This is a genomic window from Streptomyces marianii (genome assembly GCF_005795905.1).
Classification (GTDB): Bacteria; Actinomycetota; Actinomycetes; order Streptomycetales; family Streptomycetaceae; genus Streptomyces; species Streptomyces marianii.
On record NZ_VAWE01000001.1, the window covers coordinates 115,344 to 230,686 of the forward strand.

Annotated in this window: 95 protein-coding genes and 11 pseudogenes (2 of these 106 cut by a window edge); 49 read left to right on the plus strand and 57 right to left on the minus strand. The window is 69.5% G+C overall.

The genetic code is table 11. From position 1 onward, the window contains the following. The 3 genes and pseudogenes from FEF34_RS43560 to FEF34_RS00505 all read right to left on the minus strand — a co-directional run. Positions 1 to 981, minus strand: the 5' portion of a protein-coding gene (locus FEF34_RS43560; protein WP_267905164.1) for a transposase. The gene continues 711 nt to the left of window position 1, outside the view; only the first 981 of its 1,692 coding nucleotides appear in the window; the start codon lies at positions 979 to 981; the stop codon falls past the left edge of the window. A gap of 180 nt (positions 982 to 1,161) precedes the next feature. Further along, the gene (locus FEF34_RS00500) at positions 1,162 to 1,545 is read right to left on the minus strand and encodes an SDR family NAD(P)-dependent oxidoreductase (protein WP_234042184.1); all 384 of its coding nucleotides are present in this window, start codon (positions 1,543 to 1,545) and stop codon (positions 1,162 to 1,164) included. 22 nt (positions 1,546 to 1,567) lie between these two features. After that, positions 1,568 to 2,107: pseudogene (locus tag FEF34_RS00505) on the minus strand (SDR family NAD(P)-dependent oxidoreductase); the annotation flags it as partial. Between the two features lie 158 nt (positions 2,108 to 2,265). On the opposite strand from FEF34_RS00505, the gene FEF34_RS00510 reads away from it, so the two are divergent. Then, entirely contained in the window at positions 2,266 to 3,174 is a 909-nt protein-coding gene (locus FEF34_RS00510; RefSeq protein ID WP_138051370.1) for a helix-turn-helix transcriptional regulator, read from the plus strand. A gap of 335 nt (positions 3,175 to 3,509) precedes the next feature. Here FEF34_RS00510 and FEF34_RS00515 read toward each other — a convergent pair whose 3' ends face one another. Continuing rightward, complete coding sequence (locus tag FEF34_RS00515; protein ID WP_407698241.1) at positions 3,510 to 4,493, minus strand: GlxA family transcriptional regulator; 984 nt, start codon at positions 4,491 to 4,493, stop codon at positions 3,510 to 3,512. 237 nt (positions 4,494 to 4,730) lie between these two features. On the opposite strand from FEF34_RS00515, the gene FEF34_RS00520 reads away from it, so the two are divergent. After that, a complete protein-coding gene (locus FEF34_RS00520) occupies positions 4,731 to 5,222 on the plus strand; it encodes a DUF4352 domain-containing protein (protein ID WP_138051372.1) in 492 nt (163 codons plus the stop codon). A gap of 1,086 nt (positions 5,223 to 6,308) precedes the next feature. On the opposite strand, the gene FEF34_RS00525 is transcribed toward FEF34_RS00520, so the two are convergent. Then, positions 6,309 to 6,806, minus strand: coding sequence for a hypothetical protein (locus FEF34_RS00525; protein ID WP_138051373.1), 498 nt, complete (start codon positions 6,804 to 6,806; stop codon positions 6,309 to 6,311). A gap of 1,468 nt (positions 6,807 to 8,274) precedes the next feature. On the opposite strand from FEF34_RS00525, the pseudogene FEF34_RS42310 reads away from it, so the two are divergent. Continuing rightward, positions 8,275 to 8,482: pseudogene (locus FEF34_RS42310) on the plus strand (ATP-binding protein); the annotation flags it as partial. Between the two features lie 162 nt (positions 8,483 to 8,644). Then, on the plus strand, positions 8,645 to 9,436 hold the full coding sequence (locus FEF34_RS00535; RefSeq protein WP_138051374.1) for a DUF2785 domain-containing protein: 792 nt from the start codon (positions 8,645 to 8,647) through the stop codon (positions 9,434 to 9,436). Between the two features lie 82 nt (positions 9,437 to 9,518). On the opposite strand, the gene FEF34_RS00540 is transcribed toward FEF34_RS00535, so the two are convergent. Together FEF34_RS00540 and FEF34_RS00545 are read right to left on the minus strand one after the other, a co-directional pair. Further along, a complete protein-coding gene (locus FEF34_RS00540) occupies positions 9,519 to 9,917 on the minus strand; it encodes a RidA family protein (RefSeq protein WP_138051375.1) in 399 nt (132 codons plus the stop codon). Between the two features lie 145 nt (positions 9,918 to 10,062). Continuing rightward, the gene (locus FEF34_RS00545; RefSeq protein WP_138051376.1) at positions 10,063 to 10,704 is read right to left on the minus strand and encodes a questin oxidase family protein; all 642 of its coding nucleotides are present in this window, start codon (positions 10,702 to 10,704) and stop codon (positions 10,063 to 10,065) included. 506 nt (positions 10,705 to 11,210) lie between these two features. Between FEF34_RS00545 and FEF34_RS00550 the strand changes: the two genes are divergently transcribed. The 5 genes and pseudogenes from FEF34_RS00550 to FEF34_RS00565 all read left to right on the plus strand — a co-directional run bounded on the left by FEF34_RS00550 (position 11,211) and on the right by FEF34_RS00565 (position 18,033). Beyond that, the gene (locus FEF34_RS00550) at positions 11,211 to 11,819 is read left to right on the plus strand and encodes a winged helix-turn-helix domain-containing protein (RefSeq protein ID WP_138051377.1); all 609 of its coding nucleotides are present in this window, start codon (positions 11,211 to 11,213) and stop codon (positions 11,817 to 11,819) included. Next, positions 11,816 to 13,126 carry an MFS transporter gene (locus FEF34_RS00555; protein WP_138051378.1) on the plus strand — a complete coding sequence of 437 codons (1,311 nt, stop codon included), beginning with the start codon at positions 11,816 to 11,818 and terminating at the stop codon, positions 13,124 to 13,126. The genes FEF34_RS00550 and FEF34_RS00555 overlap by 4 nt, the downstream gene beginning before the upstream one ends. A gap of 101 nt (positions 13,127 to 13,227) precedes the next feature. Next, positions 13,228 to 13,626 (plus strand): annotated as a pseudogene (locus FEF34_RS00560) (IS3 family transposase); the annotation flags it as partial. Between the two features lie 292 nt (positions 13,627 to 13,918). Further along, entirely contained in the window at positions 13,919 to 15,301 is a 1,383-nt protein-coding gene (locus FEF34_RS40930; RefSeq protein ID WP_171052759.1) for a hypothetical protein, read from the plus strand. Continuing rightward, positions 15,298 to 18,033 carry a tetratricopeptide repeat protein gene (locus FEF34_RS00565; protein ID WP_171052760.1) on the plus strand — a complete coding sequence of 912 codons (2,736 nt, stop codon included), beginning with the start codon at positions 15,298 to 15,300 and terminating at the stop codon, positions 18,031 to 18,033. Before FEF34_RS40930 ends, FEF34_RS00565 begins: the two co-directional genes overlap by 4 nt. Here FEF34_RS00565 and FEF34_RS00570 read toward each other — a convergent pair. Continuing rightward, positions 18,012 to 18,509: an HAD domain-containing protein gene (locus FEF34_RS00570; RefSeq protein WP_138051381.1), complete on the minus strand. Its 498-nt coding sequence runs from the start codon at positions 18,507 to 18,509 to the stop codon at positions 18,012 to 18,014. The two genes, FEF34_RS00565 and FEF34_RS00570, sit on opposite strands and share 22 nt — an antisense overlap. Further along, positions 18,506 to 19,759 (minus strand): IS256 family transposase, encoded by a 1,254-nt coding sequence (locus tag FEF34_RS00575; protein ID WP_138051382.1) that lies wholly within the window; start codon positions 19,757 to 19,759, stop codon positions 18,506 to 18,508. The genes FEF34_RS00570 and FEF34_RS00575 overlap by 4 nt, the downstream gene beginning before the upstream one ends. 127 nt (positions 19,760 to 19,886) lie before the next feature. Here FEF34_RS00575 and FEF34_RS00580 point away from each other — a divergent pair, with 127 nt between their 5' ends. Continuing rightward, a complete protein-coding gene (locus FEF34_RS00580; protein WP_138051383.1) occupies positions 19,887 to 22,232 on the plus strand; it encodes a CHAT domain-containing protein in 2,346 nt (781 codons plus the stop codon). A 16-nt stretch (positions 22,233 to 22,248) separates the two neighbouring features. On the opposite strand, the gene FEF34_RS00585 is transcribed toward FEF34_RS00580, so the two are convergent. Together FEF34_RS00585 and FEF34_RS00590 are read right to left on the minus strand one after the other, a co-directional pair. Then, complete coding sequence (locus FEF34_RS00585; protein WP_199800621.1) at positions 22,249 to 22,773, minus strand: Pycsar system effector family protein; 525 nt, start codon at positions 22,771 to 22,773, stop codon at positions 22,249 to 22,251. A 556-nt stretch (positions 22,774 to 23,329) separates the two neighbouring features. Then, positions 23,330 to 23,656, minus strand: coding sequence for a hypothetical protein (locus FEF34_RS00590; RefSeq protein ID WP_138051384.1), 327 nt, complete (start codon positions 23,654 to 23,656; stop codon positions 23,330 to 23,332). Positions 23,657 to 24,118: 462 nt separating this feature from the next. Here FEF34_RS00590 and FEF34_RS00595 point away from each other — a divergent pair, with 462 nt between their 5' ends. Further along, positions 24,119 to 26,338, plus strand: a complete 2,220-nt coding sequence (locus FEF34_RS00595) for a hypothetical protein (protein ID WP_138051385.1) — start codon at positions 24,119 to 24,121, stop codon at positions 26,336 to 26,338. 176 nt (positions 26,339 to 26,514) lie between these two features. Beyond that, the gene (locus FEF34_RS00600; RefSeq protein ID WP_138051386.1) at positions 26,515 to 27,432 is read left to right on the plus strand and encodes an S-4TM family putative pore-forming effector; all 918 of its coding nucleotides are present in this window, start codon (positions 26,515 to 26,517) and stop codon (positions 27,430 to 27,432) included. Positions 27,433 to 27,884: 452 nt separating this feature from the next. Here the strand turns inward: FEF34_RS00600 and FEF34_RS00605 are convergent, their stop codons facing one another. Beyond that, positions 27,885 to 31,562: a tetratricopeptide repeat protein gene (locus FEF34_RS00605; protein WP_138051387.1), complete on the minus strand. Its 3,678-nt coding sequence runs from the start codon at positions 31,560 to 31,562 to the stop codon at positions 27,885 to 27,887. 567 nt (positions 31,563 to 32,129) lie between these two features. Here FEF34_RS00605 and FEF34_RS00610 point away from each other — a divergent pair. Continuing rightward, a pseudogene (locus FEF34_RS00610) lies at positions 32,130 to 32,822 on the plus strand (transposase); the annotation flags it as partial. Here the strand turns inward: FEF34_RS00610 and FEF34_RS00615 are convergent. Beyond that, a complete protein-coding gene (locus tag FEF34_RS00615; RefSeq protein WP_138051388.1) occupies positions 32,812 to 33,129 on the minus strand; it encodes a transposase in 318 nt (105 codons plus the stop codon). The pseudogene FEF34_RS00610 and the gene FEF34_RS00615 sit on opposite strands and share 11 nt — an antisense overlap. 103 nt (positions 33,130 to 33,232) lie before the next feature. Next, positions 33,233 to 34,186 carry a malate dehydrogenase gene (locus FEF34_RS00620; RefSeq protein WP_138051389.1) on the minus strand — a complete coding sequence of 318 codons (954 nt, stop codon included), beginning with the start codon at positions 34,184 to 34,186 and terminating at the stop codon, positions 33,233 to 33,235. 282 nt (positions 34,187 to 34,468) lie between these two features. Between FEF34_RS00620 and FEF34_RS00625 the strand changes: the two genes are divergently transcribed. The 3 genes from FEF34_RS00625 to FEF34_RS00635 all read left to right on the plus strand — a co-directional run bounded on the left by FEF34_RS00625 (position 34,469) and on the right by FEF34_RS00635 (position 38,359). Next, positions 34,469 to 34,777, plus strand: a complete 309-nt coding sequence (locus tag FEF34_RS00625; RefSeq protein ID WP_138051390.1) for a hypothetical protein — start codon at positions 34,469 to 34,471, stop codon at positions 34,775 to 34,777. A 591-nt stretch (positions 34,778 to 35,368) separates the two neighbouring features. Continuing rightward, a complete protein-coding gene (locus tag FEF34_RS00630) occupies positions 35,369 to 36,076 on the plus strand; it encodes an SDR family oxidoreductase (protein WP_138051391.1) in 708 nt (235 codons plus the stop codon). Positions 36,077 to 36,517: 441 nt separating this feature from the next. Next, complete coding sequence (locus tag FEF34_RS00635; protein WP_138051392.1) at positions 36,518 to 38,359, plus strand: ABC transporter ATP-binding protein; 1,842 nt, start codon at positions 36,518 to 36,520, stop codon at positions 38,357 to 38,359. Positions 38,360 to 38,497: 138 nt separating this feature from the next. On the opposite strand, the pseudogene FEF34_RS00640 reads toward FEF34_RS00635, so the two are convergent. After that, positions 38,498 to 38,894 (minus strand): annotated as a pseudogene (locus FEF34_RS00640) (ISL3 family transposase); the annotation flags it as partial. 127 nt (positions 38,895 to 39,021) lie between these two features. Here FEF34_RS00640 and FEF34_RS00645 point away from each other — a divergent pair. Further along, positions 39,022 to 40,245: an IS30 family transposase gene (locus FEF34_RS00645; protein ID WP_138051393.1), complete on the plus strand. Its 1,224-nt coding sequence runs from the start codon at positions 39,022 to 39,024 to the stop codon at positions 40,243 to 40,245. 182 nt (positions 40,246 to 40,427) lie between these two features. Here the strand turns inward: FEF34_RS00645 and FEF34_RS00650 are convergent, their stop codons facing one another. The 3 genes from FEF34_RS00650 to FEF34_RS00660 form a co-directional block, all read right to left on the minus strand. Then, positions 40,428 to 42,449 (minus strand): polysaccharide deacetylase family protein, encoded by a 2,022-nt coding sequence (locus tag FEF34_RS00650; RefSeq protein ID WP_171052761.1) that lies wholly within the window; start codon positions 42,447 to 42,449, stop codon positions 40,428 to 40,430. After that, the gene (locus FEF34_RS00655) at positions 42,446 to 43,462 is read right to left on the minus strand and encodes an aminoglycoside phosphotransferase family protein (protein ID WP_171052762.1); all 1,017 of its coding nucleotides are present in this window, start codon (positions 43,460 to 43,462) and stop codon (positions 42,446 to 42,448) included. The genes FEF34_RS00650 and FEF34_RS00655 overlap by 4 nt, the downstream gene beginning before the upstream one ends. Before the next feature lie 411 nt (positions 43,463 to 43,873). Beyond that, the gene (locus tag FEF34_RS00660; protein ID WP_138051396.1) at positions 43,874 to 45,355 is read right to left on the minus strand and encodes an MFS transporter; all 1,482 of its coding nucleotides are present in this window, start codon (positions 45,353 to 45,355) and stop codon (positions 43,874 to 43,876) included. A gap of 294 nt (positions 45,356 to 45,649) precedes the next feature. Here FEF34_RS00660 and FEF34_RS00665 point away from each other — a divergent pair, with 294 nt between their 5' ends. The 3 genes from FEF34_RS00665 (at position 45,650) to FEF34_RS43565 (ending at position 48,289) form a co-directional block, all read left to right on the plus strand. Further along, on the plus strand, positions 45,650 to 46,846 hold the full coding sequence (locus FEF34_RS00665) for an ISAs1 family transposase (RefSeq protein ID WP_138051345.1): 1,197 nt from the start codon (positions 45,650 to 45,652) through the stop codon (positions 46,844 to 46,846). Between the two features lie 232 nt (positions 46,847 to 47,078). Then, positions 47,079 to 47,849: a LysR family substrate-binding domain-containing protein gene (locus FEF34_RS00675; RefSeq protein WP_138051397.1), complete on the plus strand. Its 771-nt coding sequence runs from the start codon at positions 47,079 to 47,081 to the stop codon at positions 47,847 to 47,849. A 131-nt stretch (positions 47,850 to 47,980) separates the two neighbouring features. Continuing rightward, positions 47,981 to 48,289, plus strand: a complete 309-nt coding sequence (locus FEF34_RS43565; RefSeq protein ID WP_267905165.1) for a nucleotidyltransferase domain-containing protein — start codon at positions 47,981 to 47,983, stop codon at positions 48,287 to 48,289. Here the strand turns inward: FEF34_RS43565 and FEF34_RS00685 are convergent. The 3 genes from FEF34_RS00685 to FEF34_RS00695 form a co-directional block, all read right to left on the minus strand. Continuing rightward, positions 48,178 to 49,107 (minus strand): IS3 family transposase, encoded by a 930-nt coding sequence (locus FEF34_RS00685; protein WP_199800622.1) that lies wholly within the window; start codon positions 49,105 to 49,107, stop codon positions 48,178 to 48,180. The two genes, FEF34_RS43565 and FEF34_RS00685, sit on opposite strands and share 112 nt — an antisense overlap. Then, a complete protein-coding gene (locus tag FEF34_RS00690) occupies positions 49,104 to 49,448 on the minus strand; it encodes a transposase (RefSeq protein WP_138051399.1) in 345 nt (114 codons plus the stop codon). Before FEF34_RS00690 ends, FEF34_RS00685 begins: the two co-directional genes overlap by 4 nt. 88 nt (positions 49,449 to 49,536) lie before the next feature. After that, on the minus strand, positions 49,537 to 50,415 hold the full coding sequence (locus tag FEF34_RS00695; protein WP_138051400.1) for an alpha/beta fold hydrolase: 879 nt from the start codon (positions 50,413 to 50,415) through the stop codon (positions 49,537 to 49,539). 133 nt (positions 50,416 to 50,548) lie between these two features. Here FEF34_RS00695 and FEF34_RS00700 point away from each other — a divergent pair, with 133 nt between their 5' ends. The 3 genes and pseudogenes from FEF34_RS00700 (at position 50,549) to FEF34_RS42330 (ending at position 53,436) form a co-directional block, all read left to right on the plus strand. Further along, positions 50,549 to 52,495 (plus strand): AfsR/SARP family transcriptional regulator, encoded by a 1,947-nt coding sequence (locus tag FEF34_RS00700; RefSeq protein ID WP_138051401.1) that lies wholly within the window; start codon positions 50,549 to 50,551, stop codon positions 52,493 to 52,495. A gap of 101 nt (positions 52,496 to 52,596) precedes the next feature. Further along, positions 52,597 to 52,701: pseudogene (locus FEF34_RS44060) on the plus strand (hypothetical protein); the annotation flags it as partial. A 489-nt stretch (positions 52,702 to 53,190) separates the two neighbouring features. Next, entirely contained in the window at positions 53,191 to 53,436 is a 246-nt protein-coding gene (locus tag FEF34_RS42330) for a hypothetical protein (protein ID WP_171052734.1), read from the plus strand. 183 nt (positions 53,437 to 53,619) lie between these two features. Here FEF34_RS42330 and FEF34_RS40940 read toward each other — a convergent pair whose 3' ends face one another. Further along, positions 53,620 to 54,369, minus strand: coding sequence for a DUF5134 domain-containing protein (locus tag FEF34_RS40940; protein WP_171052763.1), 750 nt, complete (start codon positions 54,367 to 54,369; stop codon positions 53,620 to 53,622). 535 nt (positions 54,370 to 54,904) lie between these two features. Further along, positions 54,905 to 55,708, minus strand: a complete 804-nt coding sequence (locus FEF34_RS00720; RefSeq protein ID WP_138051403.1) for a nuclear transport factor 2 family protein — start codon at positions 55,706 to 55,708, stop codon at positions 54,905 to 54,907. Positions 55,709 to 55,838: 130 nt separating this feature from the next. On the opposite strand from FEF34_RS00720, the gene FEF34_RS00725 reads away from it, so the two are divergent. Then, a complete protein-coding gene (locus FEF34_RS00725; RefSeq protein ID WP_138051404.1) occupies positions 55,839 to 58,043 on the plus strand; it encodes an ATP-binding protein in 2,205 nt (734 codons plus the stop codon). Between the two features lie 109 nt (positions 58,044 to 58,152). Here the strand turns inward: FEF34_RS00725 and FEF34_RS00730 are convergent, their stop codons facing one another. Continuing rightward, positions 58,153 to 58,404 carry a hypothetical protein gene (locus FEF34_RS00730; RefSeq protein ID WP_138051405.1) on the minus strand — a complete coding sequence of 84 codons (252 nt, stop codon included), beginning with the start codon at positions 58,402 to 58,404 and terminating at the stop codon, positions 58,153 to 58,155. A gap of 73 nt (positions 58,405 to 58,477) precedes the next feature. Here FEF34_RS00730 and FEF34_RS00735 point away from each other — a divergent pair, with 73 nt between their 5' ends. Then, the gene (locus tag FEF34_RS00735; protein WP_199800625.1) at positions 58,478 to 58,831 is read left to right on the plus strand and encodes a glycosyltransferase; all 354 of its coding nucleotides are present in this window, start codon (positions 58,478 to 58,480) and stop codon (positions 58,829 to 58,831) included. Positions 58,832 to 59,295: 464 nt separating this feature from the next. Here the strand turns inward: FEF34_RS00735 and FEF34_RS00740 are convergent, their stop codons facing one another. From FEF34_RS00740 to FEF34_RS00755, 4 genes are all read right to left on the minus strand, one after another. Then, on the minus strand, positions 59,296 to 59,574 hold the full coding sequence (locus FEF34_RS00740; RefSeq protein ID WP_138051407.1) for a DUF3817 domain-containing protein: 279 nt from the start codon (positions 59,572 to 59,574) through the stop codon (positions 59,296 to 59,298). Positions 59,575 to 59,576: 2 nt separating this feature from the next. Then, positions 59,577 to 60,044, minus strand: a complete 468-nt coding sequence (locus tag FEF34_RS00745; protein ID WP_138051408.1) for a DUF2269 family protein — start codon at positions 60,042 to 60,044, stop codon at positions 59,577 to 59,579. Further along, entirely contained in the window at positions 60,041 to 60,361 is a 321-nt protein-coding gene (locus tag FEF34_RS00750) for a hypothetical protein (RefSeq protein ID WP_138051409.1), read from the minus strand. Before FEF34_RS00750 ends, FEF34_RS00745 begins: the two co-directional genes overlap by 4 nt. Positions 60,362 to 60,432: 71 nt before the next feature. Continuing rightward, positions 60,433 to 61,122: a DJ-1/PfpI family protein gene (locus tag FEF34_RS00755; RefSeq protein ID WP_138051410.1), complete on the minus strand. Its 690-nt coding sequence runs from the start codon at positions 61,120 to 61,122 to the stop codon at positions 60,433 to 60,435. Between the two features lie 197 nt (positions 61,123 to 61,319). Here FEF34_RS00755 and FEF34_RS00760 point away from each other — a divergent pair, with 197 nt between their 5' ends. Beyond that, positions 61,320 to 62,258 (plus strand): GlxA family transcriptional regulator, encoded by a 939-nt coding sequence (locus FEF34_RS00760; protein ID WP_138051411.1) that lies wholly within the window; start codon positions 61,320 to 61,322, stop codon positions 62,256 to 62,258. Between the two features lie 61 nt (positions 62,259 to 62,319). On the opposite strand, the gene FEF34_RS00765 is transcribed toward FEF34_RS00760, so the two are convergent. From FEF34_RS00765 to FEF34_RS00785, 5 genes are all read right to left on the minus strand, one after another. Next, a complete protein-coding gene (locus FEF34_RS00765; protein WP_138051412.1) occupies positions 62,320 to 63,537 on the minus strand; it encodes a M28 family peptidase in 1,218 nt (405 codons plus the stop codon). Positions 63,538 to 63,923: 386 nt separating this feature from the next. Beyond that, complete coding sequence (locus FEF34_RS00770) at positions 63,924 to 65,096, minus strand: ABC transporter permease (protein ID WP_138051413.1); 1,173 nt, start codon at positions 65,094 to 65,096, stop codon at positions 63,924 to 63,926. 11 nt (positions 65,097 to 65,107) lie between these two features. After that, the gene (locus FEF34_RS00775; RefSeq protein WP_138051414.1) at positions 65,108 to 65,833 is read right to left on the minus strand and encodes an ABC transporter ATP-binding protein; all 726 of its coding nucleotides are present in this window, start codon (positions 65,831 to 65,833) and stop codon (positions 65,108 to 65,110) included. Further along, entirely contained in the window at positions 65,830 to 67,050 is a 1,221-nt protein-coding gene (locus FEF34_RS00780; RefSeq protein ID WP_138051415.1) for an efflux RND transporter periplasmic adaptor subunit, read from the minus strand. The genes FEF34_RS00775 and FEF34_RS00780 overlap by 4 nt, the downstream gene beginning before the upstream one ends. Before the next feature lie 14 nt (positions 67,051 to 67,064). Continuing rightward, positions 67,065 to 67,577: a hypothetical protein gene (locus tag FEF34_RS00785; protein WP_138051416.1), complete on the minus strand. Its 513-nt coding sequence runs from the start codon at positions 67,575 to 67,577 to the stop codon at positions 67,065 to 67,067. A gap of 130 nt (positions 67,578 to 67,707) precedes the next feature. Between FEF34_RS00785 and FEF34_RS00790 the strand changes: the two genes are divergently transcribed. From FEF34_RS00790 to FEF34_RS44070, 5 genes and pseudogenes are all read left to right on the plus strand, one after another. Further along, complete coding sequence (locus tag FEF34_RS00790; protein ID WP_171052764.1) at positions 67,708 to 68,364, plus strand: response regulator transcription factor; 657 nt, start codon at positions 67,708 to 67,710, stop codon at positions 68,362 to 68,364. Continuing rightward, complete coding sequence (locus FEF34_RS00795) at positions 68,361 to 69,638, plus strand: sensor histidine kinase (RefSeq protein ID WP_199800626.1); 1,278 nt, start codon at positions 68,361 to 68,363, stop codon at positions 69,636 to 69,638. The genes FEF34_RS00790 and FEF34_RS00795 overlap by 4 nt, the downstream gene beginning before the upstream one ends. Before the next feature lie 309 nt (positions 69,639 to 69,947). Continuing rightward, a pseudogene (locus FEF34_RS00800) lies at positions 69,948 to 70,445 on the plus strand (IS110 family transposase); the annotation flags it as partial. Between the two features lie 119 nt (positions 70,446 to 70,564). Further along, positions 70,565 to 70,714, plus strand: a complete 150-nt coding sequence (locus FEF34_RS44065) for a transposase domain-containing protein (protein WP_407698333.1) — start codon at positions 70,565 to 70,567, stop codon at positions 70,712 to 70,714. 456 nt (positions 70,715 to 71,170) lie between these two features. After that, positions 71,171 to 71,660: pseudogene (locus FEF34_RS44070) on the plus strand (hypothetical protein). Between the two features lie 231 nt (positions 71,661 to 71,891). Here FEF34_RS44070 and FEF34_RS00820 read toward each other — a convergent pair. After that, positions 71,892 to 72,752: a DUF4394 domain-containing protein gene (locus FEF34_RS00820; RefSeq protein ID WP_138057195.1), complete on the minus strand. Its 861-nt coding sequence runs from the start codon at positions 72,750 to 72,752 to the stop codon at positions 71,892 to 71,894. Between the two features lie 356 nt (positions 72,753 to 73,108). Between FEF34_RS00820 and FEF34_RS00825 the strand changes: the two genes are divergently transcribed. Continuing rightward, entirely contained in the window at positions 73,109 to 74,353 is a 1,245-nt protein-coding gene (locus FEF34_RS00825) for a PucR family transcriptional regulator (protein WP_171052767.1), read from the plus strand. Here the strand turns inward: FEF34_RS00825 and FEF34_RS00830 are convergent. Both FEF34_RS00830 and ltrA read right to left on the minus strand, forming a co-directional pair. Next, positions 74,322 to 74,633, minus strand: a complete 312-nt coding sequence (locus FEF34_RS00830) for a hypothetical protein (RefSeq protein WP_234042189.1) — start codon at positions 74,631 to 74,633, stop codon at positions 74,322 to 74,324. The genes FEF34_RS00825 and FEF34_RS00830 overlap by 32 nt on opposite strands. 149 nt (positions 74,634 to 74,782) lie before the next feature. After that, positions 74,783 to 76,147, minus strand: a complete 1,365-nt coding sequence (ltrA, locus tag FEF34_RS00835) for a group II intron reverse transcriptase/maturase (protein WP_138051421.1) — start codon at positions 76,145 to 76,147, stop codon at positions 74,783 to 74,785. 708 nt (positions 76,148 to 76,855) lie between these two features. Between ltrA and FEF34_RS00840 the strand changes: the two genes are divergently transcribed. After that, positions 76,856 to 78,304 carry an NF041680 family putative transposase gene (locus FEF34_RS00840; protein ID WP_138051422.1) on the plus strand — a complete coding sequence of 483 codons (1,449 nt, stop codon included), beginning with the start codon at positions 76,856 to 76,858 and terminating at the stop codon, positions 78,302 to 78,304. A gap of 8 nt (positions 78,305 to 78,312) precedes the next feature. Here the strand turns inward: FEF34_RS00840 and FEF34_RS00845 are convergent. After that, positions 78,313 to 78,793 (minus strand): annotated as a pseudogene (locus FEF34_RS00845) (SDR family oxidoreductase); the annotation flags it as partial. A gap of 1,218 nt (positions 78,794 to 80,011) precedes the next feature. After that, entirely contained in the window at positions 80,012 to 80,287 is a 276-nt protein-coding gene (locus FEF34_RS00860) for a hypothetical protein (RefSeq protein WP_199800627.1), read from the minus strand. A gap of 18 nt (positions 80,288 to 80,305) precedes the next feature. On the opposite strand from FEF34_RS00860, the gene FEF34_RS44075 reads away from it, so the two are divergent. Further along, on the plus strand, positions 80,306 to 80,704 hold the full coding sequence (locus FEF34_RS44075; RefSeq protein WP_407698243.1) for a hypothetical protein: 399 nt from the start codon (positions 80,306 to 80,308) through the stop codon (positions 80,702 to 80,704). On the opposite strand, the gene FEF34_RS00865 is transcribed toward FEF34_RS44075, so the two are convergent. The 4 genes from FEF34_RS00865 to FEF34_RS42340 form a co-directional block, all read right to left on the minus strand. Then, positions 80,638 to 81,267, minus strand: a complete 630-nt coding sequence (locus FEF34_RS00865) for an ABC transporter permease (protein WP_234042190.1) — start codon at positions 81,265 to 81,267, stop codon at positions 80,638 to 80,640. The genes FEF34_RS44075 and FEF34_RS00865 overlap by 67 nt on opposite strands. A 197-nt stretch (positions 81,268 to 81,464) precedes the next feature. Then, positions 81,465 to 82,121 (minus strand): carotenoid oxygenase family protein, encoded by a 657-nt coding sequence (locus FEF34_RS43570; RefSeq protein ID WP_267905166.1) that lies wholly within the window; start codon positions 82,119 to 82,121, stop codon positions 81,465 to 81,467. After that, entirely contained in the window at positions 82,072 to 82,824 is a 753-nt protein-coding gene (locus FEF34_RS43575) for a carotenoid oxygenase family protein (RefSeq protein WP_267905167.1), read from the minus strand. The genes FEF34_RS43570 and FEF34_RS43575 overlap by 50 nt, the downstream gene beginning before the upstream one ends. 58 nt (positions 82,825 to 82,882) lie before the next feature. Then, positions 82,883 to 83,242 carry an SRPBCC family protein gene (locus FEF34_RS42340; protein ID WP_234043034.1) on the minus strand — a complete coding sequence of 120 codons (360 nt, stop codon included), beginning with the start codon at positions 83,240 to 83,242 and terminating at the stop codon, positions 82,883 to 82,885. On the opposite strand from FEF34_RS42340, the gene FEF34_RS42345 reads away from it, so the two are divergent. Beyond that, entirely contained in the window at positions 83,237 to 83,395 is a 159-nt protein-coding gene (locus tag FEF34_RS42345) for a type II toxin-antitoxin system RelE family toxin (protein ID WP_234042191.1), read from the plus strand. The two genes, FEF34_RS42340 and FEF34_RS42345, sit on opposite strands and share 6 nt — an antisense overlap. Here FEF34_RS42345 and FEF34_RS40945 read toward each other — a convergent pair. Then, on the minus strand, positions 83,323 to 83,622 hold the full coding sequence (locus FEF34_RS40945) for a hypothetical protein (RefSeq protein WP_171052735.1): 300 nt from the start codon (positions 83,620 to 83,622) through the stop codon (positions 83,323 to 83,325). The genes FEF34_RS42345 and FEF34_RS40945 overlap by 73 nt on opposite strands. 319 nt (positions 83,623 to 83,941) lie before the next feature. Here FEF34_RS40945 and FEF34_RS00880 point away from each other — a divergent pair, with 319 nt between their 5' ends. Further along, complete coding sequence (locus tag FEF34_RS00880) at positions 83,942 to 85,246, plus strand: DUF4241 domain-containing protein (protein ID WP_138051423.1); 1,305 nt, start codon at positions 83,942 to 83,944, stop codon at positions 85,244 to 85,246. Positions 85,247 to 85,503: 257 nt separating this feature from the next. Beyond that, on the plus strand, positions 85,504 to 87,102 hold the full coding sequence (locus FEF34_RS00885) for an ISL3 family transposase (RefSeq protein WP_234042192.1): 1,599 nt from the start codon (positions 85,504 to 85,506) through the stop codon (positions 87,100 to 87,102). A 54-nt stretch (positions 87,103 to 87,156) separates the two neighbouring features. On the opposite strand, the gene FEF34_RS00890 is transcribed toward FEF34_RS00885, so the two are convergent. The 3 genes and pseudogenes from FEF34_RS00890 to FEF34_RS00900 all read right to left on the minus strand — a co-directional run bounded on the left by FEF34_RS00890 (position 87,157) and on the right by FEF34_RS00900 (position 89,035). Further along, entirely contained in the window at positions 87,157 to 87,585 is a 429-nt protein-coding gene (locus tag FEF34_RS00890) for a DUF6086 family protein (protein ID WP_234042193.1), read from the minus strand. Positions 87,586 to 87,702: 117 nt separating this feature from the next. Continuing rightward, positions 87,703 to 88,114, minus strand: a pseudogene (locus tag FEF34_RS41895) (transposase); the annotation flags it as partial. Between the two features lie 348 nt (positions 88,115 to 88,462). Beyond that, a complete protein-coding gene (locus FEF34_RS00900) occupies positions 88,463 to 89,035 on the minus strand; it encodes a YbhB/YbcL family Raf kinase inhibitor-like protein (protein ID WP_138051425.1) in 573 nt (190 codons plus the stop codon). A 240-nt stretch (positions 89,036 to 89,275) separates the two neighbouring features. On the opposite strand from FEF34_RS00900, the gene FEF34_RS00905 reads away from it, so the two are divergent. Continuing rightward, on the plus strand, positions 89,276 to 90,145 hold the full coding sequence (locus FEF34_RS00905) for an SDR family NAD(P)-dependent oxidoreductase (protein ID WP_138051426.1): 870 nt from the start codon (positions 89,276 to 89,278) through the stop codon (positions 90,143 to 90,145). A 199-nt stretch (positions 90,146 to 90,344) separates the two neighbouring features. Here the strand turns inward: FEF34_RS00905 and FEF34_RS00910 are convergent, their stop codons facing one another. Further along, positions 90,345 to 90,935, minus strand: coding sequence for a TetR family transcriptional regulator (locus tag FEF34_RS00910; protein WP_234042194.1), 591 nt, complete (start codon positions 90,933 to 90,935; stop codon positions 90,345 to 90,347). A 746-nt stretch (positions 90,936 to 91,681) separates the two neighbouring features. On the opposite strand from FEF34_RS00910, the gene FEF34_RS00915 reads away from it, so the two are divergent. From FEF34_RS00915 to FEF34_RS00930, 4 genes are all read left to right on the plus strand, one after another. Then, the gene (locus FEF34_RS00915; protein WP_138051428.1) at positions 91,682 to 93,004 is read left to right on the plus strand and encodes an NAD(P)/FAD-dependent oxidoreductase; all 1,323 of its coding nucleotides are present in this window, start codon (positions 91,682 to 91,684) and stop codon (positions 93,002 to 93,004) included. A 31-nt stretch (positions 93,005 to 93,035) separates the two neighbouring features. Then, on the plus strand, positions 93,036 to 94,697 hold the full coding sequence (locus tag FEF34_RS00920; RefSeq protein ID WP_138051429.1) for an aminotransferase class I/II-fold pyridoxal phosphate-dependent enzyme: 1,662 nt from the start codon (positions 93,036 to 93,038) through the stop codon (positions 94,695 to 94,697). Positions 94,698 to 95,808: 1,111 nt separating this feature from the next. After that, complete coding sequence (locus FEF34_RS00925; RefSeq protein WP_407698244.1) at positions 95,809 to 96,615, plus strand: NPP1 family protein; 807 nt, start codon at positions 95,809 to 95,811, stop codon at positions 96,613 to 96,615. Between the two features lie 510 nt (positions 96,616 to 97,125). Continuing rightward, positions 97,126 to 97,881 carry a hypothetical protein gene (locus FEF34_RS00930; RefSeq protein ID WP_138051431.1) on the plus strand — a complete coding sequence of 252 codons (756 nt, stop codon included), beginning with the start codon at positions 97,126 to 97,128 and terminating at the stop codon, positions 97,879 to 97,881. Positions 97,882 to 98,005: 124 nt separating this feature from the next. Here the strand turns inward: FEF34_RS00930 and FEF34_RS40950 are convergent, their stop codons facing one another. The 5 genes and pseudogenes from FEF34_RS40950 to FEF34_RS00950 all read right to left on the minus strand — a co-directional run bounded on the left by FEF34_RS40950 (position 98,006) and on the right by FEF34_RS00950 (position 101,791). Further along, positions 98,006 to 98,146 carry a hypothetical protein gene (locus tag FEF34_RS40950; protein WP_171052768.1) on the minus strand — a complete coding sequence of 47 codons (141 nt, stop codon included), beginning with the start codon at positions 98,144 to 98,146 and terminating at the stop codon, positions 98,006 to 98,008. A gap of 360 nt (positions 98,147 to 98,506) precedes the next feature. Beyond that, positions 98,507 to 99,622: a GDSL-type esterase/lipase family protein gene (locus tag FEF34_RS00935; RefSeq protein ID WP_138051432.1), complete on the minus strand. Its 1,116-nt coding sequence runs from the start codon at positions 99,620 to 99,622 to the stop codon at positions 98,507 to 98,509. Positions 99,623 to 100,359: 737 nt separating this feature from the next. Next, on the minus strand, positions 100,360 to 100,599 hold the full coding sequence (locus FEF34_RS41900) for a hypothetical protein (RefSeq protein WP_199800628.1): 240 nt from the start codon (positions 100,597 to 100,599) through the stop codon (positions 100,360 to 100,362). A 133-nt stretch (positions 100,600 to 100,732) separates the two neighbouring features. Further along, positions 100,733 to 101,476 (minus strand): annotated as a pseudogene (locus FEF34_RS00945) (sporulation protein); the annotation flags it as partial. Positions 101,477 to 101,572: 96 nt separating this feature from the next. Further along, the gene (locus FEF34_RS00950; protein WP_138051433.1) at positions 101,573 to 101,791 is read right to left on the minus strand and encodes a hypothetical protein; all 219 of its coding nucleotides are present in this window, start codon (positions 101,789 to 101,791) and stop codon (positions 101,573 to 101,575) included. Between the two features lie 1,180 nt (positions 101,792 to 102,971). Here FEF34_RS00950 and FEF34_RS00955 point away from each other — a divergent pair. Further along, positions 102,972 to 104,759: a tetratricopeptide repeat protein gene (locus FEF34_RS00955; protein WP_138051434.1), complete on the plus strand. Its 1,788-nt coding sequence runs from the start codon at positions 102,972 to 102,974 to the stop codon at positions 104,757 to 104,759. After that, entirely contained in the window at positions 104,731 to 105,204 is a 474-nt protein-coding gene (locus tag FEF34_RS00960) for a CHAT domain-containing protein (RefSeq protein ID WP_325063609.1), read from the plus strand. Before FEF34_RS00955 ends, FEF34_RS00960 begins: the two co-directional genes overlap by 29 nt. Before the next feature lie 250 nt (positions 105,205 to 105,454). Here FEF34_RS00960 and FEF34_RS00965 read toward each other — a convergent pair whose 3' ends face one another. Further along, positions 105,455 to 107,005 (minus strand): MFS transporter, encoded by a 1,551-nt coding sequence (locus FEF34_RS00965; RefSeq protein ID WP_138051436.1) that lies wholly within the window; start codon positions 107,003 to 107,005, stop codon positions 105,455 to 105,457. Positions 107,006 to 107,087: 82 nt separating this feature from the next. Here FEF34_RS00965 and FEF34_RS00970 point away from each other — a divergent pair, with 82 nt between their 5' ends. The 3 genes from FEF34_RS00970 to FEF34_RS43580 all read left to right on the plus strand — a co-directional run bounded on the left by FEF34_RS00970 (position 107,088) and on the right by FEF34_RS43580 (position 108,919). After that, positions 107,088 to 107,513, plus strand: coding sequence for a MarR family winged helix-turn-helix transcriptional regulator (locus tag FEF34_RS00970; protein WP_234042195.1), 426 nt, complete (start codon positions 107,088 to 107,090; stop codon positions 107,511 to 107,513). A gap of 203 nt (positions 107,514 to 107,716) precedes the next feature. After that, positions 107,717 to 108,565 (plus strand): alpha/beta fold hydrolase, encoded by an 849-nt coding sequence (locus FEF34_RS00975; RefSeq protein WP_234042196.1) that lies wholly within the window; start codon positions 107,717 to 107,719, stop codon positions 108,563 to 108,565. 9 nt (positions 108,566 to 108,574) lie between these two features. Beyond that, positions 108,575 to 108,919, plus strand: coding sequence for a transposase (locus FEF34_RS43580; RefSeq protein WP_267905168.1), 345 nt, complete (start codon positions 108,575 to 108,577; stop codon positions 108,917 to 108,919). 69 nt (positions 108,920 to 108,988) lie between these two features. Here the strand turns inward: FEF34_RS43580 and FEF34_RS00985 are convergent, their stop codons facing one another. Then, complete coding sequence (locus FEF34_RS00985) at positions 108,989 to 109,450, minus strand: winged helix-turn-helix transcriptional regulator (RefSeq protein WP_138051439.1); 462 nt, start codon at positions 109,448 to 109,450, stop codon at positions 108,989 to 108,991. 81 nt (positions 109,451 to 109,531) lie between these two features. On the opposite strand from FEF34_RS00985, the gene FEF34_RS00990 reads away from it, so the two are divergent. After that, on the plus strand, positions 109,532 to 110,317 hold the full coding sequence (locus FEF34_RS00990; RefSeq protein WP_171052771.1) for an enoyl-CoA hydratase/isomerase family protein: 786 nt from the start codon (positions 109,532 to 109,534) through the stop codon (positions 110,315 to 110,317). Positions 110,318 to 110,635: 318 nt separating this feature from the next. Here FEF34_RS00990 and FEF34_RS00995 read toward each other — a convergent pair whose 3' ends face one another. Genes FEF34_RS00995 through FEF34_RS01005 form a run of 3 tightly spaced genes read right to left on the minus strand, consistent with a single transcriptional unit; the run spans position 110,636 to position 114,422 of the window. Further along, entirely contained in the window at positions 110,636 to 111,418 is a 783-nt protein-coding gene (locus tag FEF34_RS00995; protein ID WP_407698245.1) for an enoyl-CoA hydratase-related protein, read from the minus strand. Positions 111,419 to 111,441: 23 nt separating this feature from the next. Then, on the minus strand, positions 111,442 to 112,770 hold the full coding sequence (locus tag FEF34_RS01000; protein WP_407698246.1) for a ferredoxin reductase domain-containing protein: 1,329 nt from the start codon (positions 112,768 to 112,770) through the stop codon (positions 111,442 to 111,444). Further along, on the minus strand, positions 112,767 to 114,422 hold the full coding sequence (locus FEF34_RS01005) for an amino acid adenylation domain-containing protein (protein ID WP_138051441.1): 1,656 nt from the start codon (positions 114,420 to 114,422) through the stop codon (positions 112,767 to 112,769). The genes FEF34_RS01000 and FEF34_RS01005 overlap by 4 nt, the downstream gene beginning before the upstream one ends. An 879-nt stretch (positions 114,423 to 115,301) precedes the next feature. Here FEF34_RS01005 and FEF34_RS01010 point away from each other — a divergent pair. Continuing rightward, positions 115,302 to 115,343: the 5' portion of a hypothetical protein gene (locus FEF34_RS01010; RefSeq protein ID WP_138051442.1), read on the plus strand. The gene runs 678 nt beyond the window's last position; the window shows 42 of its 720 coding nt (coding positions 1–42); its start codon is at positions 115,302 to 115,304; its stop codon lies beyond the right edge, outside the window.

The following is a 115,343-nucleotide window of genomic DNA, read 5'->3' on the forward strand; positions in this document are numbered from 1 at the left end:
GATCAGCCGTAATGGAAGCCTCACGGCTTCGGCTTCGGCTTCGGCTTCGGCTTCGGCTTCGGCTTCGGCTTCGGCTTCGGCTTCGGCTTCGGCTTCGGCTTCGGCTTCGGCTTCGGGGAGGGTGTCGCAGGTCTCGGTGAGGTGGACCTTGTATCCGAGCCAGAACAGGTCGTCGCCCTTGGCCGACCAGCGGGCGTCGGGGTCGTACGGGGAGGCCAGGCGGATATGGCCGGGCGGGACCCCGCTGTCGTCGGCGTCCCGCTTCTTGATCACCTCCCGTCCCCGGCCATCGGTACGGATGATGTAGGTCTGCACCATGACCTGCCGCAGGAGGGCCACCGCCTCGATCTCGCGGACCCACACCGGCGCGGTATCGGACCAGGCCGCCCGGCACAGGACCAGCGCGTCCTGGCCGAAGACCTGGGCAAGCCGGTCCCGCTTGGTCTTCGAGCCCGGCATCGTCCAGCCATCCACGCGCGGCCCGTAGCGTTCGGCGAACTCGGCGACGTCGATCACGCCGGCCAGCCAGGACGGCGCCGCCACCGCCAGCGCCTCCAGAGCGGCCCGCACACTCTCCCCGGCCAGCTCGGTCCGGTTCAGGTCACGGACCGCGCTGATCACATGGGTGGAGTCCGTGCGCTGCTTGCCACCGGCCTTGATCAGCCCGGCCTCGCGGCAGTGCTCGACGAGCCTGTCGAAGAGTGTCCGCTCCAGGCCGTGCCCGACCAGCCGGGCACGGAACTTCGACAGCGCGGAGAAGTCGAAGCCGGCATCGGAGAGCTCCGCGCCCAGCGCGTACTTCCACGACAGGCGATCCCGCGACGCGTCCGCCGCCTGCCGGTCGGTCAGGTTCTCCGTGAACTGCAGCACCGTCACCAGCGCGAGCAGGGCCGGAGACTGGGCGGGAGCTCCACGATCGGGAAACGCATCGGTGAACAACGCGTCGTCGAAAACCTCGGCAAGGTGGTCACGCACGCGCATGGGCAGGCTCCCACCAGGGAAGGCCGCACGGGCCGTTCTGGCCGTCTGTTCAGGAATGGACGGCAATCCCCCCGGCCGCATGGACACCGCGCCAACCCCCTGCGGCCGGAGCAGACAGAACGACCGCACCAACGATCATGCCGACCTGCCCGTGCCTCTGCAGGCAATTCAGCAACAGAGTCAAGTACGGGGCAAGGAATGCCGCCGCGGGTGCTGGGACTGCCCATCCACACCAGTTGCCCCGAACCCTGCGCACGCAACTTCGGCAGGGCGGCGCGGTTTACGCGCTGGGTGCCCAGAACATTCACGTCGTACAGGTCTGCGAAACCGCTCGGCGGTGAACGCCTCGGCGACGCCCAGGACCATGCGCCCGGCATTGTGCACGACCACGTCCAACCGGCCGCGCTCGGCGACGATCCGGTCGACTGCGGCGTCGGCGGAGTCCGGGGAGGTGACGTCCGGCTCGACAGCATGCACGTCGACCCGGCGGTCGGTGCCGTAGCGCTTCAGGTCGGCCGCCGCGGTCGCGTTGCGGGTCGCGATCCGGCGGATGCCCGCGTACACGGTGTGACCGGCGAGGGCCAGAGATCAGCGTCAGCGCCTCGACCGCGCCCTTGCCGGCGGAGTACGCGCCGTAGCTCGGGAAGGCCAGCCCCACCACTGACGTGGAGAACGACACGATCGCACCGCCGGGGCGCACCCGACGGACGGCCTGCTGGACGACGAACGTGCCGCGGATGTTGGTGCGGTGCAGGTCGTCCAGGGCGGCCAGGTCCAGCTCGGCGATCGGCGCCAGATGCACCCGCCCGGCCGCGTGCACGACAACGTCGACGCGGCCGAACTCTGCTTCGGCCGCGTCGGACAAGGCCGCCACGGCGCGTTCGTCGGCGACATCCGCGCGCACCGCGATCGCCCGGCCACCACCGGTGACGGCCTCCTTCACGGCGGCTTCGGCCTCGTCCTGGTTGCCGGCGTAGCCGACCACGACGGCGTACCCGTCGTCGGCCGGCCGGCCGACGGTCCGGCGGCCGATGCCACGCGAGCCGCCGGTGACGGTCGCAACACGGGGTGAGGCGGAGGGCTCGGCCGAGACAGCGGTCCCGTCGAGGGAAGTGGGGATAGCCATAGCTGACTCCTGTGGTGGATGGAGGTCGGGCCGCGGCCTTGCCGTCGGCCTGCTGCGTCCTTCACGATCGGCCGGTCCCTCATCCCTAGCCAGGGCTGCGTTTACCCAGGGGATGCCACCCCCTGGCTGAGCTCTGGCCTACGAGCGACCATGGAGGGGTGAACCTTCCAGAACTCGGTGCCTTCCTCAGGACACGCCGCGACCGCATCCGGCCCGCCGACGTCGGTCTCCCCAAAGGCCCTCGTCGGCGCGTCCCCGGGCTGCGCCGCGAGGAAGTCGCGCAGCTGGCAGGGCTGTCAGCCGACTACTACGCCGAGCTGGAACGCGGCAGCGCGAAGAACGGCGTGCAGCCCTCGCCCCAGACCCTGGCCGCCCTCGCCCGAGCCCTGCGCCTGAACGGCGACGAACGCGACCACCTGTTTCACCTGGCCGAACGTCCGGTCCTCCCTCGGTCAGCACACGGATCGTCGGCACACGTGCAGCCCGCGCTCCTCGGACTCCTGGACCGGCTGTCCAACACTCCCGCGCGCGTCATCACCGACCTGCACGAAACCCTGGTGGAAAACGACCTGGCCCGGAACCTGCTCGGCAAGTCCCCGGTACACCGCGGCCCGGCGGCGAGCTTCGTGTACCGCTGGTTCACCGAACCGCAGGCGCGCGAGATCTTCCCGCCCGAGGATCACCCACACCACTCCCGGGTGTTCGTGGCCGACCTCCAAGCAGCGGCCGCCCGGCGCGGCCGGGACACGGAGGCCACGAAGATGATCGCCGTGCTACGCCGCCGCAGCCGGGAGTTCACAGCCCTCTGGGACACCCACGACGTCGCGGTGCGCCGCATGGACCACAAGAAGATCGTCCACCCCACGCTCGGCGTCATCGAACTCGACTGCTACAACCTGCTCAGCGAGGACGGACGGCAACGCCTGCTGTGGTTCGCCGCACCGCCCGGAAGCCCGGGAGCCGAGCAGCTGGAACTGCTTTCTGTCACAGGAACCCAGGAGCTGAGCGTCGCGGAGGGCATGGCACCGGAGAGATTGTCCGCGGCGGAATCCGGATCGCACCGCTGACCGGGCCGCAGAGGGAGGACCGCCTTCCCGGCAAGACGTGGCGACCCTCCCCCCCCGCAGAGACATGCTCTCCGGCCCGGGGCCCAACGATGACCCCCTGGTTTCCCGTTGGCCGCCCGGTGCCGGCGGTGCAGAGCTCGCCCGCCGGGTCCAGCGTGGCACGCTCGTCATCGTCCAGTAGAGGCGGTTCCAGCTTCGGACCACGACGCGGCACCGGCACCGGCAGGAGAACGCGTACAAGGTCCAACGACCTGCTACCGGCGCAGGACACACCGCGCCTCATCGGCTGACTCGCGTGCCGGACACGGCCCATGTGGAACGACTTGCATGCGTGATCAGCCCGGTTCGGGTGCGCTGCCGCAGGGGACGTGACCCGGGCTTCCGCTCCGGAAGTGATTGCGGTACGCCCGGGGAGAGGTGGAGGTGAGCCGTCCAAAGTGGTGCCGAAAGTTGGCCGGGGTACCGAATCCGGTACGTCGGGCGATCGACTCGACGGGCTCGTCCGTGGTCTCGAGCAGCTCCTGGGCGAGCCGTATCCGCTCCTGGAGAATCCACCGCAGCGGGGTGACGCCCAGTGTCTCGCGGAAGCGGCGGGCGAGGGTGCGCTCGCTCACATGTGCCTCGCGGGCGAGCAGTGCGACGGTCAGCGGCTCGTGCAGGCGTTCCCGAGCCCAGTCCAGTACGGTTCCCAGACCGCTGTCCTCGGGCAGTGGGGTGAGCGGCCTGGAGTGCTGGGCCTGTCCCCCTTCCCGGTGAGGCGGGACTACCATGCGCCGGGCCACCTCGTTGGCCACCGCCGAGCCGTGGTCGTGGCGCACCAGGTGCAGACACAGATCGATCGAGGCCCCGGTACCGGCCGAGGTGAACACGGTGTCGTCTCCGACGTAGAGCACGGCCGGGTCGTACCCGATGCTGGGGTAGCGGTCCGCGAGGTCAAGTCCGTTCATCCAGTGTGTGGTGGCTCGTCGCCCGTCCAGCAGCCCGGCCGCTGCAAGGACATAGATTCCATTGCACAGAGCAACGATTCGCCGGCCTCTTTCGTGGGCGGTGCGCACCGCGTCGACCAGTGGCTGCGGCGGGGTGGTCTGCACCCGGCGCGAGGAGGCGGCGACCACGACGGTGTCCGCGTCCACGAGGTCGTCCAGGCCGTAGCACGTGTCCAGGCGAAGCCCGGCGCTGGTGCGGATCGGTCCCGGCTCGGCTGCGCAGAGGCGCAGCTCGTACCAAGGGGCAACGATGTCGCTGCGGTCGGTGCCGAAGACCTCGCAGGGCACGGCGAGTTCGAAGGTGGGGGCGCCGTCTGTCACTGCCACCGCCACGACGTGCCGCCTCCCCCTCACAAGACGGGATCTTAGCGCACTGTGTCGCTTCCTCCACTGGTCAGAGGCGTAGGCCCCTCGGAAGCTAGTACCACGGAAGGCAAACGATCAATCTTCCCGAGCTCTGCCGTGGCAGAGCTCGCCAGAGGGATTCCGACGTTCCGTCATCCTGCCGAGCCAAAGTCAACCGCCCACGGGGCTCCGTCCCAACGCGGCGCCGAATGGAGAACCATCTCAATGAAGAAGACAGGACCCGCCCTCCTTGCCGTCCTCACGGTGCTGGCTCTGCCCGCCTGTGGACCCACCGTGGGCCAGAACTCCCCGGACAGCGGCTCCGGGAAGGGCGCATCATCGGCCCCGGCACAGAACGGCCCGAGAAGCGAGCAGCCGAAGGAGGGAGATACACCGGTCGATCTCTTCGCGAGGAAGACGGCCTTCACTCCAGGCGTCCTGCACGACGACGGCGACTACACCAGCGTTCTGGTGACTGTCAGCAACAACGGCGACAAGGAGATCAGCGTCAACCCGCTGTACTTCTCCCTCACCGACACCGCCGGAACCAAGCACACGGCTGCCCTCGCCGTCGACAAGAACCAAATCGGCACGGTCAAACTCGCGCCCGGGGAGAAGGCTTCGGGCACCATCACCGGCAAGGGGGACTTCACCGCTCGGTACGTGACGTACACCGACGGCATCCTCGGCGACCCGGTCCGCGCCACGGTTGGCTGACCGCAGTCCGCCAGACCTCGGCCGCGGCATCGGTGACATGCTCGTTTCGCCTCGCGGTCGGCCGAGTTTCGGCCGGCGCGAGGCGGGGTCGAGGAGCCCGGCAGAGCCGCCCGGGCATCAAGCAGCGCCGAAGTGCCTGCCCGGCCCCTGGTGTCGTGGCGCGGGTTGCTGAGGAACTGACCGGCCGGCCGCCGCGCGGGTACCGGCGAGGATCGACTCCAAGGAAGCGCTCGGGCTGCAGGTAGGATCCGGGTTTCGGCCTCTCGGTGCTGTCGGAGTTCCGGGACCGTCTGGCTCAGGAGCGCTGAGGGCAGCGGGTGCTGGACGGCGTCCCACCCAGCGCGTGAGAAAGGGCTGCGCAAGCCGGCCCGTCCCGCTGCGCGGTCTCGTCCAGGCCGACAACAGCGCCCAGACCAGCGCGTACCGCGACCTCAGCCAGGCCCCCTCGCCTTCGACCGGGCAGCGAGCAGGCCACCTGCCCTGCCGGCCGGGCCGGCCCGACTGGAACGAGCGGCTCTCCAGGCGGGCACAGCCTGTCCTGGGGGGCGCGGTTCCCGACACGGGGGCGCCGCTCTCCGGCACCGGGACGGGCCGTTGGCCGTCGATCGCAATCGAGGTCAGTGGCAGGCCGCCCGGCCATGCCGCCGTCAGCGGTCGGCTGCGGGGCGGACCCGGCTGCTCCGGCTGCTGAAGGCGCGGTGGCGTCGATCGCGCACCGCGGTGCCGGGGGATGGACGCCTGCGTCCTCACCCGGCCACGAGGTCACGGAACCGAGGCCAGAGCCAGATTCGAAGGGAGCCGTCATCTCCCGGTCGGCCACACACCTCGACGGCAGGGACTCGCCCGACGTCCAGGTCCGGTGCCGTGTCACCCCGCATCAGTCATCCGCGACCGCCCTTCGCCGCGAGGGACACGGAACGGTTTGCCGCGGTCCCCGCCTCTCGGGGCGAACACGGAGCGGGGCGGTCGGGCCTGCCGACCGCCCCGCAACCATGCTCCGCCGTGCCGCGACGTTCGCCACCCGTCTCCCGGAGCCCCAGGGACTCGGACACCGGCTGGCCCCGGCTGCGGCCGGTGCGACAAGGATCAGACGACGTAGAGGATGTCCCAGTGGCTGGACTCCTTGGCATAGACGTTGCCGGCGACCGACTTGTACATGGGTGCGCCGTCGCTCCGCTTGCCGTCGTACTCCATGTTCTTCTTGATCCAGTCGTCCACGCACGTGGTCGGTCTGATGTCGACCTTGTAGCCGTTCCAGTGGCTGTACGTGCCGGACGCGTGGCCCTTCTCAGTGCCGCCCGTGATGGTGATCCCACACTTGCTGAGGTTCTTGAAGCCGATGATGCCGTTGACGGTGGTCTTGTTGATCTGTTCGAAGGAAGTGCACGTGGTCGTGTCGCGGTCGCTGCAATTCCCGCTCGACGTCCAGGCGATCCCCGCTGCCTTCAGCAACGCAGCAGCGGTGGCGTGATCGTACTTCGCCGGGGCCGCCGTAGCTGCCGAAGCGGTTCCCCCAGCCGACAGGACGGCCCCCAGGACGGCCAGCGAGCCAAGCACCGCCGCGACACTGCGCTTCTTCATCATCCGATTCCCTCCGTACTGATGTCCCGGGCCTGTGCGCCGGAACGGGCCCAGTCTCCGTCGGTGAGAGGGGGGAGCAGCAGTGGCGAGACCGCCACCTGTCGACAAAATCCTGCCATGTCCGCTGACACGGGCATACGAATGGGTTCGCGAGCCCGGCTCCCCCCCCCCCCCCCCCCCCGTACCGCGCCCTCCAGGGAGATCCCGGAGTCAGGATGGTCGTGTAGGCGTGCAGATCACGGTGCGATCGGCGAGTGGGGGTCGGGCGCTCCACAGGACGTTCGGGCCTCGCTCGGTGTCCATGGTGTGATCACCGCGCCTACCTGCCGGCCGCGGTCTCGATCTCTGCCGGACGATCTCTTGGTGCAGGTCGGCGAAGTCCCCTCAATTCCGCCAGGAGCGAGTGTGCGCGCGAACCTCCGCACCGGAGCGCGGAACGGCGTCGGCCCGGGTCCGGTACGGAGCGATCAGCCTTTCGCAAGTGCGTTCCAGGGCGTTGGCGATGCAGGGAAGTGCAGGAACGTCAGCCGGCTGAGGCCGTGCCAAGGCGGTGGCAGTCCCGAGGCGGAAGAACTCGGGTGGAGCGGCCCGCAAGTGGTCCGGTTCCTGGGCGAACCATCCGGCCGAGAGCGGGGTCCGCGGGCATCCCGGTCAGCGGGCCGCCGCGGGCGTCCGTGCCGTGCGGCGGCGCGGACGCCGTCACGGGCCGACACGCGGAGAGCCCCTGCGGAGCCGGCACAGCATCACGGCCCGTCCCGAGGAAGCCTCGGTGAACGCGCTTGTCACCGCGCCCGGCAGGGCGGGCGACAAGTGCCGTGGTGGCCAAGGTCCGTCCTGCGCCACCACACGAGCTGGAGCCGGACGAACGCGACACATTCCGCATAGGCCTCGATGTGCCCGATCACTCCGGCCCGGGTTCCGACGGCGGCCGGACGCCGACCCTCTGACGGGGCATCAAGAGCGACCCACTTGGTGCTCTACGTCTGGCTCTGGCCTTGGTGGTCGAGGTCAGGAGCGAAGGTGATCCTCGGGCACGACCTGGCCTCCTCCGGTGATCGACGCCGTTCTGAAGGCGGACTGGACCGCGCCACGCAAGCAGCGGCACACGGTCGAGCGGATCTCGATCGGCTGTCGGACGCGCTGCACGCGGCCTTCAGCCAGCTGCCCTCGGCCCGTCCGTTCCGCGGGACGTCGCGGTTGCGTCCAGGGAAGTGGTGTACGGGTTCGACCTGATCCGGTGGTTTGCTCCGGCATCGGGACGGTGCCCGCACAGGCGAGCGGCCACCGGCTGATCCTCGAAGTGCATACCGCCTGCCTGCGGTGTTCCTCGTCCCGGCTCTCCGCTCTCCGCGCTCCGCTCGCCGCGACCGTGATCGCGGCCCGTGTGCTCGCCGGCCTGGCGCACCCGGCTCCGCAAGGTCTCGCCGGTCCCCGTCACCCCCCGCGACCGGATGTATCGCCCTATGAAACAGCGCAGTTGGTCGGCAACGTGATCCGGCATGCCGTCGGCCCGATACGCCTGCGCCTGCTGCACAGCCGGTCGCTGATCTGTGAGGTCTATGACGGCAGCCTCACCAGCCGCGCCTTCGGCGCGTCGTGTACACCGACGAAGGCGGCGCCGGGGACTGCACCTGGTGGCCGCTCTCTCCCAGCGGTGGGGCACTCGACAGCCTGAATGATCTTGTGGGATGCCCGGTTGGCGGTCGTCCAACTCGCTCAGCGACGGTGGACCGGATCCCCCACCGTGGGGTGTCAGGCCTTCGTACGCGTGCGTCGCGACGACCTGGAGGGCGCCGGTAATGCGGTAGCCACGCGCATCGCCGCATGCCTACTCTGCCGTCATGATCGACTGGTCCAGCATCGAAGCCGCCGACTGCGCGGTACCCGCGCACCCCCCTATGGGTCATCTGGTGCGAGAACTCTCCCGTGCCCTGGCCGATGCCGATCCCAAGATCCGGGACGGGGCCCCGCACACGGTGCTGGCGACCTGGATAGCCCGGGGGGTCATCGACGAGTCCCGGCGGCTGGCGCTCGGTGACGAGATGGCTGCCCGCTTCCTCGATCCGGAGATCCAGGCTCGGACCTTCGCCCCGCTGGTCCTCGACATGCTCGTGGAAGGGGGAGACCTCAAGGCCGACTGGGTGGACGCGTTCTCACGTTGGTACCCGGCGGAGACGGAACTGCGCGGCTTTGACGAGAATCTGGGCTGGCTGCACGCTGTCGCGCATGGAGCGGACCTGCTCGGCCGGTTGGGATGCCACCCGGAGGTGGACCCGGTGCGGATGCTGGAGCTAGCGGCGGCGCGACTGACGGCTCATACCGACTACGTCTTCGAACAGCTGGAGGACGATCGGTTGGCAAGGGCGATCGCCTGTGTTCTCACCCGCTCCGACATGAACGAGAACGACGCGACCGGATGGTTGGAACCGATCGGCCTCCGCTTCGGGGCCGACCGGATCACGACTCCCGTTCCCGCGCACCTCACCAACTGCCTACGCACATTGCGCATGCTCTATGTCTTCGCGGACCGGGGCGTTCGGCCGAGTCCCGAGTCCGCGCCGATCGCCCTTCACCACCGTGATGCGGTCAAGACACAGCTGGCCGCGGCTCTCGACCTGATCGTCAGAAGATGAGTGTGGCTCACCGTCGCGGACGACCATGCAGAGTCGGACACTCCGCGTGCCGCGGCGCCTGGGGGAATCGCACCTCACTCGGTCACTCGGCCACGACGGCGAAGGCCTCGATCTCCATCAGCAACTCCGGTCGCACCAGCGAGACGACCTGAACCGCCGAGACGGCCGGCAGTCGGTCCTCGGGGATATGTGCGGCGCGGGCTTCGCGGATGGCCGGCATGTAAGCCATGTCCGTGACGAAGCAGGTCAGCTTGACCAGGTCGTCGAAGGTGGCACCTGCGGCGCCGAGGCAGCGCCGCAGGTTCTCGAAGACCTGGCGGGCCTGGGCCACCGGGTCACCCTCGCCGACGACGTCACCGGCCTCGTCCAAGGCGAGCTGGCCGGAGATCGCCACGAAGTGCCCAGTGCCTCGGACGACATGGGAGTACTGGGCGGCGGGGGCAACCCCGTCCGGTGCGGGGATCCTGATCAACTCACTCATGCGGGCAGCTCTATCACGGTTGCGGCAGGTGCGGTCAAGCAGAGATCGCCGCGCGGCGGGCGGTGCCGCAGCTCCTCACCCGCCGGGCGGCACCGGGCGAGTGCGAAGTGGCCGAACGCTCACGACCTGGTAAGGCAGCGGAGGCCTAACCCGTGTCGTGCGCGGCGTTGCTCCACGCTACGGGCTCGATCAGTGTGATCGCCCGCTGCGCGGCGCTCAGCGCCAGTGTGTCCGAGGGATGGGCGGCGGTCACATCCAGGACGGTGTCGGCCAACTTGACGGCGTGCTCGTCGCCGTGCCGTGCCGCCGCGGCGAAGAGTTCCCGGGCATCGGCTGTCCCGGTGTCCACCGGCTCGGCCGGACCCTTCGGGCGGCATGCGGCGGCGACTGCTGCGCTCGCGGACCAGGCGGCCCGCAGCGACGCCGACCACAGCTCCCGGGGCAGCGCCGGCAGTGTCCGCAGCACGGCGTTGGGGGCTGTAGCGGCGTGGACGAGCATGACGGGGTTGCCGTGTGCCTGCGCGGCATAGAAGTGAACGGTCGCCCGCACCAGTTCGGCCAGTCGCTCGGGCACCGCTGCGTCGGTGAGCCGCTCCCGGGCCCGGGGAAGTTCCTCCAGGCGCGCCGCATAGCCGTCCAGCCAACGGTGCACCCGAGCGGCCTCCCCGTGCCGTACCAGGGACTCGGCGGCCATCGGGCCGTGGTTGGTCAGCCAGTCGTCGAACTCCGGGCCGGTGGAGTGCAGTCGCTCCAGGGCCTCCTCCAGAACGCCTTCAACGATCTCCATGCCCATGAAGGTAGGCGTCGCTCTCCAGCCGGGCCAGGGACGAAGGTATGAACCTGGATCAGCTGTCCGACCTACTACTGCAACCGGTGTTTGCCGTGACGGTTGGGTCGCTTCTGGTGGTGTGTGGCCACGTCGTTTGTAGTGGCTGATACGGGCTTGCCAGTGGTACTCGCACCCGGTCGTACGCGATTTCCTCGGATTGCGGATTGCGGATTGCGGAGCAGGAGCGGGCTGAGGGGCAGAGGAGAGGTCCGCGACGGGTACTGACGTCTGCGGGGCTCGCCCCGCCGACCGGCGCTGTCGTGTCTGGTGCGGACGTAGGGCTGTTGCAGGGCGGTTGCTGTCCGGCAGCGAGGCGTGCAGGCTCCGTGGGCCTGTTGCCTCACGACGTGTGTACGGCGGGCGCGGGTATCGGCGAAGTGCCCGGGAGGGACGGGGTGGCAGCACTGCGGGCTATGTTACAGAGAACACTATGCAGAGAAGCCTCTGCAACATACTCTGTCGGCATGAGTGACGGAGTGGAACCTAGGGCGGCGACCCAACACAAGCCCGTACGGCGCCTTGACGCCCGCAGCCTGCGAGGCCTGGCGCACCCCTTGCGCATGAGCATTCTGGAGATGCTGACCCTCGACGGCCCGGCCACTGCCACGGGGCTGTCGGCACGCCTCGGCGAGAACACCGGCACCGTGAGCTGGCACTTGCGGCATCTTGCCCAGCACGGGTTCATCGAAGAGGAGACGGGCCGCGGCACCAAGCGTGAGCGCTGGTGGCGAGTCGTCGAGGACACGAAGGTCTTGGAGACCGCTGAATTCCACAATGACCCCGACACCAAGGGCGCCCTGTCGGTTTACATGCACGAGCTGGTGCAGCAGTACTTCAGCCGGGTCACGAACTACCTGAGCGAGAACTGGGACGGCGACTGGCAGCGTGCCGGCACCATCTCCGACTGGCGGGACCTGCGGATGACGCCAACACAGCTCAAGTCTTTCAACGACGAGTTGATGGCCGTGATCGCGCGTCACACTCCCGCGCCCGACGCAGAGGCAGCGCCGGGGGCGCTGCCGATCATCGTGCAGATCCAGTCGTTCCCCCGCAAAGAACGGGGAAACGGATGAGCCACGAGATACGTGTCAGTCTCCTGCGTCGGCATCGGGACTTTCGTCTGCTGTGGTGTGGAGAGACCACGGGGAAGTTCGGCGCCTCCGTCACCGCCGTGGCGATGCCTCTGATCGCCGTCTCGACCCTGCACGCCAGCACATGGGAGGTCGGGTTACTGAGCGCCTCGGCCTGGCTGCCGTGGCTGGTCGTCGGTCTCCCGGTCGGAGCGTGGGTAGACCGGGTGCGTCGCAGACCCGTCATGCTGACCGCTGCCGCGGTGTCTTTCCTGCTGTTCTCCGTGGTTCCGGTCGCGGCGCGGACCGGCCATCTGAACGTTGGCCTGCTGGTGGTCGTCGCGCTGCTGACGGGCACTGCCGCCGTGTTCTTCCAGACCGCTTACACCGCCTACCTTCCCGGCATTCTGGCGCCCGAAGACCAACCCGAAGGCAACGCGAAGCTGCACGGCAGTGCGTCCGCCGCCCAGATCGCCGGTCTCGGTTCCGCCGGCCTGATCGGGCAGACGGTAGGCGCGGTCAACGCGATGTTCGCCAACGCGGCGACCTTTCTACTCTCCCTCTTCTGCGTCGCGAGCATCCGCAAGCGCGAGCCGTACCCAGAAAGGACAGCCGTCCGCTCCACAGCTCTGCTCGACGAAGTCAATGAAGGCCTACGACTGGTCGCCCGCGATCCCTGGCTCCGCACGATGACGTTGTTCGGGGCGGCCTCCAACCTGGCCCTCATGGGCTATCAGTCGATCCAGGTCGTCTTCCTCGTCCATACCGTGGGCCTGGCGCCCGGAGCGGTCGGCGGACTCATCGCAGCCGCCAGCGCGGGAGGTATCGCCGGGGCATTCATCGCGCGCCGCGTCGCCGACCGGATCGGGACCGCCCGCGCGACGCTGCTGTTCGAGCTCGGGTTCGCGATCTTCGCGCTGCTCATCCCGGCCGCCTCCGCCGGAGCCGGGCTTCTTCTCTTCGCCACGGGCGGATTCTGTGTCTCGGCAGGCGTCGTGGCCGGCAACGTCATCAAGGCGAGCTTCCAGCAACGATACTGCCCGCCGGAGTTCCTCGGGCGTCTCACGGCGAGCACGGCTTTCCTCAACTACGGAACAATCCCGCTGGGCGCTCTGCTCGGCGGATGGCTGGGAACTGTCTTCGATCTCCGTACAGCCATGTGGATCACGACGGCTGGAGTGCCGCTGGCCGCGTTCATCCTCCTCTTCTCCCCCATCGGGCGCTCCCGTGACTTGCCGATGGTCCCCCGCCCCAGGAGCGTCCTGGGGCAGACACACCCCCGTCTGGAGCCGTCACCGCGGTCGCGCTGATCCACGATGCTCAACCGCGTGGACCTTCTCGACGGAGTTCGAGTGTCGGTAGACGATCGTCTTGCGACACCCCAAATCCCATCGTCTCGCCGCGTTCACCACAGCCCTCGTTGCCGCGCCGTCAGATCGAAGACCCTCCGGGAGCGGCAGGCCTCCGACGATGCTCTGCCGTGGAGATCCGTGAGATCCACACCGAGCACAAGGGCGCCTAAGGAGTCCGGCGCGTTCATGCCGAGTTGCGCGTTTACGGGCACATGGTCAACCGCAAGCGCGTCGAGCGCCTGATGCGCGCCAACCGGCTCGAAGGCCGCCATCTGCGGCGCCGCAAGCGCACCACGGTCCCCGACCGGCTCGCACCGCCCGCCCCGGACCTCGTCCAAGGCGACTTCACCGCCGCACGACTGGACGAGAAGTGGTGCGGCGACATCAGATACGTGCAGGTCGGTGGCTCGTGGCTGTATCTCGCCTGCGTCATCGACATCTGCTCACGCCGAGTGCTCGAGGGTCCGCGACGGCTCTTCTCAGTGCACGTACGGTCTCGCGCGAGACGTCCGGGTCCTCCATGCGCCGGTAGGTGTTCAGCAGTTCGCCCATGGACAGCCCGTGCGATGCCTCGGGACCGATGAGCTCGGGAACGTCCCCACTCTGCCGCTCTGTCGGGCTTTCGTCCGACCGAATGACTACCCTTCGTACTACTTACACCGCGCCCCGCGAGCCGCGGGGTGGAACGTCCGAGTGCGGACGGTCATGACTCGTCGGGCCGGCGGGCCCGTACAGCGACGGAAGCGAGCCGTGTCCATGGAGTTCCTGGCCGAAAGCGCCGAGTCCGGTGCCGAGTTACCTCCGCAGGAGGCCCAACCGCTGGCCGAGGTCGGGCTGTACCTGGTGGACGACGTCCGCTCCTGGACGGCGCATCCGACGGGGGCCACGGTCGGCAACATCGTCTTCCACGGCTGGCAGATGCGGTCCCTGCCGCGTGCCCCGTCCGGGCTGCCGGGCGTCGACGCGTATCTCGTCAAGGCGCGGTACGACGTGGATTTCGACCCGGAGGTACCGGGACCGCGCTGGGTGGAGGCGGGCTTCTCGTTCGACGCCAGGGACCTCGTCGTCACCGCGGCCCTGCCTGCCGGCGTGACCGGGCCCGAGCCAGCACAGACCTACGTACTGACGCGGGACCTGGACTTCGCCCTGCCGGAGGCGAACGGCACGGGGGACGGGGAAGGCGGCGGTGATGGCCCGCTCACGCGCGTGCCGCTGCCCGCGCTCACGCCGGACATCACCGTCTTCGGCGTCGGGGGACACACCTGTCGCTGGCGTCATCGCGCGGTGGGCGGCGGCGAGGTCCGGCTGGGCTCGCACACCGGATGGTTCGTCCTGCTGGTGCCGGCCGACCGCGAGGAGGTGCGCGTCACGGCGAAGGCGGGCTACGCCCTCACCGAGGAGGCGGCGCTGGGCATGCACCCCCACACCGGCACCGACGGGTTCACCGTACGGCTGCCCGTGCCCGTCCCCGCTCTCCGGGTGGCCGAGCAGTCGGCGCCGCCCATGGCGCGGGGCTCTGCGCCTTCGTACGGGCAAGGGGCGGGGGTCGTGAGCCGCCTCACCGAGATGCGCATGGGCTTCGGTGTCGACGTGGTGGGTTACTCCGACCGGGACGCGTCGGGCAGATCGGCCCTCCAGCGGCGTCTGGACCGACTCATCCGCGAGGTCCTCGGCGACCTCGGGTTCGACCTGACGCAGACGAACCACCAGCGCAACGGGGACGGCATGAACATCGTCCTGCCGCTGCGAACCGACGTCACCCGGGCCTTGCCCGGGCTGGTCAACTCGACGGCGGCCCTGCTCCGTCAGGACAACGACCGGCACACCGACCGAATGCGCCTGCGGATGGCCTGCGACGCCGGCACGTTCGCGGCGGGGGCCAACGGTTACGAGGGGGAGGCGGTCCTCGGCTTCTGCCGCTTGTTGGACAGCCTTCCGTTGCGCGACGCCCTCGCGCCCCATCGGAACGCCGAGCTCGGCGTGCTGGTCAGCACGTTCCTCTACGAGCAGGTAGTGGCTCCGGGCCATCCTGGGCTGGACCCGGGCGACTTCACCCGGGTGACCGCAGTGGTGAAGCGTTTCCAGGCGGACGCCTGGCTGTACACATCTCCGGCTGCCGGGGACACCAGGTGACCCGGCCCGCGGCCGACCGCGCGGCCCTCCTCGCGACCGTCCGGGCGTACGCCGAGACGCCCGGCGGCGACGGCAGGGACGGCGCTGAGGAGGCCCTGGCGCGCCTGCTGGAGCGAACCGGCGACCTGTTCGACGACGTGGAGGTGGCCGTCGCGGCCGGACGGTTGCACCTCCGACACGCGGCGGCCCGAGAAGCCGGCGGGGAAAGCGCGGAGGCGGACCTGCGGACGGCCGCCTGGTACTTCCTGCCCTTGGTCGCCGAGGGCGCGGAGCCGCCTCGGGCCGTCCGCGATCTCTACGAGCGGGCCGCGGTGACCGGTCTGCCCGGCGTCGGCCCCCCTGCCGCCCCCGGTCTCTCGCCCGGCGCGTGCCACGACGGGATGGTGACCGCGATGGAACGGCACGGACAGGGCCGCCGCGGCGGAACGGCCCTGCGGCCGGCCCTGTTCGTCCTGCGGCACCTGGCGGCCACCGAGCCGGCCGGCACCGGCCGCCGGGCAGGCTACCTGTCCAACCTCTCTGCCGCTCTGCTCACCCTGGCCCGCTTCGATGACGCGGCCGGGCTGCTGGACGACGCCGTCGCGGCGGCGCGTGAGGCTCTCCGGCCTGGCGAGACCACGGCGGCCGCGGCGACGGAGCCCGCCGTGGCCACGCACCCCGGCACTGACACCGACCCCGGGCCCGATCCCCGGTCCGGCCCCGGAATCGGTCCGGCTCCGGCGGCGCAGGACGGACCGGCCGCCGGACCGGCCGACCACGACCTGGCCGACCGCCTGATGAGCCTCGTAGGTGCCCTGCACGCCCGCTACGGCCGGACCGGTGACGTGGAGGACCTGCGCGAGGCCCTGGCAGCGGGCCGCAGGGCCGTCTCCCTCGATCCCGCACCGTCCGGAAGCCGGGCGCGCAACCGCACGAACCTCGCCCTGGCCCTCCTGTCGCATCACGAGCTCACCGACGACGAGGACGCCCTCGTTGAGGCGGCGACCCACGCTCGGCTGGCTGTCTCCCTCGGGCCCGACGGTCCCTCGGCCGCCGTACCCCTCGCCAACCTCTCCGCCGTACTGGGAACGCTGGGAACGCTCCGCGCGGACGCCGACACCGTACGGGAGTCCGTCGACGCGGCCAGACGGGCCGTGCAGTGCGGCGGTGACGCCCTCGACGGACCCGAGGAGTTCGGGCTCGCGCTGGCCCAGTCCCTCTTCGACCTGTACCGCGTCACCGGCGACCCATCCGTCCTCGACGAGTGCTCCGAGATCTGCCGCGCGGCTCTCACCGCAATGCCCGCTCGCCATCCGGAACGGCACCGGTACCTGCTGACGCTCGGCCGGGCCCTGCGCGCTACGGCACGTTCCGCGGCGGACTGCGGACCCGCGCTGTCCGCCGCGGTCGACGCCCTGCGGGAAGCGGTGGCGGCCACGCCGCCCGGCCACCCGGCCAGAGCCGACACGCTCGGCAACCTCGTGCTCGCCCTGCAGGACGTCTACGACCGCACCGGCGACCCCCGGATCCTGGACGAGGCGATCGACACCGGCCGACTCGCCGTACAGGCCGCGGCCTACGGCGGATCCGCACACCTGAAGATCCAGGGCAATCTCGCCAACTCCCTGCTCGACCGCCACTACCGGACCGGCGCCACCGCCGATCTCGACGAGGCGGTGGACATCGGCCGTGGCGCGGTGGCCGCGACGCCGCCCGGCCACGCCGACGAAGCCGCCCATCTCACCTCACTGGCCCACCAGTTGTTCGTCCGAGCCCAAGCAGTGGGGGACGAGTCGGTCCTGGAGGAGAGCATCAGCACGGCGCGCCGGGCCGTCGACGCGGCGCGCCCGGGGAGCACCACCGCGGTCGCCGCGCGGTCCAACCTGTCCACCGCGTTGGCGACGCTTTTCGAGCGGACCGGGGAACTGGCGGTCCTGGACGAGGCGGTGGCGCTCCGGCGCGAGACGATCCGCGCCACGCCGGCCGGCTCACCGACGCTCGCGGGCCTGCTCTCCAGCCTCACCGGGGTGCTCCGCATGCGCTACGACCGCATCGGAGACCGTGCCGCGCTGCGGGAAGCCGCGGAGTGTGCCCGCCGGTTGATGTCCGCCCTGCTACCGGCGCAGCCGGAATACCCCCTGCGCATGGCAAACGTGGCCGCCACTCTCCACCAGTGGAGCGACCTCGCCCAGGACGACGACGCGGGCGAGGCGGCCGCGGCCGCGGCCAGGCTCGCGGTGGACTCGGTGCCCGAGACTCACCGGGCGCGGCCCGCCCTGCTGAGCAACCACTGCGGCATCCTCCTCGGACGCTACCGGCGGACCGGATCCCTCGCCCTGCTCACCGACGCCGCGGCCGCGGCCGACGACGCCGTTCGCACCGCGCACCGCGACGACCCGGACCGGCCGTTGTACCTGCTGAACCTCGCGATGGCATCGCGGTCGCGGCACGAACGCACCGGCGAGCCGGACGTCCTGGTCGAGGGCCTCCGTGCGGCCGAGAAAGGGCTTCGCCTCGCTCCGGCCGGGCATCCGCTCCGGCCTCGGCTGCTGTCCCAGGTCAGCCTGGGGCTCCAGGCCCGCTACCAGCGCGGCAACGAGCTGCGGCACCTGACCGAGGCGGTCGAAGCGGCCCGCGAGGCCGCCGCGGCGTGCCCGTCCGGTCACCCGGACCGGTCCATGTACCAGTCGAACGAGCAATTGTCAATTCCTGTGGATCACCGTGGGGAGCCTCAAGTGGCCCGCAGCCATTGATCGAGAACTGTGAAGTCTTCGTTGGTGAGGCCGCGGGACGACGCGATGCGGTGGAGGAAGGCCGGAGCGGGGTGGTTGGTGGACACCCAGTCCCGATCGGCGTCGGTGATCTCGTCATCGACCCAGATGAACGGGCGTCCGCCTGCCCATGCCGCCAGGGTTCGGGTCTTCCAGTGGAGCCCGAACCACTGGTCCTCGCGTTCCTGCGCGTCGGAGGGTTCCGGCCAGTGCACGACCGGCAGCGGCGGCAGGCCGAGCAGCGGTGCGATGTCGGTGTTCGCCGTCTCCTCCCACGTGGTGGCCCAGACCAACTCGCACGGCAGTGCCGCGAGGCGCGGTCCGAAGCGCGGGTCGAGCCGCATCAGGTGCGAATCTGTCGTGGTGCTTGACGGCTCGCGCTGCGAGCCGTCACCGAACGGGAGGAGAGGTCCGTCGACGTCCAGGAACAGCAGCGGGAGTTCCTTGGGCTCACTCATGCCGCAACCTCCCGCTCACGCTCGACCAGGACGCCACGTTCGAAGCGGGCGCCGCTGCGGACGAGGGCGACGAGGTGGGGTGCGGTGATCGCGCGCCAGCGGGCCTGGGCGGACTCGGCGAGCTTGAACACCATCGCCAGGGCCGCGGCCGGGCTGCCGGCGCCGCGGGTGACCTTGGTCCGCAGCTTCACCGTGCTGAAGGTCGACTCGATCGGATTCGTCGTGCGCAAATGGACCCAGTGCTCGGCCGGGAAGTCGTAGAACGCCAGGAGTTCATCGACGTCGTCGGTGATCTTCTTGACGGCCTTGGGCCACTTCGCGCCGTAGGAGCGCCCGAAGTCCTTCACCGCCTTCTCGGCGTGGTCGCGGTCCTCGGCGTTGTAGATCTCCTGCAGTGCCTTCTTCGCGCCGGGCTGGGCCGATCCCGGTAGGGCGTTGAGCACGTTGCGGGTTTTGTGAACCCAGCACCTTTGATGTCTGGCCTGCGGAAACACCTCGGTCAGCGCCCGCCACAGCCCCATGGCTCCGTCGCCGACGACGAGCTCGGGATCGCGCATGCCGCGTCGGCGGCAGTCCCGCAGGAGGTCGGCCCAGGACTCGGTCGACTCGCGCAGGCCCTCAGCGAGCGCGATCAGCTCCTTACTGCCGTCGGTACGCACGCCCATGAGGACCAGGACGCAGGAGCGGGCCTGGCCGAGGCGGACCTTGGGGTGGACGCCGTCAGCCCACACGTACACGTAGTCGGCCCCGGACAGGTCCCGCTCCTGGAAGGCGGCGTGATCGTCGCTCCACTGCTTGGTCAACCGAGTCACCGTGGCCGACGAGAGCCCAGCGGCCGAGCCGAGGAACTGCTCCATCGCGGGCACGAAGTCGCCCGAGGACAGACCGTGCAGGTAGAGCAGGGGAAGGACCTCGCTGATCTTCGGGGACTTCCGGCACCAGGGGGCGAGGATCTTCGACGAGAACCGCTTGCGCTCGCCCGTCTCGCCGTCGACCCGCTTGTCGTTCACCCGCGGCGCCTTCACCACGATCGGCCCGGCGGCGGTGGCCACCGTCCGCTCGCGGTGGTGGCCGTTACGGACCACCAGACGGCGACCCGCCTCGTCCCGCTCACCCGCCAACTCGGCTATGTACTGGTTGACTTCGGCCTCCAGGGCCGCGGCGAGCATCCGGCGGGCGCCCTCACGGACGATGTCGTCCATCAGGGAGCCGCTCTGGGTGGTGCCGTCCTCGTTGACTACGCTCAGCACGGGCGTGCCTTCCCGACCCGCGCTGCAACGCGGGCCTACTCGATGACCAGAAGTCGATCACTCGGGAAGGTACGCCCTTCGCGTTCCGCGAGGCACCCTCCCGGGTCCGATCCACAGGTCTTGAGCATTGCTCCAGTCGAACCTCTCCGGGGCCCTGTTGATCCTGCACCAGTGGCAGGATCCGCAGGACGCCGAGCGGACGATCCGCGAGGCGGTCGCCGCCGCCCGCACCGCGGTCGTCGTCACCGAGCGCAGCCACCCGGACCTACCCGTCTTCCTCTCCCACCTCTGCGCGGCGCTGATGTTCCGGTACGCCGTGACCGGCGGCGCGCGGGAACTGGCCGCCGCCGTCACCGCCGGGCGCCGGGCCGTCGCCCTCTCGCCGCCCGGACACCCCGAGCAGACGCACCGGCTCGCCAACCTCACCGCCGCGTGGCGGCTCAGGTACCGCCATGACTCCTCGCCCCGCGCCCTGCGCGAGGCGGTGGCCACCGCCCGTCGCGCCGTCGCCTCCCTGGCCCCCGACCATCCCGACGAGGCGTCCGTTCTGACCGGCTGTGCCGCAGCGCTTCGCAGCGCCTGGCGCGCCGAGGCGGACCGGACCTACCTGGAGGAGGCGCTGGGCCTCTTGGACAGGGCCGTACGCTCCGCAGTCAGCCCGGTCGGGGACCGGGTCAAGGCGGCCCGCGCGCTCGGCCGGGCCGCCCTGGAAGCCGGCGAGCCCGATCGGGCCCTGCGGTCCTACGAGTCCGCCGTGGACCTGCTCGCGCAGCTCGCTCCCTGGCGGCTGACGCGCGCGGATCGGGAGTTCGGGCTCGGGGAGATGGAGGGGCTGGGCAGCGAGGCGGCCGGAGCGGCACTGAGCAACGGTGATCCGGCACGGGCCGTGGAACTGCTGGAGCAGGCACGCGGAGTGATGCTCCAGCAGACCCTCGACATGCGGGGCGACCTGGACAAGCTGGGCGCAGCCTCCACGGAGCTGGCCGAAGAGTTCGAGGCTCTGCGGAACAGACGGGACGCCGCCGACCACATCAGACTCCGCGAGGAGTTCGACGAGGCGTACGCCGGGCGGGCCGACGAAGCGTCCGGTGCGGACAGCTCCGGCGGTCGCAGCAGTCCCGGCGGCGGTCCGCACGGTCCCGGTCGGGCCCTGCGGCGCATCGCCGCCGAACGGGCCTCGATGGATGCGGAATGGCACGCACTCCTCACCCGGATCCGGGCCCTCCCCGAACTGGAGGACTTCCTGGGGCGCCCCGCCGTGGAGACGCTCCGCAGGCAGGCGGACGGCGGCCACATCATCATGCTGGCGGTCGGCAGGCACCGGGGTGACGCACTGGTGGTGACCCCGGACCCCTGCTCCCCCGTGATCGTGATCGGCCTGCCGGACGTGACCGAGAACCGGGTGATCGGCCGGGCTGAACGGCTTCTTGAGGGGCGTGTGCCGGGCTCTCCGCCGGTGACCGACTACGCGCAGGCCAAGCGGCGCATGCGGGTACTCACCGAGACCCTGGAGTGGCAGTGGGACCGGGTGGCGGGGCCCGTGCTGGAGCGGATCGGACTGACCCGGTCGTTCGGGCCGGACGATGGCCCCGGTGAGTGGCCGCGGATCTGGTGGTGCCCGGCCGGTGTCACCGCCTTCCTTCCCTGGCACGCCTCCGGCCACCACCAGGAGGACCCGACGCGCGGCGGGCCCGCCCGCACCGTCATGGACCGGGCGGTCTCCTCGTGGACGCCGACCATCCGGGCCCTGGCCCACGCGCGGCGGCCCGCGCGGACGACTGCACCGGTCACCGGTTTCGGTGCCACCGCGCCCGGGACCGGTACAGGTGCCCTGCTGGTCGACATGGCCCGGCCGGCCGGAGCGCCCCGGCCGCTGCGGCACGTGACCACCGAGATCGAACGCCTCGCCGTCCTGTTGCCCGGCGCCACCCGGGTCGGTCCTCCGCACAGCACGCCGCGGACCGTGCTGGACAGGCTGCCCGCCCACCCGGTGGTGCACTTCGCCTGCCACGCCGTCAGCGAGTGGGGTGCTCCGGGACGCAGCGGACTGCTGCTGAGCGACGGCGACGGCGACGGCGACGGCGACGGCAACGGCAACGGACGTGATGGCGGGACGGCGCGGCTCACGGTCGACGCGATCTCCTCCCTGCACATCAAGGGCGCCGACCTCGCCTACCTGTCGGCGTGCAGTACCACGCTGACCAACCAGCGGCTGGCGGACGAGTCCGTGCACATCACAGCCGGGTTCCTGCTCTCCGGCTACCGCCGGGTGATCGGCACCCTCTGGCCTGTCGACGACACCGCGGCCAAGGAGATCGCCGTCCACTTCTACACCCGGCTGACGGGGGAGGGCGGTACTGCGCCGCAGACGCGGGACGCGGCGTACGCCCTCCACCTCGCCCTGCACCAAGGGCGAGCGCGGCGGCCGTGGGCCCCGTCCCTCTGGGCGGCGCACCTGTACGCCGGTGCGTGAGTGGGGTCGGGCGCCGTCAGGCCGCAACCGCGGCGAGCACCACGAGGGCGAGGCCGAGTGCGAAGGAGACCAAGGAGGACTGCAAGTGCCGGTGCTTGGTCCAGGCGATTCTGCTCATGATGACCAGTTGCCGGCTGAGCACGGGAAGCGGCTGGGCGCGCCGCAGCGACTCGGCCAGTTCCTCGGCCTCACGGTGCATCAGATGGCCGAAATAGAGGAAATTGTCGGGTGCTTCGGCCCGCAGGGCGGAGGTTCGCAGGCGGGGCGTGACGACGAGTGCCGCGAGGACGGCCGCGACAAGGATGGACGCACAGCCGGACCAGAACAGGCACCGGACCGCCCAGCCGTGCGGGCCAACGAAGATGTTGCCGCTGCCGGAAAGCGCGATGATCGCGGCTCCGGCGGCCGATTCGAGAGTGAGGGCGAAGGATGCCTTGGCATCGACCCGGGCTGTCCATTCCCCCACCGCGGCATGGACGCGCCAGGCCGTGTCCACGGCCTTCTCCTCGGCCTCGGGGCTCACAGCGCCGCTGGCGGACATCAGGGCCTCCACCGGGGGGAGACGTGGCAGAACATCGTCGGTGTCCTCCTCGCGGGCGTCGCACGGCCCTTGCCGGTGCCGTGTATCGGAGGGCATACCCACCTTCCGGCCGGACAACGACGCGTATCCGGCACTCGCTCCCTGCCCGGCGTCTCACTGACGGTTGGAGATTATGGTGAGAACCAGGCTGAAAGGCGTGAAGGGCTGACAGGGCGAAGGAATCTGGCGTATTGCAACTCCGTTGCGGCCGGGGGTGGTTCATGACCATGGCAGGGCACACGGTGGCACAGGAACGGGGTGCTCGTCGGCACCGGGCGGACCGGGCCACCAGCGGACACAGCTGCTGGCATTCGGCTCCGTGCAGAGCTCGGATCTCGGCGACCGAGGCGGCTTCCTCCTCGGCGCGCCGCCGCGCCAGGGCAGCGTCCTTTCCGGCACGGTCATGTCGCTGCCGGCGGATGTCGGAGGTCCGCTGGCCGTCGTCCGAGACCGAGGACCAGACGGACGACGTCGTGGCGGCGTAGCTGGCGCAGACCCGGTCCCTACGTCGCGACTCTCAGTGGCGCGCCGCGACGTAGGCCACGAATGCGCCCGGGATCGCGAGCATGGCGGCCAAGTGCACCATCGCCGTACGCGGCATCCGTAGCGCAGCCGCGATCAGGAGTCCGGCGGCGAGCCACACGCCCCAGATCGTCTGTGCGGTGTCCTGAGCCTGCCGCACGGCCGCCTGTTCTGCATCGTTCGGTGCCCCTGACGTGATCCCGGAGGCGATCACCGACTGCAACAGAACACCGGACAGGACCAGGTCCCCCACTGCGACCAGGAACGCCACCGGCCCGTCGTACTCCTTCGCCCAGCGCCACAGGCTTGTGCTCGTGCTCATACGCCCAAAGACTGCCGGCGTGGTCCGGCCCAGCGCATGAGTACCGGTACTCAGTAGGAGGGGGTGCTGGGGCGGTGTTCTTGGCCCCCCGTCCTGCGCCACGACAAGCCGCACTTTGCGCGTTCGTGGGGCACGTCAACAACCGGCTACCTGGCGGTGTCGCCTTGGTCTTCCCGCTGGACACGTCCAGCCCGGACGGGTAGACGGGCATGCGAAGCCTCTGGTGGTCACGGGTTCTTCTTGGTCGAAAACCCATCTACCAGGGCCTTCACCAGTCTGTCAGCCCAACCGGCCAGCCGGGCTCGCGGGTTGGACAAGGCTCCGTGTGAGAACGATGCGAAAGGCGAGCAACCGGTGATCTGATGTCATTCGAGGGGTGATTCGGCCGATATCTCGCTCAGGCGATCCCGCCTCATGCCACGCTGGACAATCTCCTTACGCTCCTTCCGAAAGGTTCCCCCGGTGCCACTGCGCATCCCCCAGGAAGACCTCCAGTGGATCACCACACATTGCGGGCCAGAGGTCGTCGAGAGTCTCCTGCGTCAGGCACAGGACACTGGTTGGTCCGATCTGCATCTGCGACGGCCGGTGTGGACCTCGCCGGGCACGAGCTACAACGGCGCCGTCCTGTTCGTCGCCCTTGTCGCGCCCCCGCCTCAGCAACTCGTCGTCAAGGTGATCTGCGCTGGACTGCCCGGCACGGAGGCGGCCGCCCATACGGAGGCGTTGAAGGCCGCCGAGCAATTCACACGGCAACACCTGGTTGATCAGCCTCATCCGTCACTGGACCTCCCGGACGGCAGGACGGTGATGTTCCAAGAAGTCGCCGGGGACAGCCTGACCGATGTGTTCCCAGCGGGGGCCCTCCCTCACGAAGAACGGAAACCGGTCATCGAGGCGGTTGTCCGGGGATTGCTCTCCGACTGGAACAAAGACGTGCTGAAGGACGCCGGGCTCGAGCAGACAACGGTCTCGGAGTTCCTCCGCCGCGAGCTCAACGACGTGTGGAGGCGCGGCGGTTCCCTCCAGGCGTTCGGTCAGGAGCTACGCGTCCTGGATCCCGCACCGCCCTGGCTCTACAGCGACGGAATGCGGCTGCCGAATCCGTACCTGCTCGTCGAGGGAGGGCATTCAGCGCTCACGGATCCGGTGATCACGATCCTGCGGGGACTCGGCCACGGTGACCTCCACCTGGACAATGTTCTCGTGCCCAGAGAGGAAAAGCTGGTGCAGCCACAGGCGTACCGGCTCATCGATCTGTGCACCTTCAGCGTGAGCGCGGATCTCGGCCGCGACGTGGCCACCCTGCTGCTGTCCGCTCTGGTGCCGCACGTAGATCACCAGCAGGAGCTGCCGCCCGATCAGCGCCACGCCCTCATCCGGTTCATCGTGGACCCGGATGCCGCTCATCGCGCGCGGATCGTCCCCGAGGCGGCCGATCTTGTGGCAACGATCCGCCTTGCCGCCCGTGAGGCGATGCGTGGCTGGGGCGATCCGTGGGAGCGCCAGTTTCTGCTGTCCCTCATGGCGACGGCGCTGCGCTTCACGACTTACACGAAGATCAGCGAAGCCGGCCGAACATGGTTCGCCCGGCTCGCGGCCCACGCAGGTGGCGAAGTGCTGGCACGGAGCGGGGGGAAGGGCGCCGAGGCCAGGCTGTCACCGCTGGAGCCGGGCAGGGACTCCTTCTCCATGGCCGCCGGCTTCGGACGGGTGGGCCCTGCCGCACGAGAATGGGCGGCGGAGTTCGTACCGGACGAGGTGCCTCGGCGGCGGTTGTGGGACACACGGACAGGGGCGCCGGACGAGCTGGCCGTGGTCGGATTCGGCCCTGATGACACGGTGGTGGCCATCGACGGCAAGGGAGGCGTGCGCCGCTGGACCGCCTCCGGGGACGAGCTGCCCGGCACCACGGGCCGCGCGCCGCGCCTACGTCTGGGCCATCAGTCGCTGGTCGCGTCCCTGACGCACACCGTCTTGGTGGCTCGCCCGAAGCAACTGGAGATCACTCATTTCCCGCAGGGAGGACGGGCGATCCCTCGGCCGCCGGTCCCCTTGGGCAACGGCGAGCACTTCCTGGTGACCAGCGGCGGGGACGTGTTCGCCACGCACGACCGACACCAGCTGACCGTCCGGGACTTCGAGGACGGGACGCCGATCGAGACCCTGTCCTGCCCGCCTTCGATGATGGCGAGCGCGGTCAGTATCGACGCCTCGGTCATCGCCATGGCCAGTTCACGAGAGGTACACATCTACCGCCGTGGCCAGGAGCCCCTTCGACGGAGCGTGGCCAACAGCCTGTCGTTTCTGCCCAGGTTCATGCGGAAGACGACCCCTGATCCCGGCCTGCAACTCGCGGTCTCGCCTTCGGGCAGCCATGTCGGGTGCGTCACCTTCGAGGAGGTCGTCGTATGGCGCACCAGCGACGGAGGAGAGATGTACAGCCGCAAGCTCACCAAGAGGGAGGGCAGGGAGGCGCTGGGAGCGAAGGGCATGCGGCTGATCTGCACCGAGACGGGGACGCTGTTCTGGCTCAGGCGGGGACGGCTGTCCATTCCGACCATGGACGGCGGCACCCAGCTCGAACAGTCCGGCACCGGCGCCGATGTCGCCCTTTCCCGCGATGGCAGGCTGATCGCGCTGCTCAGCACGGACGGGCGGCTGGAGGTGCGGGCTCACTGACCTTGGCCGTGCTCCCGACCCAGTGGCGCCGCGCGGTTCTCCCGATGGCCCGGAGACACGGCCTTTCGACGTATGTAGGTGGCTCTGTCTGGGCATGACTCCTCTCGCGGTCGGTACGCCGCCGAGCCGACCGCCCTGGGCCCGCGGCGGCGCGTCAACGCATCGGGGGACATGCCTTGGCCGCACCGGGAACATCGATTCTCCACCGGCAGAACGACCCCGACCTGCTGCTCTTGCTCAAGGCGGCCTCCGTCTCCCACAGCCGGGCCAAACGGCTTGCCCTGGCGCACATCTGGCTCTCGCTGCTCCTGGCGGCGGTTGGCGTGGCAGGCGTGTTCGTCCCCGCCCTGGAGACACCGGGCACCCTGCTCGGTCTGATGTGGGCACTCGCGTACGCGGCGGGGGCGCGGTTGCGGGGCATCACGGAGAAGCGGCGGGCGGCCCTGCTCCAGGAAATGTTCGATGTACGTCTGCTCGGGCTCCCGTGGAACACCGTCCTCGGGGGTGGCCCGGCGGTCCCCGCCCAGGAGGTGGGCCGCGTGGCTCGTGGGTACAGAGCGTCAGAGGAACGGCTGCGCGACTACTTCTACGAAGCAACCGCGTTGCAGCGCCCGTTGGACGTCCTCGCCTGCCAGTTGCAAACCCTCGGCTGGGGTGCCCGGGTGCGTCGACGGTACGCCACGGCCGTCACGTACGGACTGCTGGTCTGGAGCCTGGCCGGTGTCGTGACGGGGCTGGCAGGCTCGATGACGGTGTCCGACCTGCTGCTCCACTGGTTCGTGCCTTCGCTGGGACTTCTCCTGCTCGGGGTGGAGACCGCTGCCGCGCAGTGGGACACCGCCGGGGCTCGTGAACACGCACAGGCGGTGGTCATGGATGCCATGCGTGCACACGTCTCGCGCGGGTGCCCCGCCGAGAATGTGCCTGAACTGCTCCAACTGGCCCGGCAGGTCCAGGACGTGCTCCTCCAGACTCGGCTGCAACAGGTCCGAGTGCCCGACTGGTTCTTCCGACGATTCCAGAGCAATGACCGAGAGGACTTCGTCCAGGCGATGCGAGAACTGGATCGCCTGGGCGCTGACCCGACGGTCTGACGGGCGTGAGCCTCATGCCGAGCGGGAAGCATGGTCGGCCCCGACTCGCCGTGGCGCTGCGTCTACGGCACGCCGCCTCAGGTGACTTGGAGGACCTGGAAGCAGCCGTCACCCTGCACCGGGGAGGCGCCGGCCGCACGGAACCCGGCGGGCCTCGGACGCCGGGGCTGCTGAGGGAGCCGGCGAACGACCTGCTGGACCGCTTCTCGGTCCGAGGGCAGGTGGTGGATCGGGACGAGAGTCTCGCGTGCCTGAATGAGGCGGTCGCAGGCCCCGCCCGTCCGACTTCCAGGCCGCGATGACCGAACTCCACAACGTGGTGCGGCGGGACTCCGCACCACGGGGGGTGACTCCGGCCGATGGTTCTCACACGCGTCGGGGAACCGTCCCACCTCGGGCGCGGCGTCGGTGGCGTCCACGGAATGAAGAGGGGCCCGCCGCTGTGCGATGGGTCAGGTCCGCTCGCCGAGCAGCGCCGACACCTGGGCCGGCAGCGGGCGTTCACCGTCCGTGAGCGAGGAGGGATTCAGTCGGCGCAGCAGCGGCGCGTACTCCCATCCCGTCGGCCTGGACGCCAGCGCCAGGGCCCGGGCGCGGTGTCGCTCCGCCGTCTCCGTGCGGCCCAGGTCGCGCAGGATGTCCCCGCGCGTCGCGTGGGCTTCGGCGGTGAACCACCGGTACTCGCCCTCCGCGCGGTGGTCGAAGCCCTCGGCCAGCAGGCGCAGGGCCCGCTGCGCGTCGCGCGGCGCATATGCCCGGGCCAGGGCGATACGGATCGGGAGTTCCTCTTGGACCAGGACGAACTGCCGCGTGCGGCCCAGGGCCTGCTCCAGCAGCGGCAGGGCGTCGTCCAGCAGTCCGAGCTCAACCAGGCACTGTCCGGTAAGGCGGCCCGCCTCGATGAGCGGGGCGGTGTATCCGCTGCGGCGGGTACTCGCCAGAGCGAGGGACCGCTCCCCCAGGCGCAGCGCCCGCTCGGGTTCACCCGCCCACAGTGCCAGGTCCCCGTCCCGCAGGGCGAGCCACTCCTGCGTCGGGTAGGCGCTGCCGAGCCGGTCCCGCAGCCGTACGACCTCCTCCACTGGGCGACCGCTCTGCGCCAGGACCAGGGCGAGGTAGGTCAGCGGCACCGAGGTGTCCGCCGCGTTGGCCAGCGCGTGACGCACCGCGGTCACCGCGGCCTCGCCGGCCTCTTCCAGCGCGTCGGTGTAGAGCAGGACGGAGGCAAGGTTGCTCCACGCCGTGGGGTCGGCGCCGCGGCCGGGAGTGCGCAGTGCCTCCCGGAGCAGTTCGGCGGCGCGTGTGTTGTGACCCAGCCACTGGTACGTCAGCGCGGCGGCGTTGTGCACACCGGCCCGGATCTGGGGCGTGCGCAACGGGCTGTCGCTCCGCATGCCGTGCGGCCACAGCCGGTTGAGTAGGGTCATCCGTTCCTGGTGCTCGCGGATCGCGAAGGTGAGCGGCGTGTGCAGCGTGCGGAGGTAGTACGACCCGGCCTCGTCGTAGGCGTCGTGGAGAGCGGGGTCGGCGTCCGCCCGGTCGCACAGCGCGTGGAAGAACTCGAGCGGGCCACGCAGGTCCCCCAGTCCGCGCACGCGCGGCGGCGTCACGTCCGCGCCCTTGGCCCGCAGCTCGGCGAGAACGGCCAGGGCGACCGCCCCGGTGTCGCCCTCGCGCGCCAGCGCCACCTTGACGACCGGATGCATGGACCAGCGGGCGGTGCCGTCGCTGTCGGTGACCCTGCCCATCAACCCGAGGCCGACCAGCCTGGAGAGCGTGTGCTCCGTCGTGTCGGTGCTCTCGGCAGCGTCGCCGAGCCGCCGCAGCATGGCGTGCACCTCGGCGGTCGTCCAGGCATCGGCGGCGGAGGCGGCCACGCGGGCCGTTCGGCGTTCCCGTTCCGACAGGGCGGTCACGACCATTTCGAGGACCGCCGCACTGGTCACGGCGACCTCGTCGGTGACCTGCTCCGGGATGCCGCTGTGGGCGACGGCCGTGGCCAGTTCGCTCGGAGTGACGAGGCGGGAGCCCAGAGCACGGCAGACGATCTGCGTCAAGAGCGGGTGACCGCCGGTCAGCCGTTCGATCTCTGTGGCGAGCACCGGGTCGTCGGACACCCCGAACCGTCTGCTGAGCAGACTGCTCTCCGCGGTGTCCAGAGGCCCGAGATCGAGGTGGGCGACCTGCCGGGACTTCTCGAGCAGCGACGGCACCAGCCGGGTGTTGACCAGGAGCCTGGACTCGCCGCCGGAGAGCACACCCTGAATCAGGGCGACGACCCGCTCGTCGACGATACCGAGGCCGAGGCCGCCCTCACCGGTTCCGCTTCCGGACTCGGTGTCCTCCTCGCCGGCTCCGGCCGACCCTCCGCTCGCACCGGGCCGACTCGGTCCTTCACCGTGCTGATAGACCGACAACTGTCGTTCGAGGGCGTCGAAAACCAGCAGACAGCGACGGCTCTGCACCACGGACAGCGCGCGGGACAGCTCGGAGTCCGTCCGCGAGTCCGAAGACGGGCCGCCGAGCGCGGCGAGGGAGCGGACGAGGGCCCCGGCCTCGCCCCCCAGGTCGGAGAAGGACCACCACACACCTACGTCGAAAGCGCTGTGCTCCCGCCGCTGCACCTCGGTGAGACCGGTCTGGAGAAAGTTCCACACCAGGGCCGACTTGCCCATGCCGCCCACCGCCCGCACCACCAGCGCGGCGGGGGTGTCCGGGCCGGAGCCGGCCACGAAGGCCCGGACGGCATCCGTCTCCCGCTGTCGCCCGACCAGCCCTCCGGGGGCCGTCAGCAGCCCATACCCGGTCGTCGAGAGCCAGTGGATCGGCCGGGGCGTCGCCTCGGCGGGCTCCTGCCGGTGTGCCGCGCCGGGAACGAAGCGGCAGATCAGGGGTGGGCGCCGGGGATCGGCCGGGAGCCTGACATCCGGGCGCAGTGCCCGGAGTGCCGCGTGCGCGGCCCGTGCGGCCAGCCGGAAGAACCACCAGCGTCCCCACTCGCCGTGCCTCACATAGGACAGGTGGACCAGGGCGCCGGCGAGGACCGACAGCAGGTAGTGCCGGTGCCAGGACTCGCGATGACTCGGCGGCAGGATGTCGTGGCAGGCGCGGTGGACGGCCCGGACCGACGCGTCCAGGCTCTGGGGCAGCAACCCCGATGGCTCCTCCCGCCACGGGTCGAGGACGAGCTCGAGCAGGTCCTCCGCCGCCTCGCCGCGCCGGGTGCCGTGCTCCACGGACGGCAGGTGGTCGCCGCACAGTGACAGCACGAGCGCGACGACGTCGCGGCTCAGGGGAGCATCGGACGCGTAGTGCGAGAGGTCGACGAGGCGGAGCGCCGGACGTCCGTCGGCCCGCGAGAGCCCGCCCCGCAGCGGGACGAGCACATTGCCCTGGTGCAGGTCCCCGTGGGTGTGGCCGATCAGGCAGTCGACCGTGGCGGACCCGAGTACCGAGTCCGGGCGCAGGGCTGTCACCGGGTTGGGCAACAGCCGCGGCTCCGGCTCGTCGGGCATCTCGACACAGTCCTCGTCGGGCGACAGGAGATGGCGGGAGTCGGCCCATGTGTACGCCGTCCGGCCCGGGGACAGGGCGTCGCGCAATTCGTCGCGCAGATACTCGGCGACCGTCGGCGCGGGCCTGCGCAGGACCTGCCGGCAGTCGGCCCCGTTCCAGTCCACGAGCAGCAGCCGGACCAGGGCCGCACACGCCTCGGGCAGGTCGGCAGTCCGGATCTTGTCCAGGGTGTGGGTGTTCGAAAGGTCCTCCTCCACCGACTGGAACATGATGCGGCGCCCGTCCGGCAGGTCCAGCGGCAGAAAGGGCTGAAGCACCATGTGTCGGTCGGCGAAGTCCGGGGCCGACGCCCGTGCCCGGTTGTGCCGGTCGGGTTCACCGGCCTCCTCGGCGGTCGGCAGCACCTTGACGATCAGGTGGTCGTCGCCACCGTCCGGCCGGGTGTACAGGACTCGCGCGAGCACGGCGCCGCTGTAGCCTCCGCGCTGCCAGCGCATGTAGGGCTGCCGCAGTCGGTCGCCGAACGCCGTGCGCAGGGCTGCGGCGACGGCAGGGTCGAACAGTCCGGCAAGCGCGTCGCCGGCCGGATCCTCGGTATGGGTGCCGGTCGTCATCCACGCTCCGGACACGGTACCGGCCGGCCGACGTGGCGCGGGTCACCCGGCCGAGCCCGCCCGCGGCACCCGCCAGGCGCTGACGCGCGGCGACCGCCAAGCCCGTCCACCGGGCACGGCAGTCCGCGCCAGGCGCCGTCAACTCCACAGCCAGGAGCGGGATGTCCGTACCCCGAGCTGGGAAGTGCGTGCGTCTGATCGCCGGGGCCGCACGCCCGGCTGCCCGGGGCGTACGTCAGGCAACGAGACCCGTGGGCCGAGCCGTCAAGTCCTTCCGTCCGGCGGCGCCTTCCGCACTCCAGGTCGTCGGGGGGCCGGTACGGGACGGTCGGCAGGCATCGCGGCGGCAACGCCGACGGTGTCAGAGCACCCATGTCCACCCCCCCTGACCGCCGGACGATACCCGTGGGCCCCGTCACCCACCGCGTCCGGACTCCGGGGACATTCCCCGGAGCCGTGCGCCGTAAGCCTTGCGGCACACGGTCCGCCAGTCGGTTCCGCGGTATGCCCTCCTCGGCCTCGCAGCTGCTGATCGCTCCGACCGCCACGGACGGGTCCGCCTCAGCTGCTCCGGATCTGACGAACAAGGGTCCGGTGATGTTGCTGACCGGGTATCAGACCCCCGCCGCCATCCGCCGCGCGGGAGCGAAACGGATCGAGACCTGGCTGAAGAACCGCAAGGTTCACGGCGCCGCCGCCCTGGCGCGAACCGTGGCGGAGGCCGCCCAGGCCCAGCACACCGCGCTGCCCGGCGAGAAGCTGGCCGCCACCATGGTGGTCCGGCTTGCGAAGGGGGTGACGGCCCTCGACGAGGAGATCGCCGAGCTTGACGCTCTGGTCGACGCCCGGTTTCTCGAGCATCCGAATGCCGAGGTGATCCGCAGCCTGCCCGGGGTGGGCCCCAGACTCGGCGCCGAGTTCATCACCGCGACCGGCGGTGACATGGACGCCTTCGGGAGCGCGGACCGGCCGGCCGGCTGCGCCGGGCTGGCGCCCAGACCTCGTGCCTCCGGCCGCGTCAGCGGCAACCTCCACAGGCCCAGGCGCTACCACCGCGGCGAGCCGGGTACCTATCGGCCATGGTCAACCTGCGATGCCGCCCGGAGTCCAAGGCGTACTACGAACCGGAAGCGCAGCGAGGGGAAAGGGCACAAACAAGCCCTGCTTGCCCTTGCCCACCGCCGCGTCAACGTCCTGTGGGCGGTGATCCGTGACGGACAGCGCTACCAATCATCACCGCCTGTTACACCTACCGCTTGACAACGAGATCGGGAAGCTCCATCTCCAGCTCACGGATGCGTTTGTCCTTCTCCCCGGCCTCGGTCCGCAGCCGCTCCAGCTCCGCCCGCTCGCTCTCCCGCAGCCGGCCACCCGGCGGCTCGGCCGCCGGCCGGTCCGACGACGACGACGACCCGCTACGCCTCGCCCGCGACACCCAGCCGTGCAGCGTTCCGGGATGGATGCCCAGATCCTCGGCCACCTCCGGAATCGGCTTCCCGGTCTCCGTCACGATCCGCACCGCCCCCTCACGGAACTCAGCGTCGTAGATGCGCTTCCTGGATGCCATGACCCCCCAACTGTCCCTCCGGTCACGGTCTCCACAGTAGGAGGGGAGGTGCAAAGCCAGTTCAGATGTCACCCGATCGTGCGGCAGACCCGATTTGACACCCTCACAACGGGTTGTGATCGTAGGCAGCTTGGAGGCCGGCGTAGGACGAGTTCAGGCGCGCTGATTCCGATTCGTCCATGGGAAGGACGAGGCACCGCTCAGCCCCTGACGCGCCCACCACGCAGGGCAGGGAGACGACCGTTCCGGGTGGAAGGCCATAACCTGACGCCGCCAGGCACGAAACAGGCAGGATGTGTTTCTCGTCCCTTACCACCGACTGCACCAGCGCCGCAACCGCCGTAGCCGTCCCGAAGCTCGTATGGCCCTTCCGCCGGTGGATCTCCGCTCCCCTGGAATGGGTGAACGACTCCAGATCCTTCTTCGCCTCGTCCCAGCCGATGCCGGGGCCGGCCGGGAACGCCGTAACCGGGACTCCGCCGATGAGAGCCGACGACCAGACGACGAACGCGCTCTGCCCGTGCTCCCCGATGACGTAGGCGTGGACGTTGGCGTGGTCGACGCCTATCCGCCGTCCCAACGCGTACCGGAGGCGAGCCGTGTCGTTCACCGTCCCGCTGCCCAGCACCAGATTCGGTGGGCGGTGCGTGTGTTCCAGCATGACTCTGGTCAGCAGCTCGACGGGATTGCTGACGATGACGACGACCGCCTCGGGCGCCACCGCATCGAGTGATGCCACCACGTCCTTGATGATGGGGGCGTTCACGCCGAACAGCTCAAGCCTGTCCTGGCCGGTGGCCACGGTCGGCCCCACCGCCACCACCACGACACCCACCTCGGACAGGTGGCGCAGGTCGTCCGTGACCCTCACGTCCTGCTCCCGTAGATGCGACACCGCGTCCGCGATGTCCCAGCCCTCGCCCTCAGCACGCGCGCGCACACGGTCGTACAGCACCACCCGGCGGGTCACCTCCCGCAGGACGAGAGCATTGGCAATCGCCGAGCCCAGATGCCCGGCACCCAACACGCCCACCGCCGTACTCGGCGCAGCCCCCATGGACCTGCCTCCTCTCGGAGGAGCCGGCCCCTGATCCAGGATACCGTCGGCACGGCCGCCACGCCTTGCGGCCCCGTGCCCGCCCGTCGCGTTGCAGGCATCCCTCTGCCGGCGGGCGGATTCGCCCTGGGAGCTCACGGACGCGGTGTGCGCGGAGGGGCACTTCCGGCTGTCCACGCCCCGGACACAGCAGTCGCACTCCCGTCGAACCCCGGTCACCCCGTCGATCGTCGCGTAGTGGTGCCCCGGACGTCGAACGGCGGTGCGCGCCCCGGGTGGTCCGTGGCGAAGTCCTCGCCGATGTCGTCGACGGTGTCGGCCACGGTCGCCGGTGATGCGGATGATCCCGGCGTACGGCTGGTCGATGTCCTCGATGAGGAGCAGGGAGCCCGTGAACAGGGCGGCCAGGGTACCCAGCAGCACGATGTGCGCGGGTCCGCGCTTGTGCGGCAGTCCGAAGGCGAATACCCCGACGGCCGCGACACCTGGTGGGCCATCGGAATTTCACCTGAACATGCTTCCGGCGATCGGATTGGCCATCCGATGCCCGTGGACGGATATCCGTTCCGCGTCGGGAATAGATTCATCTGAAGAATTCCGGAAGGGGCTCCTTACGCCTCGGGAACCGCCTGTCTGCGACCGCGTAACCGGCAGTCATCGTGTCCACACCACGGGGGTGATCTGTCGATTTGCTGGATGAGTGTGGTGTGTCGAGGTCCGACAGCCTTTCCGCCCCTGGTCCAAGCCGTTGGGCGTTTGGCGTCGGCGTATGGTCGCTCCGGATTCCTGATGGCGTGCTTCGGCGTGGTGCGCCTGCCGGCGGTGGGCTCGTGACACCGGAGGTCGAAGCGGGGTGAGATCCGACTCACCGCGAAAGGACACCCGGGATTCTTGTGGGTGGGCTGCACCCCCTCCCCGGCCCGCGTCGCACGATGGCATCGCAGACTCACCGGGATCTTGTGGAATGCGTCGCGAGGGGACTCCCGTAAACGGGTCCGATGTTTCCGATCTCGTCGAATAAGGCGCCCGAGGAATCGACGTGCGTGACCCCCTGAGACTCGTCGATCGCGATCGTTCGAACCGACTTGATCGGATTACATCCACCTCGGCAATAAAGGGGTGCATTAGTATACGATAGAAATAGTCATAGGTCGCAGCGGCGACCGGACCAGGAGCAGACCCATGACCTCCGTCGCAGGTTCGACAGTCCTCGTCACCGGGGGCAGTCGAGGCATCGGCCGGGCCCTGGTCGAGTCTCTCTGCAACCGAGGCGCCAGGAAGGTCTACGCCACCGCCCGTGACCCGCGGAGCGTCACCCACCCCGAGGCGGTCCCACTACCCCTGGAGGTCACCGACCCCGCGTCAGTGGCCGCCGCGGCGGAGCGGGCGCGCGACATCACAATCCTGATCAACAACGCCGGCACGACCCTCAGAGCGTCGCTCCTGACCTCACCGGTGGACGACATCCGCCACGAGTTCGAGACCAACTTCTACGGCCCGTTGAATATGACCAGGGCGTTCGTCCCGATCATCCAGGCCAATGGCGGCGGCCATCTGCTCAATGTGCACTCCGTCCTGTCCTGGATCGCCTCCCCCGACTTGGAGGCCTACAGTGCCTCGAAGGCCGCGCTGTGGTCCCAGACCAACGCGCTGCGCCTGGAACTACGGTCGCGCGGCATCAACGTCACCGGGCTGCACGTCGGTTGCGTCGACACCGACCTCTCGGCGCACATCGACACACCGAAGACGTCGCCAGGAAGCGTTGCGGAGCAGGCGCTGGACGGAATCGAAACCGACGCCTACGAAGTGCTGGCCGACGACAGGTCCCGGCAGGTCAAGACGGGCCTGGCCGAGGGACTTGCCTCCCTGTACCCGGAACTGGCGGGCTGACCCGCACGGGCCGGCACCTTTCCGCGGGAGCGGAGGGAGTGCCTGACTTGTTGAATCGACCGCAGGCGCTCGGTCTGCAGCCGTAGCGTTCCAGGGCGCCGGTCGGCACGGGCTCGGGTGGTGTCTTGCCGCGCTGCGGGCTGGCTCATGCGGACCGGCCGGGCGCGGGCCCGGCCGCAGGGCACCGCCTCCGGCGGGGCTGCCACAGCACCTCAGCAGCCCGCGAGGGGGCCGCGAGGGCGTCACCTCCCACCCCCGCCGGGACGACGGCCGAAGGCGCGGTGGAATGGCGCGGTGGAATGGCGGGCACCGCATCACTGATGACAGCCGGTACGGCCATTCATGCGGTGCGTCATGAAGCGCGTTCCAGGAACGAAAGGTGCGAAACCGAGCAGGTTATCCTTGAAGGACTGACCCGCTACCAAGGCCCGTGACTGAGCCATGCCCGCCGCAGACTCCCTCAGGACCCCGGACCCCCGTCCACCCGCCGCCCGCACTCCCGAAACCGCCCCGCCCGGCCCCACCGAGCGGCCCCACGAACTCCGTCGTGTCCTGGGCCTCTTCCGGCCCTACCGAGGGCGCATCGCCCTCGTCGGCCTCCTGGTCGGAGCCTCCTCGCTGGTGGCCGTCGCCTCACCCTTCCTGTTGCGCGAGATCCTGGACACCGCGATACCCCAGGGGCGCACCGGGCTGCTCGGCCTCCTGGCCATGGGCATGATCGTGATCGCCCTGGTGTCGGGCGTCTTCGACGTGCTCCAGACATTGCTGTCCACCACGGTCGGTCAGCGGGTCATGCACGATCTCCGGACTTCCGTCTACGAGCGTTTGCAGAAGGTTCCCCTGACCTTCTTCACACGAACCCGCAGCGGCGAGGTGCAGTCCCGAATCGCCAACGACATCGGCGCGATGCAGGCCACTGTCTCGTCCACGGCCACATCCCTGGTCTCCAATTTCACCACGGTGGTGGCCACGGTGGTGGCGATGCTGGCACTCGACTGGCGGCTGACCGCTCTGTCCCTGCTGCTGCTCCCGTTCTTCTCCTGGATCAGCTTCCGGGTGGGCCGCGAACGCAAGAAGATCACCGCCCGCCGCCAGAAGCAGCTGGCCTCCATGGCGGCTGTCGTCGCGGACTCCCTCTCCATCGGAGGCGTCCTGCTGGGCCGGACCATGGGACGGTCGGAATCGCTGACCGAAGCCTTCACGGAGGAATCCGGGAAGGTGGCTCGCCTGCAGGTCAGCTCAAGCATGGCGGGACGCTGGCGGATGGCGTCCATCAGCATCGCCATGGCGGCCATGCCCGCTCTCGTCTACTGGGCCGCGGGGCTCGCCCTGCACACTGGTGTCGCCACCCTCTCGATCGGGACGCTGGTGGCCTTCGTGACGTTGCAGCAGGGGCTGTTCCGTCCCGTGGTGAAACTGCTGTCGATCGGTGTGAGCATCCAGGCATCTCTGGCGCTCTTCACGCGGGTCTTCGAGTACCTGGACCTTCCGACGACCGTCACCGAGCGGAAGTACCCCGTCCAGTTGGCCCGACCGCGAGGCGAAGTGCGGTTCGAGGGCGTCGACTTCGCCTACGACCCGAGCAACGAGCCGACTCTGCAGGACATCGACCTCCGCGTACCGGCCGGGACATCCCTCGGAGTGGTGGGTGCGACGGGCTCGGGCAAGAGCACGCTCGGACACCTGGTACCCCGCCTCTACGACGTCAGCGCGGGCCGGGTGACCCTCGACGGCGTCGATGTCCGCGACCTCGGCTTCGACACCCTGTCCCGGACCGTGGGGGTGGTCTCCCAGGAGACGCACCTCTTCCACGCGTCCGTGGAGGAGAACCTCCGCTTCGCGGCTCCGGAGGCGACGGACGAGCAACTCGTCGAGGCCGCGCGAGCGGCCCGGATCCACGACCACATCGTGTCCCTCCCCGACGGCTACGACACGGTGGTCGGAGAGCGCGGCCATCGCTTCTCGGGCGGCGAGAAGCAGCGGCTGGCCCTGGCGCGCACCATGCTGCGCAACCCACGCATCCTCATCCTCGACGAGGCCACCAGCGCTCTGGACACCCGCACCGAACACGCGGTGCAGCAAGCCATCGAAGCCCTGTCGGCCGGACGCACCACCATCACCATCGCGCACAGGCTGTCGACCGTGCGGGGCGCCGACCGGATCGTGGTCCTGCACGACGGACGCATCGTCGAGCAGGGCACCCACGAGGAGCTCGTGGAGCGTGACGGCAGGTACTCGGAGCTGGCACGTCGCGACGCCGAACCGATTCCGGTCGCCGTGTGAGGCAGCCAGGGAGAGGTCGGGACGCCCTCCAGGCTGCCGCACTGGTCAATCTGGCGCCGCCGTCAGGGTCGGGGCCGTGGCTTCGGCCGCCGGCCTGGCTGTCAACGGCAGGCCGGGTGAGGGGTGGTGGCATGGGGGATCCAGCGCGTCAGCGTTTCCGGCGTGAGGCGTCAGGAGCGGGGTGAAGTCTCTGTTGCGGGAGGCCAGTTCGGACATCTCGGTGCAGGAGGCGGTGGGCCGGGCCAGGAGGTCGTGATGTTCGGCTTTGAGGTTGTCGGGCCTGGTGAGGTCCATCCGGGCGAGTCTGCGCGGGGAGATGTGGCTGAGGTCGGCGTCCGCGCGGCCCTGGTTGTTGTACTTGTGCAGGAGGTTCAGGCCGCCCTGTGGACCCGAGGACCTTGATCTCTTCGAAGAGGTGCGCTACGGGGACTGCGGGGCCCTCGGCCCGGCGTTTACGCAGGTACTCGCGGTAGGGATCGACGAGGCTGGCACGGTACTTGGGGAAGCGGAGCATCCGCTCGGGCAACTCCGGCCGCACCCCGATCCGCGCAGACACGGTCGCCGGCCGCCTGGAACCGACGAAGCGCCGGCAACGGCGCGAAGGGCCCGCGCTACCACTTAGGTTCTAGTGGTCGTCGCAACACCCCAGCTCAAGGGGTGCGATGGACTTCGAGATCCGCAAGGTGCGGACCGCGCAGGGGCCTGTGAAGCTGCGCCGGGAGCGGGAGGCATACTCCCGGCTCGTGCAGCAGGGATACAGCAACACGGAAGCCTGCCGGATCGTCGGTGTTGACCGGCGAACCGGCAACAAGTGGCGTAACGGCCGCAGCGCCGACCGTCGGCAGAAGGCGGCACCACCGATTTCCGCGGTGGCGCCGCCTTCCGGCACGTCCAGGTACCTGCGCGAGGAGGAGCGGATCCACATCGCCGACCGGTTGCGGGAGAAGGCCACGGTGCGGGCGATCGCCGCGGAGCTGGGCCGCAGCCCGTCCACGGTCAGCCGGGAGATCCGCCGCAACCGAACGGACGGCGCACGCGGCCGGTGGCACTACCGCCCTCACGCAGCCCAGGCCCGCGCCGATGCACGCCGGCCCCGCCCCAAGAGCCGCAAGATCAGCGAGAACCCCGAGCTTCGGGCCGCTGTCCAGGCAATGCTGGACGAGAAGTGGAGCCCGGAGCAGATATGCCACGCTCTGCGGGCACAGTTCCCCGACCGGCCGGAGATGCACGTGGTCCACGAGACCGTCTACCAGGCCCTCTACGTCCAGGGCAGAGGCCAGCTGCGGCGCGAGCTCGCAGGCGCCCTGCGCTCCGGGCGGGCCCGCCGCAGGCCGCAGAGGCAGGCGAACTGCCGCCAGCCGCGTTTCACCACCCCGATGGTCATGATCAGCGAACGGCCCGCTGAGATCGAGGACCGGGCCGTGCCCGGTCACTGGGAGGGCGACCTGATCATCGGCAAGGACGGCAAGTCCGCGATCGGCACCCTGGTCGAACGCGCCACCCGCTACGTCATGCTCCTGCACCTGCCCGGCGACCACGGCGCCGAGAGCGTCCTGACCTCCCTGACATCCACCGTCCAGACCCTGCCCGCCCACCTGAAGCGGTCCCTGACCTGGGACCAGGGCAGTGAGATGGCCCGGCACGGCGAGTTCACCCTCGCCACCGACATCCCGGTCTACTTCTGCGACCCCGCCAGCCCCTGGCAGCGCGGCTCGAACGAGAACACCAACGGCCTGCTGCGGCAGTACTTCCCCAAGGGCACCGACCTGTCGGTCCACACCCCCGCGCACCTGGCCGCCGTCGCCGACCAGCTCAACCGCCGCCCACGCAAAACACTCGGCTGGGAAACCCCAGCCGAGCGCCTGCATAAACTGCTCACGGCCTGATCAACACAACCACGTGTTGCGACGACCGCTAGAAACCGCCCCCCGTAGTGGGCCTGGATCGGCATCGGGACAGACAAGCACCGCCACTTGCTGGTCCGCCGCAACCCCACCAGCGGCGCAACTCGACCCGACCCTGGTGACGGCGCTCCGCACACCCCCTTTGGACGGGCTCCATTCGCGCGTCAGGGGAGAGGGTCCGTGTGCAGGGCGGAGCGGGCAGTGCTCAGCCAGGCGGTGACACTGGTGTCATGAGCGGTACCGGCACCGATCAGCAGGTCGAGGTGGCCGCTTTCGGCGGTGAGAGCGAGCGGATGGCCGTGCCCGGCCGCTGTCCAGATCGGTGCGGCGAGGTGGGATTGAGCCGGGTCGTACCCGATCCAGCACTGGCGGTCATTCCACCTCCACCCGGTCCAGCAGCCTCCGCCGACCTGCTCGATTCCCGCTCTGCCAGTCCTCAACGCACCCAGGTAGTCCGGGATGACGAGATTCTCTACGGTGATCGGGCGATCGGGGACGCCGTACAGGCAGGAGGCGAGAGCCGGTACCCCAGCGATGAGGGCATACCGGCGCTTGCGCATGAAAGGGTTGGGGGCGGCGGGGAGGAGGTCGATGGTGACCGCGCGTCCGGTGTGTACCGGTGGCTGGGGGTGCCAGGCCAGGTGCGGGTGGTGGTCGGCCAGGGCACCGGGGTGGGCGGGTGGAGCATCCATGAACCGGTGCAGTTCTTCTTGCAGGTTCCAGTGATCTACCGGGTTGCCCACGATCACTGCGGCCCCCGGTGGGTCAAGGTCCGGCGCTTCCCTGCCCGTGCATTCGGGGTACCGGTGAGCCAGCAGGCACACACGGGCACCTTCCGCCGGGGCGACCAGGCACCACACGTCTCCTCCGGTAAGGATGAGCTCATCCGTCCCATCGCCGTCGATGTCGCAGATGGTGGCTTCCGGCATGCGAGATCCGGCTGTAGCCCAGCGTGCGGCGGCCAGCAGCGGTCTGGCGAGACGGGCGTGTGAGGCCGTCGCACGCACCCACGGGGCCAGTCGCCGTTGGCCGTCTTCCTGGTCGTTCCAGGCTGACTCATGGGTGCCGACCATGACCAGCTTCTCGGCGAGTGCGGTCAGCCGTGCGTCCGCCCTGTCCAGACCCCGTGCGGTGCGGATCCGGGATCCCAGCTCGGCGAGCAGCGTCGCGTAGGGGTGCCATTGTGGATTGCCGGCCCAACCCCTGTAATCCTCCCCGGCTCGCCAGTCGACGGCGAGTTCGAAGTAGGTGCCGGCGGCCGGGACGGACCCCGCCTGCGGAGGGTTGACGTCCAGCCAAGCGTCGAGGGCGACTGGCTGCACCAGCGGGTGCTGGCCGAACCAGCGAATCGCGCGCCGGTAGCCGGCGAGGGCGGGTTCCCATCCGGCAACGCCGGCGGTGCGTTCCAGGTCGTCCGCGTAGACCAGCAGCAGGCGTTCGGGATGATCGGCACGCGAGCGCACGTCGGCGACGAATTCCTCCAATGCCGAAAGGTGTTCGAGAGAGCGGGCGGGGATCAGGTAGCGCAGGTGGGAACAGATGGGCACCATCTGCAGCCCGCGTCCTTCGACGGTGATCTGCCGTGGCTGCAGCAGTGCGGGATCGACCCGACCGGTCGCGTTGACCGAGGGGCCGCCTCCCACTCCGTACGGGCCGGACCGGTCGGCCAAGGACCGGGCTGAGCCGGGCGCAGCCAGGACACGGTCGTCGACCAGGACGCGCCGGAAGCCGCCGTGGGGCAGGGACCGGTCGGTGAGCTGGGCGGCCAGAGCGGGGTCCCAGACGCGTTCGGGTAGCCAGACGGTCGACGTGGCACCGTCGGGAACAGCGAGATGGTGCCGCAAGAGGTCGGCCATGGTCAGAAGCTGGCGGGCGTTGGCGGCCGGGTCGTGCAGCGGCATGATCGGCTCGGCGTAGGTGCCGCCGATCAGCGTCAGCCACCCCTCGGAGCAACCAGTGCGCACCTCGGTGAGGAACTCTGGATGGTGCCAAGCCAGCGCCTCGAGCAGGGTGCCGGACAGGTGCAGGGAGCACGGAATGCTGAACCGGCGGTGGAGCTGCAGTACGGCCGCATAGCCGCGGCAGATGGCGGTGATTCCGTCCCGGTCGGTGTAGCCGTTGCCGATGACCAGTTGGTTGGCGTGGTGCACGAAGGCCACCGCCACCGGCGAGCCGACGAGCGTCATCGCGTGCTCCTCACGAGACGCCGCAGTGCCCCGGACCCCTCGTCGAGTACCTCGGTGGCCAGCCGTGCCCAGGGAGCCAGGGTACGGCGGTCTCCCCCTCCGTAGCCGATCAGCTCGAAGTGGAGCACCTGCACGAACGAACGCGCCACCTGCACCGCGATCCGCTCGTCGTCCGCCGGACCGCCATGTGCGCGATAACGGTCCCACAGCGCGCCGGCGGCGCGTGCCAGCTCGTCCTGGGGAAGACTCAGGTGCGTGCCGGTCACCAGGATCTGGCATACCGCGTATCCGACGTCGAGAGCGGGCTCGTACATCCCCGCGTGGTCCAGGTCGATCACCGTCACGAGCGGCGGTACGGCGGCGAGCCTGTCGAGGTAGACGTTCTTGGGATGCAGGTCCCCGTGTCCCGCCACCAACCGCACCTTCCCAATCGGCTCCAGGACCGGATCGAGTAGCTCGGCCAGCCACTGCACCGCGCCGAGCCCGTCCCGCGCATGCATGGCGGCGAACTCGGCCAGATCCGCAAGCCGGCGCAGGGTCTGCTCGTGCAGTGCGGGGCGGGGCGGCAGCTCCACCGAAACGCCCTGCAGGACGGTCAGGAAGCCGACGACCGCCTCTACGGCACGGTCCGCCTCGGAACCGGTCAGCGAAAGCGCCCAGGGCCTGCCCGGAGCATGCTCGGTCACCAGCGTGCCCGACGGGTGGAAGCCGATCGTGCGGACTACCTGGTACGGGGGACGGTCGAGTCCGGCGGCGCGCAACTGACGAGCCGCCTGATCCGCTGATCGTCCACTGCGGTACGAGTCATGCTTGAGTACTAGTGGAACCTTCCGCCATCCACCGCCGGTTCGGTCGTCCATCTCGGCCTGTACCTCGGTCAGGAACCTGGAGTGCCGCCGCCGATGCCTGGTCACCACCACCTCACCCACCCCCCATGCCTCGCCGACACCACCGGAGATCACCTCACGCAGTACCCGGGCGCACTCGGCCGCGGTCGGCGGAACCTCGCTCATGAACACTCCGTCACCACCAACTCCTGCCAGTGCAGCGGCGCGTGCCGCAATCTCATCGCCGACCGAGGAGTGCAGACCCCCGAGGTTGCACGCACTGCGACCATGCGGCAGCGTGTGAGCAACCTCGTCCATCGGGTCAGCATGAACCAGAAATCCCCTCACGAGATCCGGGGACATGCCCTTCGCTTCGTATCCACCCTTACGGCGTTACCGGCCGGCGAGGTGACGCTGCATCGTCGAAGGGCAAGACGGTGCCCGCTCTGACACCGTCGAGTGTGCCGGGGCCGGCGGTGAAGGCGCTCGAGCCGACTGCATACGGGGATTCGAGGTCTGCCACACGAGCGGCGCCGTCTCACTTTCGGTGGTGACGGAGGGTGTGGTCAGCCCAGGAGGATGCGGTCACCGCATCCTCTACGGATGGCGGCACGCTCCGTCACCACCGACTACCGAACAGACCGAACTCTTTACAGTCCCCTGCCGCGGAATTCCGGCGGGTCGACGGCGATCGGTGAACTCACTGGTGGCGACGACGGCCACTCCGCACCCGGCGATGATCCACCAGGCGGGGCGGGCAGCGGCGACGTAGCCGGAGGCGTAGTCGAGTGGGTCGAGGTCGGAGGCCAGAACGGAGCCGAATACGGCAATGCCGAGGACACCTCCTATTTGCCGGAAGGTAGAGACCAGGGAGGAGGCCAGCCCGGCCTGGGAGTCAGGCATTCCGGAGACAGCGATAGTCGTGATCGGGGCATTGACGGAACCGAATCCGAACCCGAACAGCGTGCAGCCCAGGATCATGGACCAGGTGTGGGTCTGGCCGTCGAAGGCACCGAACAGAGCAGCACCTGCGGTGATCGCACAGCCACCCGCGAGGAGTGGGAGGCGGGGCCCGTGACGGGCGACGAATCGTCCGGAAAGCGGGGCGGCCAGCAACGTCGTCGCGGCCATCGGCAGCAGCCACAGACCGGCCTGCAAGGCACTGAGTCGGCGGACGTTCTGCAAGTAGAGAGAGGTGAGGAACAGGAAACCGACGAGAGTGGAGAAGGTGGCGGCGGCACTGAAGGCGGCACCGGTGAAGGGCGGGGAGCGGAAGAAGCGGACCTCGATCAGTGGTTCGACGCACCGCAGTTCGTGGCGGACCAAGACGGCCACGAGTACAAGGCAGACAGCACCGCAGGTGAGCGTGGCCAGCCCAGTCCAGCCGGCCTCGGGGGCATGGATGATCGTGTAGGTAAGCAGGGCCAGCAGAGCGATCACGAGCCCCTGACCGAGCGGGTCGAGACGGCGCGCGCGCTCGGCGCGGGATTCGGGTACGAACAGGCGAGTCGCGGCGAGGGCGGCGAGGCCGACGGGCACGTTGACCCAGAAGATCGACCGCCAGCCGGCAGTGTCCACGAGCAGGCCTCCGACCAGAGGCCCGGCGGCCAAGGCCAGGCCCCCCATGGCGCTGTACATGCCGATGGCGCGGGCCCGTTCGCGGCGTTCGGTGAAGGTGTTGGTGATGAGCGCCAATGCGGGTGGGTTGAGCATCGACCCGCCAACCGCCTGCACCACCCGAAAGACGATCAGCCACGTCAGAGTGGGAGCCAAAGAGCACAGAGCGGAACTCACGGTGAAGACGGCCAGCCCGGTCATGAAGACACGCCGTCGTCCAAAACGGTCTGCCATGGATCCCGAGAGCATCAACAGCGAGGCCAGAACCAGAATATAGGCGGCAACAGTCCACTGCAGCCCTGATACCGTCAAATTCAGCTCTCCTTGCAGATCAGGCAACGCGATCTGCAGAATCGTATTGTCCAGCGCGATGATGAAAAGACTCGTGCAGCAAATCGCCAGAACCAGCCGACGATGGCGCGAAGAAAGAGAGGGGCGCAGGTTCGTCGATATCGGGTTCATGATTCAATCGTTAAATGGAGCGCCTACCCTGTCAAAGATCGAAACGATATCTTCCGATACCCTGGAGGTATGGAGATCGAGTCACGGCTCATGCGCTACGTCGTCGCCGTCGCCGAGGAGGAAGGCTTCACCCAGGGCTCCGTCAAGTTCCGCGGATGAGCGGGTGGTTGACGATCAGGGCCGGTAGGAGCGGATAGCAGTGCAGGCACGAGGGTTCGTGATCATTGTGGTGACTAAGCCAGATGATCATGAGGATGTCCCGTGCCTGCCGTTGCATCTTCCCCTATACCTGCCGTGCTGGAGAAGCTGGGTCCGCTGGATGCGGACCGGATCGCTGACCTGTGCCCCTACCTCGCATCGGTGCCCGATCCGCGTTCTCGCCGGGGCCGCTGGTACTCCCTGGTGTCGATCCTGCTGGTGTGTGCCTGCGCGGCCGTGTCAGGTGCGAAGAGCCTGGACGAGATCGCCGAGTTCGCCGAGCGGGCCACGAACACCCTGCTGGCGACCCTGAGGATCCGCCGTCACCTGCTCGGCTGGCGGCGCAGCCCCAAGCCGGTCACCATCGGACGCGTCCTCATGGCGGTCGACGGCGATGCTTTGGACCAGGCCGTGGGCGCCTACCTCGCTGACCAGCACCGCAAGTCCGCGTGCGCGGATGCGTCAGCGGCCCGACCGCGGCGGGTCATCGCCGTGGACGGCAAGGCGCTGAAGGGCTCGGCCCACCTGGCCGCGCCGCGCCGGCACCTGCTCGCGGCGGTCACGCATCACCCCGTCGCCACGCTCGCACAGGTCGAGGTCGGCGCGAAGACCAACGAGACGCGGCACTTCAAGCCCCTGCTGGCACCACTCCACCTCGCTGACGCCGTGGTCACCTTCGACGCCCTGCACTCGGTGAAGGCCAACATCACCTGGCTGGTCGAGACGAAGAAGGCACACTACATCGCGGTCATCAAGACCAACCAGCCCACCGCGTACGCCCAGCTCGCCGCTCTGCCCTGGACATCGATCACCGTCCAGCACACCGCCTCCGCCACCGCCCACGGACGGCGCGAGTCCCGGTCGATCAAGACCTGTTCCATCGCCGACAGCCTCGGCGGGATCGCCTTCCCCCACGCCCGCCTCGCCATCCGCGTCCACCGCCGCCGCAAGCCCACCGGCAAGCCCGAGAGTCGCGAGAGCGTCTACGCCGTCACCAGCCTGGATATCCACCAGACCAGCCCCGCCGGCCTCGCCACCGCCATCCGCGGGCACTGGGGAATCGAGAATTCCTCCCACTACATCCGAGATGTCACCTTCGCCGAGGACGCCTCGACCGTCCACACCGGCAACGCGCCCCGCGCCATGGCTACCTTCCGCAACCTCGCCATTGGCACCCTGAAGATCCTCGGAGCCGACAACATCGCCAAGACCACCCGCGCCATCCGCCACGAACCCGAACGAGCACTCGCCATCCTGGGCATCACCAACAACCCCGACACTCACGGAACTTGATCAAGCCCTGGGCTTCACCCGGGCCGCCGAACGCCTACACATCGCTCAGCCCGCGCTCAGCCGCCAGATCCGCGCCCTCGAAGATCACTTGGGCACTCCCCTGTTCCAGCGCCGCCCGCTCCGCCTCACCGAGGCCGGCGCCGTCTTCCTCGAAGGCGCTCGTGACATCCTCGCCCGAACCGACCGACTTACCGAGCGCACTACGCAGGCCGGACGCGGAGAAGTGGGGCACGTGAGTCTGGGATATGTCCTCTCCGCCGCCTATGAGGCCCTTCCTCGGCTGCTCGCCACCGTACGCGAGCGCCACCCACATCTGACCGTCGACGCCCACGAAGGTTGGTCACCGGACCTGGACGCCGCTCTGACCGCAGGCGACGTGGACATCGTGCTCTCCCACGCCCTGCCCGACCGGCCCAGCTACAACCGTCAGCCGCTGCGCCGCGAGCCCTTGGCAGCGCTCGTCGGCGCCGACAACCCCTTCGCCGGCCGGACCTCCGTACGCCTGAGCGACTTCGCCGGTCAGACCTTCCACTTCTACGCACCCCGATACGCCCCCACCCACCACGCCCTGCTGACCCGCGCTCTGGAACAGACCGGCCACACTTTCGCCTATGCAGAGGATCCCGTGCCCGGTCTGCGCCATGTGCGCCTGGACACTCCCGATAGTTTTACCCTCGTTCCCGCTTCAATGGCTGCCAGTCTGGCCTCCGCTCGGATATTTCCACTGGCCCTAGCAGACTCTGGCTTGCCCAGTATCGACTTCGAACTCGTGTGGCGCCGCGACGGCACCACGCCATCCACTGCAATATTCCTGAGCACTGCCGAAAACCTGGGTGGGCAGAATCACCCCCGCACCATCGGCACTAACCTGAATCCTGGGACGCGAACCGATACCCTGCACGCAGAAAGCTCCCGCCGAAAGGCCGATGGGCTGCCGCCGAAGGCGAAACGCCTGGCGGAGCGTGTCGACGGTCACGCAACTCCCACCACTGTGGTCACGTAACCCCCCAGGTCGTGGGTGGCCCCTGCCGTCATTGGCAGTGGCTGTCGCGCCACCGGCCTGAGAGACTGTCCGATGTCGGCACCGGCTATGCGGCGAGGGGGACATTCGACGTGCATCGCGACGATCGGTCAGTGGATCTTCGGACCGCGCTGTCGCCGGAGCGAGTCGCTGAGATCAACGAGGTCATCGACCGGATCACACGCTGGGCAAGGGCCCGTGAGGACATCGTCGGCCTGCTCCTGGTGGGGTCTTGCGCCCGCAAGGCCGCGCGGCCGGACTCCGACATCGACGTCGTCCTGTCAATCCCCTGGTTTCGTAGAGACCTCTCCTATGCGGCCTGGCACCTCTGGTCGCTCTTCTTGCGTGCTTCGGTGATGCTCCGTTCGAACTCCTCCGGCGGCAGGCCGCCGGCCGCGCTGTGCCTGCGTCGCGGGTTGTAGAACCCGGTGATCCAGGTGGCGATCTTCAGGCGGGCCTCGGTGCGGGTGGCGAACCGGTGCCGGTGGATGTACTCGACCTTGATCAGCGAGTTGAACGACTCCGCGGCGGCGTTGTCCAGCGCCGACCCCACCCGCCCCATGGACTGCACCACGCCCAGGAGGTCACACAGGGTGTTGTACGCCTCTGACGTGTACTCACTTCCCCTGTCGCTGTGGAAGATCGTCCCGTCCCTTCGGCCACCGCGCGTCGCGGTGGCCATCTTCAACGACGCCCCGACCAAGGCCGCGTCATGGTGCTCGCCCATGGCGTAGCCGAGGCAACGGCGCGAGAACGCGTCGATGACCGTGGCTAGATAGATCTTGCCCTCGCCGGTCTCGATCTCCGTCATATCGCCGTACCAGAGAACGTCCGGGGCCACCGCGTCGAAACGGCGATTCACCAGGTCAGGGGCAGCCTCCCGCTTGCCCTGCCGGGTCAGCGACCGCCGCCTGGGCGGCTTGCGGCCCTGCAGACCGAGCCCGGCCATGATCTCCGCGACCGTGTTCACCGACACCTGCCAGCCCTCCGCCCACAGATCCAAAGTGATCCTCGGCGAGCCGTAGGTGCCGCCGGACTCCGTGAAGAAGTGGATGATCCGCTCCTCCAGCCTCGCCCTCCTGACCACGCGTTCCGTCGGCTCGTCGGGGCGCCGGCGCCACTTGTAGAACCAAGCCTCGCTCACCCCGACCACCCGGCAGGACACCCGGTGCGGGACGCCATGCCCGACCCTCTGGCTACCGATGAAGGCGACCACCGCCTCCGGAGCGTTCTCGATCACTTCACCCAGAGGGCCATACATCGCTTGAAGACATCACGCTCCATCTCCAGCTCCCGGATCCGCTTGCTCTTCTCCCCGATCTCCCGACGCAGCCGCTCCAGCTCGGCCCGCTCAGCCTCCCGCACCCGACCCCCACCCCCACTGGCGGCAGTCGGTTGTACGGGCCGGTCCGAGGACGTCGTCCCGTTGCGCCACCACCTCGACACCCAGCTGTGCAGCGTGCCCGGGTTGATGCCGAGCTCCTCGGCGACCTCGCCGGCCGGCCTCCCGGTCTCAACCACGATGCGCACCGCACCCTCACGGAACTCAGCGTCGTACGGCGGCTTCTTCTTGGACCCCATGAACCCCAACTCCCCCTGCAATCACGGGCTCCACGCTACGAGGGGATGGTCACTGGCGAGTTCGGTCGACACCGGCCAGCCACGGAGATCACCGCTTCACCAGGTTGAGGATCAGCGTGGCGATGTCCTCCGGAGCCTCCTCGGCCATGAAGTGGCCCGCCTGGGTGGTGAAGTGCTCAAGGTCAGCGGCCCACGGCCGCCAGGTCGCAGCGGCGTCGAACCCCAACTGCTGGCCCCAGTCCTGCTGGACGACGGTCACCGGCATGGTGAGCTGGTTGCCGGCGTCGAGGTCGGCTTGGTCGTGTTCGATATCAATGGTGGCGGTGGCGCGATAGTCGGCGACGATCGACGGAACTGCGTCCCGGCATGCGCGAAGGTACTCGGCGCGCACGTCCGCCGGGATCGCGTGGGAGCTCGTCGACCAGGCGTCGAGGAAGTGGCCGAAGAATGCGTCGGCGCTGTTGGCGATCATCTGCTCGGCCAGACCGGGCGGCTGGGCCATCAGGTACAGGTGGAAGGCGACGGCCGCGTTGACCCCGTTGAGGACGTTCCAGGTGTCCAGGGTGGGAATGATGTCCAGGAATCCCAGGTGGCTGATCCGGTTCGGGTGATCCAGGCCGGCCCGGAAGGCGACGTGTGCGCCGCGGTCGTGCCCGACCAGCGCGAACCGGTCGAGCCCGAGTGCGTCGGCCAGGTGGATGATGTCCGCGGCCATCGTCCGCTTCGAGTAGGTGTCCCCGCCCACCGCCTCCGGCTTGCTGCTGGCGCCGTAGCCGCGGAGGTCGGGGCAGACCACGGTGTGGTGCTCGGCCAGGATGGGAGCGACATGCCGCCACATCAGGTGGGTCTGAGGAAAGCCGTGGAGCAGTACGAGGGCCGGCCCGTCTCCGCCGACCGCCACGTTCAGCTCAACCCCGTCAGCCACGCCGATCGGCCTGGTCTCGAACCCCGTAATGATGTTGCCCATAGTTGCCGATTTCCCTCTCTTGAACGTGTGAGCCACTGCCGCTCACGCGTAGATGTATGAACGACAGGAAGGATCGGAGAGCCGGATTAGCAGTGGATCAGCAGCGCAGCCCGGAGTCGACGACAATGAGGACATGGAGATCCACATCAGGGTGCTCGGACCGATCGAGGTCAGGGATGCCGAGGGCCGCCCTGTTGCGGTGGGCAGCCAGCGCCGCCGCGAGCTTCTGGGGCGGCTGGTCGCGGCCGGCGGCCGGGCCGTCCCGCTTTCGGTGCTGGTCGATGATCTCTGGGAGGACCCCCCGACCACCGCGGCCGGGACGGTCCGCACCTTCGTCGCCGAGCTGCGCCGCGCCCTTGAACCGGATCGTCCCCCGCGAACCCCCTCGCAGGTCATCAAGACCGTTGGTACCGGATACGCCCTACGGATTCCACGGGCACACGTTGACGCCTACCAATTCGAGGACACTCTTGCGGCCATGCGCGACGCACCCAGCGGCCAGATTGCCAGTGCGCTGAGCGAAGCGCTCTCGTGGTGGCAGGGGGAGCCGTACACAGACCTCGACGCCTCGCGCTGGCTGGCACCAGAACGCGCCCGCCTGACAGAACTCCACTGTCAAGCCGTCGAACTGCGGGCCCGAGCGGTGCTCGACCTCGGACGAGGCGCGCCCCTCATCCCGGAGCTGGAGGCTTTCGCAACCGCACACCCGTGGCGGGAGCATGCCTGGGTCCTGCTTTCCCATGCTCTTTACCAAGTCGGCCGCCAGGTCGACGCGTTGGCCTCGCTGCGTGCCGCACGCGCCGGGCTGCTGGATCAGTTCGGACTGGAATCGGTGGACAGTCTCGACCATCTCGAACGTGACATCCTCCGGCACGCTGCGCACCTCACGCCCGCGCCCCGGGACGAGGACCGGCTGCGCCTGCTCAGGCGCACAGAAGCGACAGGGACCTACACACGACTGCGCTCGATGAGCTCCGTGGCCAGAGCCGCCGCGATTACCGGCGGCACCAACCTGGTACTTGCCCAGGAGCACCGCGCCGCGGCCGCCGCGGAAGCGGAACGGACGGGAGACCCCAGCCTCACCGCCCGAGTGATCGCGGCGTACGACGTCCCCACCATCTGGACACGCGCCGACGACCCCGGACGGTCCGAGGCCCTGGTGGCAACCACTCAACGCACTCTGCACCGGCTGGGACCGGGGGCATCACCAGCGCTTCGAGCACGTCTCCTCGCCACCATCGCACTCGAGCATCGCGGAACCCGAGACCAGTGGGCCGCCGAGGCGGCGAGGGAGGCCGAACAACTTGCTCGGGACCTCCACGACCCCAACGTGCTGGTACTGGCGCTCAACGCCCGATTCGTGCAGTCCTTCCAGCGCCCCGGGCGCACCGGCGAACGCGACGCCATCGCCGGCGAGCTCATTGAGCTCTCCGCGCGACACGATCTCCCACTGTTCGAGATTCTCGGCCATCTGATCAAGATCCAGGTCCAAGCGGCACGCGGCGACACCGGGACCGCGCAACGCCACGTCGAAGCGGCCGAGCGGCTCGCCGCCCTCCACGAGGCCCCACTCGTTCCCGTTCTCACCGCCGCTTTCCGGACCATGTGTCTGGCAGAACGATCAAACGATGCCGCCGAGGTCGCTCACGCCTATCGCACCGTAGCCACCGACCTCGCCGGCGCCGGCATGCCCGGGATGGAAGCCGGCATCTTCCCGCTCGCGCTCCTCTCCCTCCGTATACGTCACCACCGTCCCGCGCCAACGGACCCCGACCTGGACTGGGGCCCCTACCGTCCATGGGTCCAGCCCCTCCTCGACCTCGCCCGCGACAACCTCGCGGCGGCCCGCCACGCCGCCGACGCCCTGCCCACGCCCCCCGCCGACCACCTGTATGACGCACTCTGGGCCGTCAACGCACATACAGCGACTCTGCTCCACGACGAATCACTCGCCGCACAAGCACACGACGCCCTCTCCCCCTTGCGCGGCGAGATCGCGGGCGGAACGACCGCCATGATCACCTTCGGCCCCGTCAACCACATCCTGTCGACCCTCGATCAGCACCTCAATCGGCGATAGCACCCACCTTTTGAGCCGGGGACTTGCCCCGGGGCCGGGGTCGGGTTCAGGGCGGGGAGGCAAGCTGCCCGCCGAAGACGCACAGGGAAGAGGACGCAGTGATGAGTGGACGCTCAGAGCGGCGCGGGGTCCTCGATGGTGCCTTTGCGGTTCTCGGTGCTTTGGAGACCTCCGACACTCCGGTGCGCTGCGCGGAGATCTCGCGCGCCACCGGGATACCGAAGCAGACGGTGTCCCGGTTGCCGGCACAGCTGGAGGCGCACGGCGCCGATCGCGTACTTCCAATCGATCGCCCGGACAGCCATCGCGGCAGCCTGCCGGTCGGTCAGGTTCTCCGCGAACTGCAGCACCGTGACCAGCGACAGCACCGCCGGTGCCCTCCCCGGGGCACCACGGACCCCGAAGGCGCCGGTGAACGGTTCATCTGCGACCTCCGCCAAGCGGTCCCGCACCCGAATCGGCAGGCTCCCCTTGGGGAAAGCCGCCCAGGCCACCGCCGCGGTCTGCTCCGGAACCTCCGGCAGCCCCTTCGGCTGCAACGACATCCGCATCATCTGCCCTGCAGCCGCACGGCAGGAAAGCGAGCAGGGGAACGATCATCTCGTCAACACACGTCTCCCCGCAGCAAATTGAGCAGCAGAGTCACAGGACGCCTCACAGCAGGCTCCGACGGCACCTACCGAGGAAATATCACCGTGAGCGGCTCCGGCCGCTGGTTCTTGTACGCGACGTTCCGCGACGAGCAGAACCGGCGGGCCGAGACCTGGATCCCCGTCGAGCAGGGCGTGAACCGGGACGTCCGAGTGAGCCGTCCCGTCTACCTGCCGCCGACGCTGACGTACGGCGCGGGCCGGTCAGCCGCCACTGTTGTGTTGTACGGGCTGGCCACCGCGGTCCTCGTCGCCGTCTCACGGCTCGGCCGTCCACGTCGTCCGGCCTGATACACGGCTCCTGACCGCTCACCCACAAAAGTCCGTCAGTTGGCCCCGGTTGCTTCCGGACCGGCGCATGCGATCGACAGACCCCGACCGGAGATGCCCAGGGCATGCGAGTCCCGGTTGTCGTACATGAGCCCCAGTGACACCAATACGAAGTGGACTACGCCCAGCCTCGATTGGCCGCTGTCACGCCGCCATCATCAGCAGCATCGTCGCCATGGAACCGCCCATGCCGATGTGCCCTGCGAGGGCGGCGTTGGGTGCGGAGAGTCCCATGCGGCTCCGGCGGGGCCGACGGTGCCGGGGGCCCTTGCCGCCTGCCGACGGTACCGGTCGGCCGGCGCCACGCAACCGGGCCCGCACAGCCAAGACCATGGACACCAGAAAATACAGGGCCAGCAGGCCGAAGGCCCCACGCCATGCGATCGCGGCACCCGTCGAACCGGTGACTGCTGACATGGCGTAATCGTCCATCCCCTCCATTCCAGGCATGTCATGGATGGACCCCACTGCGGCCCCCCCATGCATGGATCCCATGTTGGCCATGCCGTGCGCGGAGGAACCCGCCAGGGCGAGCGCCGGGCCAAAGGAGGTTCCCGGCATGGCTCCGGGCATGGCGAGGGTCATCAGCACCATGGCGGCACTGCCGATCACGTGATGGGCCCCGTGGCGAAGATGGCGCCATCCGCCCCGGACCCAGTGATGCACGCAGACCGCGATGCCGCCCAGTCCGAAAGCGGCGAACACCGCGGCCCACCACATGCCCTGCTCTCCGTATACACCCGCGGTCGGAGGCGCGGACATGACGGCCATCCCCGCAGCCATCGTGCCCTCGGCAGCCGCCTCGTAGCGGCCCAAGCCGTCGGCAAGCGCCACCCGAAGCAGGCTTCCCGCAGTCACCGCGGCGGCTACGACCGCCAACGTCCAGCCCAGCATCAGACCCGCCACCTTGCCACCTCTCGAACGAACCCGCTGTTCTCCTCGGCATCGGCGACTCCCGCGCATCGCTACACGCCGATGGACCCGTTCGGGACAGCGTGTGCGGCGGGGGCTGCGGCACGAGACCGCGCCTTCACCGACTTCGGCTATGCCGCTTGGTACGTAATGGATGCGGAGTTGACTCAAGAGCGCGAAACCGCGCACCCAGGGCAGCAATCGGTCCCTGCCTGCGTCGCAGCAGGACCAGCTCTGGGATGCGCGCAGGGCAGAGCACGGCTCGAAAGGACCGGCCCGCCGAATCTCGCACAGGTAGCTCCATCGGCATGGCCAACGGCGGCGGGCCTGGGGATCCAGGTTGACCTGAACGCGCTTGCCGGTGGCGTAGACGGTCGGGCGGTCGGCCGACAGGATCCGGAATTCGTACGTGTGGCTCGTGCGCCCTGTGCGCCCGATCCAGAAGTGGACCCGCACCTCGCTCTCGCGGCGCTTCTCCCGTTTGGACGGCGGACTGTGTCCGAGTGCGTTGGCGCTCTTACGCCACCGCAGCAGCCAGACGGATCAACGACCCGTCGAGCGCGTCGGCGGAGAGGACCGGCAGTCGAGGCACCTCTGCCGGGTGGGTGACAGCCGTCCAGTCGTAGGTCTGGGTCACCTCGGTGTGGCCGTCGTCGGTCGGAGTGAGCTTCCAGGTGAAGCGGTGGCCTGCCGGGCGCTGGCCCGGTTGGCCGGGGGCCCAGGCGATGACCCGGTTCTTGGTGAAGGCCACGACGTGGTTCTCGATCCGGTAGTCGCCCACCTCGTCGTTGTGCATGGCCATGACGAAGATATCGCCGACGCCGTCGACCGGGCGGGAGGTTTCGGCGTGCCGCAGGAGGCCGGTGGCGTCGAGTTCGGGGTGACGGCGGGGGTCGCGGAGCAGCGCGAAGATCCGTTCGGCCGGGGCGTCCAGCACCCGGGAGACGGTGGTGTGGGTCGGGTTGTCCGTGGTGACCGGGTCGGGGTAGAACCGGGCCCATGCGATCCGTCCGTCGCGGGTGGTGAGTATCACCGGGCCGCGCAGTACGACCGTCGCCCCGGTCGGGGCGGTGCCCTGCCACTCCCACTCCGACCACAGCTCGTCGCCGTTTTGGGCGTGGCGCAGAATCTCGGCCCGCACGTCGGGCAGCCCGGCCAGGATCTTCGTCCAGTTCGCGGCGACCTGGTCGGAACCGATGAATCCCTCGGCCGGCCGCAGCGGTCGTTCGGCCACGTAGTCGTCGGTGAAGCAGTCGGCGATCCGCTCCGGGACATGGGAGTTGATCGCTTCACGCAGTGCCTCGAGGGCCTGGGGGAGCATGCTGTCGATCTCCTAGCTCTGATTCGTTCTGTCACCCTCGAGCATGAACATCGGGGGGCTGCCCGACAATCGGACACCGCCCGGACAACGCCCGGACAACGCCCCGGCCCTGGAAGGCATAATCGATCTCGTGAACGATTCGACAGGGTCGGCGCGGAAGACGAGTGGCTTCGCGGCCATGCTGCGTGACCTGCGGGAGGCAAGGTCGCTGACCCAACAGGAACTGGCAGTTGCCGCCGGATTGTCCGTTGACGCGGTCAGCGCGTTGGAGCGCGGGCGGCGGACCCGGCCCCAGCCGCACACGGTGCGGTCGCTGGCCTCTGCGCTGCAGCTCCGTGACACCGACCGCATGGCGCTGCTGTCCGCCCTGGGCCGGGCCGGGGACGAGGCCCTCGAGATGCCGCTCCGCACGTTGACGCCCCGCTCGCCGTCGCCTCCGGCCGTCCCGGTGGTCGGGCGAGACGACGAGGTCGCCGAGATCGTCGCCGCCCTTCGCGGCACGCCGGGCAGGTTGGTGACGCTCACAGGTCCGGGCGGGGTGGGCAAGACCACCGTCGCGCTGGTGGTCGCGGATGTGGTGGCCGCCGATCATCCTGGAGGCGTGTACTTCGCCGACCTGACCGACGTCACCGAACCCGATGACGCCGTCGCCGTCATGGCCCGCGCCGCGGGATCCCACGCCGACACGGTGACCGGCCTCGCCGCGCACCTCGCCGGGACGTCGGCCCTGCTCGTGCTCGACAACCTGGAACGCGTGACGGCCTGCGGCCCACAGCTGATCGAGCTGCTGACTGCCTCCCCCGACGCAGTGGTCCTGGCCACCAGCCGCGTACCGCTGAGGGTGCGCCGGGAACGTGAGGTGCGCATCGCCCCGCTCGGACAGGCGGCCGCAGTGCGGCTCTTCGGCGAGCGGCTGGCCGCCGCCGGCGCGCCACCGCCCGCCGGGAATGCGGACGAGGGTGCCGTCGCGGAGCTGTGTGGGCGGGCCGACGGACTGCCACTGGCCATCGAGCTCCTGGCCGCCGCGGCCGCCCGACTCGGGCCACGGGCACTGCTCGAACGAGGCGATCAGCTGGCGGATCTGCCCGTGGCCACGCCGCGGGACCTGCCCGCACGGCAACGCACCATGGCTGCCACCATCGAGTGGAGCTCCCGGATGCTCGACCCTGAAGCCCGGCGACTGCTCCCCCGGCTCGCCATGATCCCTGGCAGCTTCTCCCTCGACATCGTTGACGCGATAGCTGCGCCGCACGCGGCGGGTGCGATGGGCGCGATCGCCGAGCTGACCGAACACTCCCTGGTCACCCGCGGCGACGACGCAGGGCTGGTCGCCCGGTTCCGGCTGCTGGAACCGGTCCGCCGGTACGCGCTTGAGACGCTCGAACCGTCCGACCGCGAACAGGCCCGTCGAGGCGTGGCCCAATGGGCCCTTCGGGCGGCGCGTGAACACGGTGTGCGGATCCGGGGCCGCGGCGACATGACGGCGGTCGAGCAGGTCGAGGTGGATCGCCATGTGCTCCGACTCGGCTTCGACCAGCTCGTCGACGCCGGTCGGCACGACGACGCCGCCGAGCTGCTGTGGTCGGTATGGCTGCCGCTGTGGATGACCGGGCACACCCACGAGGGCCTCGCCTGGACCGACCGCTTGCACGAGAACGACCTGAGCGAGCGGGGCCGGGCTCGCTGGCTGGTGACACGCGCCGGGTTCAACCGCGTCGCCGCGGACCTCTTCGCCACCGCGGAACGGGCAATGCGGCTGGCCGAACGGATCGATGACGCCTCCCTGGCCGCGGAGGCGGCGATCTTCGCGTCGGCGGCGGCACTGCGCCTGGAGGACTTCGATCGTTCGGGGGCTTTGCTGGCCAGGGCCGAGGTCCACGTGAAGGAACGCCTCGACGTCGAACACGACGTGTGGGCAGCCGTGCACGTACCCATCTGCTGCGGGGACGGCGCGCTGCTGCGCGGTGACCGGTCCGCGGCGGCGCAGCACTGGCGGACTGCCGCGGCCACGGCGCAGGAGTTGGGCAGCGGGTTCTCGGTGGCCGCGGTCCTTGCTGAGTGCGCGCATGCCGCCCGCGGCGAAGGACGCCTGGACGACGCGGCCGTGATGCTCGCCGTGGCCGGCGAGCTGCCTCCCCGACAGGACGGGCACCGGCCGCAGGCACACCTGGCGGGCGTGGCCGCGGCCCTGGCGGCCGACCTCGGTGACGTGGCGTCGGCGCAGTGGTGGGAGGGCGTGGCGAGTTCTGTCGCAGCCTCGTTGGGCGCCGATGAGCTTGGCGAGCGGCTCCGGGAGCTCGTCCGGCGTGCCGACACCGTGGCCGGGCGAGGCTGAGCTGGGCCGTCCGCCCGTAACGGCGGTGTCCGGTCGGTGTCCGGTGGTCTCCCCCGAGCGGGGTGGCAAGGATCGGGTTCATCAGGTCGGCCGTTCCCGCAGGCCGATCTCAGCCGACTCCGAGGAAGCCCTCCCCATGACAGCCGTACCCATCGTGCTCGCCGCGACCCCGCTCACCGGTCACATCCGGCCGGTCCTGAAGCTCGCCCGCCACCTCGTCGCCGCCGGACGGCGGGTCACGGTCGTCAGCGGCAGCCGGTTCGCGCCGCAGGCCGAAGCGGCGGGGGCGGCGTTCGTCCCGCTGGCCGGACCGGCCGACTTCGACGACCGCCGCCTCAATGAGCTGCAGCCGTGGCTGCACGAGCTGGCACCGGGTCCGGCGTTCCTGCAGGCCATGTCCGGCTGGTTCACCGACATGGCACGGCGACCTGCGCGTGCCATCGAACGCGTACATCGAGTCCTTCATCCCGTTCGACGCGCTGTTCCCGCTGGCCGACGTCGTGGTCGCCAACGGTGGGTACGGCGGCGTGCAGCTCGCTCTCCACCACGGCGTGCCGCTCGTCGTGGCAGGCGGCAGCGAGGACAAGCCCGCGGTGGCCGCCCGGGTTGCGGACTTCGGCGTCGGTGTCGACCTGCGCACCGGCCGGCCGGAGGCCGCCGCGGTTGGGCAAGCCGTCCGGCGGGTGCTGGACGAGCCGGCGTTCCGACGCCGGGCACGGGAATTGAGCGCGGACTACCAGGCAGCCGAACCGGTGCGCGCCGTCCTCGACATCATCGACGGCGCGTGACATCTCCGATCACCACCCGTCGGCCGTGGCTCGTCCGACCTCGTCGACGGTGACTCACATACCGCTCGACACGGTCCCGGCAGTGTGGACGCGGGCGCGCACCGCGTACCGGAGCTCTGCCTTCGGAGCACCCTGAGGTCTCCCGGCTGTCCAATGTCCTTGATCGTTCCCCGGCCGTGCCAAACCACGTTGCCTGGAGCGCTGTCGCGGGAGAGGAACAGAGCACGTGGGAGTTCCCCGCGTACATCCCCTGCCCTGTCGCCCAGCAGTGCACTCGATTGCGGAGGGCGAAGTGTGGCCTTTCAAACGAGCTCGTGGATGGTCTGCGTGGCGTGTCGAGACCATGATCGTGATCACAGCGGGGCTGTTGGCGCAGAGCGCCGAAACGGTGCTGGGCGTCCTGTGTGCGCGGCAGTTGTGGTCTGCCATGTGAGGAACCGTAGCGACGGATGTTCAACTCGCAGCTATGTCTGCCGGCCTACGGCCGCATCGCCGCGGTCGAGCAGCCGCAGCGCGAGCAGGCCCCCGACGCCCGGTACGAGGGCCGCGATGTTGACGGCCGGGGCAGGCTTGAGGCGCCATGTTGCGATCACTACGAACAGGTATGCGCAGCCGTGTGTGGGGCCCATCACGGATGAGGTGGGCTTGAGATGGATGGTGAACACGTTGGCCAGCATCACGATCAGGGAGATCAGCTCGGCGTGAGCTGCGATGCGCAGGTGGTGCGGTGAACGCGGATGCATGGTCACGCTCCTGTGGTCGAGCCGGGGCGGATGATCATCAGGACGGTGACAGTCGCCCAGAGGACGTTGAAGATGCCGGTGGCCAGGGCGAGACGGCTCGCAGTTTCGTGCGCCAGCGACCGCGTTGCGGCCGGGCTCGCCGTGTCGGTCAGGGCACGGTCCTGGCCGGGCAGGATCAGCAGGATCAGGACGCCGGCGGCCGCTGCGGTCAGCACGATCGAGGTGATCAGCCAGGCGTCGCCGAGGACACCGAGGCTGCTGGCTGTGGCGAGGCCGAAGATGGGGACCGCGATGCCGATGCCGGCATAGACCCTGCAGATGCGGTGCAGTGTCTGCAGGGTCGTGCGGGTGCCGTCCCGGTCGCCGGCCGTACGGCGCAGCGTCCCGGGGAACATGCTGGCAGCGACGGTGACGGGGCCGACGGCCAGGATGGCGGCCAGGACGTGCAGGGACAGCAGAATCTTGGTCACGCCTGGTGCTCCACGACCGCCCGGCGCTCGCCGGTGACCATCGAGGCCGGGAGGCGACCGGCCTTGGAGGTGCCGTTGAGCGTGTCGCCGTCCACGGTCACGTCGAAGGCCAGGTTGAGCCGCATGGGCTTGGTGATGGCCTGCTTCCAGGTGAGCCGGCCGCCGTCGAGTGCGATGTCGCTGAGTGGTACCTCCTCGCCGGTTCCGTGAGCGACGCCGGTCAGAGTGCCGTCGTTCTGCCTGCGCAGTTCCACCACGGTCTTGATCTTGCCGATGGGGGTGGAGATGGACAGGTTCCAGGTGCCTTCAACGGACATGGTGATGCTCCTTCTTGTGATGCGATACAGGCGTGAGGGGCGGCCCGCGGCGGTGGGTGCGGGCCGGGGGCTCAGAAGGTGGCGGGAGTGGGGCCCGTGGCGCGCCAGACGGTGCCGCGTCGCTCGTAGGCGAAGAGTTCCTCGACGGCGTGCGCGATGCGTGGGCCGACCTCGCGTTCCAGCAGGTACAGGCCGAGGTCGAGGCCGGAGGTGACGCCGGCGCCGGTGATCAGGTCGCCGTCGTCGACGACACGGGCGCGTACCGCGTGCGCTCCGGTGGCGTCCAGCATGTCCAGGCCCGTGTGGTGCGTGGTGGCGTGTCGCTCCTCCAGCAGGCCGGCCATGGCCAGGACCAGCGAGCCGCCGCAGACGGTGGCGACGATCACGTCCGGGGCGTCCATCGCCTGCTTCAGGAGCGCGGGCAGCTCGGTGGTCAGCGTGCGGCCGAGCAGCACGGGGATGAACTCGCTCTGCTTCCACTCGCCGGTCCCCGCTCCCTCCTCCGGGACCTCGCCGGGTTCGCCGACGCGGCCGGAGGCTCCGGGCACCAGGATCATGTCCGCACGTTCCGGGTCGAGTGCGGCGGTGGCGCGCAGTACCAGCCCCCCGGTACCGCTGACCACCTCGCGAGGCCCCTCCGCGGAGGCCAGTTCCACGCTCACTGCGCCCTCCGAGGCCGTGCCGCCGGCGTACAGCACCTCGTAGGGGGCGATGACATCGAGCGGGTCGAAGCCGTCGAAGAGGCTGATCTGGACGTGCATGGGTCGTTCCTCCGGGATCGGGTTTGCTGCGTCGTGGTGAAGCCAACCGGCTGCGGACTCGATCGCCCAGTGGCACGAGTGACATATCTCAACGGGAAATTGCCATACCCTTCTGCAGGCATCAGAACTGCTGTCACATGGGCACACCGGCATCCTGGCCCGGGGTTCGCCGTGTTCCGAACAGGTAGGTTCCCGCCATGCACACCATCGCCGTCCTCGCGCTGGACCAGGTGATCCCGTTCGACTTGTCCACGCCGATCGAGGTCTTTACTCGGACCCGCCTTCCCGACGGGCGGCCCGGCTACCAGCTGCGGGTCTGCGCAGAGCGCGACGAGATCGACGCCGGCGCCTTCACCCTGCGCGCGCCGTGGAACCTGGAGGGTTTGAAGAACGCGGACACGATCGTCGTGCCGGGAATCGCCGACCCCACGGCCCCGCTCCCTCCTGCCGTACGCGATGCTCTGAGGTCGGCCGCCGCGTCCGGGACGCGGATCGCCTCGCTGTGCGTGGGCACGTTTCCCCTCGCGGCCACCGGTCTTCTCGACGGGCTGCGCGTCACGACCCACTGGCGTGCGGCAGACCTACTGGCCGCCCTGCACCCGGGCGTCACCGTCGACGCGGACGTGCTCTATGTCGACAACGGCCAGTTCCTCACCTCGGCGGGCGCTGCCGCCGGCATGGACCTGTGCCTGCACATGATCCGTCGTGACTACGGCTCGGCCGTCGCCGCCGATGCCGCCCGTCTTTCCGTGATGCCGCTCGAACGCGAGGGCGGGCAGGCGCAGTTCATCGTCCACGACCATGCCCTCCCCTCGCAGGGGTCCGAGTTGGAGACGCTGCTGGTCTGGCTGCGGGAGAACCTCGCCCGCGACCTCACCCTGGGCGACATCGCCGCGCAGTGCGGAACGAGCACCCGCACCCTGATCCGACGCTTTCGCACCCAGACCGGAACCACTCCGCTCCAGTGGCTCCACCGGGCCCGCATCCGCCAGGCACAACACCTGCTTGAGACCACCGAGCACTCCGTCGAGCGCATCGGCCACCAGGTCGGGTTCGGCTCGCCCACCGCCTTCCGCGACCGCTTCAAGCGCACCACCGGCGTCAGCCCGCAAACCTACCGGCGCACCTTCAGCTGACTCGTGATCATTCTCCTGAATGGTCATCTGTGAGAGTCCTTCTGCGGCTCGGGGCGGGCTGCTACCGGGTGGTGGCGCGGAGTGCGGCGTGGGAGGCGGTGGTGCAGATGCCCAGGGCTGTGCTGCTGATGTCGGTGAGGGTGTCGCCGGGGGCGTGGTACTGGGGGTCGAAGGGCTGGCCGGCGACGCCGCCGAAGACGGCGGCCTCGTGGTCGTCCTTGAGGCGCGCGGGAGCACTGTTGACGGTGTCGATCCCGGCTACCGGGATGCCGGCGTCGAGGAAGGGGACTTGGTCGGACATGCCGTCGACCGGGCCCTCCAGCCAGGGCCGGCCGATGGCGGCGAGGTGGTCGGTGTAGTGGCGCTGCGGGCCGTCGCCGTAGACGCTGATGACGTAGTTGGGGGCAGCGACCATGTCGGTGTTGAAGTAGCCGCGGACGGGTTCGAGCGGTTCGGTGGCGACGAAGTGCCGAGAGCCGCGCATCCCGTCCTCCTCGCCGCCCCACCAGCAGAACTGGGCGGGGCGTCCGGCGCGGGCGATCGGGGAGAGGGCGAGGTCGAGCAGGAGCGCGGAGCCGGAGGCGTTGTCGTCGATTCCGGGGCCCGCGGGGACGCTGTCGAGGTGGGCTCCGAAGAGATGGCGGGGGGCGGTGATGTCCGGTGGGACGGTCAGGACGTTGAAGGTGTCGACCTGGCGCTCTTGCAGTTCGAGATCGACGCGCACTGTCGCGCCCCCGGCGTCCATGTCCTGCCGCAGTGCGGTGGCGGCACTGGAGTGGACGACAGCAGCCGGGGGCAGGCCGGTGTCCCCGGGGGCTTCGAAGAACAGGCCGATGAGAAAGTCGAATTGGTCGAGGTAGAACAGCACCGCCGAGACGCCGGCGGCGCGGGCGTGGACCAAGGCCCGGCGGGCCATTGCGGTCTGGTCCTCCGCGATCCGCTGATGGCCCAACGGTCCGCCTCCTGTGTGGCAGCCCGTGCGGCGTTCCTGCCGGGCGCCGCGCAGCGTGTTCGGGCGCAGTTGCAGCAGCGCCACCTTCGCTCGGGCGTCGATCCCCTCCCAGCTGTCTGCGGCGTCGCCGAACGGGTCGCGCGGGACGACGAGTTCACCGATGTGTCCACCGTCGGGCGACGCCGCCAAGCCATGCCCCGGGAAGTGCGTCACCTCGCGCCGCTGCGGGCGGATCTGCTCCACGGTGTCGCGTACGAAGTCCGTACGGGGGTAGCCGAAGGGCTGACGCCGGGTGCGCAGGCCGGCCGCGTGCAGCCGGCGCTCCACATAGCGGGCGGAGTGCTCGAAGCCGGGCCGGCCGCCCGGTCGCCGCCGTGCCGGGCGGCGACGGCGTCCAGTACGCGCAGGTGCTGCCGCACCCGCTCGCCCGCGCCCTCCTCAGGCGGGCAGGAGGGTGGGGGCACCGTACGCCTGCCCGCCGAGGGCTGTCGGGGCCACGAAGCCGGTAGCTATCGCGCCGAGCACCCCTCTCCGGGACATCCCCTGGGGCTGCTGATGCGAGTGCGGCGATGTCATCGGGTGTTCCTTCCGGTCGCTGATGGATCAGTGTGGGATCGGGCGGGGCGGGGGACGCAGGGCGGGCCCGGGGAACGGGAGTTCCCGGTGAGCCTGCTCGGGGCCGGGAAAGGAGAGAGCCGTGGCGTGTGCCGGGATCAGGCCCCGGACAGCGCCTCGGTCGGGGGCAGTCGGGAGGCCCGTACGGCCGGGTAGAGGCCGGCCAGGGCGCCGATCGCGAGGGTGGCGAGCAGGCCGCCGACCATCGCCCAGGCTGGGACGACGGCCGGCCAGCCCTGGGAGAGGGCGTAGACGGCGGTGACGGCCGCCCCGATGACGACTCCGGCGATCCCGCCGATGCCCGCCAGCAGTTGGGACTCCGCGAGGAACTGCGTGCGGATGTTGCCGCGCCGTGCGCCGAGGGCGCGGCGCAGGCCGATCTCGGCGCGGCGTTCCAGGACGGAGATGACCATGGTGTTGGCCACGCCGACCCCGCCGACGAGGAGGGCGACCCCGCCGAGGCCGAGCATCAGGCCGGTGAAGGCCTCGTCGGTGGCGCCCTTGGCGGCGAGGGCGTCCGAGGGGCGGCTGACGAGCACTTCGGTGGGTGCCTCGGGGTTGACGGTGGCGGCGAGGACCTCGCGCACCGCTGTGACGGCGCTGTCGGTGGTGCGGACGTAGAGCGTGGTGGGGTGTCCGTCGAAGGCGAGGTGCCGCTTGGCGATGTCCCAGCCGACGAGTGCGCTGTCGTCAAGCTCGGGTGCCAGGGCCACCTCGTCGAGGATGCCGACGACGCTGAACCACTGGCCGCCGAGCCATACCTGGGAGTCGGGGCTGATGCTGCCGATGCCCAGCCGGTCGGCGGCGCTTGCGCCAAGCACAGCGGCCGGGTATCCGGAGGTGGCGCGGTTGAGCCACGTGCCGCGGGCGAGTGTGCCGCCGACGGTGTCCAGGAGGTCGAGGCGGGTGGCCCGAACGCTGATGCTGCCGTTTTCGGCGGCCGGGATGCGGTCGTTGCGGTAGACGTACGCCTTGACCTTGCCGGTGCCGGTCGCGGACTCGACCGGGGCGATGCGGCCGGCCATGTCGATGGAGCGTTCGGGGAGCTTGGCCTCGCCGCCGGTGAAGGTCCGGCCTGGGGCCGCGGTGAGGAGGTTGGTGCCGAGGCGGTCGAGGGTGCGCTGCAGTTCGGCGTGGCTGGAGGTGGAGATGCCCACGACGCCGATCATCGCCGCGATGCCGATGGCGATGCCGAGCGCGGACAGGAAGACCCGCAGCGGGCGGGCGCGCAGTCCAGAGGCTCCGACGCGGACGACGTCGCGCGTGTTCATGCGAGAGACCTTCAGCACGGCGACACCGCCTGGGCGCCGGCCGGGGCGCTTTGCTCGGAACCGGGCGCGGAGTCGTGCACGATGCGTCCGTCGCGCACGTGGACCTGGCGGGGCAGGGAGGCGGCGATCTCCCGGTCGTGGGTGATGATCACTACGGTGGTGCCCTCGGCGTTCAGGGCACGCAGCAGGTTCATCACGGTGGTTCCGGAACGGGAGTCCAGGGCCCCGGTCGGCTCGTCCGCGAGGAGCAGGCTCGGCCCGCCCACCAGGGCGCGGGCGATGGCGACACGCTGCTTCTCGCCGCCGGACAGCTCGTGGGGCCGGTGGTAGACGCGGTGGCCGAGGCCGACCCGTTCCAGGGCTGTCCGGGCGGCGACGCGGCGCTGGGCGAGCGGGATGCCCGCGTACAGCAGGCCTTCGGCGACGTTGTCGAGGGCGCGGACGCCCGCGGTGAGGTGGAAGTGCTGGAAGACGAAGCCGATGTGGAGCGCGCGCAGCGCGGACAGTTCCCGGTCGCCGAGGGTGGCGACGTCGTGGCCGTCGACGGTGACGGTGCCGTGGTCGGGCCGGTCGAGGCTGCCGATCATGTTGAGGAGGGTCGATTTGCCTGACCCGGAGGGGCCGACGATGGCGACCAGTTCGCCGCGGCGGATGTCGAGGCTGACGCCGTCGAGGGCGGTGACGCCCCCGGGGTAGGAGCGGGTGATGCGGTCAAGGCGCACGACGGTGGAGGTCATCGGGGCACCCCGACCTTGTCTCCCGCCTTCAGTCCGGCGCCGGTGATCTCGACCCTGCCGTTGGCGAACATTCCCGTCTTCACCGCGATGGTGGTGGTGACGGAGCCCTTGACGACTTGGACGCCGTAGCCGCCCTCCGACAGGGCGAGGAGTGCGGATATGGGCACGGTCAGCACGTCCTTCTTCCTCTCGGCGGTGATCTCCACGTCGACGGGCGCGCCGTCGTAGCTGCCGAGCTTGTCCTTGTCCTTGTCGTCGATCCGGACGGTGACCTTGATGACGGTCCTGCCGTCGTCCCCTCCCGGGCCGCCCCCGCCGGACTCGGTGCTCGCCACCTTGCCGACGGATGTGACGGTGCCGGCCGCGCGCGCCCCGTCGGGCAGGACGACGGCCACCCCGTCGCCGCGGCGCACGAGGTTCTGCTTCTTGGCATCGAGGTCGATGACGACCAGCCGGCCGGTGCTGGTGTACGTCAGGACGGGTGAGCCGGGCCGGAGGGGCTCGCCCGGCTTCACCTCGTGGCCGGTGACGCGTATCTTGTCGCCGGCGACGACCAGGTCTGCGGGTTCGACGGTGCCCGTCTGCGGCACGCCGAGTCTCTTCTGCCAGCGCTTGACAGCCGCTGCGGTCTTGTCGGAGTACTCCTCGTCGGCAGTGAAGCCGGTGTATCCGAGGGCGGCCAGGGCACGTTCCACCTCGGCAGCGTCGGGGCCTTTCGTGCCGGGGCGCAGTGCGCGGTAGAGCGGGGTGTCGCCGTAGATGAGGGGGACGGGCCGCCCGTCGACCTTGAAGGCGTTCTGGCCCTGCGCGACGGTGGCGCCGGGTTTCGGCATCCAGGTCACGGTGCCCGATGCGCCGCTCAGCAGGGGCTGTTTGTCGCCGTAGCCGAGGCTGCCGGTGACGGTGTCCTGGCGGGCGAGGTCGGAGCGGGTCACGGTGGCGGTCGCCGGTGGCAGGCCGCTGCCCTTGTCGGTTTTCCCGCCGTCGTCGCCGGCGCCGTACGCCACCACGCCGGCGGTACCCAGCACGACCGCGACCGCAACCGCGACGAGGGCGGCGGCGGTGCGGGGGCGGCGGTTGCGTGGCGGCCCCTGCGGCGTGTCGTCGGGAGACGTGTCCGGCGGGTTGTGTGCGGGTGTCGGCGCTGGGTCCGCCGGAGTGGTGAGGCGGTCGGTGCGGTCCGGCCGGTCGTCGGTGGTGCCGGGGGTGTGCGTCATGCCGTCGCCGCCCGTCACCGCTGGGAGGCGGGGTTGACGTCCTTGCACTTCTCCGCAGCGGCCCGGAGCTTGTCCATGTCCTTCATGGCGTTCTGGTCGACCGGCAGGCCACCTGTCTCCGGGTCGGGGTCCGGGGCGTCGTAGCCGTTGGCGCGCAGGCACTTGACGTACTCGCGTGCCTGGGCGAGCTGCTTCGCGTCGGGCTTGTCCTGCATGTCCTGCGCGGTGGGTGCGAACTCCTTGCACGCCGCGAGCGCGGCCTCCACTTCCTCGGGCGAGGCGGTCTGCTCGGGCGCATCCTCGCCGGCCTTTCCGCCGACCGGCGCCACACCTCGCTCGGCGAGGCAGGCGGTGTACTTCTTGTTCTTCTCGGCGGGGGTGAGTTGCTGTTCGCCCTTCTGCTTGTCACCGCCCGCGGAGGCGACGCTGTCGTCTCCGCCGTTGTCGCCCCCGCAGGCGGCGAGCACGAGGCTCATCAGCGGTACGGCGGCCAGCAGGCCCCAGCGAGTACGCGAAGTGGTACGCATGCGCTCAACAATCTCTTCCGCGACGGGCGTCTCCCGGCGTCGGGGACCAGTAGAGGTGGGGCCCGGTATCCCCGGCGTAACCGGATGCGTTTACGTTCCGGTTATCCGCGCCTCTGCCATCCTGTGCGGCATGAGAGTGCTGATCGCCGAGGACGAGCGCATGCTGGCCGACGCCCTCGCCGAGGGACTGCGCGAGGAGGCGTTCGCCGTCGACCTGGTGCACGACGGCGACTCCGCCCTGGAACGCCTCTCCGTGCACGACTACGACGTGCTCCTGCTGGACCGCGATCTGCCGGTGGTGCACGGCGACGAGGTGTGCCGGGCCGTCATGGAGTCCGGCGGCAGCACCCGGGTCCTGATGATCACCGCCGCCTCCGACGTGCCCTCCCGCATCGACGGTCTCGCCCTGGGCGCCGACGACTACCTCCCCAAGCCGTTCGCCTTCGAGGAACTCGTCGCCCGCGTGCACGCCTTGGCCCGCCGCGCCCGGCCTGCGGGCCCGCCCTCCTACGAGCGAGCCGGGCTGCGGATGGAGACCGCTCGCCGCGAGGTCTACCGCGACGGACGCCACGTGCCCCTGGCACGCAAGGAGTTCGCCGTCCTTCTGGAACTGCTCCGGGCGGACGGCGCGGTCGTCTCGGCCGAGGAGCTGCTGGAGCGGGCGTGGGACGAGCACATCGACCCCTTCACCAACGTCGTCCGCGTGACGGTGATGAAACTGCGCAAGAAGCTCGGGCAGCCGCAGGTCGTCCTGACCGTCCCGGGCGCGGGGTACCGGATCCCGTGAGGCTCCTCGCGCGGGCGGCGCGACTGCCGCAGCCGCCCATTCGCATCCGGCTGACGCTCCTGTACGGCACGTTGTTCATGGCCTGCGGAGGGATTCTGCTCGGCGTGACCTACCTGCTGCTCGAAGCGGGGCTGGCCGAACGGTTCCAGGCGGCGGGGGCCCTGTATGTCACCAAGGAGGGCGGGATCACCCCGGTGCCCGAAGCCTCACTTGACCCCCTAGAGCAGGACCTCCGCGCCAGCCAGGCGGCCGGCAGCACCGGACTGCGTGAGCTGGAGGAGGGCTACCGGGCCGTGGCCCTGCAGTCCCTGCTGCGCCAGGGCGCCCTCGCGCTGGGCGTACTCACGGTCGTGGCGACGTTCTTCGGCTATCTGATGGCCGGCCGGGTGCTGCGCCCCCTGGACCGGATCGCGCAGACCGCGCAGCGTATCGCCTCCCGCGGCGACCTCGCCGAGCGGCTGGCGTTCACCGGTCCCCGCGACGAGGTCACCCGGCTCGCCGACACCTTCGACACGATGATGGGGCGCCTGGAGAAGTCCTTCCAGGACCAGCAGCGCTTCATCGCCGACGCCTCCCACGAACTGCGCACGCCTCTCGCCATCAACCGCACCCTCATCGAGGTGGCCCTGCGCCGCAGGACGGCCACCGAGGACACCCGGCGCCTGGGTGTCTCCCTGCTCACCGTCAACGAACGCAACGAACGCCTGATCAACGGCCTCCTTGCCCTGTCCAAGGGGGAGGCGGGAGTCGCCGACTGCACGCCCGTCGACCTCGCCGCGCTCACTCGTCACACCGCCGAGTTGCACCGGCCGCAGGCGGACGCGGCAGGCATCGGTCTGCGGCTGGAGCTCCGACCGGCGACCGCCTCGGGCAACGCCGTGATGGTGGAGCGCATCATCCACAACCTGCTGGAGAATGCGGTCCGTTACAACGGGCCGCACGGCTGGGTCCGCCTCGCCACCGGCACCGCCCCGGACGGCGGCGCCGCTCTCACGGTCGAGAACACCGGCCCCGTGGTCGCGGACCAAGACATCGAGGCGCTCTTCCAGCCCTTCCGGCGTCTGGCAGCGGACCGCACCGACTCCGAGCGGGGCTCGGGCCTGGGACTGGCAATCGTCCGGGCCATCGCGCGCTCCCACGGCGGCGAGGTCACGGCGCTTCCACGCAAGCACGGCGGGCTCATCGTCACCGCCGCACTCCCCCGTTGGGTCCCGCCCCCGTACCGCGGCGGCCACCGCGGTACGGGGGCGGGCGACACAGACAGCGCCCGGTGAAACCGGGCGACGGGCTCGTGGGGGCCACGCACCCCTTACACCGCGGCGGTAGGCGTGGCCCATTACCTTCTTCGTAGAGCCCGGTTCGGGCTCGTGGCCTCCGGGGCCCGGTATGACTCCTTGCCCCTGTCTTTGATGATCCTGGGGGTGCTGTCGCCGGTCCCGGCGGCGCCGGATGGTCGCTGATGGAAGCGTGTCCGCCGACAGGCAGGGCTGCGCAATGTGGCTGCCGATCTCCGGTGCCCGGGCGGGCCACCGGCAGTGACTCCGGGAAGGGAAAGCCCGGTGACCAGCAACGACTTCACCACGATCGATGTGTTCTGCGCCCTGGACGTGGGCAAGTCCACCCACCATGGGACGGCCCTGCTGCGGGACGGCCGCACCGTCTTCGACAAGCCGCTGCCCAACGGCGAGCCCCAGCTGCGCGAGCTGTTCACCCGCCTGGGGCGCAAGGGAAAGGTCCTGGTCGTGGTCGACCAGCCGGCCTCCATCGGAACCCTGGCGGTGACCGTCGCCCTCGCGAGCGGATGCGACGTCGCCTACCTGCCCGGACTGTCCATGCGCAGGCTCGCCGACCTGCACCCCGGCACCGGCGAGACCGACACCCGCGACACCTACGTCATCGCCGACGCCGCCCGCACCCTGCCCCACCTGCCGCACTCCATCGAAGCCGACGAGAGCGTGCGGGCCGAACTGACCATGGTCCTGGGCCACGACGACGACCTCGCCCAGGACGCCACCCGCACCTCCAACCGGCTGCGCGGACTGCTCACCTCCATCCACCCCGCCCTCGAACGCGTCCTGGGCTAGGAGCTCCGTTGCCCGAGCATTGTGTCCTGCAACCGCCGCTGGCGACCATCACCCGTACGGTCATAGTGGCCGCGGGTCGGTTCGCGCCGGGCCATCTGGGAGAACTGACACCGATCATGCCGTTCGAGCTGGTCGATGCGGTCTTGTCGGAGACACGGACCGTGCAGCGCCGGCTGCGGGACCTTCCCTCGCGGGTCGGTGTCTACTTCCTGCTGGCGATGGTCTCTTCCCCGAGGTCGGCTACCGGCTCGTGTGGGCCAAAATGACGGCTGGCCTGCCGGGGATACCGGTTGTCCGCCCGAGCACGAAGGCGCTCCGTGACCTGCGCCGAAGGCTCGGCAGCACACTGGTGCGGGTGAACCCTCATGAGCTCGGCATGCGACGGCGGGAGACAACCCGGTGGGAGGGCCCCCGATGTGATCTGGCGTCTGAGCTCCCCGGCGATTCACTCGAACTCTCGCAGCCCACAGCCGTCGTCACACGTACTGCCGGCGCTTCCTTTCGGAACCTCGCTGCCGGGCATCGACATGGCAGAGTCCTGAAGGTTCGGGAAGCCGAACCGCCGACGGGTACACGGCGGCCTCGAACTCCACGTGATGGCGGCCAGTAGATACTCCCCGTAGGCGGCCACTTATCACCCCACCCGTGGCCGAGGGTTTCCCCGCGGACGGCCAGATATCTCCCCAGAACTGGACGGATGCCGGTCAGCGAGGCTGGCCGGTGTGAAGAACAGCAGGGAGATCATGGAGATCCTGGAGGTATACGACCTCACAGGCAGTTACCGAGCGGCGGCCGAGCTGGCCGGCTGCGACCACCACACGGTGGCCCGTTATGTCCAGGCTCGGGCGGGAGGGAAAGAGCCCGACCGAGCGGCAGCACCGGGCCCGCCCGATCGACGAGTACCTGCCGAAGATCGAGGAACTGGTGGTGAACTCCCGACCCGTCTACCACCGCCTCGAAGAACGCATCCGCGCCCACGTCGTCCTGTGCTGGCTCGCACTCCTCCTCATTCGGATCACCGAGACCACCACCGGCGACACCTGACCGCACATCCGACGACAGCTCGACCGGCTCCATCTGGGCACCTTCACCGGCCCGACCGGAACGTTCCAGCAGGTCACCGCCTTGACCAAGGCCCAGCGAGACCTGCTCGCGAAGCTGGAGATCCCCGCCCCCAAGCAGGTCGTCGCGCTTCAGCCCGCACCCCGCTGACCAGCACGAACGCCACCGCCTAGAGACACGCCCTCCATGCGCCACCACCCATGTCTGCGCAGGTCAGACCCAAATTCGGGCCTCCAGGCCGCTGAATTATGTCGAACCTGGGGTTCGCATAGCGCCGGTTCGCTCCGTGGCCGGGGCCGGGGATGGCCGGGCGGGGGTCGCCGGCAGGAAGGGGGCCAGAGCGCTTCGCCGAGTCCGCCGGGCAGTCGGCGGCGGCCGGGCTCAGGACCCGGTGAGGGAGATCGCCAGGTCCGTGATGTTCAGCGGGAACTGGCCGACGGAGGTGGCCTGGCCGGTGAGGACGTTGATGCTGTACAGCGAGGGGGTAGCGGCGCCGTACGGCGTGAGGGTGGCGAAGGCGGCGTTGTCGACCGTCTTCCCGCCGGACAGGGTGCTGTAGATGTCCATGCCGGCGTTGATCCCGGCGTCGATGCCGAGGCTGCCGGTGGGGGCGAGCGTGCCGTTGTTCGCCGGGGACTGGAGGACGACCTGGTCGCTGCTCGTGTTGATGTCGACCAGTGTGGTCCCGGTCGCCGCGTTGAGGTCGTTGTTGGTGTAGGCGGCGGCCGAGACGCCCTTGGTCGTGCCCTCGACGGGCGGGGTGGTGAGGTTCAGGTCCTGGATGGTGCTGTGGTCGTTGAGATTGTGCCGCAGGTTCTGGCCGTTGTCGCTGATCACGCGCAGGCGGTCCGCCGCCGGGTTGAAGTCGACGCCGAAGTTGGCGCCGTGCAACGCGTACTGGAGCTGGGACACCTTGGTGACCACGACGTCCGCGGTGGCCGGCGGGGTCTTGATCGTGTAAATGCCGCCCTTGTTACCGACGCCGTACATCAGACCGTTCTGCACCCGGAAGTCGATACCGATCAGGCTGGTGTCGCCGCTGAGGCCGGTGACGACCCGGACCCAGTCGAGCACCTGCGGTCGGTCGGTCGTGAACGTGGCCATCAGGGTGCCGTCGCCGCTGATCCCGAACGCGCGCAGGCCGGGCCCGGCGGTGGGGGCGGGGGTGGAGGCGGCCGAGGTGGCGCCCGCCGTGCCGAGGACAAGGGCCGTCGACGTGAGCACGACCGCGACCGACACCATGACGCGCTTTCCCGCGCCTGTTTTCATCGGAGTTTCCCTCCCGTTGAGGAGAGCGCCGTTCGAGGCGCCCGACTGATAGTCCCGTGTCCACTGCACGCGCTGATCACCGCAGCCATTGCGGGAGTCGCCCGGAACGGCTCGGGAAGTGGTCCTCCCGAGCCGTTCACGCGGTTCCCATTAAGGCTGCTACACGACTCCTCCACAAGCAGAACCATTGACGACAACGCCCGGACCCGGGAACTTTGCGCACTGTCACAAGAGCCCCGCCGAGCACTCGCCGCCGCTTTGCGCGAAGTGATGAACGCCGTCCGGATCCCACCTGTCGGGCCTTCGCCCCGCATGACATGCTGGCGCCCATGGGGAGCCTCTTCGCCCAACTGGCCCGGCGGACGCCGGCCAACGCCCGCCGTGAGGTTGAGACATACACACGGGAGATCCCGGAGCTCCGGTTCCTGGACAGGGACCCCCGGGCGCGGGAAAGGGCGCTGGAGCACGCGATGTGGCTCCGCCGCCGGACCGTCGAACTATCCCCATACAACGGGGAGTTGAACGAAGACGATCTCAGCCGCATCGCATCGATGGGAGAGCTGCGGGCAAGTGCCGGGATGTCGCTGGACGCGCGGCAGAGGGTGCTGCACGTGCACACCGCTCTCATGCTGCGTGACATCACCGAGGCCACCGAGGCCGAGCGCGGCGGAGATGTCGACGAGCTCATACGCATGATGGCCTGGTTCGCCCCGCAGAGCGAACGCGGTATCGACGCCTACCGCCAGGGATTCCTACGCGTACTGCGCCGCCGGCTTTCGTACACCGAACAGGTCGCCCTGCTGACCCGGTCGCTACTGAACTGGGACCCGATTTCGGCGGAACTCGCCGCAGCAGTCGGTATGGAACTGCCGGAACGCTGCGCCGTGACGGTGTTCCGCCTTCCGGAACGGCCCACCGCAGGTCATTTCCTGGAAAGCGAGATCGGGGTGCTGGTGAAGAGCCACCGAGTGCCCGTCATGTGGGGACCGGAAGGCGGCGACGGGAGCGGGGAGCTCATCGCCCTGTTTCCCCTGTTCTCCGGCGCCGCGGCGGCGGAGAACGCACCGCCGCATCCGGTCCCCGGCCTCCTGCCCGACGCCACCCCCGACCACCTGCCGGATCTCGCCCAGGACTTCGCCCGGGCCCTCGGCCGCCCCTGCGCCGTCGGCACGGCCACCGCACCACTGCCGGAGCTGTCCGGCGCTCTGGACCGCGCCCGGCGGATCAGCCGGGCAGCCCCGCTGCACCGGGCGCCCTCCCGGCCGCGGCCGCACACCCTGGCGGATGTGTTCGTCGAACTCGCCGTCGCCGAAGTGCCGTTCGTCGACGACTGGATCCGCACGGTGGCCCGCCGCCTGGAGACCGGTCCCGACCTCCTCGGCACCCTCGACGCGTACTACCGCCACGACATGCACCGCGGTGCCACGGCGAGCGCGCTCAACGTCCACACCCGCACCCTGGACTACCGCCTGCGCCGGGTCCGCGAACTCACGGGCATCGACCCCGGCTCGACGCGTGGCGTTCGCACGCTCAGCGCCGTCGTCACCCGGCGCGTGTCGGGAGCGTGGCGCTGATCTCGCCGGGCGCACCGGACCTGTGGCGGCCTGCCGCGGCGTCGTCGATACGGTGGCGCAGCCGCCGCATCCCGCGCAGCCAGCGGTCGGTGTCGGCCACGCGGTGGGCGTAGTGGTCGCGTACCTCGGCGTGGGGAAGGATCAGAAAGCGCCCGTCCGCGAGCCCCTTCATCACCTCGTCAGCCACGTCCTGCGGGTCGGGCACCGAGGCGCCGACCACCTCCTTCCCAGCGGCGTCCGACCGCTCGTACATCTCGGTGAGCACACCCAGCGGGCACACGACCTGGACCGTGACGCCCCTGTCACCGTAGTTGGCCGACAGCCACTCAGTAGGGTCGGGGACTGGCGCGGTGGCTGTCGCTCCGTTTCCAGTCCCCGCCGCTTCAAACCGTGCATGCGGTTCTCCCGCACACGGCTTTCCGACATCGTTCACCGACTGGCATGCGCTGTCGCCCTGCGTACGGTTCCGGTGAGGCGGTAGACCCCGAGCCGGGTGATCCACCCGTAGGTGAATCGGGTGGTCCAGTTCCGGCCTCGCAGTCCGTGTTTCCGGCTGGCGAGGATGGCCAGCCGTTCGTGAACGTAGCCGTCGACCGCGTTGAACTTCCGCCCGGAGTTCCCGTTGCGGAAGTACGCACCCCAGCCCCGCAGCACGGGGTTGAGATCGGCGACCACGGCGGCCACCGGCCGTTCGATCTTGGAGCGTCCGGTGGCCGCGCGGACTTTGTCCCGCAGCACCCGCATCGCTCTGACCGAGGGCCAGCGCTGCAAATAGAACTTGCCCCGCCATCTCCACGACTCCACTTTCCGGTGGTGGAAGCCGAGGAAGTCGAAGCCTCGCCCGCCCCTGCTGAGGCAGGTGATCCCGGACTTTTCGGGATGCAGCCGCATCCCGAGCCGGTCCAGCACCCTCGCTGCCAGCTCCCGTGCCTGTTCGGCCCGTTGGCTGGTCGGCGACAAGACCACGAAGTCATCGCAGTACCTCACCAGCACTCCCAGCCGGCGGCCCTCGTCCTGCCACGCCTCATCGAGGACATGCAGGGCGATGTTCGCCAGCAGAGGTGATACCGGTGAGCCCTGTGGGGTTCCCGCCCCGGTCGGAGAGGTCACCCCGCCCTCCAGCACTCCCATCCGAAGCCAGGCCCGGATCAGCTTCAGCATCGGCCGGTCCACCACACGCCGGGCCACCTGGGCCATCAGCGCTTCGTGGTCGATCGTGCCGAAACAGTCACGGATATCGGCCTCGAAGACCCACTCCCGGCCCTGGTTCACAGACAGGCGCACGCCTTCGCACGCGTCGATCGCGGACCGTTTGGGCCTAAATCCGTAGCTCGCCTCGGTGAACCCGGCCTCGAAGACCGGTTCGAGAACCAGCTTCGCGGCCGTCATCACCACCCGGTCCGCCACGGTGGGAATCGACAGCGGCCGGAACTCCCCCGGCCGCCCCGGCTTGGGAATCTTTACCCGCCGAAGCACCGACGGACGATACGTATACGTCCGCAGTTGCTCCGCCAGGTCCTGGAGGAACGCGTCCACCCCCGAGGCCGCCACCGCGTCGACACTCACGCCGTCGACGCCGGGGGCTCCCCGGTTCTCACACACACCGGCCCACGCCCGCCGAAGAACGTCCATACGGTGGACATGGCCATACAGGGCATGGAACCGGCGTTCGGGTTCTTGCTTGGCACATCGGTAGAGCGTCCGCCGCAAGGCTCGGACCTTGTCCAAAGGACGGCCACCCGGTCCCGCGGTGCCTTCCTCCCGGCGGATGGATCTAGCCGATACGGCACTCATCCGGGTCCCTCCCTGTTCACGATCCGCATCGATGAAGCAGGGGCCCTTCGCTCCCGGCGGGTTGTGTTGTCCCGCCGATCGGCACTACTACGGCCCCCTCCGACTGCCTCTCGGCAGCCCGCCACTTCCCGGTTCTTCCGGTTATAGGCGGGCCACGCTTCCCGCGCCGCATGCGCGGGGCCGAGGAGGCTCTCTCCAGTTCCCAGGACACCCGTCCGGCCATTCCACGCCCCTTACGCCGGGAGGTTCTTCGGCGACCGCTCCAGGTCCAAGATCGCCTTCCATGGCCTTCGCCGTTCAAGCACAGGCTCGGCTCCTCCTTGGCCCCGCCTTCCGGCGGGCTTAAATGACGACGCTGCAGGCTTCACTTCATGTTGCGGACTGGCCGGTTACACACCCCCGAAGGGCGCTTGTCACTCCACTTCGACGCCACCATTTCGAGTGACGCCGGGAGTCAGCTACCGGGGACCCTGGCGTCTCCCCGGACCGGACTTCCACCGGCTGGCTATCCTGAGCTTGACGTCCGGTTACATCATCCACATCCCTTCTGAACTGGGACGACGTCCGGACTGCTGGACGTACGCTTGGCGTTTAACCGCGCGGGTCACCCGACCTGCTGATCTGCGGTTCTTTCCGGAACAGCGGTGGCGGCCGTTCTTCACGCTTCGAGGTGTCGAGCAACGAAGCATCGAGGAACGGCCGCTGTGTATGAGTGTCCCTGCCGGAGCGTCCGAGGGCGAGGCGTTGGGTGTCCTGTCCCGCTTTCGGGTCGAGTTCTACGAGTGCCTGTACAAGCGGGCGGATGCGCTCTTCGAGCTCACGGACGCGGTGTTGTGTGCGGACGGGCCGGTGAAGACGCTGGTCGAGCTGTCGCTGGCGGTCGAGCACCGGCGTGGGCACGGCGCGATGTACGCGGCGCTGGACCGGGGCTGGGCGGAGCCGACGCGGTTGCGCCGCGCGCTGTCGGGCCTGCCGCTGCCGAGGGCGGCCGACGGGCGGATCGTGCTGGCCGTGGACGTGAGCAACTGGCTCCGTCCCGACGCTCCGACCAGCGATGACCGCCTGTTCTGCCACGTCTACGGACGTGGTGCCCGGAGCAAGGACCAGTTCGTGCCGGGCTGGCCCTACTCCTTCGTCGCCGCTCTGGAAACGGGCCATACCTCCTGGGTCGCCATGCTGGACGCCGTGCGTCTGGGGCCTGCCGATGACGCGACCGCGGTCACGGCCAATCAGCTCCGTGACACCGTCGAGCGGCTGCTCCATGCCGGGCAGTGGAATCCCGGAGATCCCGAGGTCCTCGTGGTCATGGACTCCGGCTATGACGTCGCCTACCTGTCGCACGCGCTGGCGGACCTGCCCGTCGTCCTGCTCGGGCGTCTGCGCTCGGACCGGGTGATGCTCCGAGACCCTGGCCCGGCCCGGTCCGGGCCCAGGGGCGGCCGCCCGCGCCGGCACGGTGGGGTCCTGGCCCTGTCGCGGCCCGAGACCTGGCACAGCCCCGAGGTGACCACGTCCACGGACACCACCCGCTACGGCACCGCCGAGGCGAGAGCCTGGGACCGGATGCACCCCCGGCTCACCCACCGCGGACCCTGGCTGAACCATGCCGAGGAGGAACTACCCGTCCTGCACGGCACGTTGATCCGCCTGACGGTCGAGCGCCTGCCGGGTGACCGCGACCCGAAACCGGTGTGGCTGTGGTGCTCGGCCACCGGCGCCACCGGCGCGGACGTGGATCGCTGGTGGCAGGCGTTCCTACACAGGTTCGATCTTGAGCACACGTTCAGGCTGATGAAGCAGACACTCGGCTGGACACGCCCGAAGGTCCGCCACACCGGCACCGCCGACCTGTGGACCTGGCTGATCATCGCCGCACACACCCAGCTCCGCCTCGCCCGAGCTTTCGCCGAGGACCTCCGCCGTCCCTGGGAACGACCAGCGACCGAACCCCGCCGCCTCACCCCCGCCCGGGTCCGTCGCGGGTTTCGCAACATCCGCGCAACAGCAGCCCGCCCAGCGACCGCACCGAAACCAACCCGGCCCGGGCCTGGCCGGCCTCCCGGCTCGAAGAACAAGCAACGTGCCAAGCGCCACGACGTCGGCAAAACCATCAAACGCGCCGAATCGATCAAGGAACACCAAACACAACGGGGTTAAACGCCAAGCTCAGCGAATGCCAGCGCGCCGTGCTTGGACACGGAGCAGGGCGCCGACTCGAGGTCGGTGAGCAGGCCGGCCGCGGAGACGGTGGCGACCAGCCGGCCGCGTTCCATCCGAGGTCCGATCAGATGGCGGGAGGCACGGACGTGGCCCATGACATTGACCTGCCAGACGCTGTCCCACACCTCCTCCGGTGCGTGCTCCGAGCCACCGGGTTCGATCCCGGCGTTCGCGTAGTACAGGTCGATCTCGCCGAGGTATTCGCGCGCCGCGGCGATGAGCGCGGCCACGCCCTCCTCGGCCCCCGCGTCGCCGGTACGGCGAGCCCGCCGATCTCGTCGGCGACCCGGGCCGCCGCACCGGCGTCCAGGTCGTTGATCACGAGCCGGCGCCCTCGGCAGCGAAGCGGCGGGCGGGCGCCGCCCCGATACCCAACCCCGCCCCGGTGACCACGACACCGGCGTCCTCGAGGTCCATGGCCGCCATCGGGCTCACTGGCCTGCGACGGCGGGCACGAGCTTGCCGTGGTTCTCGCCGCGGAAGAGCCTGAGCAGCGTGTCCGGGAAGGCGCTGGCCGCCGTCCACCACGTCCTCCACGGAGATGAGCCTGCCCTCGGCGCGCCACTCGGCCAGCTGAGCGACGACCTCGGCGTAGCGGTCGGCGTAGTCGAAGACGACCATGCCGGTCATGATCGCGCGGTTCACGAGCAGCGACAGGTAATTGCTCGGGCCCTTGACCGGTTCAGTGTTGGCTCCCGCCCGGCCCGTACGTGACGACCGGCGCAGGCCGTCGTCCCGTACGGGCCGGATCCGCTTCAGGAGGCGAAGACCCCCTCTCCAGCCGGGGGATCAGGTCCCGGAGAGTCTCTTCCCAACAGCCGCCGTTGTGACTGCCGTTGCACAGCGTGCCCCAGCCGGAGCCGTCGCCGTAGTTGACGTAGTGGCACGACATACCGAGGACGTCCATCGCGTTCTTGACATGTGTGGCCGCTCCTTCGAGCCAAAACTCGATGTCGGTGGGCGAGCCGCCGCCGTCCCGACAGACAGGGAGACGCCGACAACGCCGGGCTTGACGCCGCGCACTGCCGCGCCCACTCGGGGGCCCGCGGCTCCGCCTCGCGGACGCAGCGCAGGTGCACGAGCGCCCGGGCCCGATTCTCGGCCCGCCCGTCATTCATGTGCCGCAGGGCGAGCAAGACCCCCAGCCGGGCCACCACGGCGTTGCGCCGTTACCCGTCGGAGCCCAGCAGCCGTTCCAGTTCCGTCAGTTCGTCCAGGATCCGGTCGAGGAAGGCCTGGTCGACGGTAGTCCCCCGCGGGACCCTCGGCGGCGCCCGGTGGAAGGGGATCAGCAGATCGGGCCGCCCGGCCGCATCCCGCGCCCAGGCCCATAGCCCCGTGTCCCGCCGCTGCCGTGGTCCATCGCGCCCCCGCTCCGCTCGTCCCGGTGCTCACATCAGGATGCCCGATCTCCGGGCTCCGGGAGGCCGGACAACAGGGAGTGGACGGAAGGCGCCCCGGAGGCGCCCGGCAACCGACCGGTCCAGCCGTCCTTGCGGGACCCGGATCCGAGGCCAACGCGCCCGAACCGCGGGTGTCACATGGGCCGCGTCATGGCTGTGGCGTCGGCGGGCTCGGTACGCCTTCGCGAGCTCCCGAACGCCCGGTCGAGGGCTTCCGTACCGCCGCTCCCTGAGGTCCCGGTCATGCCGCACGCCGATCACGCCCGTCCGCGCCCAGATCGGCCCGCATCGCGCGCCGCATCTCCCGCAGCCGGCCCCACAACGCGTCGATGTCCTCCCGCACGGCGGCGGGCGAGTCGCCAGGTCGCGGGACACAGTCGTCCAGGCGCCTGAGACTGCCGTACACCGCTCTGAGCGCGTGGCTGACCTCGCCCGCGATGCCGAGCACGTTCTCCGGCAGCCGCATCTGGGCCTCCCACCACCACCCGGCCGTACTCCGCCGCGGACTGCGCGTCACCCGTCGGTCTCCCCGGCCATGCTCGGTCTCCTCCGGCCATCCGGGGTGGGCTTCGCGGCATCTCGGGAGCCGCTGCTGCGTGGAGCGCTGCGTACGGCGTTGAAGAACGGCACGCTCGCACGGGGAGACGTCCCGGGCATCGGCCCCGTCTGCAGTGAGCAGCACCTGGGCGAGCTCGGCATCTCCCCCAGCCGGCGCGTCCAGGCCCTCGGCGCCAGACAGCGGGCAGCACTCCTGTCCCGCTTCTCCTCCCGTCCCGCGCCTGACCCGTTGCCCGCAGGCGGCCCCGTGCCCGGCTGGTTCTGCACTCGGATGCGCAGAGACCCCGGCACTCTAGGCGAGTGGGGCTGTCAGTGCTGGGAACGCCCTGCATGCTGTGCGAGACGGCGGCGTTCGAGGGCCGCGGCGAGGGTGTAGGCGCCGCCGCCTGCGACCGCAAGAACCCAGTAGAAGCCAGGGGCGCCGAGGAAGAGCGCGGTGCAGGAGGTCAGAACCAGCCAGACGCCGAGGCCGTAGTACAGCAGGTTGCGACGTGCGGCACCTTCGGCGAGGTAGAGCATGCCGACGATCAGGCCAGAACCGGCGGGCCAGAGGACGGACTGCAGTTCCGGCATGTCGAGGGCGGACGTCAGGCCGGTGATGGCGAGGAAGAGGGCGGCGAAGGCGGCGATCCAGGAGGCGCCGAGCAGCTTGTATGAAAGGACGTCCGGCCCGGTGGCTCCGCGCTGGGCTCGCAGGGCGGCGACGGTGGCCTGGGTGATGCCGGCTACCAGCCCGATGCCGAGGAGTGCGGTGGGCAACCAGCCCGGCAGGCCGAGCAAAGGGCTGTCTCCCTGGGAGACTGCGGCGGCGCCGTGTCCGAGCAGGTAGGCGAGTCCGAAGCTGACATAGACCGCGCGGTTGTCGACCTCGTTCACGAGACGACTCGGGGTGTCACTGGCGCCCGGGTCAACCGGGGCTTCGGGAGTTGCGATGGCCATGGGGAGCCTTCCAGAGTGGGTTGCGGTTGTGTGAGGGGTTCGGGAACGGCACGGGCGACCCGTGCCGGTGTGCGCGGCCGGACCGCGCGGGGCGATGACCTGACCCGACAGTCCCGCCCCGAAGGGGTGGTGGCGGCTCCGGGAGCGTCAGCCCGGAGCCGCCCACCGGAGGCCCTCGCGCTCCGAAGCCGTGTGGGTCAGTCCTCGCCGTTGTCCAGGGCGCTGTCGGGAATCCAGGAGCCGTGGATTCCGGCAGTCACGCGGCGCGGAAGGTGGACGGTGGCGACCCGGTCCAGCCATGCGGCGTCCAGGACCAGCAGTTGTGAGGCGTCCTGCTTGAGGTCTGAGATGACGGTGAGCAGGTAACCGTCGTCCTCGCTGGTGGCTCCGGCTGCAGGGACGAAGACCGCTTCGCTGGGCAGCCTGGCGTCGCCGACCTGGTGGATGCGGCGAGCGCCGGTGGTGCGGTCGTACTTGACGACGCCGTAGCCCCCCAAACCCTCCTGGTCGGGGAAGGACACCGCGTACTGGTAGCGGTACTCGGCCCCGAGATAGTCCTCGTTGAGGGTCGGGAACTCCACTGCGAGGTCATCGATGATCCGCTCGTCGACGGTGCCGGCCCCGGTGTCGATCACCCATCGGCGAGTATAGGAGCGGGCGTTGGGTTCGGCACCCCGCCCAGGCGCTCCGACCCACCAGTTCCAGGAGAGCTGGAACCCTTCTCGGTCCATAGTGGGGCCTTCCAGGACGATGCGGCCCTGCCCGTCCTCGTAGGCGTTGGCAACGTGCAGCATGTTGCCGGGTTCAATGGAGAACCAGCGGATCCGCCGGGCACCATCGCCCGTACGGGGCATGACCCCGATCCGGGAGGGCTGCTGGTCGCTCCAGCCGTAGGGGATGCCGGAGTGCTCGGCGGGGTCGAAGCACGTTGCCTTCGATGAACACGACGTGGCGGCGGGTGATGGCGAAGTCGTGCTTGAGCGAGGCGGTCGCGCCCGGGATCTCGGCGCTGTGGACGATCTCCCCCTTGGCGTCGCAGACGTGGTACACGAGGTGGGGCGGGAACGGCGAGGAACCGAAGAAGTGGAGCTCCCCCGTGACCGGGTCTTTCTTGGGATGTGCCGTCATGGCCGTACGCAGCCGACCGTTGAAGTCATGGGCACCGACCGTGTCCAGGTCCGGGGTGAGTTCCAAGGGGAAGTTCGCCTCGCACAGTGCGAGCAGTCGTCCGGCATGCTCGACGACATGGGTTCCCGCCGTACTCACGGTCAGGTCCGGACCGTGCTCGGTCATATAGGGGGCACCGTCGAGGGCGGGAGTGTGCACCCAGCGGTTGCGGTACCACTCGGCGCGACCCTCGCGGAGCCGGATGCCGTGGACCATGCCACTGCCCTTGAACCAGTGGGTGGGGGTGACGCCCGGCTTGGGGTTGTGGCTGTTGCGGATCAGGCGGCCGGTCAGTTCGGGGGGCAGGGAGCCCTCGACGGTGAGACCGGTGGCCGTGATCTCGTCGGCGAGAGGTGTGTAGTGACCGGTCAGATAGGGCTTGCTCGTCATGCTCGGTCCTCGGATTTCGTCGTTGTGCGTGGTATGTGGTGCGTGGTGGTTCCCGGCCTCAGGCCGTCTGCTCGGCACGGGACTTCAGGCAGTCGAGCCAGCTCTCCAGGGAGGCCTTCAGGGCCGCGGCGAGTTCGTCGACCGCGGCGTCGACGGCATCTCCGCTCCAGGACTCCTCGGTGTGGACGACGACGTGGTCGCCGTTCCGCTCGAAGGTCCATGCGTGGATACCGACGATGCCCCCGACGGTCCCGCCCCAGACGATCCGCTGTTCGGGGACGATTTCGTGGATGGTGGAGATGATGTTCATCCCGTGGGTGCGCCAGGAGAAGTCGGCGCCGACCGCCGCCGGCCCACTGAGCCGGGCCTGTTCGATGCCGGGGTTCCACGCCGGCCAGTTGTCGATGTCGGTGTGCAGCGAGTCGACCGCCTCGCCGACAACCCCCGGCCCGACGGCGCGTTCGGCAGCGCCGACCTCTTGCGCATCCACATCGGCTCCTACCGGGTGCTGTACGAGATCAACGACCAGCAGATCCGCGTCAGCGTCATCCACCTCGGCCGAATCCGCTGATCCTGGCAGTCGAGAGCAGCGGCTCCCGGCAGGGCCCGCGTCACGAGCTGGATGCCACGATCTCGGTCGAGTCCGATGACGATGCCGGTCGTGGTCGCGGCCCGGCGGCGGGCGCGCTGCCCAACGCGGGGCTGCCGGTCGCGGCGCACCTCGCCCGCCAGACGGGCGAGGATCGCGAACGCACTCAACGACACCCGAAGCGGGATGCCGTGCGCGTCAGTCAGCACGTGTGGCTCTGTACACGAGAACGGGAGTCGTTTGTCGACGGCTTCGGGAGCCACCGCGTCACCCTGTCGCTTGATCAATGTCGATGAGCGGGAGTCACTGAGTGCCTGCGTCTGAGCGGTCCATGACAGAGCGGTGTCGGCGGCTCAACGGATCACGCTGGCAAGCCACTCGCTGAGCGGGTCATGGACCGGATCACTGGCATGACCGTCTCGGCGCCGGAGCTGGCCCGCCGCCCGCCCAGTAGGGCCGTTGTCACGGGCAGCGGCTACCTTGCAGCTCAGCACAGAACCAAGGCAGGTTGCAGGAAGAGGAGTGGTAATGGTCGTCGAGGTGGGGTACGCGCAGGCGTGGGACATGGAGGCTTGTGCGCCCTGGCGGCCTATATCCGCCGAGGAGGCCCGGGAGCGGGATGCCGCCGGGCTCCCGTACGTGGTGGTGTACCGGGCGCCGGGCCGGGAGGCTCCTTTGGAAGTGCGGCTCGTCTCCTGGCGGGACCACTACGTCGGGCTGTGGGTCTACGACGCCCACGGCCGCCGCACCTACGACCTGGACATGCGGCTGCTGGACGACCCGTCGCGGCTGCTGCGCCGGTACTCCGTCGGCTGGTGCTACACAGGCCCGGAGATGGCGGAGTTCGACAAGGCGTGCCCACGCATCACCGTGGACCTCTTCCCCGACGGGAGGGGCCGACGGACGGAGGAGCGACGGGGGCAGGGCGGGGGCTCCTACGTCACCTCGCCCGGACTCCGGGACGAGGAGCGCTGGATGGACCGCCCCGCCTTCGGGGAGTGGCCACTGCTCTCGGCCCACGTACACGGGCCCATTGAGCCGCCGGCCTTCGAGGCGGCTGAGGTGGCCGAGGCAGCAGAGCCAGGTGACGGAGACGCCCCCGCTACCTGCTGGCGTCCGCCGCGCCCCGCGCAGCCCGGGCCGATCAACGAGTTGTTCCGGCCGGGGGCGCGTGTGACCGACGGGTACCACCCCGAAATGACCGTCGTGGAGCCGCGCCGGGTCGGCACCCTGCGCGTACCCAGCGGGCTGCTGGCCGTCTCGGGCCCGGACATCGACCACGGCGACGGGCCGCGCATCACGGTCCCTGTCCGGCCCGGGGAGTACGTACTGGACGAGGCGCGGGTCCGTTTCCGCTACCACTGCGAGTGGCGGGACGCCGAGGTCACGGCCACGGAAGCCACGGCCGTCCGCCTGCTCGTCAGCGAGACCCCCGCCGCGACCTGGGAGATGGCCTTCGGTCGGGACGACGATCCCCGGCTGTTCATCGAAAAGCAGATAGTCGGCTTCGACACCGACGGCGCCACCGGCTGCTTTGCCGACGCCGGGGCCTGGGGGCCGCTCATCGCGCTCTTCGAGCGGAGGCTGATCCAGGGAGAGCCGGACCTGGATGGGTACGAGGACATCGACGACGGTTCCATGTTCATGCAGCGCACCTGGGACGAGGCTTCCGGCGGCGAGCTCATGGCCTTCGCGACGACCGGGGACGGTACCTACCCGGTGTGGGTCGGCCGTTGCGAGGCCGGCGGGGTGGTCGGCGTCGTGGTGCTGGTGGAGGGGATGCCCGAGCTGCTCCCGGAGCGGGACGGAACCCCCACCGATGCGGCTGTGTAGGCAGGGTCCTGCCTACGGGCGCAGTCGCCAGCCTGGTTGCAGCTGGTGACGATCTCGGCAGCACGGTTCACAACGCTCGATGCCTGAACCCGGGGTATATGCACCCATCAGGTCAGCGTCGGGTGCCTCCCGAACTCGGGTTCTGGCTCACTTTCCGTGGAGCGTGCACGCTGCGTGACGATTGTGGGGCGAGGGGCCCTGGGGAAGTTGCCCGGAACTGGCCCGTACCGGGTGCGGTGTAGCTGACAGTTCGGCCCGTGGAAGAAACGGTGCTCCGGCTGGAGGGGTTGCTGTTCCCGTCGATCGCCGACGTGACGGTGCTGTCCGTCGCCGTGAACGACGAGGCGGTACGTATAGAGGCCCGAAGCACGGTGCCCGGGGCCGTCTGTCCCGGATGCGGGATCTGGTCACGGCGGATTCACAGCTCCTACCTGCGGTTTCCCGCTGATGTGCCCAGCGGAGGCAGACGGGTCGCTCTCTGTTTGCGCGTCCGCAGGTTCCTCTGCCCGGTCATCTCGTGCGGGCGGCGGACCTTCGCCGAACAGCTGCCGGGATTGACCCGTCGGTACGGCCGGCGGACCGAGCGCCTGCGGTCGACACTGGCCGCGGTCGGCCTCGCGCTCGCCGGTCGGGCCGGTGCCCGCCTGGCGCGCGTATTCGGCGTGTCCCTGAGCCGCAGCACGGTGCTCAGGCTGGTCGAAGCGTTGCCCGACCCCGAAGTTCCAGCCCCACGGGTGGTCGGCGTCGATGAGTACGCGACCCGCAAAGGGCGTCACTACGGGACTGTCCTGGTCGACGTCGAAAGCCGGCGTCCAGTGGACCTGCTGCCCGACCGGGAGGCGTCCAGCCTCGCAGCTTGGCTCGCGAAACGGCCCGGGGTGGAGGTGGTCTGCCGCGATCGGGCACCATTCTTCGCCGAAGGTGCCACGGCCGGAGCACCGCAGGCGGTGCAGGTCGCGGACCGGTGGCACCTTTGGCACAACCTGAGCGAGGCTGCAGAACGGTGCGTCGCAGACCACCGCGGATGCCTGCAGGTCCTGGCGCCAGATCCAGCCCACCCTGCCCCCGATCTGGAGAAATTCGAAGACCCCTCCGGCTCGCCCTGGCCGAGGGGACACCGCTTCGCCGACCGCACCCGTGCCAACCACGCGACCGTTCACGAACTGCTGGCCGCCGGGCTCAGCCGGAGGGCGATCGGCCGCCAACTCCGGATGACCTCCCGCACCGTCAAGCTCCTCGCCGACGCAGCTACCCCGGAGGAACTGTTCCAGGGGCAGTGGCAGGGCCGACCATCCAAACTCGACGCTTTCAAGCCCTACCTGGATGACCGTTGGAACCAAGGCTGCACGAACGCCTGGAGGGTGTGGGAGGAGATCGTGCCGCTCGGCTATCAGGGCAGCTACCAGCGGGTCCGCGCCTATTTCCGGGAGAAGCGGTTCTCGCCGGTCCCCGTCACGGCTCGGCCACCGTCACCACGGGTCGTCGCCGGATGGATCCTCCGCCGGCCGGAGACCCTCACCGAGACGGAGCACCTTCGACTCAAGGCCGTTCTGGTCCACTGCCCTGAACTGGACGCCCCCACCGGCCACGTCCGCTCCTTCGGCCAGATGCTCACCGAGCGCCAGGGCGAACGGCTGCCGCAGTGGCTCGATGCCGTCCGGCAAGACAACCTCCCCGGCCTCCATACCCTCGCCGCAGGCATCGACCGCGACCGCGATGCAGTCATCGCTGGCCTCACCTTGCCCTGGAGCTCCGGAGTGGTCGAAGGACACGTCAACCGGATCAAGATGCTCAAGCGCCAGATGTTCGGCCGAGCCGGCTTCGATCTCCTCCGCAAGCGTGTCCTGCTCTCATAGGACATCGCCTTTCTGATGGCTTCCGAGCCCTTCGCGGGTGTCGGCAGACCAGGCTTACGCCGCCATGAAGCGGCCCAGCTCGCGCGACTTCTGCTGAAGGGTGGCTGCCCAAGCCCCGTCAAAGGAATCCGGGGCCGTCGGGACCTGAACATCTTTGAGGTCGCCGACCTCGGCGACGCCCGCTGGCTGCCATTTCACCTCGATGCCTGCTCGCTCCGCCAGAACAAGCACCGTGGCAACGAACCCCTCGGACAGGGCAGCCGTGACGGCGTGACTCGTTCTCCGGTGCCACGCGAGCAGGGCATCGACGAACGCTTTGAACACGAGTGGGTCGATCTGGCACTCGTCACCCTGCACGGGTCCGATGCCGGACGGCAGACCCAGTTCGGCTTGGTAGACGCTCACCTGGCTCATGAACAGCCGGGAGGCCCCGTTGGACGGGTTCCACAGCGTCTGGTCACCCATGTCGTAGTACTGGCTCAATGCAGCCCCTCCCTGCCGGTCATACCGGCCAGCGTCGCGAGCACATGACATTACGGTCGGTCAGTCCTCCACGGAAAGTGAGCCAGAACCCGTCCTCGTGGAAAAAGCCAGTCGCGGGTGGTGCTTCGAGCCCGGCCGGGCACGGTCAACCGGGCTCGGACCGACTTTTGGGCTGCTTCGCCCCCGCTTGGCCTGCACGTGCGAGGCGTCCGCGATGACGCGGGAGAAGTCCAGGCGGACCGCCGCCCGCAAGCGGTCCAGCAGCACTCGCTGGAGTTCCTCCCACACCCCGGCCTCCCGCCACTCGGCCAGCCGCCGCCAGCAGGTAGGACCGGAACCGAACCCCAACTCCTGCGGCAGGACTCCTGCTGAACACCGGTGCAGAGGACGAACAGCACACCCTGCACGTCTTGCGGTCATCGATCCGCTTGCGTCCCGGATACCGGAACCGCCGCTCATGCTTCGGCAGCAGCGGCTCGATCACCGCCCACCACTCGTCACTGACCTCCCACGGCTTCCGCCGCGCCACGCGTCACCCCCACAAGACGGAATCGCTCCCACCTCCACCGTGCCACAAGAAGATCATTCTGCAAGGACCCCTTATTCAGACGACCGGCAACACTGCCGAGCGGCCCGCATCCCCGACGAGCGTGCGTGCGGCACCGAGGGAGATCTCGCCCGAGGCATGATCCCGCACGCAATGGCCTCCCCGCTCCCCATCTCATGGGTCCCCGTTACGGGAACGCACCGCCGCGCTGTCGAACCGGCCGCTGCCGAGCGGGGCAACAGGCACTGCCACTGCCTGCACGGCCAGATGGGCCGCCCCGGGGCGCCTGCGACACATTGGCGACGCGTCTCGGGTGGCGCTCCGGAGGGGTCAGCGGGCGTAGATGCCGTCGAGGCGGCCGCGTGCGAGAGCGGGGCCGCCCACCGCGTCGAGTACGTCCCGGAGCCGGGCGGCTTCCAGGTTCGGCCGGCGCGGAACCGAGGTGATGGCGGGACGCAGTGCGAAGAGCTGGAAGGCGTACCGGTGTTCGCCGTGTCCCTTGAGTGGCTGCGGCCCCAGGTAGCCCCGGCCCATGCCGGAGCGCAGCACGTGGACGCCCTCGGCTGAGGTGTCCGCCCCCAGGGCCCCTGGAAGCAGTTCCTGCCGTTCGGGGGAGATCAGGGCCAGGCAGTGGACGAACGGCCTGCTGGTGGGGGCGTCGGCGTCCTCGACGACCAGGAGCAGTTGTGCGGACTCCTGGGGGGTGCCGGTCCAGGTGAGGGCCGGGGAGAGGTTCCGCCCTCCCCCGCGCCGGCCGGCGTGGACCGCGGGCATCGGCTCGCCGTGCCGGAAGTCGGCACTTCGCAGGTCGAGTGCGTCCGGGCCGGACAGGTTGGGGTGGTGCCAGGCCAGATGCGTTTCACCTGCGCGCTTGTTCTTCAGAAGCGTTCCCAGAGTCGCCATGCCGTCGTCCCTTTCGTCGATGGTGCGTATACGTCGTCGGATGCGGGGTGTGCACGGGCCGGTCCGGCACACGGCCGGTCCGGGAGTCCGCGCGGGCTCACGGCCGACCGTCGCTTGCATCCATGAGTCATCATATCTAGAGTGACACTGAGTTTCACCAATGAGATGTGAATTCAATATCAAGTCGTGGTTGCACCTGCTTGAGGTGCAGTACACGGAGAAGATCCAGAGGAGTGCGCGATGAGCGACAGCAGGACGACCGACTTCACCGGCCGCACGGTGGTGGTCACCGGCGCGAGTTCGGGGATCGGCGCCGCGGCGGCACGGCGCTTCGCCGCACTCGGGGCGACGGTCGCCGTCGTCGGTCGATCGCACCAGAAGACCAGCGCCGTCGCGGCGGAGATCGGCGCCGAGGCCCACCTGGTGGACTACGGACGGCTGGACGACGTGCGCCGCCTGGCCGGGGAACTCCTGGCCCGCTACCCCCGGATCGACGTCCTGGCCAACAACGCGGGGGGATTCTTCACGAGCCGCCAGGAGAGCTCCGACGGCCACGAGCTGACGTTCCAGGTCAACCACCTGGCGCCGTTCCTGCTGACGAACCTGCTGCTGGACCGCCTCACGGAGGCACCGAACGGCTCCCGAGTGGTGAACACCGCCAGCGTCGAGTACCGCAAGGGGCACCTGGAGCTGGACGACCTGGACCGCACGCGCAGCCGCTACCGCTGGCGGGAGGCGTACGCGGCCGCCAAGCTCGCCACCGTCGTCTTCACCCGGGAACTCGCCCGCCGATCCCAGGGCACGGGTGTGACCGCCTCGTCCTTCCACCCCGGCTCCATCGCCAGCGACGTCGCCCGGGACAGCGCCATGATGCGCGCGATCATGGGGACGCGCCTGGTCAAAGCCATGATGGCCACACCCGAACAGGGCGCCGAGCCGCTGCTCCACCTGGCCGGCACACCGAACGCCACCGCCGTCAACGGCGCCTACTTCGACCGCCTCGAACGCGAGGAGCCCCGCAACGCACAGGCCGTCGACACCGAACTCGCCCGGCACCTGTGGGAACGCTCGGCGGAACTGACCGGCCTCCCGGCCACCACTCCCGGGTGACGAGACACGGCCCGAGGCCCGGCCGCCACCCGTGGGCGCGGCCTTCCGGACTCCCGGCGCCGAGGGCGACTACGCGGCCCGCGCGGCGGGATGCCCGTGCGCACCTCGGCTGAGGGACGCGCCGGACCGGGACCTCGGCATGCGGCATGCGCAACGACCTGCCATTGCTCCGCAAGTCTCCGGGCGGAGCAACCGCCGGTCACGCCGAGAGGGCCGCGAAGGCTCCGTCCAGCAGTGCGATGAGGTCGAGAACGCCGTCCGAGGCGGTCCAGTGGTCGACAGCGATGTTCAGGCAGTCCAGCGCCGCGGCGGCTTTCACCGACCGCGCGAGGGCCGAGGCCCCGGAGGGGCCCGCCCGCTCGGCGAGGGCCTGCTCCAGCAGCGGGTGCCAGGTGCGCTGCCTCTCCAGCTGGCGTGCGCACAGGGCGGGAGTCTCCCGTACGAGGCGGGCCAGCGCCAGCGCTCCCTCCGGATCCTGCCGGTAGGGCCCGACGACCACATCCATCGCGGCCCGCAGCGCCCTCCAGTCGCCCTCGGCTGCCGGGCGGACCCGCAGGGCCTCCGCGATCCGCTCGCCATGCGTGTCGAAAGCGCTGAGGACCGCGTCCTCCTTGGTGCCGAAGTAGCGCAGGAACGTACTGCGGGACACGCCCGCGGCAGCGGCCAGGTCGTTCACCGTGACGTTGTCGAAGCCCTTCCGCCGGAACAGGCCGAAGGCCACCTCGGCCAACTCGGCACGAACGGCCGCCCGGGCGATGTCCCTCGTGTTCGTACGCGGCGCTCCACTCACCGGGCCTCCCCACCTCCCACTCGACATCGACTCTATGAGACTTAGTATCACATATCGAATCCTACGTCGAATACAGCATCAGCATTCATATTTGAACCTTCGCGGCCATCACGGCACGAGGTCGCGGAAAGAACAGCCGGACCGCGGGATGGATGTTCTGCCCACGGAGGTTCATGACGGAGATCTCGTCTCAGGGCGGACACGGATCAGCACCTCCGGCGACCGATCTGCAGCCGATCCGCGGCACCGCACCCACCGCCCGGGCCCACCCGGCTCCGCCGGCACCCGTGCGAACGGGTCTGCCCCACGGTCCCGCCCAGGACCATGCCTGCGACAAGCGACCCACCTGCTCCACCTCAGGGGGGGCCTGTCGAAGCCAAGCGCCCCGTCAGGGCGAGACGTGGCGCTGAAGCATGGTGAGCCGCTCCCTCGCAATGTCGACGGCATCCCGCGAAGGGTCATGTATGCCCACCGAGCTCCGACAGCTCGGCGGCCAACACTGTGGAACCCGCGCCACCGACACATCGATCTGCCGCTAGAGCGAATCCCCATTCCAGACGACGCTGCCGTCGGGAAGAAGGAAACGTTCACGCCCCTCCATGAAACTGAAGAGCGACTATGAGTCACCCAGGCGCTAGATTCTGGGCACGCCCAAGTCCGGTTGGTCTACGCGCCGTTCGCTGACACCGGTTCATGACTGCCGTTCCCTCATCCCGAAAACAACAAGCAGATACAAGTGAGGATCCGTGTTCGACGCTATCGTTGTGGGTGCCCGCTGCGCGGGCTCGCCGACGGCCATGCTGCTGGCTCGTGGGGGGCACCGAGTGCTGCTGCTCGAGCGGGCCCAACTGCCCAGCGACGTACTGTCCACGCACTTCCTCTGGCCCCACGGCATGTCCTACCTCAATCGGTGGGGTCTGCTGGAGAGTGTGGTCCGGACCACTCCCTCGTACGCTGCCGTCCGCATCGTCAACGAGGGCATCTCGCTGACCGGGGAAGTGCCGGAGAAGCTCTTGCGTGCGCACTTCGAGGAGCTACACGGTGACGGGTCCGGCGTCGTGACCACCTACGCCTCGGTACGCAGGCGGGTACTGGACAAGCTCCTGATAGACGCCGCAGCGTCAGCGGGGGCGGACGTACGCGAGGGCTGCGCCGTCGACGAACTGATCGTCGAGGATGGTCGGGTGGTTGGTGTCCGGGGCCGCACCCGGGCGGGCACCCGGTTCGAGGAGCGCGCCCGGATCGTCGTCGGTGCCGACGGACGGAACTCCTTCGTGGCACGGGCCCTCGGGCTCACCAAGTACGACGAGCGGCCCCGGTGCACGTTCGCCTACTGGACGTACTACTCGGGGTTCGCACCGAGGGGTCTGCAACTGCACCGCCGCGGCCGCCTCGCCGCCGCCGTGGTCCCGACCAACTTCGACCAGAGCATGACGCTGGTGTGGGGCCCGAGCGAGTGGGGGGCCGCCTTTCGCACCGATGTCGCGGGTCACTTCCAGCAAGCCCTGTCCTTCGTCAGCCCCGACCTGGCCGAGCGGGTCCGCTCCGAGGGACGGCAGGAGGAACGCTTCTACGGAACTCTGGACCAGACCGCCTACCTACGCCCCCTGTACGGACCCGGCTGGGTACTGGTGGGGGACGCGGAGAGCTTCAAGGACCAGTGCACCGCCACCGGCATGACCCACGCCTTCCGCGACGCCGAACTCGCCGCCACCGCCATCGGCTCCTGGCTCGGCGGTCATGAACCCCTCGACAGCGCGCTACGGTCCTACGAGGAACGCCGCCGCAGCCAGAACGCCGCCGCCTACTACGACTACGTCTGCACACTGGCCGAGATGCGCCCGCTGCGCCACGACGAACTGCAACTCCTCTCCGCACTGCGCGGAAACCAGGAGGAGACCGACCGCTACATCGCCACCCACGCGGACATCGCCCCCGTCTCCGAGTTCTTCCAAGCGTCCAACCTCTTTCTGATCAATGACGCCGCCCGCGAGACGTCCGACCAGCACGCGATCTTCGATGGCTTCGCCGAGACATCCCGAAGCTACCTCCGCAACCCGTTCTCCTGAGCCCCGCTCCCGACTCCGAAGGTGTCCCGCCATGCACAGCACTCCGGTCCCCCGCTCCGACGAGGAACTCCTCTGCATCGTCCTGGAAGCCGCCGACCGCGCCATCAAGGAAGTCGGCGGCCGGCAGCCCACCGAACCGCCGGCGGACCCCGAGATACGCCGGAACCTGGCCGCGGCCGCTCGGGCGACGGGCCAGGCGGTGCGGGAGGTCTCGGAGATGATGAAGAACTGGGCCACCCACATCCCCTGGGACGAGATGGCGGACTTCGGCCCCGACGACCCTACCGACCCCGACCCCTACGTCCGCTTCCTGGCCGACCGCTATCCCGAGGTGCGGGTGGCGCTCGAGGACCTGGTGGAGCCGGCCTACCTGCGCATCACCACGGACCCCGATGAGGAGTACGCCCTCGACAAGCAGGCGTACGACTTCTACCGGCCGGCCGGCCGCGACCTACTCCGGCGCACCGAGGAGTTCCACGGCTGGGTCGAAGCCCGACGGCGTACCGAGACCTGGCAGTACTCCAGGCTCCTGGAAGCCGCGCCCGGCAGCATCGCGGAGATCAGCAACGACCTCGGCCGCCGCGCCCGAGGCATCAACTTCAACTCCCAGGACTACCTCTCCCTCAACGCGCATCCCGCTGTCCGGGAGGCCGCCGGGCGCGCCCTGCACGACTTCGGGCCGCACAGCGCGGGCTCCCCCATGGTCCTGGGCAACACCCGGCTGTCGAACGAACTCGAGGAGGCTCTGGGCCGGCTGGTCGGCCTGGAGCACGTCACGCTCTTCCCCACCGGCTGGTCCGCCGGCTTCGGTTCGATCACGGCGCTGGTGCGCCCGGAGGACTGGGTCGTCATCGACCGCTTGGCGCACTCGTGCCTGCAGCAGGGTGCGCGGGCCGCCAGCAAGAACGTCATCCGCTACGAGCATCTGAACGTCGAGGAGGTGGGCCGCCACCTCAGTGAGATCCGGCGCCGCGACACCCGCAACGGCATCCTGGTCGTGACCGACGGCCTGTTCTCCGTCGACGCCGACTGGCCCGGCCTCCTCGCCCTGCAGGAGGTCTGCCGCGCCCACGACGCGACGCTGCTCGTCGACGTCGCACACGACCTCGGTGCCATGGGGCCCGGCGGATCAGGAGTCCTGGGCATGCAGCAGATGACCGGAAAGATCGACCTCGTCATGGGGGCGTTCTCCAAGACCTTCGCCTCCAACGGGGGCTTCCTCGCGTCCCGGACACCAGCGGTCAAACAGTACGTCAAGATGTTCGGCGGACCGCACTTCTTCTCCAACGCCCTCTCGCCCGTCCAGACCGCCGTAGCCCTGGAGGCCGCGAGGATCGTGGCCAGCGCGGAGGGCGATCGGCTCAGGGCCCGGCTGTTCGAAGCGATCGACGCGCTCCGCGGCGCCCTGACCGACCACGGGCTGGAGTGCCTGGGCTCTCCCTCGCCGATCGTCCCGCTGCTGATCGGCAACGAGAAGCTGGCCCGTACCGCGAACCGGTTCCTGTTCGACCGCGGGGTGCTCGCCTTCATGGTGGAGTTCCCCGTCACCCCATCCGGCTCCGCCCGTTTCCGCCTGCAGGTGCAGGCCACGCACGAGCCCGACGAGGCACGCCAGGCGGCCGGCATCATCAACGCCTCGGTGGACGAAGCCCGCCAGTACCTCTCGAGCGCCTTTCGTATGAGTGCGCGCTGACCCATGCGCATCTCCCCTCCTGCGATGGCCGCGAGCCGGCGAGGGCCGTAGGGGTCCTCGCGAAGGACCGCGGAAAGCGCCGCGGCGAGCACCGGTTCCCGCTCATGCACGAACATGGAGAGGGCGCCCCGGCCGACCGGGGCGCTTGCGCAGCTCGGGCGGGTGCATGGAGGAACGTGCCATGGCTCCGACCCTTGTACGGCGTTGAGTCTCCCCTTCACCCCGGGGCGGCTCGATCTGCCCGTACCGGCAGCTCCGGACCGACCGCGAGAACGACGGAACCTGGCTCTGACCGTTCCGAGCTTGCAAATCGTTCACGCCAATATCAGCTGCTTCGCTCGTTCGTTTGAACAGGGCCGAGCGTGCCGTGTGGGTGGGGGTGGCGGTGCGGTCCCGCCGCAGGCGGTGACTGCGCAGGGCCGCCGCCCTGAACCCGAGTTCATCAGTTGGCAAGTACGCGGCGCTCCGCAGGGCTGTGACCTGAGGTCACGCAACCGAACCGTACGCCCGCGCAGCGTCAGCGGTGCCCATCGCGAGGGCAGTTCAAGGGGTACGAACGGAGGATGCTCCATCAGGTAACGGTCACATTGTTTGGGTAGGTCTGCACAACTGTTAGACATTTCACCCCGGTTGCTCAGCGTTCCGCCGGCAAGGAATGCTAAGCGCTTGCGGGCGTCCGCAACCGCATCAGGTTCTCCCATCACGGTGATGTGCGGGCACCCTCCCGCCTCGGCCGTCGAGCTCCGGCCGTGCATTCAGGAGGGACTTCGTCACCGGCCGCGGAGGCGTCCGGCCCACGGCGTGGTGCGAGACGGAGCATGCGGACCGAGGGACGCGAGAATCAGCCATCTCTGATGGTGACAATGGCGATCACAGGTGTGCGATGACAGCGTCATGGCCTCGAGCGTGGGGTGACGCTTAGTCAAACAATCGTTGCAGCACGGCAGTCGGCGAAGTACTACGATGCCGTTGGCTTCACCCTTCCAGTGTGAGCATCGAACTGTTCAACCTGCTCTGACGCATGGCCGGCACTCCGCGGACCATGAGTGATTCACGCGAAGAGGGTGACCGATTCACATATGAAGAAGTTTCAGGACAAGGAGGATGCGGAGTGGCAAAGTCCGAGGCGAGCAAGCCCTCCAGGCGCAGACGCTCTCGCTTGGCGGTAATACTCAGTGCCACGGCCGTGGCCGTGGCACTTCCCACGGCATCGGCCTCTGCCGATCAGCTGCAGAACCTGCCCCAGAGCGCGTCGGCGCTCGAGGTGAGGTTCTCTCCGGCCTACGACTACGACGGCGACGGCTGCTATGCCGCTACCGCTATCGCACCGGATGGCTATCTCAATCCCGGCCTGAAGCCCGGGGGTAAGGTCAACGGCGGCTGCCACGACAAGTCCGATCTGGACAGAGCCCAGACCTACTCCCGCGCGAAGTGCAACAACGGGTGGTGCGCCATCATGTACTCCAGCTACTTCGAGAAGGACCAAGCCGTGTGGGGCAGTGGCCTCGGAGGACACCGGCACGACTGGGAGGACGTCATCTCCTGGGTCAACCAGTCGACCAACCAGGTGGAGTACGTATCGACGACCCAGCACGGCGAGGTTGTGACCTATCCGCGGTCCCAGGTGCGCTTCGACGGGTCGCACCCCAAGGTCGTCTACCACAAGCACGGCATACGAACCCACTTCTTCCGGCTCGCCAACAGCAATGACGAGCCGCCGGAGAACGACTACCACAACTGGCGCTACCCCCCGCTCATCGGCTATGGCAGCTGGCACAGCAACGAGCTGCGCAACATGCTCATGAACTCGGACTTCGGATCCGCGAGCATCAAGATCACTGACAAGGACGACCGCTTCCGGAACACTCTCAACGGCGGCAAACCCAGCGGAATCCCCTTCAACCCCTGGGCCTTCTGACCCCGGATCCACCGCGTAGCAGTCGGTGCGTGAGCGCCGCAACGCGAAGAGGTTCCTGCTCAACCGGGTTGATGGGAGTGCCTACGCTCCCATCAACCCAACACGGCAAGGCGCGTCGTCGGTGAGATCCCACGCCCTGACAACGCTGCTCGCTGCACTCGACGACCCGTGCCGGTCGCGCATGCCGGGCTGGTCAGGACAATGATCAACATCCGTCGGAACCACGTCAAACTGTTGTGTTCGGCAGCACATTCGCCGAGGCGGCGAACGGTGATGCCGCTCGTGGACTCTCGATTCGGGACCAACAGGCAGAACTGGCAGGACGGTAGTCCCGGTTCATCGACACCCGGGTTCCGCTGGGATCCGGGGTACTGGAAGGAGTACATCGTGTACGCAAGCGGAGTGATCCGCACCGCGTGGCGTCTCAGACTGGTCGGGGTAGCGCTCATCGCTGCTCTCTTCGGCCTCGGCTTCCCTACGCCTCCCGCTTATGCTCAGCAGAGTGGGGGGTTGCTGACCGACCTTGACAGCACCTATGCCAGGTTCGCTTCCCAGACCGGCAGCGACGGCCGGGCCGCGGTCTATCCGCAGTCCGGCTGGCGGGTGAAGGCCGGGAGTGACGGCCGCGCGGTCGCCTTTCCCACATCGGGATGGACATACTCTACGGGCTCCGACGGCAGGTTGGTCGCCTACCCGCAGACCGGCTGGCGGGTGAAGGCCGGGAGTGACGGCCGCGCAGTCGCCTACCCGGCATCGGGATGGACATACTCCGAGGGCCGCGACGGCCGAGCGGTCGCCTACCCGCAGACCGGCTGGTACGTGAGGACCGGGAGTGACGGCCGCGCAGTCGCCTACCCGGCATCGGGATGGACATACTCCGAGGGCCGCGACGGCCGAGCGGTCGCCTACCCGCAGACCGGCTGGTACGTGAGGACCGGGAGTGACGGCCGCGCAGTCGCCTACCCGGCATCGGGATGGACATACTCCGAGGGCCGCGACGGCCGAGCGGTCGCCTACCCGCAGACCGGCTGGTACGTGAGGACCGGGAGTGACGGCCGCGCCGCGGCCTACCCCCAGAGTTCGTGGTCGTTCACCTCCGGCTCCGACGGCAGGGCGGTTCCCTATCCCACAGCGTCCGCAATCCCACTGTCACTGCTCTTTCTCGACGTCGACGACATGGAGCTTGCGATGGCCGCCGAGAGCGCCCTCACTCCTGAGCAGTTCGACAACTACCTGCTGATGCGGTACCTGCAGCAAGGCGACTGAGGTCGGCTGCGTCCATCGACATGCGGTTCGTTTCCGGCTCGACGGCGACGAGTTCGGGGTCGTTCGTCGAGCAGGAGGAGGAGCGTCGGGCTGCTCTGCCGGCCCTGGCCTTCACACAGCGGGGTCATACCGGCCAAGCGGGCCTGGCGGTGGGGTCGGCCGCCGCCCTGAAGTGGACCGCCTGGCCGGCCTTTCCGGTGATCGTCGCCTTGCTCGCGGTGCGCAGCGGAAAGCGTGCCGTCCTCGCGTGCTCGGCAGCAGCCACCGGACTCGCCGTACTCACCACCGACCCCGTGGCGTTTGGCGCGTTCTGCCAGAACGCCGTCCTGCACCCACGGGGCCTTCCGCGCAGAGTCCCCTGCTCGGGGCACCTGATCGTTCTGCTGGTTCCCCACGGCAGGAGTGTGACCATGGCGCTCATCGCGCTGAGCGCCGTGGGCGTAGGGATATCACTGCCGGGCCGCCCGCGCAGAGCACCGCTGCCGCAGCCGACCGGCTGGCCCAGCGCCTGCTCCTGGCAATTGCGCTCTCCCGGCCACACGCATCGGCTGCGCCATCTACCCCATCGTCCCCGAAGTACCACACGCCGGAGACCGCTCACCTCATAGGGCAGTGGGATCCGGGCTCAGGACACGGTGGTCAGGTACATACCGGACGCGTCGCGCCCAGGGGTGTTCCGGCAAGCGTAGTTCCCGGTCGGGTGCGCGTAGATGAGGGTGAGGCAGCGGCCCAGGGCTCGCTGCGCGTAGTAGTTCGGGTGGAACGACTCCTGGGGGGTCCCTTGCATCACGCCGCTGACCAGGAAGCGCGCCCACTCGCTGGTTTCCGCCGAGGGTCCCTGCCCGGACGTTGCCAGCCGGGTCGTCTTCGAGCAGACCTCGCGACCCTGGAGCATGTCCTGCAGGTCGAGGAATTGGACCTGTTCCGCCTTGGCAACCGCTTTCACACGGGCGGAGAACTGTGGGGTGAACGTGTCACGTGCCCAGTCGGCGTCCTTGTTCCAGAACGGGCAGCCTCCGTAGGTCACCCGGGTCCAGCCGCTCTGCGGGTAGCGGTTCTCGGAACTGCGCGGGATCGGCGACGGTGCCGACTGCAAGACGATGCGGTAGTCCTCGGCCGAGTAACCGGCGGTCGACATCACCGCCCGGATTTCCTTGATGGATTTGGAGACTCCGGCCATCGCGGCGTCCATGCGACTGTCCACCGCCTTCTGCTGGTCGTCATGGCAGTAGGAGTACCAGACCATGTAGTCCGCGGCACAGATGGCGATGATGTCTGCGAAGCCCAGGTCGTTGCCTCCGATTGAGAGAGTGATCAGCTTGACCCGGTTGGTGGAGGCGATCCTGGCCAGCTGGTCGGCTTGTGGCGTTTCCCCCTTCATGGACTGCCCGCCATTGGTGGATCGGAAGATATTGTCGGTGGTGGCACCGGAGCAGGCCAGGTTGATCTGCACGTCACCGATCCCCGTGCTGCTGTGCACCTCGGCGGAGTCGGAGCGGTCGCACCCGCTGGCGTATGTGCTTCCGTAGACGAGAGTCGGATCGTAGCCGGTGGCGGTGTAGGCGCGGTCCGTACCGCTGCGGCTGCCTGTCTGAGTGTTGCTGTTGCCCAGCCATCGGCCGGCCTCTCCAGAGATATAGCTGTCCCCCATCGACACCACGGCAGTGGGCTCACCACCCGATGGGCTCGCCTCCGCGGGGGTGGTACCGCTGGCCAGCAAGCCGAGGACAAGAGTGGGCATGACCACTGCGGCGGGAACCCGCCGGGATCTGAAACGGAAACCGGGCACGACGAAACTCCTGCATCCTGGCCGCGCCGACATAGAGTCGGCCACGGGACTGACGAAGATGAACGCCGGCCGGACGCCAGGAGAATGTGACACGTCCCCTCTAGTTACCGCAAGGTAGCTGCAGCGGCCTTTTTTGCGTTTCAACCGTCCGCGGGACACTCCGGAAGTACTCACGGACCTCCGCGCAGCGGCCGGGGCGGACGGAGCCAGGCCATCGGTGTATCTGGTGCTTCCCCAACCTGCCTGCGCAGGAGATCAGTTGGGGTGACAACACAGCGAAGCCCCTGGCAGATGGGTTTTCGACCAAGAAGAACCGTCTCCCCCAGAGGCTTCGACGCCCACCGACACGGCACTGACATCCTGATCCGCGCCGACAGCGCCCGCCCCCCGATACCCCCCTCGCCCACGTCGTTCGTGACGTGGGGAAACGGGGAATCCGCGCCTTCTTCTCGGTCGGGTACGCCATCACCGAGCCGACCCGCCGCGCTGTCCGGGCCATGCCCGGACAGCCTCTGGCATCCCGCCCTGGACCAAGACGGAACACTGCGTGACGGCGCTGAGGCCGCCGAGCTGACAGGCATGGTCGATCTGGACGGCTATCCGGCCGGCACCCGCAGCATCGTGCGCCGCGAGCGACCGCACCCCGGTACCCAGCTGTCCCTGTTCGACCAAGACGAGGACCTTCGCCATCAGGTGACCGCGACCACACCGACGGACACCGGCATCCCCAGGGCGATGATGACCAGCGCCGCGACCAGCAAGGGCTGGCCGATCCTGGCGATCGGCAGCGGCCCGAACCGTCTGACCAGTCGGCCCGCGATGGGCGAGAGCAGCATGATGTTGAAGGCGAACGGAAGGATCAGCAGTCCGGCCAGCTCTGGTGAGTAGGCCTCGACGTTCTGGAAGTACTGCGTGATGACCAGCAGCATTCCGTACGCGCTGAAGAACGCCGAGAAGAGGTGGTGATCCCCACGGCGTAGGCGCGGTGGCCGAAGAGGCGGACGTCCATCATCGGATGCGGATTGCGGTACTCGTACCAGCAGAAGGCGACCACCCCCGCCGCCCGTCGACGATCGCGTTCCAGTTCTGGTGCGCGACCCCGTCGTGGGGGACCGTGAACCGGGTGATGGCGTCGTGGCCCTCGGAGAAGAAACCGCTGCGCTTGTCCGCCTCCAGCACCACTTCCAGGCCGCCGGGGCTTGCGAGGAAGGTCACCTCGATCTCGTTGACCTGCTGCGCATACTGCGGCGCAGGGGCGAGCTCGATCTCCTGGTAGAAGGGGAGCTGCTGTCCGGTGCCGGAGATACGGCCGTACTCCAGATCGGCGGACTTGAAGCCGAAGCCGAGCTGGCCGAGCGCTTCGAGGATCGCCTCCTGGACCGGCAGCGGGCCCACCGCCACCTGGTCGAGGTCGCCCTTGTCCTTCGCACCGGCCACCGCCAGCTCCGTGCGCACAGAGAGGACGATTCCCAGGCTCTGCCCATACAGCTCGCTGATCGGGGTTTCCCACGGAAGCGTCACGGTGAAGGGGACGCTCCGCACCTCGCCTGCCGCCAACCGGAAGCCGCCGCACACCGTGAACCGATCGAAGGCGACGGCGCCTTCACTTTCCCCCTCCTCGTGCTCGGCCTCGACCCGAGCCACCAGTTCCAGGGAGACATGCTCGATGTCGAAGTCGTTGTCCCCGCCCTTGAGATGGATCTGATCGGACAGGCCGCCCCCGGGAACGGTCGTGCCGGGGGCGAGGACCGTGTCGACCGTGGGGCCGCCCGCGCCGAGCGATCCGAGCAGTCGTTTGAACGCCATCGTGGCGTCCGCTCCGTCAATCCTACTTGTGCTTAGTGAGAGCGGTGCCGTGCGCCCGTGCACGCGTCACGGCGCCACGCACATGCGACCGGCGGGCTACTTGGCAGCGGCGAGGGCTGCCAGTGCCTGTGCCCAGCGGACGTACTTCAATTCGGCCAGGTCCGCGACGGTCTTGACCCCGAACGCTTCCTGCAGCAGCTCTCCGTCGCGGTCGGAGACCCCTTTCAGCGCGCCTACTGGTGCTGCCAGGACCTCGGACAGGCTCTTGTCGGCCCACGCCTTGTCGAGCACCTTGTTCAGGTCTACCGAAGCCATGCGTCCTCTTTCGTCATGAGAGCAGGTGAGAGGCGGGCGCCGCGGGGGAACAACCCCTGGCAGCAACACGCTCCCTCTACAGACTCGTAGAAGCATATGGCTGCCGATGCCGCTCCAAGGCATGTACCGCGGGTTACGGCGGGAAAGTCTGAAAACCGTCCCCCAGCGAGACTGGCCAGGGTCTTGACCTCCGCACTTTGCCTGTCTTTTGCGATAGTGGCACCCGGCCGGGCTCTTTTTCGTTGTACCAGGTGATCCACTGGATGATGGCGCGTTCGGCCTGGTCGAGGTCCTTCCAGGGGCCCTGCCGTAGGAGCGTTCGAGGGCGTCCAACGTTCCCTGCTCGAGTCCGACGACGACGTCGGACACCAGCGTGTGCAGCGCAGCAACAGCCCCCGTCGAACGCGTTCGGCGACTGCTTCGTGCGCAGTGAGGCGCTGTGATTCGAGTGGGGGGTGAGAGACCACCACCGCCGGGCGGTCGCAGCGCTCCGGCAGGAGCTGAGGACGGCCTGTCCGAGGAGACGCCGGGTCGGGTGGAAGCAGTCCCGACCAAGCCGGGGTGCGGCAGAACTGCCAGATGTCGTGGGTCCGGTGAGCGGGTCGGAGAGGAGTACGAGAGGAACCGATGCCATAACGCCCCTCAACACTCGTACTGGCTCGAACCTGGTGGACGTGGGACGGGAACGGCGCGTTCCCGTTCGTCGAGGACGGGGAACTCCCGGAGGTCGTGAGGCCGGCGACCGGGAGACTGCGGGAAAGGTCTGCGGCCTACTCGCAGCGAGGCCGTTGAGGCAGAGTCGGCTCCTCCTCCGACGAGCGAATCACAGTGAACACGGGAACCGTCCCTGGTCCGCCCGCTGCCGTGTGTCCAGCACGGTGGAACGCTGGGTCCATCGTCGGCCGAGCGGGGCGGAGCCGCCGTAGTACTCCGAGCCGGGGAGAGCCCGGTGCATGGGGAAAGGAGGTCGCGGCGGCCTCGAGCAGGGCCTTTCGGCTGCCCTCGATGAGCACATAAGCCCGCGCGGCCCGAGCCTGCCGACACGCGTCGTGGAAGCCGCTGGCCCAGGCATTCCTGTCGCCGCCCGGTGGACGCGATCGCTGGCCGGCGCCGTCCCGCGCAGGCCGCGGCGCCACCGCCCGGAGGCCTTCCTCCTGATCGGATCGATACAGGGGGACCCATGGGCTGGGCCGGTCGGGTGCAGGAGGCCGAGCGTCGACTGGAGGAGGGCGAGCTCGACGACGCAATCGACCGCTTCGAGGCCGTCCTGCGGGAGGACGACCTCGAGAGCGCAGGTGTCGATCAGGAGATCGACATCCGGCGGAGCCTGGCCCGGCTCCACAAGACCGAGGACGACCATCCGAAAGCCCGAGCGGCCCTCGACGCCGCGCTGAGCAGGCTGCGGTCCCATCCCGGTGCCTCCCGGGCCGAGGCGCTCGTACTGGTGGACATCGCCTCGCTCCAGCGGGAGGGAGGCGACAACACCGCAGCGCAGGGGACGCTCTCGCGGGCTCTGGCCACGCCCGATCCCCTGGACGACGAGGTGTTGGCCGCCCTCCACGTCGAGCGCGGCATCGTGCACAAGGACCTTGGCCGGCTGAGCGACGCTCGTGGAGACCTCGAGGAGGGCCTGCGACTGGCGGAGCGTGCCCGGCTGACCGGTCTGGCCGGGCACGCCAGGACAGGTCTGGGACTGCTCGCCGTACTGCTCAACGACCTCAAGGCAGCCGAGCGGCACTACCGCGCCGCCCGCCGCGCGTACCGGTCCATCCCCGACGCCGACAACGAGTCGATCATCTGGCACAACCTCGGTGTCCTGTACGACAAGCAGGACCGTCCCGCCGACGCGCTGCGGTGCTACCGCAAGGCCCTGGAGATGGACGCGGCACTGGATTCCGGAGTGGGCGTCGCGGAGAACCTCTCCGCGATGGCGTCGCTGCTGCAGGCCCTCGGGCGGGCAGCCGATGCGCGCGCCCTGCACCTACGGGATCTGGAGCTGTACACCGGGGCCGAGCACAAGCGGGGCGCCGTGACCGCTCTCGTGAACCTGGCGATCGTGGCCAGGCAGGCGGGCGAGCCGGTCGAGGACCACCTGCGCGAGGCCCTGCGGCTCGCCGAGGAGGTGGGCAACCCACGCGATGTCGCCGACGTCCGGTTCGTGTGGGGCGACTGTCATCTCGTGGACGGACGGATGACCGATGCCTTCGCACAGTACCTGGAGGCGGAGCGGGTCCAATCCGGACTGCGCGCCATGCTGAGTGAACAGGACGCGCTGAGCTATTTCGACGAGTCGCGCGGCGACGAGGTGCTGGACAGGCTGGTACGGCGGTCCGCCGACGCGGGAGACACCCGCCGCGCCCTGATGTGCGCCGAAGCCGCCAAGGGCAGGGAGCTGATCCGCCGCCTGGCCGGGTCCGCAGCCACCGACGGCACGGATGGTCAACTGCGTGCGGCGGACCCCGAACTGGCCCTCTTCACGGCGGACGAAGGCGCGTGGTACGAGCAGGTGACCGCCCTACTGCAGCACCACGGCAGCGAGGGCCGTCCCTGCCACCTTGTGGAGTTCCACCTCGCCGAGAACACCGCCGTGGTGTTCGTCCTCACCGCGCATGATGCCGAACCCAGCGCGGCTCCGGTCAGCATCGACCGCGCGCTGATCAGGGACGTCACACGGCAATGGTCCCGTGACGGCACCGTTCGGGGAGAGCGGCGTGAGGAATGGCTTCAGCTGACGGCTCCGCCACTGGAACCGCTCGTGGACCGGATTCCCCCCGGCGAACGAATCGTCCTGGTCCCGCACGACGCGCTCCATCGCGTACCGCTCCACGCCGTGCCGCTGCAGGGGACACCACTGGGCATCCGCAACCCGGTCACCTACGCCCCCAGCATCCGTGCTGGAACACATCCGGCAGCGCGCGCACAGTACCGGCGACTCCCTGGTGATCGACACCTCGGGCCACTCCGGTGACCTCGTCTTCGCCTCCGAGCAGGCCCTGAGCGTCACCGAGACGCTGACCGGCGCGGGCCATCGGGTCACCACACTGCCCGCGTCGGATACCGCCCGAAGGCCGCCGGGCCGCCGAGCGGTGCTCGCCGCACTGCGGAGGGTGGACGGGCCTCGCATCCTGCACATCGCCGGACACGGACGGTTCGATCCGCAGCACCCCATGAAGTCCGGCATCCCGCTGGGCCGACAGTCGCTCACCGCACGCGATTTCTCGGAACTGAGGCTGCGCTGTGAGCTGGTGACGGTGGGAACCCGCGAGAGCGGCATGGCGGATCGGCGCCCGAACTCCTCGGCCTCGCACGCGCCCTGGTCATCGCCGCCTGGAGCGACCGGTGAGCTGGGCAACGGAACTCGCCCAGTGGCGACAGCTCGGGAAAGTGTGGCTGCAGGGCTCTCCCGAAGCTGATCGAGGAGCCCGGGAACTGCGCTATCCGGAACGGCCTTGCCCACCCTGCCCCGTGTGCCACCCCACTCAGTCCGGGAACCCGGCCTCGACCCCGTGACATGGTGCCTCCACGCCGACGGCCTCGAACCGGCGCGGCTGGTCGGCGAGTTCGGCGGGTGCCGGCGGTCCGACTACCTCAGCGCCGCGCCCGACGCCGAATACGAGTCCGCGTACGCCCTGCGGCAGCTGGTGACATGGCGAGCCGGTACGCTCAGGAGGCGACGCCCGTGGGCTCGGAGGCGCCCTCGTCGGCACCCGGCGCGGTGGCCTTCTCCTCCGTGGGCGAAACGATCGACGGCCACGGGGAACGGCGGGTGGCCAGGGCGATAGCCACGACGAGGACGAGGGCGAAGGCCAGGCCGGCGAGGGCGAAGCTCAGGGTGTACCGGCTCTCGGTGGGCAATGCGGGAACCCCGGGTGGCAGGTTGTCGATCGTCTGCGAGGCCAGCAGCGAGGTGATCACGGCGCTGCCGATGGCGCTGCCCGCGGAACGGGAGATGGAGTTGATGCCGTTCGCGATGCCGGACTGGTGGGGCGGAACACCCATGACGATCAGGGCTGGCATCGCGGCGTAGCCGAAGCTGGCGGCGAGGCCGACCAGCATGCCGGCCACGATCACCCATGCCGTGCTGTCGTGTGCGAGGGTCAGCCAAGCGAATCCGATGAAGCCGAAGCAGGCGCTCGCGGCGAGGGTGCCGGGTGCGCCGAGGCGGCGCACCAGCGTTCCGCCGAATTGGGCGCCGATCAGCGAGACGAGTGCGGCGGGCAGCAGGTATACGACGGAAGCGTCGAGCACTGAGGCGCCGAAGCCGTAGCCGGCTATGTCGCCGGGAGTCTGGACGAGGTAGGAGACGCCGATGAACAGGAAGAACAGGGCGAATCCGACGAGCAGTCCGGCGATGTTGGAGAACAGCACCGGACGATGGACGAACATCCGCATGTCGACCATGGGTTCACGGACCGTCCGCTCGATGACGACCCAGACGACGGCGGTGACGGCGGCTCCGGCGAACAGCGTGAGCGTGCGTGCGGAGGTCCATCCCCATGCGTGCCCCTGCGAGATGGGCAGCAGCAACTGGACGAGCGTCAGGGCGAGGACTGCGGCACCGGGCCAGTCGGTGCGTCCGCCGGTCCGGTTCCGGGAGTCGGGTACGACGACGGCGACAGCGGCGAGGGCGACGACGGCCAGTGCGGTCGCCATCCAGAAGACCCGGTGGTAGTCGGGATCGGCACCCTGAGTGAGGAGCCCGGCACCCACCAGCGCAAGGCCGCTGCCGAACGCCAGCGTTCCGCTGACCAGGGACATGGCGCCGGGCAGCCGGGCCGGCTCGACCTCCTCACGCAGAACGGTCAGCGCGAGGGGGAAGATCGCCGTGGCGGCGCCCTGGAGCACGCGAGCGAGGATCAGCAGGGGCAGGGAACTGGTGGCGGCGGCGAGGACGGATCCGGCGACCATCAGCACCAGCACGCCGATCAAGGTCGGTTTCACCCCGCGTTGGTCACCAAGGCGGCCGAAGAGCGGGGTGAAGACCGCGGCGGACAGCAGTGTCGCGGTGGTGACCCAACTGACTCCCGCGGTGGTGGTGCCCAGCTCACTCTGGATGGTGCCGAGGATCGGGACCACCAGCGTCTGCATCATGGACACGACCATGGCCGCGAGGCCGAGGGTCAGGACGAGGCCGCGGCGCTTCTGCGCGACGGGGAGCGAGGGTGTCACGGGCTTCTCTCTGGCCGGATCGGTCACCGATGCGGGCGCCCGCATCGGTGGCAGTAGTGGTAAAGAACCGCAATGAAGGTAGTTGCCAAAAGTTGAAGAAGTCAAGTTTTCGCGGTAGCCTCGCCCGATGCAGGCCAACCTCACCACTCCGACCAAATGGCAGCTCATGGAACTGCTCACCCACTCGCTGAGTGAGCACTACGCCGACTTCTCCGCAGCCGCCGGCAGTGCGGGCCTCACGGCCATGCAGGCCAAGTCCCTCACGGTGCTGCGCGGTGCGCCCACCTCGATGCGCTCACTCGCGGCCGCCCTGACGTGCGACGCCTCCAATGTGACCGGAATCATCGACCGGCTGGAGAAACGCGATCTGGTGCGCCGCGCGGTCAGCCCCACCGACCGCAGGGTGAAGAACCTCGTCCTCACCGAGGATGGCGAGAAGGCCATCGACATGATCCGGGAGCGGATGGAGCACGTGCAGACCGGCCTGGACAGACTGTCCGAGGAGGAGCGCACCGAGCTCTTCCGGCTGCTGACGGCCGTCTTCCCGCAGTGACGGAAGAACAGACCCAGACGGCCCTCGCCAACCGCCGCAGCAACGAGGCCCGGGGAAATCCCGTCCCTCGTCGGTCCGGACCGGAGCCCCGACCCGAGACCGATTGAGCTACGCCACCCACCTACTGGACCTGACAAGCAGGCTTCCCAACCGGTTCGCGGCGTTCTGATCGACGCTACGCCCAGATGGAAAGGCGCTCCCCCGTGCCCATCGTGACCCGCACCCGACTGACGGTCGGCCCCCACACCTTCGACGCCCTGATCTCCGGCCCCGCCGACGGTGAACTCGTCCTGCTCCTGCACGGCTTCCCCGAGTTCGCCGACTGCTGGACCGAAGAAATCCACGCCCTCGCCGAAGCCGGCTACCAGGCCGTCGCCGTGGACCAGCGCGGCTACTCCCCCGACGCCCGCCCCGAGGCGATCGAGGAGTACACCATCGACAAGCTGATCGCGGACGTACTCGGCGTCGCGGACGCTCTCGGTGCGGAGCGCTTCCATCTGGTCGGACACGATTGGGGCGGCATGGTGGCCTGGACACTGGCCTCCGCCCACCCCGAGCGGCTGCACACCCTTTCCGTTCTCTCCACGCCTCACCCCCAGGCCTTCTACCGTGCCCTGAACGGCGGCGGCGACCAGCGGGAACGCTCCCAGTACGTCCGGCACTTCCGCCTCCCCGGCCACGTTGCCGAACAGAGCCTGCTCGCGCACGACGCAGCCGGGCTCCAAGCGGTGTACCGGGGCGCGCTGTCCGAGCAGCAGACCCGGTCCAACGTCCGCAGACTCGCCGAAGGCGCGCTCACGGGCGGACTCAACTGGTACCGGGCACTCGGTGAGGACCTTCAGGTACCCGCCGGTGAGATCACCGTGCCCACCCTCTACCTGTGGGGCACCGAGGACCGGGCCTCCGGCCGCGAGGCAGCCGAGCTCACCGCGGAGTACGTCAAGGCGCCGTACCGCTTCGTCCCTCTGGAGGGCGCCCCCCACTGGCTGCCCGAGGTCAGCGCGGACGTGGTCAACCCGCCCCTCCTGGCCCACCTCGCGGGCACCAACTGACCGCTGCCGTTGAAGTTCTCCCGCCGAGCCGGACAACCTGACATCGGGGCCGATGGCCCACTGAGGACACAGTGCCAGGCAGTCAGCGAGAGCAACACGAGTGAGCGGTACCCCGCCGAGTCCAGGCGGGACGTGGTCGCACTGCCCCGCCCCTCGGGCCGGACCGTGACGGTGGTGGCCCGGGAGCTCGGCGTGAGTCCGAAGAGCCTTCGGAACCGGGTCCGCCAGGATGACACCGGCCGAGACGAGAACCCGGCCGGCGCGTTGACCTCGTCGGAGAAGAACGAGCGGCGGCGGCTTCGTCGGCAGAACCGCGAACAGGGCCTTGAGCGGGGCGGGCTGACCGCTGCCTGAACCACGGCGCGACGTGCCCTCGTCCGGGAGGGGTGGCACGGACGAACTCACCCGCGTGGCGGTCTCCGTCTACTGCTCCGCAAGGGCTCCCGGGCCGGGCAGAGGGGCGACGTCCCTCGCCGTCAGGTCCTGACCGCAATGGTTGCAGACGTGGCGGATCTCCGCTGCCCCCCCGCAGTCGCGGTGCCGGTACACAACGGGTGCACCGTCAGGAGCCATATACCTGTCCCCCCATGTACGCAGCGCCATGAGCACCGGATACAGGTCCAGCCCCTTCTCGGTCAGCCGGTATTCCTCCCGCGTCCGCCGAGCGTCCCGGTACGCCCGGCGTTCGAGGATCCCCGCCTCGACGAGGGCACCGAGACGTTGCGAGAGCAAGGTGCGACTGACGCGGAGACTGGACCTGAAGTCCTCGAAACGGCGGACTCCGAGAAACGCCTGCCGCAGCACGATCAGTGTCCACCTGTCCCCGAGCAGCGCCACGGAACGCGCGATGGAGCACGACTCCGTGCCGATGTCAGTGGATCGCATGACCTCGATGCTACCCCTTGCGTCCCAAAACCAGACCCAGCTATAACTGAGTCCGGTTTCAGGACTCAGAATGGAGATCACGTGAAGGTGCACTTCGAGCAGAGCGGTGACATCGGCCGGATCGTCCTCGACGACGGCCCCCTCAACCTCCTCGGTCCCGAGCTGGTCGCCGATCTCACCAAGGCGGTCGCGGCGGCCGAGAAGGCGGTCTCGGCCAACACGCCCATGCGTGCCCTCCTGGTGAGCAGCGATGGCGAGCACTTCTCGGCGGGTGCGGACGTCCGGGTCTTCCAGGGGCTCTCCGCCGAGCAAGCGCAGGCAGCCATCCTGGAGAATCTGCCGGCGTTCACCCGCCTCGAGCGGCTTCCGGTGCCCACGCTTGCGACGGTCAACGGGCTCTGCCTGGCCGGCGGGATGGAACTCGCCCTGAGCTGCGACATGATCTGGGCCGCCGAGGCCGCCCAGTTCGGCCTGATCGAGGCCACCATCGGCGGATTCCCTTTCGCCGGAGGAGCCCAACGCCTGGCCGCTCGCGTCGGCGTCGCCCGGGCGAGGGAGGCCGTCTACGGCGGGACCGTCTATCCAGCCTCCCGCATGTACGAATGGGGCGTCGTCAACCGAGTCCTCCCCCAGGAAGACCTGCAGGAGAAGGCACTGCGCTACGTCCATCGGATTGCGGCGGGTCCCACCAGGGCCCTCGCCGCCGCCAAACAACTCATCAGCCTCACCACCGACGGCGGTGTCGGCGCAGCGGACACCGCCATGCCCGCACTCGCCGGCGAGATCGTCGCCTCCCAGGACCTGCAGGAAGGTGCGGCATCCCTCCTGGCTCACGGCCCCGGCCACGCGACCTTCGCGGGACGCTGAACCAGCTCCCCGGGCACCGGCACGACGCACCCATGCGGGGCCCGGTCCCAGGCGGCGACCCTACAGGCTTGCTCGCCGAGCTCCACGACCAGCTGCGCGGCAAAGTGCGCCAGAAGGAAGGCCGTTCGCCAGTGGCTCTACAACGCCCGCAGACGCCACAGCGCCCTCGACTACTCCTCACCAGCCGAATTCGAACACCAACAGCAGACAGCACATGCACTCACACTCGCAGTATGAACCTCCGTGTCCACACTCCGGGGGGACGCCGACGCCTCACTGTTCCGGTGCCCGGCCGGCGCGGGCACCCTGAGAGGCTCGTCAGCGCCCGGTGAACGTGGGCGGGCGCTTCTGCAGGAATGCCTGCATGCCTTCCTTCTGGTCCTCGGTCGCGAACAGGGCGTGGAAGGAGCGGCGCTCGAACCGGAGCCCGTGACTGAGTCCTACCTCCAGGGACTGGTCCACGGCCTCGCGGGCCGCGCGCACCGCGGCGCGGCCCAGGCCGGCTACGGTGGCGGCGATCGCTGCGGCCTCTCTTGTGAGATCGTTTGTCGGCACCACCCGGGAGACCAGGCCGGCGCGTTCGGCTTCCTCGGCGCTCATCCGACGCCCCGTGAGGATGAGGTCCATGGCCTTGGCCCGGCCCACCAGACGCGTCAGCCGCTGCGTCCCGCCGATCCCGGGCATGACACCGAGCAGGACTTCGGGCTGCCCGAACACCGCGCGGTCGGAGGCGACGACGATGTCGCACATCATCGCCAGTTCGCAGCCGCCACCCAGGGCGTAGCCGTCGACTGCGGCAACCTTCGGGGTCTTCAGGGCGGCGAATTCCTCCCACCGGGCGAAATAGTCCTCCTTGGCCATGTCGGGGGCCGAGCGATCGGCCATCTCCGCGATGTCCGCGCCCGCGGCGAACACACCGTCGGACCCGGTGACGATGAAGCACCCGACCTCCGGATCTGTGTCCAACGGGGCGAGCGTGCCGAGGAGTTCGTCCAGCAGCGCGCTGCTCAGCGCGTTGCGCACGGCCGGGCGGTGCAGGCGGACGGTGACCACGGCCTCGTGTCGCTGGACGACGATGTGGTGCAGGTTTCGTTCGTTCACGGTGTACTTCTCCTCCCTGAGGCTCAGGAGTCCCAGATCGCGCCGTAGGCGGGGATGCCCAGGCGTTCCAGACCGTGGACCACTTGCCAGGTGACGTGTTTGTTGGAGATGCAGATCACGGCCTCGGCACCGCTTTCCTGCCGTGTCTCGTAGGCGAGCCGCACCATGTCCGGCTTGCCGCGTTCAGAGGTGTCCCAGACCGTGGCGTCCGGCTGTGCGGTGAGGATCTCCTCGACCAGGGCGTCGCCGTAGGTCTCCCGCGGGGACCGCGTGACCCACACCAGACGGGCGGGAACCTCGGCAGCGAGCAGGTGCGGCAGGCACGGGCCGATTCCGCTGCCGGTCGCCACGTACACCACCTTCGTGAACAGCGTCTCGACGTTCGCGACACCGGCCGTGGTGATGCCCTTGACCCAGACGTGCTCCGGGGCGTCGTCGATGAAGGAGCCGGTCCAGTCACCGGCTCGCGACACGGTCAGGCGGAAGCCGCTGCGCCCGGGAGTGGGTACGTTCGCAAACGAATGCCACTCCCAGAGCGGACGGCGGCTGATCGCCGTCGACGAGCCGGCGAACGGGGTGTGCCCGTGGTCGAAGCTCACCAGCGCCACATGGGACGACGGCCGTTCTACCGACACCGGCACCCTGCGCAGACGCAGCCACGGCAGGGCTACGCTCAACGTCACCAGCGCGAGCAACCAGGTCTGCGGAGCGGTGAGCGCGGAACGGCCGTCCCCGTGCACGAGCAGCAGCGTGTGCCACCAGAACAGCACGAGCGCCGCCCAGCCGCCGAAGCGGTGGATCCGCTCGAAGGCGTCGTGGAACCGGCCTCGCAGCGGCGGCAGGGCGGTGCCCACGAGTACGCCCAGCAGGACCGCCAGAGCGGAGGAGACGGCCAGCAGTGCCGGATCCGCGCCCGTCATGGCCAGCTGGACCAGCAGAATCGTGAACCATACGGTGCCGCACAGCGCCCCGCCCACGTGCAGGCCCCCGAAGTGGTAGACCTTGCCGAGCGTCCAGCGCAGCCGCAGTGGCCAGGAGACGGGAACCGCGGTCGCCACCCGGAACAGCGCGTTGATGACGTACTGCTGGCGGATCAGGATGGTGAGGGTCAGGTTCACCAGCACGGCGTCGGCGCACGTCCGCGGGTCGGTCCCGCCGGGCGCGGCAACTCCCGCGACGACCAGGTTGACCAGTACGACCAGGGCGATCAGCCGGTTGTAGTGCATCAGGCGCGGATGCTTGAACATGCGGCGCAGCGGCGGCAGCGGGTCCGGAAGCCCGGCCGAGGACTCCGCGGGGGCCGGGGTGTGCTGCTGACCGCGTGCCCGCGCGGGCGAGGCGGAGGCAGTCATGCGGCGCCGCCCAGCCCGGCCAGTCGGCGCAACGCGGCCTTGTCGACCTTGCCGCGGTCGGTCTGCGGCAGGTGGGACAGACGGTGCACGACGGCGGGCACGCAGTAGTAGGGCAGGGCGTCGGCGACGGCTGCGCGGGCCGCCTCCGCGTCCACCGCGGCGGGTGTCACGAAGGACATCAGGGTGCGGTCGTCGGTCTTGAGGGTCACGGCCCGTTCGCAACCGGGCACCGACTCCAGCACGGTGGAGACCGCGTCCAGTTCCACCCGGAATCCACGGACCTTGACCTGGTCGTCGGTACGTCCCAGGTGCTCCAGCTCGCCTTCGGTGGTCCAGCGGCCGAGGTCGCGGGTGCGGAACATCAGCCGTGAGCCGCCGAGAAACGGATCGGGCGCATAGCGCTGGGTGGTCAGGTCCGGCGCCGAGAGGTACCCGTCGGAGACACCGTCACCGCCCGCCCACATCTCGCCGACCTCCCCCGGGGCGCAGAGCCTTCCTCGTGGGTCGAGGATGTAGACGGTGTTGTTGGGTGTGGGGCGGCCGATCGTCAGCGACGGCGCGGTGGGACAGTGCCGTTGGAGAGTGTTCACGATGGTCGTCTCGGTCGGGCCGCAGCCGTTGTAGAAGGTGCAGCGACGCGCCCACGTGTCGGCCAGCGTGCGCGGACACGGCTCGCCCGCCACGGCCACCACGCGGACCCGTGCGCAGTCACCGGGGTCGAGCGTCGCGAGCACACTGGGCGTCGCGATGATCACGTCTGCGTCACGTACCGCCGCCGCGGTATCGGTGCCGCGCACGACCAGGGTGGCCCCGTGGACGAGGGCTCCGAGGATCTCCCACGCGGCCATGTCGAAGGCGATGTTGAGGATCTGGCCGACCCGCCAGCCAGGCCGGATCCCGAGGTCTCCCGGTGAGGTGAGCAGCAGGTTGCACACATTGCGATGGGTGACGGCGACCCCGTTGGGGCGCCCCGTCGTGCCGGACGTGAACAGGACGTAGCAGACGTCATCCGGCTGTACGGGACGCAGCGGCCGGAATCCGGGGGCGCACCGGGTCAGCGGCTCCTCGCATACCTTGTCCACGGCCACCAGTCGGGTCCCCGCGGGCACCGCCAGCCTCTCCGTGTAGGCCGAAGTGGTCAGCACCACCGTGATGCCGGCGGTCCGGACCACGTGCTCCACCTGTGCTGCTGGAGCCTGCTCCGCGTCCTGGGGCACGTACGCGGCACCGGTCTTCAGAACCGCGAGGATACCGACCAGCATCGGCAGCGACCGCCGCAGGAACAGCCCGACGCGGTCGCCGGGGCGCACGCCCTGCTCGGTGAGCAGCGCGGCGAGCCGGCATGCCTGCGCGTCCAGCTCGCCGTAGGTCAGCGACCGGCCCTCGTGCTCGGCGGCCGTGGCGTCGGGCAGGGCTGCGGCGAACTCCTCGACCGGATGGTGGATACAGGGGTGCGACGGCGCTGCGACGGGCCCCTGGCCGAACTGGTGGAGAAGCCACCCCTGATCCCTCGGCAGATGAGCCAGAAAGGCCGGATCCCACGGGGGGCGCCGGGCGGGCGGGCCGGAGGGACGATGATCACGGAGAGTGTCATCGGCGGTACGGCGCGCCTGCGACGGTATCGCGGCGCCTATGGAAAGCTGCTCGGTCATCTCGAACTCCCGGAGCGCGGAACGGTCAGAGACGCGGCAGGCGGTGGCCGTACGCGTCTGCACCAAGAACACCAGTCCGATCACTCGACAGAGGCCGGGACAGGCATCGCGTCAGACTTCCGTAAGGGCCGCGGCAGACGCCGCACATGCGGCCGAGGCGCTCCTCGGCAGTGGTCTCGTAGGCGCCCATCCCGTTCGCAGTCAGCACGGATCGCGGTCACCGACCGGGACTCGGGCCGGACTCCGCCGGCCCGTCTGCACGACCGGCATTGCCCCGTCACGCGCGTATGGGCGGACGGCGGCCACACCGAGCGGCTGGTCGACTCCCCCTGGAGGTCCTACGCGTCGCGCTGACCGTGGTCAGACGCAGCGACGACACCATCGAATCCCCCGTTCTGCCGGCGGAGGTCGTCGTGAAGGCTTCATGGGCGGGAGGGTGAACACGCCGGCGGCCTACCGTCCCAGGCTCGCCGGCGGCCCACTTGGCGGGCGCTCCGACAAAGAGCTCTTTCCATCTCACTCTGAGCTGGCCGGATGCAGGGCGAGGGGCGGTGATGCGAAGTGCTGGGCGGACAAGGCGTACCGGGGCGCCGGCGGCCGGCGCTCGGACGCCGCCAGTGGGAGCCGATCGCGCGACGGTGCTGCCGCAGACGGTGGACAGGAAGCGTAGGGCAGAACTGGACACGTCGACGCCCGACGGGTAGACAAGCATGCGAAGCCTCTGGTTGACGGTTCTCTTGGTCGAAAACTCGTCTACCAGGGGCTTCACCACATTGTCAGCCCAACCACCCCGTCCTTGGCGCAGGTTGGGAGAAGCTCATGTGCTTCCCCGCCCTCCCGGTCGACACCCGTTCGCTCCCGGTAAAGGTCTATAGACCCGTGAATGCTTCAGATCCGCACGTCAACGCCTTCGCCGAGATC

Excerpts from the sequence above, each read along its gene's own strand:
- FEF34_RS00520 (WP_138051372.1), top strand. The coding sequence starts at position 4,731 with ATGAAGAAGACAGGACCCGCCCTCCTTGCCGTCCTCACGGTGCTGGCT.
- FEF34_RS00525 (WP_138051373.1), bottom strand. The coding sequence starts at position 6,806 with ATGATGAAGAAGCGCAGTGTCGCGGCGGTGCTTGGCTCGCTGGCCGTC.
- FEF34_RS00535 (WP_138051374.1), top strand. The coding sequence starts at position 8,645 with ATGATCGACTGGTCCAGCATCGAAGCCGCCGACTGCGCGGTACCCGCG.
- FEF34_RS00540 (WP_138051375.1), bottom strand. The coding sequence starts at position 9,917 with ATGAGTGAGTTGATCAGGATCCCCGCACCGGACGGGGTTGCCCCCGCC.
- FEF34_RS00545 (WP_138051376.1), bottom strand. The coding sequence starts at position 10,704 with ATGGAGATCGTTGAAGGCGTTCTGGAGGAGGCCCTGGAGCGACTGCAC.
- FEF34_RS00550 (WP_138051377.1), top strand. The coding sequence starts at position 11,211 with ATGAGTGACGGAGTGGAACCTAGGGCGGCGACCCAACACAAGCCCGTA.
- FEF34_RS00555 (WP_138051378.1), top strand. The coding sequence starts at position 11,816 with ATGAGCCACGAGATACGTGTCAGTCTCCTGCGTCGGCATCGGGACTTT.
- FEF34_RS00570 (WP_138051381.1), bottom strand. The coding sequence starts at position 18,509 with ATGAGTGAGCCCAAGGAACTCCCGCTGCTGTTCCTGGACGTCGACGGA.
- FEF34_RS00585 (WP_199800621.1), bottom strand. The coding sequence starts at position 22,773 with ATGTCCGCCAGCGGCGCTGTGAGCCCCGAGGCCGAGGAGAAGGCCGTG.
- FEF34_RS00590 (WP_138051384.1), bottom strand. The coding sequence starts at position 23,656 with ATGAGCACGAGCACAAGCCTGTGGCGCTGGGCGAAGGAGTACGACGGG.
- FEF34_RS00605 (WP_138051387.1), bottom strand. The coding sequence starts at position 31,562 with ATGACGACCGGCACCCATACCGAGGATCCGGCCGGCGACGCGCTTGCC.
- FEF34_RS00615 (WP_138051388.1), bottom strand. The coding sequence starts at position 33,129 with ATGGCATCCAGGAAGCGCATCTACGACGCTGAGTTCCGTGAGGGGGCG.
- FEF34_RS00620 (WP_138051389.1), bottom strand. The coding sequence starts at position 34,186 with ATGGGGGCTGCGCCGAGTACGGCGGTGGGCGTGTTGGGTGCCGGGCAT.
- FEF34_RS00630 (WP_138051391.1), top strand. The coding sequence starts at position 35,369 with ATGACCTCCGTCGCAGGTTCGACAGTCCTCGTCACCGGGGGCAGTCGA.
- FEF34_RS00635 (WP_138051392.1), top strand. The coding sequence starts at position 36,518 with ATGCCCGCCGCAGACTCCCTCAGGACCCCGGACCCCCGTCCACCCGCC.
- FEF34_RS00645 (WP_138051393.1), top strand. The coding sequence starts at position 39,022 with ATGGACTTCGAGATCCGCAAGGTGCGGACCGCGCAGGGGCCTGTGAAG.
- FEF34_RS00650 (WP_171052761.1), bottom strand. The coding sequence starts at position 42,449 with ATGACGCTCGTCGGCTCGCCGGTGGCGGTGGCCTTCGTGCACCACGCC.
- FEF34_RS00655 (WP_171052762.1), bottom strand. The coding sequence starts at position 43,462 with ATGAGCGAGGTTCCGCCGACCGCGGCCGAGTGCGCCCGGGTACTGCGT.
- FEF34_RS00660 (WP_138051396.1), bottom strand. The coding sequence starts at position 45,355 with ATGAACCCGATATCGACGAACCTGCGCCCCTCTCTTTCTTCGCGCCAT.
- FEF34_RS00690 (WP_138051399.1), bottom strand. The coding sequence starts at position 49,448 with ATGGGGTCCAAGAAGAAGCCGCCGTACGACGCTGAGTTCCGTGAGGGT.
- FEF34_RS00695 (WP_138051400.1), bottom strand. The coding sequence starts at position 50,415 with ATGGGCAACATCATTACGGGGTTCGAGACCAGGCCGATCGGCGTGGCT.
- FEF34_RS00700 (WP_138051401.1), top strand. The coding sequence starts at position 50,549 with ATGGAGATCCACATCAGGGTGCTCGGACCGATCGAGGTCAGGGATGCC.
- FEF34_RS40940 (WP_171052763.1), bottom strand. The coding sequence starts at position 54,369 with ATGCTGGGCTGGACGTTGGCGGTCGTAGCCGCCGCGGTGACTGCGGGA.
- FEF34_RS00720 (WP_138051403.1), bottom strand. The coding sequence starts at position 55,708 with ATGCTCCCCCAGGCCCTCGAGGCACTGCGTGAAGCGATCAACTCCCAT.
- FEF34_RS00740 (WP_138051407.1), bottom strand. The coding sequence starts at position 59,574 with ATGCATCCGCGTTCACCGCACCACCTGCGCATCGCAGCTCACGCCGAG.
- FEF34_RS00750 (WP_138051409.1), bottom strand. The coding sequence starts at position 60,361 with ATGTCCGTTGAAGGCACCTGGAACCTGTCCATCTCCACCCCCATCGGC.
- FEF34_RS00755 (WP_138051410.1), bottom strand. The coding sequence starts at position 61,122 with ATGCACGTCCAGATCAGCCTCTTCGACGGCTTCGACCCGCTCGATGTC.
- FEF34_RS00760 (WP_138051411.1), top strand. The coding sequence starts at position 61,320 with ATGCACACCATCGCCGTCCTCGCGCTGGACCAGGTGATCCCGTTCGAC.
- FEF34_RS00770 (WP_138051413.1), bottom strand. The coding sequence starts at position 65,096 with ATGAACACGCGCGACGTCGTCCGCGTCGGAGCCTCTGGACTGCGCGCC.
- FEF34_RS00775 (WP_138051414.1), bottom strand. The coding sequence starts at position 65,833 with ATGACCTCCACCGTCGTGCGCCTTGACCGCATCACCCGCTCCTACCCC.
- FEF34_RS00780 (WP_138051415.1), bottom strand. The coding sequence starts at position 67,050 with ATGACGCACACCCCCGGCACCACCGACGACCGGCCGGACCGCACCGAC.
- FEF34_RS00785 (WP_138051416.1), bottom strand. The coding sequence starts at position 67,577 with ATGCGTACCACTTCGCGTACTCGCTGGGGCCTGCTGGCCGCCGTACCG.
- FEF34_RS00790 (WP_171052764.1), top strand. The coding sequence starts at position 67,708 with ATGAGAGTGCTGATCGCCGAGGACGAGCGCATGCTGGCCGACGCCCTC.
- FEF34_RS44065 (WP_407698333.1), top strand. The coding sequence starts at position 70,565 with ATGCCGTTCGAGCTGGTCGATGCGGTCTTGTCGGAGACACGGACCGTG.
- FEF34_RS00820 (WP_138057195.1), bottom strand. The coding sequence starts at position 72,752 with ATGGTGTCGGTCGCGGTCGTGCTCACGTCGACGGCCCTTGTCCTCGGC.
- FEF34_RS00825 (WP_171052767.1), top strand. The coding sequence starts at position 73,109 with ATGGGGAGCCTCTTCGCCCAACTGGCCCGGCGGACGCCGGCCAACGCC.
- ltrA (WP_138051421.1), bottom strand. The coding sequence starts at position 76,147 with ATGAGTGCCGTATCGGCTAGATCCATCCGCCGGGAGGAAGGCACCGCG.
- FEF34_RS00840 (WP_138051422.1), top strand. The coding sequence starts at position 76,856 with ATGAGTGTCCCTGCCGGAGCGTCCGAGGGCGAGGCGTTGGGTGTCCTG.
- FEF34_RS44075 (WP_407698243.1), top strand. The coding sequence starts at position 80,306 with ATGCTCGGTCTCCTCCGGCCATCCGGGGTGGGCTTCGCGGCATCTCGG.
- FEF34_RS00865 (WP_234042190.1), bottom strand. The coding sequence starts at position 81,267 with ATGGCCATCGCAACTCCCGAAGCCCCGGTTGACCCGGGCGCCAGTGAC.
- FEF34_RS43570 (WP_267905166.1), bottom strand. The coding sequence starts at position 82,121 with ATGCCCCGTACGGGCGATGGTGCCCGGCGGATCCGCTGGTTCTCCATT.
- FEF34_RS43575 (WP_267905167.1), bottom strand. The coding sequence starts at position 82,824 with ATGACGAGCAAGCCCTATCTGACCGGTCACTACACACCTCTCGCCGAC.
- FEF34_RS00880 (WP_138051423.1), top strand. The coding sequence starts at position 83,942 with ATGGTCGTCGAGGTGGGGTACGCGCAGGCGTGGGACATGGAGGCTTGT.
- FEF34_RS00900 (WP_138051425.1), bottom strand. The coding sequence starts at position 89,035 with ATGGCGACTCTGGGAACGCTTCTGAAGAACAAGCGCGCAGGTGAAACG.
- FEF34_RS00905 (WP_138051426.1), top strand. The coding sequence starts at position 89,276 with ATGAGCGACAGCAGGACGACCGACTTCACCGGCCGCACGGTGGTGGTC.
- FEF34_RS00920 (WP_138051429.1), top strand. The coding sequence starts at position 93,036 with ATGCACAGCACTCCGGTCCCCCGCTCCGACGAGGAACTCCTCTGCATC.
- FEF34_RS00935 (WP_138051432.1), bottom strand. The coding sequence starts at position 99,622 with ATGCCCACTCTTGTCCTCGGCTTGCTGGCCAGCGGTACCACCCCCGCG.
- FEF34_RS41900 (WP_199800628.1), bottom strand. The coding sequence starts at position 100,599 with ATGCTGCTGGTCATCACGCAGTACTTCCAGAACGTCGAGGCCTACTCA.
- FEF34_RS00950 (WP_138051433.1), bottom strand. The coding sequence starts at position 101,791 with ATGGCTTCGGTAGACCTGAACAAGGTGCTCGACAAGGCGTGGGCCGAC.
- FEF34_RS00955 (WP_138051434.1), top strand. The coding sequence starts at position 102,972 with ATGGGCTGGGCCGGTCGGGTGCAGGAGGCCGAGCGTCGACTGGAGGAG.
- FEF34_RS00965 (WP_138051436.1), bottom strand. The coding sequence starts at position 107,005 with ATGCGGGCGCCCGCATCGGTGACCGATCCGGCCAGAGAGAAGCCCGTG.
- FEF34_RS00970 (WP_234042195.1), top strand. The coding sequence starts at position 107,088 with ATGCAGGCCAACCTCACCACTCCGACCAAATGGCAGCTCATGGAACTG.
- FEF34_RS00985 (WP_138051439.1), bottom strand. The coding sequence starts at position 109,450 with ATGCGATCCACTGACATCGGCACGGAGTCGTGCTCCATCGCGCGTTCC.
- FEF34_RS01000 (WP_407698246.1), bottom strand. The coding sequence starts at position 112,770 with ATGACTGCCTCCGCCTCGCCCGCGCGGGCACGCGGTCAGCAGCACACC.
- FEF34_RS01005 (WP_138051441.1), bottom strand. The coding sequence starts at position 114,422 with ATGACCGAGCAGCTTTCCATAGGCGCCGCGATACCGTCGCAGGCGCGC.